Annotated in this window: 94 protein-coding genes (2 of these 94 running past the window's edge); 51 read left to right on the top strand and 43 right to left on the bottom strand. The window is 46.6% G+C overall.

All coding sequences use genetic code 11. From position 1 onward, the window contains the following. The 3 genes from LL912_RS18435 to LL912_RS18425 form a co-directional block, all read left to right on the top strand. Window positions 1–825, top strand: partial view of a Fic family protein gene (locus LL912_RS18435; protein WP_235555074.1) — the 3' portion only. Its footprint begins 453 nt before the window's first position; only the last 825 of its 1,278 coding nucleotides appear in the window; the start codon falls outside the window, past its left edge; the stop codon is at window positions 823–825. After that, complete coding sequence (locus LL912_RS18430) at window positions 803–1,600, top strand: TIGR02757 family protein (RefSeq protein WP_235555073.1); 798 nt, start codon at window positions 803–805, stop codon at window positions 1,598–1,600. Before LL912_RS18435 ends, LL912_RS18430 begins: the two co-directional genes overlap by 23 nt. 127 nt (window positions 1,601–1,727) lie before the next feature. Then, window positions 1,728–2,429, top strand: a complete 702-nt coding sequence (locus LL912_RS18425; protein WP_235555072.1) for an SIMPL domain-containing protein — start codon at window positions 1,728–1,730, stop codon at window positions 2,427–2,429. A gap of 255 nt (window positions 2,430–2,684) precedes the next feature. On the opposite strand, the gene LL912_RS18420 is transcribed toward LL912_RS18425, so the two are convergent. The 3 genes from LL912_RS18420 to LL912_RS18410 all read right to left on the bottom strand — a co-directional run bounded on the left by LL912_RS18420 (window position 2,685) and on the right by LL912_RS18410 (window position 7,425). Next, window positions 2,685–5,447, bottom strand: coding sequence for an outer membrane beta-barrel protein (locus tag LL912_RS18420; RefSeq protein WP_235555071.1), 2,763 nt, complete (start codon window positions 5,445–5,447; stop codon window positions 2,685–2,687). 159 nt (window positions 5,448–5,606) lie between these two features. After that, window positions 5,607–6,584 (bottom strand): glycosyltransferase family protein, encoded by a 978-nt coding sequence (locus LL912_RS18415; protein WP_235555070.1) that lies wholly within the window; start codon window positions 6,582–6,584, stop codon window positions 5,607–5,609. Further along, window positions 6,550–7,425, bottom strand: coding sequence for a UDP-2,3-diacylglucosamine diphosphatase (locus LL912_RS18410; RefSeq protein ID WP_235555069.1), 876 nt, complete (start codon window positions 7,423–7,425; stop codon window positions 6,550–6,552). Before LL912_RS18410 ends, LL912_RS18415 begins: the two co-directional genes overlap by 35 nt. 442 nt (window positions 7,426–7,867) lie before the next feature. Here LL912_RS18410 and LL912_RS18405 point away from each other — a divergent pair, with 442 nt between their 5' ends. Continuing rightward, entirely contained in the window at window positions 7,868–9,190 is a 1,323-nt protein-coding gene (locus tag LL912_RS18405) for an IS110 family RNA-guided transposase (protein WP_235551714.1), read from the top strand. Between the two features lie 244 nt (window positions 9,191–9,434). Then, window positions 9,435–10,130, top strand: coding sequence for a YjjG family noncanonical pyrimidine nucleotidase (locus tag LL912_RS18400; protein WP_235555068.1), 696 nt, complete (start codon window positions 9,435–9,437; stop codon window positions 10,128–10,130). Window positions 10,131–10,141: 11 nt separating this feature from the next. On the opposite strand, the gene LL912_RS18395 is transcribed toward LL912_RS18400, so the two are convergent. The 3 genes from LL912_RS18395 to LL912_RS18385 form a co-directional block, all read right to left on the bottom strand. Continuing rightward, window positions 10,142–10,885 (bottom strand): DUF3575 domain-containing protein, encoded by a 744-nt coding sequence (locus LL912_RS18395; RefSeq protein WP_235555067.1) that lies wholly within the window; start codon window positions 10,883–10,885, stop codon window positions 10,142–10,144. 120 nt (window positions 10,886–11,005) lie between these two features. Next, window positions 11,006–11,671: a DUF3575 domain-containing protein gene (locus LL912_RS18390; RefSeq protein WP_235555066.1), complete on the bottom strand. Its 666-nt coding sequence runs from the start codon at window positions 11,669–11,671 to the stop codon at window positions 11,006–11,008. 151 nt (window positions 11,672–11,822) lie between these two features. Continuing rightward, on the bottom strand, window positions 11,823–12,662 hold the full coding sequence (locus LL912_RS18385) for a metallophosphoesterase (protein WP_235555065.1): 840 nt from the start codon (window positions 12,660–12,662) through the stop codon (window positions 11,823–11,825). A 158-nt stretch (window positions 12,663–12,820) separates the two neighbouring features. Between LL912_RS18385 and LL912_RS18380 the strand changes: the two genes are divergently transcribed. The 5 genes from LL912_RS18380 to LL912_RS18360 all read left to right on the top strand — a co-directional run bounded on the left by LL912_RS18380 (window position 12,821) and on the right by LL912_RS18360 (window position 17,205). Continuing rightward, complete coding sequence (locus LL912_RS18380) at window positions 12,821–13,501, top strand: hypothetical protein (protein ID WP_235555064.1); 681 nt, start codon at window positions 12,821–12,823, stop codon at window positions 13,499–13,501. Between the two features lie 32 nt (window positions 13,502–13,533). Beyond that, window positions 13,534–13,923, top strand: coding sequence for a hypothetical protein (locus tag LL912_RS18375; protein WP_235555063.1), 390 nt, complete (start codon window positions 13,534–13,536; stop codon window positions 13,921–13,923). 103 nt (window positions 13,924–14,026) lie between these two features. Then, a complete protein-coding gene (locus tag LL912_RS18370; RefSeq protein ID WP_235555062.1) occupies window positions 14,027–14,947 on the top strand; it encodes a pseudouridine synthase in 921 nt (306 codons plus the stop codon). A 71-nt stretch (window positions 14,948–15,018) separates the two neighbouring features. Further along, complete coding sequence (locus LL912_RS18365; RefSeq protein WP_235555061.1) at window positions 15,019–15,735, top strand: RluA family pseudouridine synthase; 717 nt, start codon at window positions 15,019–15,021, stop codon at window positions 15,733–15,735. Window positions 15,736–16,389: 654 nt separating this feature from the next. Then, entirely contained in the window at window positions 16,390–17,205 is an 816-nt protein-coding gene (locus tag LL912_RS18360; RefSeq protein WP_235555060.1) for a glycosyltransferase family 2 protein, read from the top strand. 11 nt (window positions 17,206–17,216) lie between these two features. Here the strand turns inward: LL912_RS18360 and meaB are convergent, their stop codons facing one another. Then, window positions 17,217–18,083 (bottom strand): methylmalonyl Co-A mutase-associated GTPase MeaB, encoded by an 867-nt coding sequence (gene meaB, locus LL912_RS18355; protein WP_235555059.1) that lies wholly within the window; start codon window positions 18,081–18,083, stop codon window positions 17,217–17,219. A 251-nt stretch (window positions 18,084–18,334) separates the two neighbouring features. On the opposite strand from meaB, the gene LL912_RS18350 reads away from it, so the two are divergent. From LL912_RS18350 to LL912_RS18325, 6 genes are all read left to right on the top strand, one after another. After that, window positions 18,335–18,973 (top strand): LON peptidase substrate-binding domain-containing protein, encoded by a 639-nt coding sequence (locus LL912_RS18350; protein ID WP_235555058.1) that lies wholly within the window; start codon window positions 18,335–18,337, stop codon window positions 18,971–18,973. Between the two features lie 94 nt (window positions 18,974–19,067). Beyond that, window positions 19,068–19,796, top strand: coding sequence for a type III pantothenate kinase (locus tag LL912_RS18345; RefSeq protein WP_235555057.1), 729 nt, complete (start codon window positions 19,068–19,070; stop codon window positions 19,794–19,796). Then, window positions 19,768–21,174 carry a hypothetical protein gene (locus tag LL912_RS18340; protein ID WP_235555056.1) on the top strand — a complete coding sequence of 469 codons (1,407 nt, stop codon included), beginning with the start codon at window positions 19,768–19,770 and terminating at the stop codon, window positions 21,172–21,174. The genes LL912_RS18345 and LL912_RS18340 overlap by 29 nt, the downstream gene beginning before the upstream one ends. 51 nt (window positions 21,175–21,225) lie before the next feature. Next, window positions 21,226–21,882: an LPS export ABC transporter periplasmic protein LptC gene (lptC, locus tag LL912_RS18335; RefSeq protein ID WP_235555055.1), complete on the top strand. Its 657-nt coding sequence runs from the start codon at window positions 21,226–21,228 to the stop codon at window positions 21,880–21,882. A 65-nt stretch (window positions 21,883–21,947) separates the two neighbouring features. Beyond that, window positions 21,948–22,772: an SDR family oxidoreductase gene (locus LL912_RS18330; RefSeq protein ID WP_235555054.1), complete on the top strand. Its 825-nt coding sequence runs from the start codon at window positions 21,948–21,950 to the stop codon at window positions 22,770–22,772. A gap of 140 nt (window positions 22,773–22,912) precedes the next feature. Next, window positions 22,913–23,197, top strand: coding sequence for a hypothetical protein (locus LL912_RS18325; protein ID WP_235555053.1), 285 nt, complete (start codon window positions 22,913–22,915; stop codon window positions 23,195–23,197). 24 nt (window positions 23,198–23,221) lie between these two features. Here LL912_RS18325 and lptB read toward each other — a convergent pair whose 3' ends face one another. Further along, the gene (gene lptB, locus LL912_RS18320; protein ID WP_235555052.1) at window positions 23,222–24,031 is read right to left on the bottom strand and encodes an LPS export ABC transporter ATP-binding protein; all 810 of its coding nucleotides are present in this window, start codon (window positions 24,029–24,031) and stop codon (window positions 23,222–23,224) included. 183 nt (window positions 24,032–24,214) lie between these two features. On the opposite strand from lptB, the gene metF reads away from it, so the two are divergent. The 6 genes from metF to LL912_RS18290 all read left to right on the top strand — a co-directional run bounded on the left by metF (window position 24,215) and on the right by LL912_RS18290 (window position 29,858). Then, a complete protein-coding gene (gene metF / locus LL912_RS18315) occupies window positions 24,215–25,165 on the top strand; it encodes a methylenetetrahydrofolate reductase [NAD(P)H] (RefSeq protein WP_235555051.1) in 951 nt (316 codons plus the stop codon). A gap of 55 nt (window positions 25,166–25,220) precedes the next feature. Next, the gene (locus tag LL912_RS18310) at window positions 25,221–25,523 is read left to right on the top strand and encodes a DUF1330 domain-containing protein (RefSeq protein WP_235555050.1); all 303 of its coding nucleotides are present in this window, start codon (window positions 25,221–25,223) and stop codon (window positions 25,521–25,523) included. A 1-nt stretch (window position 25,524) separates the two neighbouring features. Beyond that, window positions 25,525–26,958, top strand: a complete 1,434-nt coding sequence (gene rlmD / locus LL912_RS18305; protein ID WP_235555049.1) for a 23S rRNA (uracil(1939)-C(5))-methyltransferase RlmD — start codon at window positions 25,525–25,527, stop codon at window positions 26,956–26,958. A 25-nt stretch (window positions 26,959–26,983) separates the two neighbouring features. Continuing rightward, entirely contained in the window at window positions 26,984–27,667 is a 684-nt protein-coding gene (locus LL912_RS18300; protein ID WP_235555048.1) for a rhomboid family intramembrane serine protease, read from the top strand. An 89-nt stretch (window positions 27,668–27,756) separates the two neighbouring features. After that, window positions 27,757–28,662, top strand: coding sequence for a rhomboid family intramembrane serine protease (locus LL912_RS18295; protein WP_235555047.1), 906 nt, complete (start codon window positions 27,757–27,759; stop codon window positions 28,660–28,662). 71 nt (window positions 28,663–28,733) lie between these two features. Then, window positions 28,734–29,858, top strand: a complete 1,125-nt coding sequence (locus tag LL912_RS18290) for an endonuclease/exonuclease/phosphatase family protein (protein WP_235555046.1) — start codon at window positions 28,734–28,736, stop codon at window positions 29,856–29,858. A gap of 6 nt (window positions 29,859–29,864) precedes the next feature. Here the strand turns inward: LL912_RS18290 and LL912_RS18285 are convergent, their stop codons facing one another. After that, complete coding sequence (locus LL912_RS18285; RefSeq protein ID WP_235555045.1) at window positions 29,865–30,425, bottom strand: hypothetical protein; 561 nt, start codon at window positions 30,423–30,425, stop codon at window positions 29,865–29,867. 178 nt (window positions 30,426–30,603) lie between these two features. On the opposite strand from LL912_RS18285, the gene cysS reads away from it, so the two are divergent. The 7 genes from cysS to LL912_RS18250 all read left to right on the top strand — a co-directional run bounded on the left by cysS (window position 30,604) and on the right by LL912_RS18250 (window position 37,511). Beyond that, a complete protein-coding gene (gene cysS, locus LL912_RS18280) occupies window positions 30,604–32,106 on the top strand; it encodes a cysteine--tRNA ligase (protein WP_235555044.1) in 1,503 nt (500 codons plus the stop codon). Window positions 32,107–32,169: 63 nt separating this feature from the next. After that, entirely contained in the window at window positions 32,170–33,456 is a 1,287-nt protein-coding gene (locus LL912_RS18275; RefSeq protein ID WP_235555043.1) for an ABC transporter permease, read from the top strand. Between the two features lie 170 nt (window positions 33,457–33,626). Continuing rightward, on the top strand, window positions 33,627–34,289 hold the full coding sequence (locus LL912_RS18270; protein ID WP_235555042.1) for a DUF2975 domain-containing protein: 663 nt from the start codon (window positions 33,627–33,629) through the stop codon (window positions 34,287–34,289). A 17-nt stretch (window positions 34,290–34,306) separates the two neighbouring features. Continuing rightward, on the top strand, window positions 34,307–34,828 hold the full coding sequence (locus LL912_RS18265; protein WP_235555041.1) for a hypothetical protein: 522 nt from the start codon (window positions 34,307–34,309) through the stop codon (window positions 34,826–34,828). Between the two features lie 2 nt (window positions 34,829–34,830). Beyond that, window positions 34,831–35,040, top strand: coding sequence for a helix-turn-helix domain-containing protein (locus LL912_RS18260; protein WP_235555040.1), 210 nt, complete (start codon window positions 34,831–34,833; stop codon window positions 35,038–35,040). Window positions 35,041–35,044: 4 nt separating this feature from the next. Continuing rightward, window positions 35,045–36,475 (top strand): S41 family peptidase, encoded by a 1,431-nt coding sequence (locus tag LL912_RS18255; protein ID WP_235555039.1) that lies wholly within the window; start codon window positions 35,045–35,047, stop codon window positions 36,473–36,475. 28 nt (window positions 36,476–36,503) lie between these two features. Next, on the top strand, window positions 36,504–37,511 hold the full coding sequence (locus tag LL912_RS18250) for an SDR family NAD(P)-dependent oxidoreductase (protein WP_319941348.1): 1,008 nt from the start codon (window positions 36,504–36,506) through the stop codon (window positions 37,509–37,511). Here LL912_RS18250 and LL912_RS18245 read toward each other — a convergent pair. Continuing rightward, window positions 37,506–39,488: a TonB-dependent receptor plug domain-containing protein gene (locus LL912_RS18245; protein WP_235555038.1), complete on the bottom strand. Its 1,983-nt coding sequence runs from the start codon at window positions 39,486–39,488 to the stop codon at window positions 37,506–37,508. The two genes, LL912_RS18250 and LL912_RS18245, sit on opposite strands and share 6 nt — an antisense overlap. A gap of 107 nt (window positions 39,489–39,595) precedes the next feature. Here LL912_RS18245 and LL912_RS18240 point away from each other — a divergent pair, with 107 nt between their 5' ends. Beyond that, window positions 39,596–41,083, top strand: a complete 1,488-nt coding sequence (locus LL912_RS18240) for an aminotransferase-like domain-containing protein (protein ID WP_235555037.1) — start codon at window positions 39,596–39,598, stop codon at window positions 41,081–41,083. Window positions 41,084–41,193: 110 nt separating this feature from the next. Here the strand turns inward: LL912_RS18240 and LL912_RS18235 are convergent, their stop codons facing one another. The 6 genes from LL912_RS18235 to LL912_RS18210 form a co-directional block, all read right to left on the bottom strand. Further along, the gene (locus tag LL912_RS18235; protein ID WP_235555036.1) at window positions 41,194–41,499 is read right to left on the bottom strand and encodes a hypothetical protein; all 306 of its coding nucleotides are present in this window, start codon (window positions 41,497–41,499) and stop codon (window positions 41,194–41,196) included. A gap of 106 nt (window positions 41,500–41,605) precedes the next feature. Next, window positions 41,606–43,030, bottom strand: coding sequence for a Gfo/Idh/MocA family oxidoreductase (locus LL912_RS18230; RefSeq protein ID WP_235555035.1), 1,425 nt, complete (start codon window positions 43,028–43,030; stop codon window positions 41,606–41,608). Window positions 43,031–43,250: 220 nt separating this feature from the next. Continuing rightward, complete coding sequence (locus tag LL912_RS18225) at window positions 43,251–43,643, bottom strand: MGMT family protein (RefSeq protein ID WP_235555034.1); 393 nt, start codon at window positions 43,641–43,643, stop codon at window positions 43,251–43,253. Further along, complete coding sequence (locus LL912_RS18220; protein WP_235556532.1) at window positions 43,603–43,758, bottom strand: DUF5522 domain-containing protein; 156 nt, start codon at window positions 43,756–43,758, stop codon at window positions 43,603–43,605. Before LL912_RS18220 ends, LL912_RS18225 begins: the two co-directional genes overlap by 41 nt. 34 nt (window positions 43,759–43,792) lie before the next feature. Further along, window positions 43,793–44,497: a tRNA (guanosine(46)-N7)-methyltransferase TrmB gene (gene trmB, locus LL912_RS18215; protein WP_235555033.1), complete on the bottom strand. Its 705-nt coding sequence runs from the start codon at window positions 44,495–44,497 to the stop codon at window positions 43,793–43,795. After that, entirely contained in the window at window positions 44,497–45,435 is a 939-nt protein-coding gene (locus LL912_RS18210; protein ID WP_235555032.1) for a DUF3078 domain-containing protein, read from the bottom strand. The genes trmB and LL912_RS18210 overlap by 1 nt, the downstream gene beginning before the upstream one ends. A gap of 123 nt (window positions 45,436–45,558) precedes the next feature. Here LL912_RS18210 and LL912_RS18205 point away from each other — a divergent pair, with 123 nt between their 5' ends. From LL912_RS18205 to LL912_RS18195, 3 genes are read left to right on the top strand one after another with little or no spacing between them, the layout of a single operon-like run. After that, window positions 45,559–46,692, top strand: a complete 1,134-nt coding sequence (locus tag LL912_RS18205) for an arginase family protein (protein WP_235555031.1) — start codon at window positions 45,559–45,561, stop codon at window positions 46,690–46,692. Between the two features lie 16 nt (window positions 46,693–46,708). Continuing rightward, on the top strand, window positions 46,709–47,809 hold the full coding sequence (locus LL912_RS18200) for a WG repeat-containing protein (RefSeq protein ID WP_235555030.1): 1,101 nt from the start codon (window positions 46,709–46,711) through the stop codon (window positions 47,807–47,809). Window positions 47,810–47,821: 12 nt separating this feature from the next. Then, a complete protein-coding gene (locus LL912_RS18195; RefSeq protein ID WP_235555029.1) occupies window positions 47,822–48,874 on the top strand; it encodes a Gfo/Idh/MocA family oxidoreductase in 1,053 nt (350 codons plus the stop codon). 9 nt (window positions 48,875–48,883) lie between these two features. On the opposite strand, the gene LL912_RS18190 is transcribed toward LL912_RS18195, so the two are convergent. From LL912_RS18190 to LL912_RS18175, 4 genes are all read right to left on the bottom strand, one after another. After that, window positions 48,884–50,563, bottom strand: a complete 1,680-nt coding sequence (locus LL912_RS18190) for a hypothetical protein (RefSeq protein ID WP_406603615.1) — start codon at window positions 50,561–50,563, stop codon at window positions 48,884–48,886. A gap of 1,482 nt (window positions 50,564–52,045) precedes the next feature. Further along, window positions 52,046–53,131 (bottom strand): hypothetical protein, encoded by a 1,086-nt coding sequence (locus LL912_RS18185; RefSeq protein WP_235555028.1) that lies wholly within the window; start codon window positions 53,129–53,131, stop codon window positions 52,046–52,048. A 278-nt stretch (window positions 53,132–53,409) separates the two neighbouring features. Continuing rightward, window positions 53,410–56,130: a CHAT domain-containing protein gene (locus tag LL912_RS18180; RefSeq protein WP_235555027.1), complete on the bottom strand. Its 2,721-nt coding sequence runs from the start codon at window positions 56,128–56,130 to the stop codon at window positions 53,410–53,412. Next, window positions 56,118–58,106, bottom strand: coding sequence for a PKD domain-containing protein (locus LL912_RS18175; RefSeq protein WP_235555026.1), 1,989 nt, complete (start codon window positions 58,104–58,106; stop codon window positions 56,118–56,120). The genes LL912_RS18180 and LL912_RS18175 overlap by 13 nt, the downstream gene beginning before the upstream one ends. A gap of 151 nt (window positions 58,107–58,257) precedes the next feature. Here LL912_RS18175 and LL912_RS18170 point away from each other — a divergent pair, with 151 nt between their 5' ends. Both LL912_RS18170 and LL912_RS18165 read left to right on the top strand, forming a co-directional pair. Next, entirely contained in the window at window positions 58,258–58,920 is a 663-nt protein-coding gene (locus tag LL912_RS18170; RefSeq protein ID WP_235555025.1) for an RNA polymerase sigma factor, read from the top strand. Next, entirely contained in the window at window positions 58,917–59,633 is a 717-nt protein-coding gene (locus LL912_RS18165; RefSeq protein WP_235555024.1) for a tetratricopeptide repeat protein, read from the top strand. Before LL912_RS18170 ends, LL912_RS18165 begins: the two co-directional genes overlap by 4 nt. A gap of 336 nt (window positions 59,634–59,969) precedes the next feature. On the opposite strand, the gene LL912_RS18160 is transcribed toward LL912_RS18165, so the two are convergent. The 7 genes from LL912_RS18160 to LL912_RS18130 are packed head-to-tail and all read right to left on the bottom strand — an operon-like array spanning window position 59,970 to window position 71,471. Continuing rightward, the gene (locus LL912_RS18160) at window positions 59,970–60,716 is read right to left on the bottom strand and encodes a glycosyl hydrolase family 28 protein (RefSeq protein ID WP_235555023.1); all 747 of its coding nucleotides are present in this window, start codon (window positions 60,714–60,716) and stop codon (window positions 59,970–59,972) included. 23 nt (window positions 60,717–60,739) lie between these two features. After that, window positions 60,740–62,221 (bottom strand): glycoside hydrolase family 28 protein, encoded by a 1,482-nt coding sequence (locus LL912_RS18155; protein WP_235555022.1) that lies wholly within the window; start codon window positions 62,219–62,221, stop codon window positions 60,740–60,742. A gap of 12 nt (window positions 62,222–62,233) precedes the next feature. Next, a complete protein-coding gene (locus tag LL912_RS18150; RefSeq protein ID WP_235555021.1) occupies window positions 62,234–65,080 on the bottom strand; it encodes a glycosyl hydrolase in 2,847 nt (948 codons plus the stop codon). After that, window positions 65,070–65,918: a sugar phosphate isomerase/epimerase gene (locus LL912_RS18145; protein ID WP_235555020.1), complete on the bottom strand. Its 849-nt coding sequence runs from the start codon at window positions 65,916–65,918 to the stop codon at window positions 65,070–65,072. The genes LL912_RS18150 and LL912_RS18145 overlap by 11 nt, the downstream gene beginning before the upstream one ends. Before the next feature lie 6 nt (window positions 65,919–65,924). Then, window positions 65,925–66,740, bottom strand: a complete 816-nt coding sequence (locus LL912_RS18140; RefSeq protein ID WP_235555019.1) for a phytanoyl-CoA dioxygenase family protein — start codon at window positions 66,738–66,740, stop codon at window positions 65,925–65,927. Between the two features lie 30 nt (window positions 66,741–66,770). Beyond that, on the bottom strand, window positions 66,771–68,342 hold the full coding sequence (locus LL912_RS18135; RefSeq protein WP_235555018.1) for a RagB/SusD family nutrient uptake outer membrane protein: 1,572 nt from the start codon (window positions 68,340–68,342) through the stop codon (window positions 66,771–66,773). Between the two features lie 18 nt (window positions 68,343–68,360). Beyond that, window positions 68,361–71,471 carry a SusC/RagA family TonB-linked outer membrane protein gene (locus LL912_RS18130; protein WP_235555017.1) on the bottom strand — a complete coding sequence of 1,037 codons (3,111 nt, stop codon included), beginning with the start codon at window positions 71,469–71,471 and terminating at the stop codon, window positions 68,361–68,363. A 354-nt stretch (window positions 71,472–71,825) separates the two neighbouring features. Here LL912_RS18130 and LL912_RS18125 point away from each other — a divergent pair, with 354 nt between their 5' ends. Beyond that, window positions 71,826–72,713 carry an AraC family transcriptional regulator gene (locus LL912_RS18125; protein WP_235555016.1) on the top strand — a complete coding sequence of 296 codons (888 nt, stop codon included), beginning with the start codon at window positions 71,826–71,828 and terminating at the stop codon, window positions 72,711–72,713. Window positions 72,714–72,913: 200 nt separating this feature from the next. Here the strand turns inward: LL912_RS18125 and LL912_RS18120 are convergent, their stop codons facing one another. The 4 genes from LL912_RS18120 to gcvT form a co-directional block, all read right to left on the bottom strand. Beyond that, window positions 72,914–73,192: a hypothetical protein gene (locus LL912_RS18120; protein WP_235555015.1), complete on the bottom strand. Its 279-nt coding sequence runs from the start codon at window positions 73,190–73,192 to the stop codon at window positions 72,914–72,916. Between the two features lie 52 nt (window positions 73,193–73,244). After that, window positions 73,245–77,015: a DEAD/DEAH box helicase gene (locus tag LL912_RS18115; RefSeq protein WP_235555014.1), complete on the bottom strand. Its 3,771-nt coding sequence runs from the start codon at window positions 77,013–77,015 to the stop codon at window positions 73,245–73,247. Window positions 77,016–77,271: 256 nt separating this feature from the next. Next, entirely contained in the window at window positions 77,272–78,000 is a 729-nt protein-coding gene (locus tag LL912_RS18110; RefSeq protein ID WP_235555013.1) for a 2-phosphosulfolactate phosphatase, read from the bottom strand. Window positions 78,001–78,102: 102 nt separating this feature from the next. After that, window positions 78,103–79,188, bottom strand: coding sequence for a glycine cleavage system aminomethyltransferase GcvT (gene gcvT / locus LL912_RS18105; RefSeq protein ID WP_235555012.1), 1,086 nt, complete (start codon window positions 79,186–79,188; stop codon window positions 78,103–78,105). 135 nt (window positions 79,189–79,323) lie between these two features. On the opposite strand from gcvT, the gene LL912_RS18100 reads away from it, so the two are divergent. The 5 genes from LL912_RS18100 (at window position 79,324) to LL912_RS18080 (ending at window position 88,311) form a co-directional block, all read left to right on the top strand. Beyond that, the gene (locus tag LL912_RS18100) at window positions 79,324–80,568 is read left to right on the top strand and encodes a serine hydrolase (RefSeq protein WP_235555011.1); all 1,245 of its coding nucleotides are present in this window, start codon (window positions 79,324–79,326) and stop codon (window positions 80,566–80,568) included. Window positions 80,569–80,751: 183 nt separating this feature from the next. Further along, window positions 80,752–81,420, top strand: a complete 669-nt coding sequence (locus LL912_RS18095; protein ID WP_235555010.1) for a sterol desaturase family protein — start codon at window positions 80,752–80,754, stop codon at window positions 81,418–81,420. 222 nt (window positions 81,421–81,642) lie between these two features. After that, window positions 81,643–84,921, top strand: a complete 3,279-nt coding sequence (locus LL912_RS18090; protein ID WP_235555009.1) for a SusC/RagA family TonB-linked outer membrane protein — start codon at window positions 81,643–81,645, stop codon at window positions 84,919–84,921. 23 nt (window positions 84,922–84,944) lie between these two features. After that, a complete protein-coding gene (locus LL912_RS18085) occupies window positions 84,945–86,837 on the top strand; it encodes a RagB/SusD family nutrient uptake outer membrane protein (protein ID WP_235555008.1) in 1,893 nt (630 codons plus the stop codon). 280 nt (window positions 86,838–87,117) lie between these two features. Next, window positions 87,118–88,311 (top strand): hypothetical protein, encoded by a 1,194-nt coding sequence (locus tag LL912_RS18080; RefSeq protein WP_235555007.1) that lies wholly within the window; start codon window positions 87,118–87,120, stop codon window positions 88,309–88,311. A 28-nt stretch (window positions 88,312–88,339) separates the two neighbouring features. On the opposite strand, the gene LL912_RS18075 is transcribed toward LL912_RS18080, so the two are convergent. Then, a complete protein-coding gene (locus LL912_RS18075; protein ID WP_235555006.1) occupies window positions 88,340–88,900 on the bottom strand; it encodes a helix-turn-helix domain-containing protein in 561 nt (186 codons plus the stop codon). A gap of 184 nt (window positions 88,901–89,084) precedes the next feature. Next, entirely contained in the window at window positions 89,085–90,950 is a 1,866-nt protein-coding gene (locus LL912_RS18070) for a hypothetical protein (RefSeq protein WP_235555005.1), read from the bottom strand. 72 nt (window positions 90,951–91,022) lie between these two features. Between LL912_RS18070 and LL912_RS18065 the strand changes: the two genes are divergently transcribed. Beyond that, on the top strand, window positions 91,023–92,096 hold the full coding sequence (locus tag LL912_RS18065) for a sensor histidine kinase (protein WP_235555004.1): 1,074 nt from the start codon (window positions 91,023–91,025) through the stop codon (window positions 92,094–92,096). Continuing rightward, window positions 92,093–92,815 carry a LytR/AlgR family response regulator transcription factor gene (locus tag LL912_RS18060; RefSeq protein ID WP_235555003.1) on the top strand — a complete coding sequence of 241 codons (723 nt, stop codon included), beginning with the start codon at window positions 92,093–92,095 and terminating at the stop codon, window positions 92,813–92,815. Before LL912_RS18065 ends, LL912_RS18060 begins: the two co-directional genes overlap by 4 nt. A gap of 459 nt (window positions 92,816–93,274) precedes the next feature. Here the strand turns inward: LL912_RS18060 and LL912_RS18055 are convergent, their stop codons facing one another. The 5 genes from LL912_RS18055 to LL912_RS18035 all read right to left on the bottom strand — a co-directional run bounded on the left by LL912_RS18055 (window position 93,275) and on the right by LL912_RS18035 (window position 98,692). Beyond that, window positions 93,275–93,826, bottom strand: coding sequence for a hypothetical protein (locus LL912_RS18055; RefSeq protein ID WP_235555002.1), 552 nt, complete (start codon window positions 93,824–93,826; stop codon window positions 93,275–93,277). A 35-nt stretch (window positions 93,827–93,861) separates the two neighbouring features. Further along, window positions 93,862–94,008: a hypothetical protein gene (locus tag LL912_RS18050; RefSeq protein ID WP_235555001.1), complete on the bottom strand. Its 147-nt coding sequence runs from the start codon at window positions 94,006–94,008 to the stop codon at window positions 93,862–93,864. Further along, window positions 94,005–94,385: a hypothetical protein gene (locus LL912_RS18045; protein WP_235555000.1), complete on the bottom strand. Its 381-nt coding sequence runs from the start codon at window positions 94,383–94,385 to the stop codon at window positions 94,005–94,007. Before LL912_RS18045 ends, LL912_RS18050 begins: the two co-directional genes overlap by 4 nt. A 127-nt stretch (window positions 94,386–94,512) precedes the next feature. Beyond that, entirely contained in the window at window positions 94,513–95,901 is a 1,389-nt protein-coding gene (locus LL912_RS18040) for a hypothetical protein (RefSeq protein WP_235554999.1), read from the bottom strand. Window positions 95,902–95,917: 16 nt separating this feature from the next. Further along, window positions 95,918–98,692 (bottom strand): TonB-dependent receptor, encoded by a 2,775-nt coding sequence (locus LL912_RS18035; RefSeq protein WP_235554998.1) that lies wholly within the window; start codon window positions 98,690–98,692, stop codon window positions 95,918–95,920. A gap of 276 nt (window positions 98,693–98,968) precedes the next feature. Here LL912_RS18035 and LL912_RS18030 point away from each other — a divergent pair, with 276 nt between their 5' ends. The 3 genes from LL912_RS18030 (at window position 98,969) to galE (ending at window position 102,122) form a co-directional block, all read left to right on the top strand. After that, window positions 98,969–99,616: a DUF47 domain-containing protein gene (locus tag LL912_RS18030; protein WP_090392017.1), complete on the top strand. Its 648-nt coding sequence runs from the start codon at window positions 98,969–98,971 to the stop codon at window positions 99,614–99,616. An 89-nt stretch (window positions 99,617–99,705) separates the two neighbouring features. Beyond that, window positions 99,706–100,938: an inorganic phosphate transporter gene (locus LL912_RS18025; protein WP_235554997.1), complete on the top strand. Its 1,233-nt coding sequence runs from the start codon at window positions 99,706–99,708 to the stop codon at window positions 100,936–100,938. A 158-nt stretch (window positions 100,939–101,096) separates the two neighbouring features. Beyond that, window positions 101,097–102,122 (top strand): UDP-glucose 4-epimerase GalE, encoded by a 1,026-nt coding sequence (gene galE / locus LL912_RS18020; protein WP_235554996.1) that lies wholly within the window; start codon window positions 101,097–101,099, stop codon window positions 102,120–102,122. 75 nt (window positions 102,123–102,197) lie between these two features. On the opposite strand, the gene LL912_RS18015 is transcribed toward galE, so the two are convergent. From LL912_RS18015 to LL912_RS18005, 3 genes are all read right to left on the bottom strand, one after another. Continuing rightward, a complete protein-coding gene (locus tag LL912_RS18015) occupies window positions 102,198–103,295 on the bottom strand; it encodes a mandelate racemase/muconate lactonizing enzyme family protein (protein ID WP_235554995.1) in 1,098 nt (365 codons plus the stop codon). Between the two features lie 3 nt (window positions 103,296–103,298). After that, window positions 103,299–103,769: a hypothetical protein gene (locus tag LL912_RS18010; RefSeq protein ID WP_235554994.1), complete on the bottom strand. Its 471-nt coding sequence runs from the start codon at window positions 103,767–103,769 to the stop codon at window positions 103,299–103,301. A gap of 286 nt (window positions 103,770–104,055) precedes the next feature. Beyond that, on the bottom strand, window positions 104,056–106,218 hold the full coding sequence (locus LL912_RS18005) for a S46 family peptidase (RefSeq protein ID WP_235554993.1): 2,163 nt from the start codon (window positions 106,216–106,218) through the stop codon (window positions 104,056–104,058). 212 nt (window positions 106,219–106,430) lie between these two features. Between LL912_RS18005 and LL912_RS18000 the strand changes: the two genes are divergently transcribed. After that, entirely contained in the window at window positions 106,431–107,495 is a 1,065-nt protein-coding gene (locus LL912_RS18000) for a glycoside hydrolase family 18 protein (protein WP_235554992.1), read from the top strand. 162 nt (window positions 107,496–107,657) lie between these two features. Here the strand turns inward: LL912_RS18000 and LL912_RS17995 are convergent, their stop codons facing one another. Beyond that, a complete protein-coding gene (locus LL912_RS17995) occupies window positions 107,658–108,626 on the bottom strand; it encodes a 2-hydroxyacid dehydrogenase (protein ID WP_235554991.1) in 969 nt (322 codons plus the stop codon). A 290-nt stretch (window positions 108,627–108,916) separates the two neighbouring features. On the opposite strand from LL912_RS17995, the gene LL912_RS17990 reads away from it, so the two are divergent. From LL912_RS17990 to LL912_RS17975, 4 genes are all read left to right on the top strand, one after another. Beyond that, window positions 108,917–109,267, top strand: coding sequence for a PadR family transcriptional regulator (locus tag LL912_RS17990; RefSeq protein WP_235554990.1), 351 nt, complete (start codon window positions 108,917–108,919; stop codon window positions 109,265–109,267). Next, the gene (locus LL912_RS17985) at window positions 109,267–111,432 is read left to right on the top strand and encodes a PspC domain-containing protein (RefSeq protein WP_235554989.1); all 2,166 of its coding nucleotides are present in this window, start codon (window positions 109,267–109,269) and stop codon (window positions 111,430–111,432) included. The genes LL912_RS17990 and LL912_RS17985 overlap by 1 nt, the downstream gene beginning before the upstream one ends. A 138-nt stretch (window positions 111,433–111,570) precedes the next feature. After that, entirely contained in the window at window positions 111,571–113,994 is a 2,424-nt protein-coding gene (locus LL912_RS17980; RefSeq protein WP_235554988.1) for an outer membrane beta-barrel protein, read from the top strand. Window positions 113,995–114,085: 91 nt separating this feature from the next. Next, window positions 114,086–114,496 (top strand): nuclear transport factor 2 family protein, encoded by a 411-nt coding sequence (locus tag LL912_RS17975; RefSeq protein WP_235554987.1) that lies wholly within the window; start codon window positions 114,086–114,088, stop codon window positions 114,494–114,496. Window positions 114,497–114,526: 30 nt separating this feature from the next. Here the strand turns inward: LL912_RS17975 and LL912_RS17970 are convergent, their stop codons facing one another. Continuing rightward, window positions 114,527–115,343 carry the 3' portion of a TlpA family protein disulfide reductase gene (locus tag LL912_RS17970; protein WP_235554986.1) on the bottom strand. It continues 257 nt past the right edge of the window, so the window shows 817 of its 1,074 coding nt (coding positions 258–1,074); its start codon lies off the right edge, out of view; the stop codon is at window positions 114,527–114,529.

The raw sequence follows: 115,343 nt of genomic DNA, 5'->3' as shown, positions 1-115,343 counted from the left end.
TACAGGTGCCTGCAAAAAATTAACGAGTGGGAGCAGGAACCTTTTTCGGAGGAAAGGCTGCTGGAACTGCACCAGCAGCTTACAAAGGATACGATCAAACTTAAGGGTATCGGCCGGTACCGCACCAATAATAAGTACGATATTTCCGGTATTGAAGATGCCGCCGCTACCAAAGTGGTTGATGCAAAGGCGATCGGGGACTGGATGCAGTGGCTGGAGGCGTTTATAAATGAAGACAGGAAACCGTTCTATATCCATCCCGTAATTAAAGCCAGCATCATTGCGTACCTGGTCACGTATATCCGCCCGTTCAAAGACGGGAACGGGCGAATGGCCCGGCTGCTCCTGTACTGGTACCTGCTTCGGAAAGGCTATTGGGCGTTGCAGTATACGGCTGTTTCCAATATCATCGTCAAGTTAAGATCCCAGTATCAAAAATCCTTCCTGCAGGCGCAAGCCAATGCCGATATTGGTTATTTTATTCATTTTACGATACAGGCGCTGCGCATGGCCGACAGGTCGCTAAAGGAAAGCCTCCAACGCACGAACAAAGAAAAAGAAAGCAATCCTTTTATCAGGATCGAAGGGCTGAATATCCGGCAAGCCGCCGCGCTCCAATGGATAAAAGAAGATCCTGAAAAAATTGTTACTATACGTGAACTTCGGTCCGGCTTTGGTGTATCAAAAGAAACGGCACGTACAGATCTTACAGCCTTAACCGAAAATGGCTGGTTAAAATTTTATCATTTAAATAAGAAGACATACGCCTTTGTAAAAGGCGACTCCTTTGAACAACTGATGCATGAAAAACTCGTCCAAGGATAACCTTGCACAATTTCTAAATACCAAGGCCGCCCTGTATGAGCAGCCGGATTTTATTACAGATGATCCCATTTCCATTCCGCATCTGTTTTCGGCCTCGCAAGACATTGAGATCGCCGGGTTCTTTGCTGCAATACTGGCCTGGGGCAACCGGAAAAGTATCATTAATTCCTGCAAACGCTTGTTGCAGCTAATGGACCAGGCACCGTACGATTTTGTAATGAACTTCGAGGAAACCGACCTGAAGCCCTTTGTGCATTTCGTGCACCGAACATTTAATGCAACCGATCTGTTCCACTTTCTCGACTTTTTACAATATCAATATAAAACCCAAAAACAACCATCGCTGCAAACCGCGTTCAGCAAACATTTGCAACCGGGAGATACAACCGTGGAAAATGCACTTGTGGGTTTTCGCCGGTCTTTTTTTGATGCCAAGACTTTCCCGCATTACCCGGCGCGTACACAAAAGCATATTGCCACCCCCGAACGTAAATCCGCCTGCAAAAGGCTGAATATGTATTTGCGCTGGATGGTGCGCAGCAATGAAAAAGGGGTGGATTTTGGATTATGGAAAAAGATCCGCCCCGCACAGTTGGTATGTCCGCTGGACCTCCATGTGGCGCGGGTAGCGCGTCATTTTAACCTGCTGCACCGTCCGAATAACGACTGGCAGGCGGCCCTGGAGTTATCGGGGCAGCTAAGGCTTCTTGATCCGGAAGACCCGGTTAGATATGATTTTGCATTGTTCGGATTAGGCGTTATCGAAAAATTCTGATTGACCAGTATCAACTTAGTTGTAAAAAGAACGTTAAAGAAAAGAGCACTTTGTGTAACGCAAAAACATTTTACATCATTAAGATGATTAACCTTATTCATTGAATGATTCATTAAAATTTAAACACATGAAAAAATTATTCGCATTCGCATTATTGTCGATGGTTGCTTTTGGAACTGCAACTGCACAAAGCACCGACCTGAGAAGAAAGATTACTGTAAGCGGCACCGCAGAAACAGAGATTACACCGGATATTATCTACGTAAGCATTTCCCTAAAGGAGTATTTTGAAAACGGTAACAGTAAAAAAAGAGTAGATATTTCCTCATTGGAAAACCAGCTGTTTGCCGCAGTTCAGAAAGCCGGCTTCTCCAAAGAACATTTAACCATCAGTAACCTGAACAGCTGGGCTAATACCACCGGCAAGAAAAAGAGTCCTGATTTTCTTGCAAGCCGTCAGTATCTTTTAAAAGTCAGCGATCTGAACAAGCTGGACCAGATCCTGGGCAGTGTTGATTCCAAAGGCGTTCAGAGTACGGGCATTCAAAGTTATGACTATTCCAAAATGGAGGACCTGAAAAAAGAGTTGAAAATAAAAGCGCTGAAAGCCGCAAAAGATAAAGCAACTTATATGGTAGAAGCATTGGGCGGCACTTTGGGTAATGTACTGGAAATACAGGATGGGGGCGATGGTCCGATGCAACCCGTAATGTACCGGAACTATGCGATGAAGGCGGAAGCTGCTGATATGGCCGGAGGCGACGCCGACCTGGATTTTAAAAAGATCAAATTAAACTTTACAGTAAATACGGTTTTTGAAATAAAATAGGACGTATAAGTCCGATTTACAAAGGGGTTGCTCCGGAGAGCAGCCCTTTTGTATTTAAAATAATCAATGTAAAATTTTGAATGTAAAAGCAGGGAGTCCGGTGGTGGACACCTCTCTCTTCTCCAAATAAAACCGGAGGCCTCCATAGCCCCAAATACTGGATGCGGAAGAAATGATTTCAGTGAAACTTTATAATTCCCAGGATAAAGCCAATCATCACTTTATATTTTAAATTGAACAGTTCATCTTTTATCCCTACCACAGCGACCAGCCACCTCCTACTTTACTCTTGGCACCAGCCGGGCGCAAATTATAGGTAAACGTCGCCAGGAAATATTGTCCCAGAATATTGCTGTAAGTAGTTCGTACCGTATTTTGATAAGGAATAATATCGGTATTGCGGGTCTGGTTCAGCAGGTCGTTGGCGTATAACCGCAGCACTGCACGTTCATCTTTAAAGAAAGTAAAATTCACGCCAGCATTCCACATAAACATTCTCCGGTATTGCGGATCTGCAAAGGCATTATTATTCAGATACCGCAGCTCGGTGTCAAAGATCACGTGCTTTATATACCGCATCACCAGCTCTGTGCCTATTGTTTGATCAAAACTACGGGCAGGAGTAAACCGGGGATTGGTATTCTTTACACTCATATAGGAAAAAGAATAGGCCGGGTTTATTTCCAGCTTGTCGTTCCAGTTAAACCCGATATTGCTCCATATATTGCTGTTCAGCCGCTGCTGTGTACTGGCTGCCTGGTTATAAAAGAACGGGCTTATGCGATACTCGGTCCAGGTGCCCACGTTCCAGGAGAAGGTAAAACTGTTTTTGTATTTGATGTCCTGGTTAAGTCCAAAATTTGCGGCCACCCGTTTGCTTCCGTTCGCATTTACCGGTTGTATGGTCTGGATACCGCTTTCATCCACAGTAATGCTTTGCACTACATCATTATCGGCAATATATGCTTCGCCCCAACTCCATACATTGAGGTTGTTCTTAGGATTAAACGTATTCAGATTAACCGAAACCAGGTTCATGATCGCCGGTAAAAGCCGGGTGTTACCAAGGTTAACCACATAAGGATTGGTATTATTGCGAACCGGAATCAAATAATTATAATCGGGCAGTTGTACATCTCTGGAAAAGTTAACGGTCAATTTTTTATAGGTAATTTCCAATTGCGGCAACACATTGCTTTGTTTCTGGATCAGTGGATCTGGAATATAGGACACACTGTTTTCAAAGCGCTGATACTGGTAACGGAGACCAGGAGTGATTGCAAGTCCATTGTGTTTAAACTCAAGCCCGGTACTAACCAGGTATTTATTACTGTTGCGTAAAAACTGGCTGCTCAGCTCATTATTCCGCTGATCGTACATGGCGCCATCTTTATCAAAGGTAGCCACATTATTTTTCAGGTTTTCGTACTCATACCGTGTTCCGGCACGCAGGAACCATTTTTTGCCCAGCGGCTCCCGGTAGTTGATCCCGGCGTAGGCAAACCAGGTAGGAATGCGCTCGGTTCTTAGTTGGTTGGTAACACTATCAAACTGCCGCGGATACGCATAGCGGATCAGCGCATCAGTATAACTGTCTGAGGTCTTCCGGTTCCATACGAGTCCCTGCGCAAAAGAAATGCGACGTCCGGCCTTGCTTTGGGATAAGCGGGTCAGCGAAAAGTTCTCTCTCAGGATATGATTACGTGTATCACCATTGATCCCCACATTTCCATTGTTCAGGTTGCCCAGTACATTACTGATGCCACTTTGGCTGTTCCAGCTCCTGTTGTCTTCTCCGCCAATAATGTAATTGGCATTTCCGGTAATGGTGGTCAATGTATCCGGTTTTAAGTTCATCCCCACTCCAAACGTGTGTGTATTGCCCCGAAGAACAGTATTGTAAAGCGATTTGTTGGTAATAACCGTATCACCGTTAAAGATCCGTGTGTTGTTATCCGTTTCCACATCTGTATGCACTTTTCCGAAATAATATTGGGCAAAAAAGGCCTTTTTATTATTGGGTGAGTGATTCAGATTAAACCCGAGGCCATTGCTGGCGGTAACGCCACCCAGACGCGACATGCCACCGAAATTGATGCCGTTAATGGAAATATTAGAACCAAAATTACTGTTGTTGCTGCTGTTATTGCCTCCGCCCGAAACATCGCGGTTGCGCCGCAAACCACCGGTCTGCATCAGATCGTTCCAGCCAAAACCCGGCCGGTTCAGGTTATTACTGTATCCCAGCAAGCTTACCTGCAAGGTATCACGGAAGATATTAGCGATCGCACCCGCTTCAAACCGTCCTCCGTTGATACCGCCGCCGCCGCCGGCATAAGCCTTTCCAAACACCCCTTTTTTCACCCCCTTTTTAAATGTAAGGTTGATTACTTTACCCACATTGTTCAGGTTGTCATCACCGTTTTCCAGCAGCTCGTCTTTATCATCCGTTACCTGTATTTTATCGATTACATTGGAGGGCAGGTTCCTGGAAGCCATTTTGGGATCACTTCCAAAAAAATTCTTTCCATCTACAAGGATCCGGTTAACCCGTTTACCGTTTACCATAATATTGCCTTGCTTATCTACCTGTACACCCGGAAGTTTTTTCAGCAGGTCTTCTACCAGTGCATTGGGCAAGGTTTTAAAGGCATTGGCATTAAATTCAACAGTATCTTTCCGGATCACCATCGGCGGCCGTTCTGAAACAACCAGTACCTCATCCAGGTCTTTTGCATCCGGCAGCAATGCAATCGTTCCAAGGTTTAGATTGGATTCAGCAGACAGCTGGAATTCCTTTCGGTATACGGCATAGCCGGTAAACGAAACAATAACACGGTAGGGTAGGTCTGCCACAAGTCCCGGGATGCGAAAGGCGCCGTCTTCCCCACTCAACCGGTAAGTGACCACTGTGGTATCCGACGCTTTAAACACCGTAACGGTGGCCATATACAAAGGCTTTCCCGTAGCAGAGTCTATCAGTTTTCCCGAGATCGAATGTTGCGCATGAATACTCAATGCGCAAAAACATAATACTACAAATAGGATGGCCCGGCTATAAGATGAGGACCTGAAAAAGGTTTGCATAACTACTACACGCAGTAACCAGAAAAATGTTACAGAAAGCAGCAGGTCATTTTTCAAAAAAGCCGGCAGCAGGCCACTAACATTCGTTCATTAATCAAACAACCGTTCCATGCTTTGCGGAATGGTGCTGCTATAATCCATTTGTACCGGCTTGTATTGCTGTTGCCATTTTTCAAATTGCTGTTCAAAGTCTGCCCCGATCTTTGAGAGGGTCATTACTCCCATTTCCTTTAATGCTGCAGCATTACAACATTGCTCATATTGCCCGCGGATGGGAACCGCCATTATTTTTTTACCCAGGTGCAGGGCTTCTGAAGGTGTTTCAAAACCGCCGCCGGTAATGATCTCCCGGCAAGAAATCAAACTTTTGTTGAACAAAAGCCGGTTCACCGGAATAAACCGCAGATGCCCTTCATTCCGCTCCGAGCCGGATTGCCGGCTGAATATTTCGAACCGGTGGTCTTTAAATTTTGAAAAGATCTGACGCAGCTCCTGGTCGCAATAGGAGGGAAGGTATACGGTGATATGCCCTTTATCAACCGGCGTGCTTTTCAGGATTTCCTTTTTGATAACGGGTGTAAGAATAAAATCGTCATAAGCCTTAAAATGCAATCCCAGGTAGCGTTCTCCGCGGGCATAGTTTTTCAGCATCCATTCACCGGATCGGCTTACCTGCTCCGGCCGGGGTACTTTATTGCTTTGAAAGCTGGCCTGGTGCCCGAAATTTACAGACGGTACCTTTTTTAATCTGCAGGCAGCAGCCGTGATATACTCATAATCGTTGATCACAAAATCATAATCTTCCACCGGAAGCGCATGGACCTCTTTTTTTAAGGCCAGAGGATTTACGTGCCGGGCGATCTTCCAGTAATTGAGTCCGCCGTTACAGGTATAGTAAAGGCTCAGACCCTTACTCCGGTATTTTACAGGCGCATCCAGTTTCAGGTTGCTGTTATTACCGCTCAAAAAAATATCAACTGTTCCATATTGTGTTAAGTAAGGCAACAACTCCATTGCGCGGCTGATATGACCGTTACCGGTAGCCTGAACGGCGTAGAAAATTTTCATTGTTCGTATCGGATAATGCGTGTAAATAAAAAGCGATCTCGTTGGTCAGCACGGTTGCATTGGGTTTCTCCTTTACAGCGCGCTCTGTTTTCATTTCTTTTTCATCATAGGTATACAAGCGCCATTGATTATCGTAGTATTCGAGCGCAGTCATATGCTCCATCCAGTCGCCGGAATTGAGATAATCGACCTTCCCTTTTTCCGTGCGCATTTCTTTTTTCTGTGGCTGGTGAATGTGGCCGCAAATAACCGTATCAAATTTTTTCTCAATCGCCAGGGCTGCTATTTTAGTTTCGAATGCATCAATGTTTACAATGCGCTTATTAAACTGCTCCATGATCTTACGGGAAAGCGACAGCTTTTCTTTTCCAAAAAAATGAGACACCGCATTCATACATTTGTTAAACACCAATAACGTGGCATAACCGTTGCTTCCAAGCTTTCCCCAGAAGCGGGCCTGCCGCGTGGTGGTATGATCAAACACGTCCCCGTGAAAGATCCATACTTTTTTACCATTGATCTCGATCACCACTTTATCAGTAAGCAAAAAATTACCAAGTTCCAGGTCGGAGTAACGGCGCATGCAATCATCGTGATTACCTGTGATATAGATCACCCGGGTTCCCGTCGAAAGTTTGTTAAACACCTCCTTGATCGCAGAAATATGATCGGGAGGAAAATACCGTTTACTAAATTGCCATCCGTCAATAATATCACCGTTTAAGATCAGCACCCGCGGATCAATACTCTTTAGATAAGCAGTAAACTCTCTTGCCCGGCTTGCATAAGTGCCCAGATGCAGATCCGATACAACAGCTATTTCAATGCGGCGTTGGGCCATTCTGATTTATGTTTCTCAAATTTCCATATTCCATGTAACAGAACTATTACCTTAATGTTATAATAATATTATCTATGTAAGGCAGGCTGCACCACGAATGAGGAATGACAAACATGCGCTGAGTTACCCTGAGTTCTCTATTTGTGAGCACAAAATCGATGAGGCAATGACAAAATACCCATTCGTCACCTTGAGTTAACCATTAGCGGATCAAAATTATTGGGGTCTATGACGTGGATTATCTTTGATTAAAGCAGGCTACAGCAGTGTAGCAGTAACATCGGTTAGTGTCTAAGTACCTGTCCCTGAGTTTTGCTTCAAAGAACGGTCCATTATTGTTTGGTGATACTGTTGAGGCAGTATTCCCGTTTGGCAGCTTGCCTTTTTTCAGAACCTCTTTGAGCTGTAGCCTGCTATTTTCTAACTTTTAAAGATAATAGTTATGTCAAAGGTAATTGAGTTTGAGCAACAAAATGCAAATGCAGCCGCCATAGATATTGGCTCAAAAAAGATCTTTGTTTGCTGGGATGGGATTACCGTAAAAAGTTATGAGACTTTTACGGGCAGCTATAAGCAATGTATCGATGAGCTTAGGGCTAACGGTGTACAGCGGGTGTGTATGGAGGCCACAGGCATTTACTGGATAGCCCTGCACCAGATGCTGGAAGAAGCGGGCATGGAAGTATGCCTGGTTAATCCCAAAGAAGTAAAGCAGGTAAAGGGTAGAAAGACAGATGTAAAAGATGCCTGTTGGATACAAAAAATGTTTAGTGCCGGTCTGGTGCGCCAGAGTTATATTCCTGCCGGCAAGTTAAAAGAGTTACGAATGATGATTCGGGAGCGGGAAGATATTATTGGTATGGGAAGTACCTATGTGAATAAGATGCAAAAGGCATTGGAGTTAATGAATATTAAACTCACAGAAGTAATCTGTCAAATTAATGGTGCCAGCGGTATACGGATGATAGAGGCGATCATCAATGGAGAGCGTAATAAAGAAAAATTACTGGCACTTTGCCATGTAAGCATCCGGGAAAAGAAGGCAGATGCGGTTTTAAACGCACTTGAAGGGCATTACAATGAAAGTTGGTTATTCCTGCTGGAACAAAATTTAATTCTTTGGAAGGTGCACCAAAAACAACTCCTGCGTATTGATAAGCGTATTGAAGCATTGCTAGGTGATTTGGAGCAGGGTAGACAGTTTGTAGCAAGTGAGTATAAAGCCAAACCGGTACGGCATCATAAACCCATGATAACCGATTTGCACCAGAAATTACTAAATATTTATGGCGTAGATGCCAATTGCATTCCTGGCATCACTGATTATACACTACTAAAGCTACTGGGAGAAGTGGGGGCAGATATGAGCCGGTTTCCAACGGTAAAGCATTTTGTGAGCTGGTGCGGTCTTTGTCCCGGTCATAACCAGAGCGGTTCTAAAAGCAGGAAGTCGAAAATGAAGAATCACTCCAATGCAGGCCAAACCTTCCGCGAAGTAGCTCAGGCCTTGCTTAATAGTAAGTATATAGCTATTGGAGCCTTTATCAGGAAACTAAAGAGTAGAAAAGAGGCGCGCATAGCAATAAAAGCCGGGGCAAGAAAAATAGCTACTGCATTCTATAATTTATTAACAAAAGGAGCTCAATATATAGAGCAAGGCATTCATAAGTATGAACAACAACTCAAAGAAAGAGAACAGAAATATTTACAAAAAATGGCTTTAAAATATGGAATGAAGTTCGTTGAAATACAATCGCTTAAATAATACGTCATTGGCAGGGAAGCCGAAAGGTCCCTTCGGGCAGTCCGGTATCACAGAGATGCCTCGACTACTCCCGCTGTTGCGGGATGCGCTCGGCATGACGAAACTATAATTGGTTTTCAATAAACAATACAATCTGTCATTGGCAAGATGTAACCCATTACCGGGGTCTGTTCCTGTTTGGAAGTTCATGTGAATGACATAGATGCCGGCCGAACGGCGATGGTCATTTTCGTATCTTGCAGGCATGAAGTACAAACATCTTTTTTTCGACCTGGATCATACTTTGTGGGATTTTGATGCCAATGCGAAACTGACCTTGCAGGACCTGTATGAAACATTAAAGCTTGAAGACAGAGGCGTTGACGATTTCGAACGCTTCTACCGGCAGTACCTGGGGCATAATACAAAGCTGTGGGCCCGGTACCGGAACGGTTTTATCAAACAGGCCGACCTTCGTGTAAAGCGGATGCAGTTGTCGCTGCTCGATTTTAAAATAGGGGATGAAGTACTGGCCAAGGAAATGAGTCAGCGTTTTTTAGAAATGCTGCCTACCCGCAACATGCTCTTTCCCCATGCCGTGGAAATCCTGGAATACCTTACATCCAAAAATTACCGGCTCCACCTGATCACCAACGGGTTTGAAGATGTACAGCATCATAAGATCAACAATTCGAAGATCAATCACTATTTTGATAAAGTGGTCACTTCCGAAGGCTCCAACAGTTTAAAGCCCAATAAAGCCATCTTTGATTTTGCACTGGCGGCAACCGGGGCAGGGAGAAACGAAAGCATCATGCTGGGTGATGACCTGGAGGCCGATATTATGGGCGCTGCCAATGCGGGATTGGACCAGGTATACATCAACCATGTCAATAAATTTCCGGATTTTAAACCCACCTATACTGTTTACGCGTTAAAGGAACTGGAAGCTATTTTCTAATATCGGCCTAACTATAACCGGTACCCGATCCGGATACCCAATGCCGGGCGAAACGTGACGTGGCTGTTTTCTTCGAGATACGAGTTCCGTATTCCGTCAAAAACATTCGGATGCCTTGACCGCAGTAACGAGTCAGACGCGGCATTGTACTCCCGGTTATAATTTTTATTATTCCGGTAGGCCGGTCCCAGGCTTCCATAAAGATCCAAAAGCAGCCGCTCAGACTTACGGGTTTTACCCGGTTTTAATGAAGTAGGGTAGCTGACCAGCAGTTGATACCCTAAAACGAAATTTAATCCCGTGATGGTTTTCCGGGCATAAAACCGGTCTGTATATTCCTCACTGCTGCTTTTCTTATAATAGTATGCTGTAAAATTGCGCCGGTTTTGCGCATACAAAAAATTCAACCCGGTATAAAAACCGGCAAGCGAGGGATATATATTCCCGCTACGGGATCTGCGGGCATACCGTCGCAGCTCAATATTGGCCTTTATTCCTTTTTCTTTTGCAAATCCAGGATCGGCAGCATAGCCCTCAATTGAATAAAACTGGTACCCCAATTCCCCCGAAAGTGATACCCTCCGGCTCATTGCGTACTCCAGCGCCAGTCGGATCGTTGGAAAAGAAATTTCATCAGCAGCTGCGGCCAAATTCAATTTTAGCGCGGTCCGGTACTTTTGTGGTACCTCCTGGGCGCTCACACTCTTTAAGGAACAACAAACGACAACAAATAATAAACAGGCAAGTTTTTTCATAAACAGTTTTTTTGGAAATCATCCCAGCTTTAAACAGCAAATCCGGCATTGTTCTTTATACGTACAGCCGCAGCATGTAAGGAACAAGTATCAAATTTTAAAATATTTTCCTTTGTAAGACTAAAAAAATCTTCCGATCCGCACTCCGAGTGTGGCATTAGGCCCCCATCCGTTTCTCATATAGTCCTGGGCAAGCATGGCCCCGATCACATCTTCCTTTCCTTTATTCGTGATCTGGCCTGCCTGCAGTTCAAACTCTTTTGTGGCCGTCTTTTTAATTCCGATGCCCGCATACAGTTCCACCTGCAGCCATTTTTTAAACAGGAAATCAAACCCGGTAATGATGTTGCATCCAAATGTGCGCTTCTTAAACCAGAAAGCATCTACCTCCGGTTGCCGCCGACTCCTTTGGCGCGGAATGATGCTGTCATAGGTCCAGTCATTGGCCGTATTACCCCGGTAAAATAGCGCAGCCCCCACGTAAAATTTTCTGCCACGGGATTTTTCTTTCAGATATTTACGTATCTCCATATTGGTTCTAAGCCCTTTTTCTTTTATAAACGCGGTATCCCGCGGTAAGAACGAGTAGCACTGGTACCCTGCCTCTGCAAAAAGGCTAAAGTCGTTTGCCAGGTATTGCTCAACACCCAGCTGTAGGGTTGGAAAATCAAAAACTGATGCCGCCGCTGTCAGGTTGAGCTTTATACCAGTTCCTGGGTCGGTTCGCTCCTGGGCCAAGCCGGTTATATAAAAAAGCAGCAGGACCATACAGCAGCCAATTTTCATACGCGTTATTTATGCGTTTAACGTAAAAAGGCCTCGGAATGTAACATTACATTGTTTTAAATCTATACACCTGACCATCAATAAGAACGCTGTGATCAAGGCGCAATTGTTTTGCGTGCTCCGGTCCGGTTACAAGGGCTGTAACTACTGATCAAGCTGGTTCCAGCTGGAAAATGGTGATCTCCGGCCGCACATTAAATCGCACCTGCCAGGTAAAGCCCAGGGCGCGGTTAATATAAAGAGACCGGCCATCCTCAAAATCAATTTTTCCGGAAGCATACCGTTTATTTTTCACAGGCAGCAGCGGCGGCGGCAGAAACGGCGGTTTGCATTGCCCGCCGTGTGTATGCCCGCTGATCACCCAGCCATCGTAGCCATTCCAGACCGGCATATCCAGCACATCGGGGTTATGGCATAAAACCACCGTTGCAGCCTCCCGGTTCCAATGCTGCATTGCCTTTTCCGGATAAAAGTTGGTACCCCACTTGTCATCGATGCCAATAAAATTGAGTCCGGAAAAATGTTGTTGCGCATTTCTCAAAACCGGCAATTGGTGGCTGTTGAGCAAGTCTTCAATCTTATTTGCCAGGGCACTGTCTTTCCAGTTGTCGCCATAGTCATGGTTACCCAAAATAGCCGCAGTTCCCAAACGGCCGCGGGGAGCATGCTGCATCAGCTTATGCAACTGATCCATCTGGCGGGGTTCGCTATAGGTGACAAAATCACCGGTATAAACAACAAAGTCGGGCTGATAGCCGGCGGCTTTTATAAATGCATCCTTCAGGTAGCGATCCCGGGAGCGCTCCCCGATATGGATATCGCTGATCTGCATCAGGGTTTTGCCGGCCAGGGCCGGAGGCAGGTTCTTGACCCGCATGGGCACCCGCGTAAATTCCAGCCAGAACGGCTCTACCTGCCAGGTATACAATCCTGTAAGCAGTCCGGCCCCACCCAGGATACCCCCGTATTTTAAAAATTTCCTCCGGTTCATGCGTGCGCAAATTTAGCTTCCGCTTCCTCAAAATCCACTCCGTAACTATTAAACTTTTGTGTAAAAATGCGGTCCAACACCTGTTTATAAAATTTTAACGCCACCCCAGAAGGTATTTTTCCAAAAACCCATCTAAGAAAAAATAAATGCGTCCGCCATTGAACATAAAACCCGTTTTTTTTGCCGGTTTGCTGTTTGTAACAGTAATTGCAGCCGCACAGGAGATCCCATCCCGGCCCAATAAAGGGATTCAGCGTACTGAAACCAAACGGGAACAGTATGATGTGTATCAAAAACTAAAATTGACCGCGGATCAGAAAAGCCAGCTGATCGCTTTACAAAAAGAGGGGAAGGCGGCAGTTGCTGCCGTACGCAAGGACGAGGCCCTCACCCCGGCAGAAAAAAAGAAAAAGTTACAGGCACTGAAGCAACAGTTGGGTCAGAAACGCAATGCCCTGTTAACACCGGAACAGCAGAAAATCTGGGAAAACGAGGCCTCCGGACGAAAAAACTCAAAACAACAACTGATTACTGTCAACCAGCGTGATACCGCCAATGGCCCTGACAGGGATCATAATCAGCTGTCCCGCACAACCGATAAGCCTGATCCTCAGTTAAAGCTTTCAGCCGATCAGCAGCAAAAAATGAAAGATCTGCAGCACGCATTTAGAGAACAAGCCCGGTCCATCCGGCAGGACCACACCCTGTCCGATCCGGAAAAAAAGAACCGTTTGGACGAACTGAGAAAAGCATTCCGGAAAAAACAAAAAAATGTGCTCACTGCCGACCAGTGGCAGCAATGGAAGAGTTATACCCGTAAGAATGTTTCTAAACAATAAACAAGCATCTGTTAAAACTTAAAAAACAAAAAATGAAAAAAACAATCTTAATTGCAGCAATCGTAAGCCTGTTCAGCGTTTCTGCCACATTTGCGCAGGATGCGCCCAAAAAAGAAAAATCCGAAAAAGGCATGAATGACCGTGGCAGGGGCATGAATTGGGCAGATGATCCGGATCTGAATTTATCAAAAGACCAGAAGGACAAGTTAAAAGCATTGAGCGAAGACGGTATGAAACAGCGCAAAGCGATCCAGGACGATGCCACCCTCAACGATGATCAGAAAAAAGAAAAAATGAAGGCGCTGCGTGCCACACAGAAAGAAGCAAGGGATAAAATCCTTACAAAAGAGCAGATAGAAAAAATGGAAGCAAAAATGAAAGAACGCCGGGAAAAAGGCAGAGACAGGCAGGCTCAGCAATAAGAAGTGATCGTTTTATATTTACCAGGAGGCCATCTTATTTTTTTAAGGTGGCCCTTTTTTTACGATATTTGCAGCTTACTGTTGTAAAATAGCAATTCATACAATGAAAAAAATAGATCCCCGCTTTGCAAAATTTGCAAACAAGAAAAGCAATGCTGCTATAAAAGAAGCCTTTAAGCAGGAAAAAAGACAATATAAAAAAGAGCGGGCTGCTTTCTTTGAGCAAAAGAAGGCCGAGGCCGCAGCCAAAGCAACCCAGAGCGCAGCACCCAAAATTGAACGTAAAACCACGGCAGCGGCACAAATGCCCTTAAATAAATACCTGGCCCATAGTGGTATCTGTTCCAGAAGAGATGCAGCCGAACTGATCAAAGACGGAAAAGTAAAGGTAAACGCCGCTGTAGTTATGGAACCGGGCTATAAGGTGCAGCCGGCCGATGTGATCACTGTAAACAATAAAAAAGTAACCCCGGCCAAAAACCTGGTTTATATCCTGTTGAACAAGCCCAAAGATTATATTACCACAACAGATGATCCGCAAAAACGCAAAACGGTACTGGACCTTATTAAAACGGCAACCACCGAAAGGGTATATCCTGTAGGGCGCCTGGACCGGAACACCTCCGGAGTGCTGCTGATCACCAACGACGGAGAACTGGCCCAGCAACTCACCCACCCTAGCAATGAGATAAAAAAAATCTACGCCGCCACATTGAACAAGCCTCTTGAAAAGAAAGACTTTGACAAAATACTGAAAGGGGTAGTACTGGAAGACGGCCCTGCACCGGTGGATGTGCTTGCCTATTCCGATATGAAGGACAAAACACAGATCGGGATTGAAATACACAATGGCCGGAACCGCATTGTGCGCCGCATTTTTGAATCCGTGGGATACGAGGTAAAACACCTGGACCGGGTGATGTTCGGCGGGCTTACCAAAAAGAATATTGAGCGCGGCAAATTTCGTTTCCTGACAGAAAAGGAAGTACGTAACCTTAAATTTTTTGGAAAAGGAAAAAAATAAACTGCTGCCCTTCGCTGACGGTTTCAGGGGGGAAAATGCCCCCGCTAACCACAAACGTACCTTAAATAAATATGAAGCTTCAGGATTTAATTGTTTTTGAAAATGATGACCTGGTGGCCCTGAATAAACCTTCCGGGCTGCTTTCTATTCCGGACCGGGAAGGCAAGGAGGTTTCGCTTAAAGAACTGCTGCTGCAACGTTATCCGGATGTTTTTACCATTCACCGGCTGGATCGTGAAACCAGCGGATTGATCATTTTTGGAAAACATACTGAAGCGCACAGGTACTTTTGCCAGCAGTTTGAGGCCCGCAAAACAATAAAAATTTATAATGGCCTGGTCATTGGGTCGGTATCAGAGCATTCGGGTAGTATCGATGCTCCAATCGCCGAAAACATGGTAAAGCGGGGCTCCATGATCATTCACCGGCGGGGTAAGCCGGCATTAACTGATTTTAAGGTACTGGATAATTTTACCATTTACAGCTGGATGGAATTCCGGATCCATACAGGCCGAACGCACCAGATACGGATCCATGCAAAAGAGATCGGGCATCCGCTGGCAGTTGATGCGCTCTATGGAGATGGCAGGCCGGTCTATTTATCTTCGTTTAAATCAAAATTCAACCTCTCGAAAGATCATTTGGAGGAGCGACCCTTACTGAACCGCTTAGCCCTGCATGCAGCTCAATTAAAAATTCAGGCGCCAGATGGGAACTGGCTGGAACTGGAAGCGCCTTTGCACAAGGACCTGAAGGCTACCCTGCAACAATTGCAAAAGCGAAAGTAGCATCCTGCACAAATGCCGGAGCTCAATGCCCCAGGGCCGGACTCCTTATAGCCGTGCGCTTAATTATTCGAAAGATATACAGCGAATCAATACCTTTGTGTAATGGTATTTTGCAAGAGACGGCACGTTAGAAGCAGTATTCCGGCATTTGTATTCAAACACAGATAACAGAATGGCAGCGCAACCGGGCAGATCCGGAAACGTTTACCCGCAACCGGTCGATGCTGCACAAAACCGGCCAAAGATGGCCGCCCCGGTCTTTTAGTAACACAAAACGAACTGCCGACCAATAAGTCAAAGCATGACGCAGTTCGGGGAAAAGCACCGGCGCTCTTTAATAATTCCCAGGGAGCCTCGTTGCAGGATTGCCGCATTCAACCACCTGCCCGGATTCAGATAGGATGCTATTGGCATAAAACATCGCAGTGCGGCAACAAGATCTCCCTTATTTTTGTCAACGGTGTTGGTGAAACGGCCCCGTTGGAACAGGATTTTACCGGAACGCCGCCGGTAAATGGTTAAAAACAGGCTGCATGCACCCTACAAGGAGCTCACAACCGGCAGCCGGAAAAGGAAACAGTATTCGAAAAGATTAAAAGTAACGGACCAAAAAAGAAATTGCTGCAGCAATGGCTCGCTCAAGATGAACACGGCATGATTAAAAAAAGTTATCCAACTTCCTCATTAATTATTTCCACCTATAACTGGCCGGAAGCACTGGAGTGTTGCCTGAAAAGTATATTAAGGCAAAGCCGGATGCCCAATGAGGTCATTGTTGCGGATGACGGATCCACACGTGAAACCCATGACCTGATCGAGCGGTTCCGGCCCCTGTTCCCGGTTCCGCTCATCCATGTATGGCAGCCGGACGAAGGCTTTCAGCTGGCCAGGATCCGGAACAAGGCCATCGCCAAAGCAAATTACGCGTATATCATCCAGATAGATAGCGATCTGATCCTTCATAAACGGTTTGTAGAAGACCATCTCCGTTTAAGCCGCCCCGGATGCTTTGCCACCGGCAGCCGGGTGATTCTGAGTGAAGCCTATTCCAAAAGATTACTGGACCGCCGGCAAGGAAAAGCTTCCATTTTCCGCTGGAGTTCGCTAAATAAAAACAACGGCTTGCGGATTCCGATCCTTACCAAACTTTATAAAAGGCACCGGGCAGCCGACATCTTCTATTTAAGAGGTTGTAATATGGCTTTTTGGAGAAAGGACCTGATGGCGGTTAATGGCTATAACGAGGAAATACAGGGCTGGGGAAGGGAAGACAATGAAATTGCTGCCCGGCTCATCAATCTTGGAATATCAAAAATGGTGGTAAAGCACAGCGCGATCGTTTTTCATATTTACCATAAAGAAAAAGAACGAAACAGCGTCCTGACCAATAATGAATTGCTGCAAAAATCGATCTCAGAAAAACTGATTACGGCACCCGTAGGCATTCAAAATCATTTGCAGGGCTCCTGAGCGCAGACCAGTTATTGCGGAGCTCCGTTTTTTACAAACCGGTATAAATTAAACCGGCCCGTTTTCATTTCGGCCTCTATCGCTTCTTTTAACGCCCTTTTATCGATGCCCTGCATCCGTTTTTTTTGAAGGAGCAGGTATGCTTTCTCTGCCAAAAGCCAGCTCTTTCGCTCATTTGGAACAGCCGCTGCAATTTTCTCAAGCAGTTGCTGATACAATACGTCCACCCCCTTCATTTCATGAGCCACTGTAGGTATCACCGGCAGCAATCCGGTTGTTCTGGAAAACGCCGGTGCCAGCATCTGCCGCAGATGCTTTATAAAAAGATCGGCACCCGGGCGGTCGCTCTTGTTCACCACAAAGATGTCTGCAATTTCCATTAAGCCAGCCTTCATCGTTTGAACTTCATCACCAGCCTCCGGCACCAGCACCACAATTGTTACGTCTGCCAGTCCGGCAATCTCAATTTCACTTTGTCCCACGCCCACCGTTTCAACAATAATGAGATCGAAAGGCGCAGCTTTCAGCAAGTCGGTGATTTCAATGACTTTCGGATTGAGCCCGCCCATTGCACCCCGGCTCGCAAGCGAACGGATAAAAACCCGTTCATCCAGGTACCACCGGTTTAAGCGGATGCGGTCGCCCAAAAGCGCTCCCAAATGAAAAGGAGAGGAGGGGTCCACGCAGATCACCGCCACTCTTTTGCCCTCGGCTATCGCTAATCCTATCAGTGCGTCTGTTAAGGTACTTTTTCCCGCCCCCGGAGGACCGGTAATGCCTACCACGGGAACGGCATGCTGCCGGAGACTCTCCAGGAAAGCGGCATATCCTTCCTGCTCATTTTCTACAAGACTGATAGCCCGGGCGATACTTTTCATATCGCCCTGTTGTACCCCGGTTATGAGCGTGCTCCACATATAATTATCGCTAAAATACGGAACAATTATAGTTTGAAAAGAAGACAGCCTGCGATTTTTAGCCGCCTCTGAAAATGGAAGGCTCTTACCGGCTGCTCCTGTCTCCCATCACAGACCAGGTTCCGACCCCAATTTCCGGAGTCTTATTTCTGTTTGGTGGTCTATTAAAAATTAATAAAAACACAGACCTTAAACTTTTTTTACCTTTGGGCATGACCAATTTCATACCGATATTTCCGTTGTCGATCGTTGTATTTCCCGGAGAACAGGTAAACCTGCATATTTTTGAACCCAGGTATAAACAACTGATCCACGAATCGGCTACCAGCCATAAACCGTTTGGGATACCGGTGGTTGTCAACAACCAGCTCCAGGAATGGGGCTCATTGGTGCACGTGGAGGAGATAGTAAAGACCTATGAAAATGGCGAAATGGACATTCATACAAAAGGAGGTGATCTGTTTCGGATTTTAGAAGTAATCCGGGAGATCCCGGAAAAACTCTATTCCGGAGCCATTGTCAATTACCCGCAAAACAACCGGAACGGCAATCCTGAGGTAATGCTGCAGCTGGTAAAGCAAATGCGTGCCCTACACGACTACCTGCAGGTAAAAAAAGAGTTCCGGAAAGAGGATCATCTGTTAACCGCCTATGATATCGCACACCATTCCGGTCTTACCATCGAGGAGGAATATGAATTTTTACAACTGACCCAGGAACGACAACGGCAGGAATACCTGAAGCGGCATTTTGAAAAAACACTGCCGGTTTTTGAACAGATGAACGCACTAAAACAAAAGATACAAATGAATGGTCATTTCCGAAACCTGAGCGGATTTGATCTGAAATAGGCCGGAAAGACCAGATTCTGCCGGTTCCAGACCCTCACTACATGATTATAAGAAAGGGGGGAAAAGTTCCTGATTTTTTATTTACTTGCACTTTATGTCTACCACACTTTGTTTCGACTTTGGAAATACAAGGAAAAAAGTTGCTGTTTTTCATAACAATGAACTTACAAAAACCCTTGTACTGCAGGATGACACCACAGCAACCATCCGATCGCTGGTCGAGGCTTATCAACCGGCAAAGTCCATTCTGTCTTCGGTTATCCATCATAATGAAGAGATAGAGACGGTTTTAAAAGACACTACCCGTTTTCACCTGCTCAATTACCAGTCCCAACTGCCCATTACCACACCGGTAGGCAAACCCGAAACCATTGGCTCAGACCGGCTGGCCATTGCTTCGGGCGGCGTGCATTTTTATCCCGGCAAAAACCTGCTCCTGATCGGGCTGGGCACCTGCGTTACCCTCAATTTTGTAAATAAGTACCGGGAACTGGTGGGCGGTGCTATTTCACCGGGATTGGAAATGCGGCTAAAGTCCATGCAGTATTATACTGCAAAGTTGCCTCTTGTTGCCCCAAAAGCAGATGTTCCATTGATGGGGTATGATACAGAAACCAATATTTTATCCGGTGTTATCCTGGGAATGGCCTATGAACTGGATGGGTTTATAGCAGCTTACGAGGAAAAATTCGACAACTTTAACGTGGTATTAACCGGTGGGGATATGCAACATTTGGCATCACACCTGAAAAGCAGGATATTTGCCGACCCTGAATTAATATTTAAAGGCCTATATGCTATTAGTGAAGTTAACAACGCTTAGAAAATTGGACGCGTCTGTAATAAAACGTATTGCCGCAGCCGTTTGTTTAACCGGCTTCGGTTTTGTTACAAACGCCCAGGATAATTCCCCATATTCAAGATATGGCCTGGGGGATGAGATATCTTCATCCAGCGCCACCAGCAGGGGTATGGGCGGTGTTTCCGCAGCATATAACAGCTATTCTTCCGTAAACTATGCCAACCCGGCCTCTTATGCCTTTTTTCTGTCGATTACCGAACCCGGCACCCGCAAACAATTGCAGGGACGGGCAATACTGGATATCGGAATTGAGGGTACCGGCCGTACATTGATCGACAAATCGCAGCAATCGCGCTTTACATCCAGCAACCTGATCTTTAACCGGATCTCGCTGGGTATTCCGCTCCGCCGCAACTGGGGTATGGCCCTGGGTTTGCGGCCGTTGAACCGGATCAGCTATAAAATCCAGAATACCAGCGGTCCGCTCCGAGATGAAAATACCGGAGAGGCCATCGATTCGGCAATCACCGTTTTTGAAGGATCCGGTGGTACCTACCTGGCATCCCTGGGTACAGGGGTTAAATTTGCCCTTGCAAAGAACCATTATCTCAGCCTGGGAATTAACGGGGGCTATCTTTTTGGCTCGAAGGACTATACCCAGCACCGGAACCTGATTAACGATTCAACTGTTTACCACACTGGGATCTGGGATGCTAAAACCTCCATGGGCGGCATTTATGCCGATGCGGGTCTGCAGTACCAGGGAAAAGTGAGCGATAAGTTGTTTCTGGGAATCGGGGTATATGGCAACTGGCAGCAAAAGATCAATACCAATTTTGCCCATACTTCCAGCGCAGTGGATAATACTACCGGCGCGGTGCAGATTGTCGATTCCAGCGGGTTTAAATCAACCCTCCGGTATCCCTCCAACCTTACAGCAGGATTTATTCTCCAAAAAGCCCAGACCCAAACGGAAGCCGGCTGGTTATTTGGGGCGGACTTTACTACAACAAACTGGCAGCAGTACCGGGAAAATAACCTGCCCGATACAGCAGTGGCCAGCAACTGGAAACTAAAGATCGGTGCAGAATTTAGCCCCGTTACCAAAAAAAATTACCTCAGCCAGATGTATTACCGGATTGGATTTTTCACCGGCCCGGATTACATCAAACTCCGTGGAGAACAGCTGCCGTTGTATGGCGTTACAGCAGGTATCGGGCTGCCCCTGGCCAACTACAACCAGCAGGCAAGAGGACAGGCCACTATGATCAATCTGGGGCTTGAATACATGAAACGGGGCAGCAGCAAGAGCGTTCTGCAGGAGAACATGTACCGGGTAACGGTGGGTTTCTCCCTGACTGATATGTGGTTCGGCAAGCGCCGGAACGGCGACCGCTAAGCCGGCCGGCGGATCCTGGCAGATTTACATTATTTTTGCAATAAACAGGTTTTGAAGTTACGTTCATCATACGTTTTACTTGCTGCAGTGCTGCTGCTTTTGACCGCCTGTGAAAATACAGACGAGGAGATCAACGCGCTTAGCAAAAAGGTTTCCATGACCGACAAAGCACTGAAAGTAGAAAGTTACCTGTCGCAGGGAGGCAAAGTCAAAGCCCGGCTCACCGCTCCCATTATGCTTCGCGTGCAGGCGGATACGGTTTATACAGAATTTCCCAAAACATTGCATGTAGACTTCTATAACGACAGCGCCAAAATCGAAAGCAAGCTCGACAGCAAATACGGCAAATACATGGAATCCATCAGCATGATCTATCTTCGTGACAGTGTGCGGGTGGTATCGGTAAAAGGAGATACCCTATATTGCCAGGATCTCTGGTGGGACCAGAACAAACAGCTTTTTTATACCGATAAACCGGCCCGGTATAATGCCCACGATCAACGGGTGCAGGGCGATCATGGCCTGGAGGCAACCCAGGATCTGAAAGACGTAAAATTCAAAAATGCGCATGGCCAGGCGCAGATGGCCCCGGGGGCCATTCCCGGTTCAACCGGGGTTCCAGGTCCGGTGGATACTTCTTCTGCTAAAGGCGCCCCCGGCCAAACAGGAGCCTCCGGTAAAACCGGAGCGCAACCTCCAAAAAAGTAAGCAACTACAAAGCTTCTCAACAGTCATTTTTTTACTGGAATGGGTTTGTTTTCGTAATTTACCCTATGATTTTTAAGGATAAAACCATTGTTATTTCCGGCGCCACCCGTGGCATTGGAAAGGCCATAGCCCTGAAGCTTGCTGCGGAAGGCGCCAATATCGTTATTGCCGCCAAGTCGGTAACCGAAAACGAAAAGCTTGGAGGCACCATTTATTCGGCTGCCGAAGCAATAAATACAGCTGGGGGCCGGGCATTGCCAGTGCCCTGTGACGTACGGGAGGAGGACCAGGTACAGCATGTAATGAAGGCAGCGGTGGAAACCTTTGGCGGCATCGACATTGTCATCAACAATGCCTCGGCAATTTCCTTAACAGATACGGCAGCCACACCCCGGAAAAGATATGACCTGATGCAGGATATTAATGTACGGGGAAGTTTTTTAATGGTACAGGCCGCCCTGCCCCATCTTAAAAAATCATCCAACGCACATATTCTTACGCTGTCACCTCCCATCAACCTTAATCCCAAATGGCTGGGACCGCATATTGCCTATACCATCTCCAAGTACAATATGAGCCTGTTAACGCTGGGATGGGCTGAAGAATTTAAAAATATTCCCATTGCGGCCAATGCATTATGGCCCAAAACCACCATTGACACGGCAGCCGTGCGCAACCTGCTGGGCGGACAGGCCCTGGCCAATATGAGCCGCACACCCCGGATTGTGGCAGACGCCGCGTTCTATGTCTTACAAAAAGAAGCGCGTCGCTGTACTGGTAATTGCTTCCTGGACGAGGAAGTACTGAAAGCCGAAGGCATCACCGACTTCGACGCTTATGCAATTACGCCCGGAGGGCCGCTTTACACCGACCTGTTCCTGGATAGCTAGCCGCGTTTATTATTAAACAGCAGGACTATATGTAAAAGAAACGCAAAAGCCTTAGCAGAAAAGCAGTCTTGCACGCTATTTGAGCCTGTTTGGTTGATTCCATTATCGGGTTGATCACCCTTCACCCCAAAAAACAGGTTATGGACAAAAGAGAACAATTAACAGCCATGGACAAGATCCTGCGGGAACTGGAGGATCTTAAAAACAGTGAAACTGCTGTTTTGAAAAAGATTGCACAGATCGAAGCGGAAAATATGAATCTTGGTGTTACCGTACTGGAACTAGCCCTTCCGGATATACATGAAAATATCAATACATCTGTTGAGCAGGTAAACGAGGTCATCAGCAGGTTTACGGAACACCGCAATCAATTTTCGAAGGAGCATAAGCTGGAAGCACCCGAAGACCAGCCGGCAACCTCGTAATATAAATATAAAGCTGCCGTGAAGTTAAAGACCGGTTGCTTCGTTTTCGGATGCTGTTTGTTCCTGAGCAGAGTTTTGCTGGGCTTCTTCATGCAGGTAATCTTTCCGTTTCAGCTCGAAATTCCGGCCCAGGTATAGGCGCCGCACCTGTTCATTGGCGGCCAATTCTTCAGCGGTACCTTTCTCAAAGATCTTTCCGTCGATCAGCAAATAGGCTCGATCACATATCGAGAGGGTTTCGTTTACGTTATGATCCGTGATCAGGATGCCGATATTTTTGTATTTTAACCGGGCCACAATACTCTGGATATCTTCCACGGCAATGGGGTCGATCCCTGCAAAGGGCTCATCCAGCAGGATAAACCTTGGGTTTACTGCAAGCGCTCTTGCAATCTCCGTTCTTCTTCGTTCCCCGCCGCTCAGCACATCGCCGTTGCTCTTCCGCACATGCCCCAGCCGGAACTCAGCCAGCAGCGATTCCAATTTCTCCTTTTGTTCCGCCCGCGGAAGTTTGGTCATTTCCAATACGGCCGAAATATTGTCCTCTACGCTCAGCTTCCGGAAAACGGACGCTTCCTGCGGGAGGTAACCAATACCCATCTGTGCCCGTTTATACATTGGCAGCTTGGTAATGTTCAGATCATTTAAAAATACATCCCCTTCGTCGGGCTTGATCAGGCCCACCACCTGGTAAAACGACGTGGTTTTACCCGCACCGTTTGGCCCCAGCAAGCCTACAATTTCGCCCTGGTTCACCTCAAAAGAAACGTGGTTTACCACCGTACGTTCGCCATAACGCTTTACCAGGTCCTTGGTATGTATTTTCATCAACATAAGTGGCAAAAATAAGAAAGCTTCCACATTATTCTGTTGAGGGGCCGTTAAATATTGAAGCCGGTCCGCACCCAGTATGCATAGCTGCGACAGCCCTCCATGTATCAAACGTCTCCAACCTGGAACTTTAAACCTGGAACCTGGAACTGCATTACTGGTATCTTTCCATTAGTTTTGCAGCCTATGAAGGTGATCGATCATATTAAGAATGCAAAGGATACATTGATTTCTTTTGAAATACTGCCCCCGTTGAAGGGAAAGGGCATTGAGGCGCTTTACGACCATTTGGATCCGTTGATGGAGTACAAACCCGCATTTATCAACGTTACCTACCACCGGAGCGAACATATTTTTAAAAAGAACCCCGACGGAAGTTTTAAAAAAGTAGTGGTGCGTAAGCGGCCGGGAACCGAAAGCATTTGTGCGGCGATCATGAACAAATACAATGTGGATACGGTTCCGCATTTGATCTGCGGAGGATTCAGTATTAATGAAACAGAAGATGCCCTGATCAATCTGAATTACCTGGGCATCGACAATGTGCTGGTGCTTCGGGGCGATGCCGCCAAAAATGAAACCGCCTTCATTCCTCAGGCAGACGGCCATTCCTATGCGATTGACCTTTTAAAACAGGTGGTGGATCTCAATAACGGGGTCTACCTGGAGGAAGATCTGAAAAATTCACAGAAGACGAATTTTTGTATCGGCGTAGCCGCTTACCCTGAAAAACACTTTGAAGCGCCCAATATGGAAACAGATATGGCTTATCTGAAGGCAAAAGTAGAGGCGGGGGCCGATTATATTGTAACGCAAATGTTTTTTGACAATACCAAATTCTATGCATTTGTAGACGCCTGCCGCAAAGCGGGCATCACCATTCCGATTATACCCGGATTAAAACCCGTTTACACACTCAAACAACTGAATGTACTTCCCAAAACCTTTCATATTGACCTGCCTACCGATCTTTCGAAGGAGATGATGAAGTGTAAAACCAACGAAGAGGTAGAGCAGGTGGGCACGGAATGGCTGCTGATGCAGTCGAAGGACCTGAAGAAGAACGGGGTGCCGGTATTGCATTATTATACCCTGGGCAGGCCGCAGATCATCAGCAATGTGGTAAGAGAACTGTAATCAGCCGGCGGAACAGGGCTGAAGCTGCAAACACGCGATTATTTGAATCTTCCGGATGATATTTATTACACAACTCATTTATGTTAATGAAGGAAGCGAAGCCGTTTTCCATGATTTTGAGCAACGGACCATACCATTGATAAAAAAATACAACGGCCGGCTTTTGTTCCGGTTACGCCCGGAAAAAGCCGCCTTCATTGAAATCAATACGGACCCGCCCTATGAAGTGCACCTGGTTTCCTTTGAAACCGAGGATGATTTCAAGCGGTTCATGGGCGATGAGGAAAGAAAAGAATTTTTATATTTAAAGGAACAATCCATCCGGTCGGCTGTTCTCATTCAGGGAAAACAACTATAAAATGGCTCGAAAAAAAAAGAAAAATATTGTTCTTGAAAATATCCGGATTGAAGACTATGCCGCCGAAGGGCGGTCAATAGCTCGGGTGGACGGGAAAGTAATCTTTGTAGAACAGGTGGTTCCCGGTGATGTGGTAGACATCCGGTTGGGTAAAAACAAAAAGGACTGGGCAGAAGGCCATCCCATTGCCTTTAAATCGTACTCCGCAGAACGCACGGAACCGTTTTGCACACATTTTGGTGTCTGCGGCGGCTGCCAGTGGCAAATGCTGCCCTACGAAAAACAGCTGCAATACAAGCACCAGCAGGTAAAAGACAACCTGCAGCGCATCGGGAAGGTTCCCCTCCCGGAAATCCAGTCCATACTCGGCGCCGCTAAAACCCGGCGGTACCGCAATAAAATTGAATATACTTTCGGCACCGAACTATTTATGCCCAAAGAGCAGTTCAACACATTGAAAGAACAGGGCATCAACCCGCATGAATATGGCAAACAGGGCGTTGCCGGTTTTCATGCCAAGGGCTTCTGGGATAAGATCGTAGACATACATACCTGTCACTTACAGGAGGAGCCCACCAATGCCATCCGACTGGCGGTAAAGGCATTTGCCAAAGAGCATGATTATAGTTTTTACGACCTCCGGCAGCACACAGGCTTTTTGCGTACCATGCAGGTACGTCTTTGCGAAACCGGAGAACTGATGGTAAACCTGGTGATGGGCGAAGACGATCCAGAAAAACGGGAAAAGATACTGAATCATCTTCAGGCGCAGTTTCCGCAGATCACCACGCTGCTGTACACCATTAATACCAAAAGAAACGACAGTCTTCACGACCTGGAGCCGGTGGCCTGGTACGGACCAGGTTATGTAACCGAACAGCTGGATCAGTACCGGTTTAAGATTGGCCCCAAGTCTTTCTTCCAAACCAATACCGCACAGGCCAACGAACTGTACCGCGTAACCCGGGAATTTGCGGAGCTTACCGGGAATGAAACCCTGTACGACTTATATTGCGGTACCGGAAGCATCGGCATTTTCTGCAGTCAGAAGGCCGGCAAAGTGATCGGTGTGGAAGTGATTGAAGCCGCCATTGAGGACGCTAAAGAAAATGCCGCATTGAATGGCCTGGAAAAGACCCATTTTTATGCAGGCGATGTGATTGATATTTGTTCGGACGCTTTTTTTGAACAACACGGGCGTCCCGATGTTATAGTAACCGATCCGCCGCGGGCGGGCATGCATGAGAAGCTGGTGCAGAAGATCAATGAAATGGCCGCCCCCATCGTGGTTTATGTAAGCTGCAACCCGGCAACACAGGCAAGAGATCTGGCATTATTGAACGAAAAATATGAGGTCACAAAAATCCAGCCGGTAGATATGTTTCCGCACACACTGCATATTGAGAACGTGGTGCAGCTGAAACTCCGGCCATGAGCCTAATTTAAATACAATATTATTCATGAGTTCATACTTTACAAGACCCGCCGAAAAGTTTCCTCCCGCCATCAAATACCTGATCGCCATTAATGTGGTGGTTTGGGTGGCCCAGCTCATCTTCGACAACAAATATGGCCAATCGGTAATCATGATCGGCGGGGCGATGGACAGCGTAGGTTTTCTAACGGGCAAACTGGGCCTCTGGCCCATCGGCGAAGGCTTTAAGCCCTATCAGCTGATTACGCATATGTTTGCTCATGCGGCTTCCGGTTCACAAATGTTTTTCCATATTCTTTTTAATATGTTTACGCTCTGGATGTTTGGGCGTATCCTTGAAAATGTTTGGGGCTCCAAACGGTTCCTGATCTTCTATTTTATTTGCGGACTGGGCTCGGCAGCATTGCACCTGGCTGTTCAGTATTATACCAACACCGGCAGCATGGCCGTAGGCGCTTCCGGCGCTGTAATGGGCGTACTGGTAGCATTTGCCATGACCTTTCCCAACACGGAGCTGTATATCATGTTTATCCCCGTGCCGGTAAAGGCTAAATGGGCCATTACCGGATTGATCGCCATTGACCTGTTTTTTGGATTGTACAGTGCATCCGGTGATACCATTGCGCATTATGCACACCTGGGAGGCGCCATTACCGGCTTTATTCTCCTGAAAATCTGGAATAAAACAAACCGGCGTAATTTTTACTAAATTTATCGTTGAAAAAGAATCAACTTTTAACCCTTTAATTTTGTTGGGTATTTGATATGGGTATTTCTGACAGAAACTATGACAGCCGATTGTCTTTTGGAACACGGGTAAATCCACTGGTTATACTCATTGCAATCAGCATGATCCTGTTTGTGGTACTTGCTTTTTTTAAAGCGCTGACTTACCTGCGTTTTGATGAGGGCTCCGATGTAACGGGGTATTTCAACGACCATATCCTGAGCACCATCGCCTTATCTCCAAAACTGAGCACCGCCTTAGCTAAAACCTGGACCTTTCTTACCTATTCATTTGTACAGGTAAATGTATGGGAACTTATTGCGAATATGTTGTGGCTCTGGTGCTTCGGTTTTATTTTCATAGATATCACCGGAAACAGAAAGCTGATTCCCCTTTTTATTTATTCCACGGTATTGTCAGGCCTGGTTTATGTTTTTGTCTGCAAATCCATGCACCCCGAAACCCACGCCTTTCCTTACTTCAGCGGATCAGGTGCCTGTATCCTGGCCATTGCCGCGGCGGCTACCACCATTTCTCCCAATTATAAGCTGCTGCCGATGCTAAATGGAGGCATTTCCCTGTGGATCATCACGCTTATTTATACAGTCATTGATTTCGCAACCATTCCTCCCGGTGTACCGGCGCTTTATTTTTCGCAGCTCACGGGAGCGCTAACTGGCTTCCTGTTTATTTATCTGTTACGGAAGGGCTATGACGGAAGTGAGTGGATGAACCGGATATACGACTGGTTCATTAACCTGTTCAACCCCGAGAGGTCGGAAAACCGGAAAAAAATAAAGGATACTTATTTTTATAAAACATCCACAGAACCCTTTACGAAAACTGCCCGGCTTACCCAGCAGCGGCTGGATGCCATTTTAGATAAAATGAACCAAGCTGGTGGTTACGAAATGCTTACAGAGGAAGAGAAGGATTTTTTAAACCGCGCCAGCCAGGAAGATCTTAAAGGCAAATAGGTAAAATCGTTCCCCGGTTTTTACCAGTTTGCAGATAACTTAATTATCTTTCGGGTTGAAAGGATCCGTAGATGAGTGTTTTTGCAAAAATCAGCAATAAGGTTTTACTGAGCATCAATATTTTGGTGGTCCTTTTTTTCTTATTGGCCTGCTTGGCCGCCTATATCAGTCCTATGGACTGGCCTGTTCTCTACCTGTTTAGCCTGGGCTTTCCTTTTTTATTACTGTTGGTGCTGGTTTTTTTTGGTTGGTGGCTCTTTATTAAAAAACAATGGGCCCTGATCTCTGCAGCAGCATTAATCCTTGGAGGTGGCGCTATAACCAACTTCTTCGCCTTTAATTTTAAAAAGCCCTTTCACCAGGAAAAGAAAGCTGACCATATCCGCGTCGTTACCTGGAACGTAGCGCGCTTTGTGGAGATGGTCATCAATAATAATAAAGGCAGTCAGACCCGTTATAAAATGCTCCAGCAAATAAAGGCCGCCAATGCAGATATCCTGTGCTTTCAGGAGTTCAGCTCTTCCATTAACCCCGATTGGTACAATAATATTGTGGCCGTAAGCAAGGGGCTGGGCTATCCGTATTTTTATTATTCCCACGATTGGGATGGAGACCGGCTGTTTAACGGCAGTGTGATCTTCAGCCGGCTTCCCATTACCGATACCGGTATCATCCGCTATCCCCGCCCAACGCTACCGGAGGCCCTGCTCTTTGTAGACATCAAAAAAGGAGCCCGGCTATTCCGGGTGTATACTACCCACCTTCAATCGAACCAGTTCCGAAAAGAAGATATTTCCAAAATCGAAGCACTGAAAAAGGCAAAAGGCAACATCATCAGCAACGCCTTTTATATCTTCACCAAGCTGCGAACCGCCATCCAGCACCGGAGCATCCAGGCCGATATGATGCCGGAGATCCTGAAGAACAGTCCAAACCCCACCATTTTCTGCGGAGATCTTAATGATGTGCCCAACTCCTATACCTATCACACCGTTAAAGGCGATATGCAGGATGCGTTTCTTAAAAAAGGGCTGGGTATTGGCAGAACATATAATTCCCTTTCGCCCACGTTGCGGATCGACTATATTTTTACCGATGACCGGTTTAAAATCGACCAGATCAAAAGGGTGACCACCAACTATTCCGACCACTATATGATGATCTGTGATTTGCAGTTAACACCCGGTTCCGATTAACCCGGGTTACCACGCTTCATTTGTGTTAATGGCAAGCAGCGGCTGCAGCAGTCTTTTATTAACGAATAATTCCAACGTTTCTTTTAACAGGCGGTTCTTTAACCGGTTCTTTTTGTCAAACACGAAAGACCGCCACTCCTGGAAGATCATGGGTCCCGGGCTTTTTATGAATAACACGGAAGCAACGGAATCGACCATCGGGTTAAAGCTCCTGATATTTTTGATCACAGGTGCATTCACTTTTATTTTTCCATCTTTAAACTCAAACCCGGCCTGAAAGGTAACATCGTAGCTCCTGCCGGAATAATGCAGCGCCTGCCGGTCAGTGGCCTGGAATACAATTTCCCCATACGGGATAGCAGCGATCCGGTCCTGGAACGAGCCAAAACCGGTTTTCACCCGGCACTCCACCGCCTCAAACAGCTGCTGCTGCGTGGTCCCGGGTACTTCAACCACATAGTATTCGTTCCCGCGGGCTGTGGCAAACCCTTCCGGCTTCAGCAAAAACTGGGCATGGCTTTCCGACAATGATAAAATGAATATGGCCAGTAATAAACGGTATTTCATAAAAAGGGTTTTGATCTATGTGTAAGACGATGCGATTACTCTTTAAACTGCACATTATAACTGATTTAGCGCCGGTTTAACAGATCCGGCAACAACGGCATATTCATTTTTCTTTTTATCCATCCCCGGCTAAATACCAGCCGCCTCCTTTATATTTGTAATCTTACAAAAAGATGGTATGAGTACACTTAAAATACATAATTCCTATTCGCGCCAGAAAGAACTGTTTGAACCGATTACGCCGGGCTATGTGGGAATGTATGTTTGCGGGCCTACCGTTAGCGGAGAAAGCCACCTGGGGCATGCCCGCCCTTATATTACGTTTGATGTGGTGTTCCGTTATCTGCAATACCTGGGTTATAAAGTACGCTATGTACGCAATATTACGGATGCGGGGCATTTTGAAGAAGAAGGGCGCGAAGCTGAGGATAAAATCTCCAGCAAGGCCGTGCTGGAAAAACTGGAGCCGATGGAACTGGTGCAAAAATACACCAACCTGTTTCATTGGGCAATGAACCTTTTCAATACCATTCCGCCTTCCATCGAACCCACTGCCACTGGTCATATTGTAGAACAGATCGAAATGATTAAAAAGATCATGGCGGACGGCTATGCCTACGAAAAGAACGGCTCTGTATATTTTGATGTAAAAAAATATGCCGCGGGGCACGATTACGGAAAACTCAGCGGCCGCAAGATAGACGACCTGCTGGAGGCCACCCGCGAGCTGGAAGGCCAGGAAGAAAAGCGGGACGCTGCCGATTTTGCGTTGTGGAAAGCGGCCCCGCCCAAACATATTATGCGCTGGAACAGCCCCTGGGGTGAAGGATTCCCGGGCTGGCATATTGAGTGCTCTGCTATGGCTACCAAATATTTGGGAGATCATTTTGATATTCATGGCGGGGGTATGGACCTCCAGTTTCCGCACCATGAAAGTGAAATTGCCCAAAGCACCATCTGCAACGGCCATGCACCGGTAAAATACTGGATGCACAACAATATGATCACCATCAACGGCCGGAAGATGGGCAAGAGTTACAATAACGTGATCAAATTAACCGAGTTGTTTAGTGGCAATCATCCCCTGCTCACCCAGGCCTATCACCCGATGGTGGTACGCTTTTTTATTCTCCAAAGTCATTACCGCAGTACGCTCGACTTTAGCAACGAAGCGCTGCAGGCCTCCGAAAAAGGGTTGAAACGCCTTTGGGAAGCTTATGAAAATTTAAAACGGCTGCAGGACCGGAGCGGCGAACTGCAGGAAACGGCGGCAGATCCGGAACTGGATGAGCGCCTCAGGAAGCTGGTGACGGAGTTTGACGAATTCATGAATGATGATTTTAACACCGCAAAAGTGCTGGCCAATATGTTTGAGCTGGCGCCTGTGATCAATAGCTTCAAAGACAAAACCATTCCGCTCAACAACATTTCAAAAGCAGGTTTTGAATTGTTGCAACGGCAAATGCACACCTACCTGGAAACGATTCTTGGGCTTACATCCGTGTCCGCTGCCGATAATGAAAAGCTGAAAGACGTAATGCAGCTGCTCATCGAGATCCGCAAAGAAGCCCGCAGCCGTAAAGATTTTGTCACCTCCGACAGGATCCGCAACCAGCTGGCGGGCATCGGCATTCTTTTAAAAGACGAAAAAGACGGTAATATCAGCTGGAGCTTGGAGTAATTTATTGTTTTTTGCTTATCCTTGATGGTCTGAACCAAAAACAATAAACCTCAAACCGGAAACATGTACAAACTTTGGGCAAGTATAAAAAAAGATGGCCGCATCCTGTTGCGGGATAAAGTGGGACTGGCATTGATGTTTCTCATGCCCATCCTTCTTGCCATCATCATTGCCTCTGTACAAAACAGCACGTTTGAGCTGGTAAACGATAAAAAAGTGCCGCTGCTTGTTTTAAACCGGGATACGGGCGAAGCTTCAAAAGAACTGATTCACTCCCTAGAAAAAGGCGGCATGTTTACGCTTAAAAAATTACCTGCCACCGCTACGGCCGGCGATATCAAAAGCAGGATGGAGAATAAAGATGCCTTGCTTGGCATCATTATTCCGCCGCAATACACGCAGGATGTGCTCTCCAAAGCAGAGCGGGTATCCGGAGAGGCGCTGAAAACGATCGCGGTTACCGACAGCTCGGCCACCGATTCTTCCAGGATAAAAGCCAATCCGTTAACATTATATTACCACCCGGTGCTGCAAAAATCGTTTCGCCAGGGCATCGACGGGGCGCTCAACAGCGTACTGCAGATTGTGCAAAGCAAATATATTGTACGGGCTCTATACAGCAGCATTAACAATGAGCCCAGTATTCCCCAATCGCTGGAGCAACAAATTCTTTCCAACGAAACACCCGTAAACCAGCTGGCGGTTTCCAAAGACAATAGCCAACCGGTGCCCAATGCCACCCAGCACAATATACCGGCCTGGACACTTTTTGCCATGTTCTTTATTGTGATCTCCCTGGGAAGCAGCCTGGTGCGGGAAAAAACCAGCGGCAGTTTTTTGCGGTTGAAAACTATGCCCACCTCCTTATCGGTTTCCATTGCCTCCAAGCAGATCACTTATATCCTCATCACCATGCTGCAGGCTGCCGTCATCTTCAGCATTGGCCGCTGGCTGTTTCCGGTGATCGGGCTCCCGGCATTAAACATTCCCGCCGATAAGGCCGGTTTGCTGCTGGTAACCTTTCTTTGTGGATGGTGTGCTACCAGCTTTGCCATCTGCATCGGTACTTTTGCCAATACGCAGGAACAAAGCAACGGCATCGGCGCTATCAGCATTGTATTGTTTGCTGCCATCGGCGGACTCCTGGTTCCAGCCTTTGCCATGCCAGCCTCCTTCCAGGGCGTAATGCGGATCTCCCCGCTTTACTGGTGCCTGGAAGCCTTCTACGGGCTGTTTCTTGAAGGAGCTCGCCTGGGTGACATTTTCCGGAACCTCGTTCCTGTGCTTATCATTATTGCCGTTTTACAGCTGGCCACCTGGCTGGGTATGAAGCAGAAACGACTGATCTAAGCTGCCATTTCCCAAAATAAAAACCCCGTAAGTACGCAGGTTCTGCTTGTTGTAAGGAGCGCACGACCCTGAACGTAAATAAATAAAACATTAATTTTTTAAAATAAAACGATAAATATTTTTTGTTTTATTTTAATTATCGCGTATGTTCGTGTTCCAAAACACGACATATGAAAATAGCAGATTCAAGAATTATCAAAATACTGGACCGGATATCGGGTGCGGTTTTTCTGTTCACCTTGCTGGTGCTCCTTGTAAAGATCTTTTCTTCCGGTGCTCCTGCGCTCAGTGGCAGCGTGCGGGGTTACCAGATAAATAATATAACGGCTAAACCACAAAAAAGGCCGGATACCACCTATCATGATCCCGGTAAAACCCTGGATCAATGGTTCAAAAAAACCATCATTGTACAACCGCATAATGAGGCATTGGTACACCTGCGGTTTAAAACGTATAAAGACCTGCTAAATCCCGTTACCGTTTTATTTCAACTGGCATACTATAGTTACTATATAATCATTGTGCTGGCAGCTTTCCAGTTAAAAATGTTTTTTGGCAACCTGTCCAGGAACGAAGTCTTTACAAAAAAGAATACCCGGAAGCTATTCATAACGGGTTTGCTTTTTATGTTGATCCCGTTAATCAAAAGCATTCAAAATGTCCTTTTTATTGAAGCCATTAATGGTCTGAACATAAACGACTCCGGTTATTCTTTCAGCTATTCTTTCCGGCTGGTATCTCCGGAAACGATTTTTGGAGCTATGATGATCGTATTTTCGCTGGTTTTTAAAGCCGGCACAGATGTACAACAGGAAAATGAAGCTTTTATCTGAATAAACAATTAATAAATATGCCTCCAAAATTTAAAATTACCGGCAGCAGCCTGATGGCCCTGGGCTTCCTTTGCATTGCTTTTGTTGTAAACCTGGTGATGCTGATCACCAATTCTCTTTCGTCTACGATCGCATCCATTGAAGAATACCGCAAGCGGGTATTGCCATTGAACATACTGGAATTTGTAAAATCCGGAATATTGCTGGTTATGGGATACCTGCTGTTCCGCATTATCCGCAACATAATGAGCCGTATAAAATGGAATATGGGTTATTACAAAAAGATCAAGTGGATCGGCTGGCTCAATGTACTGGTGCTATTGATCGATGCGGCGATATCTACCTGGCAGGAATCGATTTTATCCAAGCAGGATTCGGTCATGAATCACCTGTCTGATCACAATCTTTATCAGAATGCCCTGCTCACTGCGCTTTTTAATACCCCGCTAGCCTGGTTCCTGATCCTTTGTATTTTCCTGATCGCTGACGTACTGCAATACACCAGTGAAGTAAAAATGGAAAACGATTCGATTATTTAATTATGTCTATTATTATCAACCTGGATGTGATGCTGGCGAAGCGTAAAATGTCGCTGACCGAGTTATCAGAAAAAGTAGGCGTTACCATCGTAAACCTTTCCATTTTAAAAACCGGCAAGGCCAAGGGCGTACGATTCGATACATTGGAAGCTATTTGCAAGGCGCTGGATTGCAGGCCGGGAGATATTATCGATATTGATCCAAATTCATAACATCATGAAATACCTGATCATTACACTATTTACGGCTGCCGGTGCTGCCCCGGCTTTTTGCCAGGTTGAAAACGGAGGATTTGAAACCGTAGAAAAGAATCAACCGGTCGGCTGGTTCGTTCAATCTCAGCCAGGCTTTACCAATGCTGTTGATTCAACCGTTTATTACTCCGGAACCCGGTCCTTCAGCATCTCCAGTGAAGCAGAAAAAAAGACGTTCCAATCTTTTTCCCAAACGGTTCCGGTTGCCACTGACAGGTTAAAAAAAATAACGATCAGCGCCCTGCTCAAAACCAACCAGGTAAGTTCGAATGCCTCCATTTGGTGCCAGGTATGGAATGATACCAAACAGATCGACTTTTTCAATCTTGCTATGCAGGGACAGACGGTTAGCGGTACCAATGACTGGAAAGAATATGCCATCAGCTTTGCCGTTCGCCCGGAAGCCAAAAAACTGGTGCTGGGCGGGCTGTTATCGGGTACCGGAACCACATGGTTTGACGATTTTTCCGTTAAAGAAGTTTCTGCCGCCGCAGGAAAGCCTGCTGCTGATCTGATAAAAGAGGTAAGAGGCCTTATCCAACAGAATGCGCTTTATTCCGATTCACTGAACTGGAAACAGATCGATGAAACGGTTGAGGTAATTTCCCGCGGATTGCAAACAACAGAGGATACAAAACCGGTAATCAATTACCTGCTGGCGCAGTTACGAAAAGCGGGTGATCATCACTCCTTTCATATGTCGGTAACGGCATCAAAAAGCTATACACGGCCCGCTGCCAAACTGGAAGATGCTTCCGGCCGGTTGCTGCCAGGTAATATCGGCTATATTTCCGTTCCGGGCTTTGGCTCCACGAACGATTCTGCCATGACCGTATTTGCACAAAACATCCAGAACCTGGTAAAAAAACTGGATACAGAAAATCCGGTTTCCGGATGGATCATTGACCTGCGCAAAAACACAGGCGGCAACATGTATCCGATGATCGCCGGACTGGGTCCGTTTTTAAACAGAGGCACCCTTGGATATTTTGTGCGGGGCCGCAACAAAAAACCCTGGTTTTTTTCAGGTGGGGGGAATAAGGCGTGGAGTGGAGGTGCTGTTGTACCGGAGGCTTATACGATAAAAGAGCGAAAAAATAAGATCGCTTTACTGATAGGCCCTATGACTGCCAGCAGCGGAGAGTTTACTACGATTTCGTTTATCGGGCAAGCGCATACAAAACTGTTTGGACAACCCACTGCGGGCTATACCACGGCGAACAGTATGTTTCCGCTTTCAGACGGATCTTCTCTGGCGCTGGCCACCACCTATGCCGCAGACCGTAAAAAAAATACCCATATCGGTCGTATCATGCCGGATGTGCTGGTGACCCCATCAAAAGATAAGGATGCCGATGTGGAAGCCGCTGCAAATTGGATTCTTGAAAAATAAATAGCTATTTTCGCCAAAACGTCAAGGAATTAAACAAGAAACGGCACATATACTGGTTACCGGAGGTACAGGGTTTTTAGGCGCCTATATCCTGAAAGCACTGGTACTGCAAGGGATTTCCGTAAGAGCAATAAAACGAACCACATCGCAGCTGCCTTCTTTTATCGACCCGGAAATACTCAATAAGGTAGAATGGGTGGAGGGCGATATCCTGGACGTGCTTTCCCTTGAGGAAGCCATGGAAGGTATCAATACTGTTATTCACAGTGCCGCAATTGTGTCCTTTTCCAAGAAAGAACGCCGGCAAATGTATCATGTAAATATTGAAGGCACAGCGAACGTAGTCAATATGGCCCTGCAAACAGGCGTTCGGCGACTGGTTCATATCAGCTCGGTGGCTGCGCTGGGCCGTAAAAAAGAGAGCAGTACCGTAGATGAAACGGCAAAATGGGAAGACAACAAAAACAATACCCACTACGCAATCAGCAAATTCCGGTCGGAGCTTGAAGTATGGCGCGGATTTGCGGAGGGCCTTGAGGGCGTGGTGCTAAACCCCGCCACTATCCTGGGTTATGGCAACTGGAATGAAGGCAGCTGCGCTATCTTTAAAAATGTTTACAAAGAATTTGGTTGGTACACCAATGGCATCAACGGCTTTACAGATGTGGAAGATGTAGCCAAAGCAGCGGTGCTACTCGCAAATGCCTCCATTACAGAAGAGCGTTTTGTAGTATGCAACGACAACTGGCGCTTCCGGAAACTGTTAAACACCATGGCCGATGCCTTTGGTAAAAAACAACCCGCAAGAGAAGCCTCTCCGTTTATTTCAGGACTAGCCTGGCGCCTGGAGCGGCTAAAATCGCTCTTTACGGGTTCAAAACCGCTCATTACAAAGGAGAGCGCCAGAGTAGCCAATAGCGAAACGCTTTTTGACGGCTCAAAACTGGTAAAAACACTTCCAGGCTTTGAATATCGCCCGCTGGATGAAACAATCCTCAATGCCTGCAAAGCCTACGAGGTCTTAAAAACCTCATAGGCTAAAGCTCAGCCCTCCCTGTGTCCAGCGGCCGGGCATGAGCGCCCCCAGCAGATCACTGTATTTCCGGTTAAGTATATTATCTACCTGTACAAAAACGCCCAGCCTGTTCTTTAAGAACGCATAGGTCAACTTGCCATTCATTAAAAAATAATCCTTTGTAATTGCAGCGTTGATGCCGGGTTCCGTTTGGGGATTGCGCGTTTTATAGATCCCTGTCAAACCGATGGACACCGGCCCCTGACGATACGTTACGGTGGCATTGGCCAGGAACCGCGCATGCGATAAGATATAAAAAGAAGGATTGGCCTCGCTGCTTTGGCTATACAGCCATATAAAACCTCCGTTTACCATTACTGATTGCCGGTCATTCCAATGCTGCGCATAGGCGGCATCGGTTTCCCATCCGGTGGTGGTTACCTCCGCCACATTTTTGGCCAGTGCATAATTGCCGCCAGGTACCAGGTTATCCTTTCGCGGCATATCCGCATAAGGTGTATTCACCCAGTCGATCAGCTGACTATGGAACCGCTGGAAAAAGCCGGTAGACAGTTTCAGGTTCGACCGGCAAAACCAGTCTACCCCCGCTTCATAAGTCCAGGACCGTTCGGCTACGAGGTTTGGGTTGCCCACGCTCCCTCTTTTTACCGATGCCTTATTATAGTTATTGTACAGTTCTGTAAAATCTGCATTGCGGATCGTTTTGCCACCACTGGCCCGCAGCTGTATGCTACCTGTTTTATACGACGCCGTCAGCTGGGGCACCCATTCGGCCGGCAGGCTTCCATAAATTTCCATGCGTAAAGACGGGTTGATCATAAAATGCGTACCGAATTTCTGAATGACCGAAACAAAGGGAGCCGCAGTATTTAAATGATGATCGCCCCGGTCGTTGGAGCGTATATCCCGGTTCTGGAAATTAAACCCGGCCGCAAGATGGGTCTGCTCCGAAAAACGTTGTTGCAACATGAGCTGGGTCTGCAGCAGGTGCGATCGATTATTATTGGCAACTGATGAAGGACTAAATAAATACTGGTCCTCCATTGTTTTATATCCGGCATCTACACTTACCTGTGTGGATCCTTTCTGGTATTGCAGCCGCGCCTGGTTCCACCAGGAACTGATCTTTTCTGATGCGGTATCCGACGCATAAGTGGTGTAAAAATTCTGCGCAGCAAAATCCCGGTTATCATAAGCCGTGCGCAGCGCCAGGTTCCAGTAAGGATTGAATTTTACCATCAACCCCGCAGACGCTGCCGTATTGTGGAAATAGCCCCGGATGCCCCGCTGCTGTACGCCGCTTGCGTTGTTGGTGAGAAAGCCGGCCCCAACATTTATTTTTTCATTCTGATAAAACCCGCCGGCATTCGCATTCAGCAAGCCATATTCACCGGCACTGATCATGGCCGCCGCCTGTTTTTGCCGGGCCTGGAGGTTCTTATTAAATGCCTTGGTGATGATGTTGATCACCCCACCTACGGCATCGGAACCATAAACAGCCGATGAGGCGCCTTTTAATACTTCAATCCGGTCGATCTCCGCCGGGCTGATGGGTATATAGCCCGTGAAATGCCCCGTATTCGGATCATTCAGCCGCAATCCGTCCAAAATAACCAATACCTGCTGAAAAGTACCACCCCGCACCGAGATATCGGTTTGCGCCCCCTGCGGTCCACGCATCTGTGCTTCTACCCCGGGGATGTACTTTAACAGCTCATCTACCGAATGCACCGGCAACCGGGCAATGGCTGCACCATTGATAATCGTAATATTTCGCCCCGTTTCCGAACTTCTTTTTTCAATTATGGAGGAGGTTACGGTAACGGGGTCTAACAAGGTGTCCTGTGCTCCTGCCGTTTTTACCAGCGTCAGTAACATAAGGGTTATACCTGCTGTTAAAAACAGTACGTATCCTCTTATTGCGGCGGCCGGCCGCTTTGGATCCTGCATGTCTTTTGTCATTTTCTCAAATTTCATAGTTTTTATTTTGATGCCGTTGCAACCGGATGCCCGGCATTTCTTTCCTGATTTTCGGCCAAAACTATTACCTTGCCGGATTACTCAGATAGTCCGGTTTGTATATAGTGAGTAGTCCGGTTCAATTACCATATAAAACCATTGTGCCCATCGACCGGCAAAGCTCCACGGCTGTTTACCTGCAGATCGTGCACCAGGTCATCAATGCCATTCAACGAGGCTTTCTCTCCGGGGGCCAGCAGTTACCGGGCACCCGTGTCATGAGCCAACTGCTGGGAGTGCACCGTAAAACTGTGGTAGCGGCTTACGAAGAACTGGATGCCCAGGGATGGATCACCAGCATGCCCAACAAGGGAAGCTTTATCAAACCCGTTACCCATAGAAAGGGCGGAAAGAAGCAGCTGGACATGCAAAAGCTGACGGAATATCCTGCAAAACCAGGCTTTCATTTCAACAGAAGTAATATCCTGGATGTAGCTGAGGAGCTGCCCGGCCAGCCGCTGACCCTTACAGATGGACAGCCGGACTACCGGTTATCACCCACAGACCAGCTGGCACGCTATTATACCGCGGCTTTACGACGAAAAGTAAACCGGAAGCATCTTGGATACAATACCATGCCCGGCAACGCATTTTTTAAAACCCAGCTTTCGAACTTCCTCAACAGCACACGGGGCTTGCATATTACACCCCGGAACATCCTGGTAACCCGGGGTGTGGAAATGGGAATGTATGTATCGGCCCGTACGCTCATCAGTCCCGGAGATATCATACTGGTGGGCAACCCGGGTTATTATATCGCGAATATGACCTTTCAGCAATCGGGGGCACGATTGAAAACCATCCCGGTAGACCAGGACGGGATCAGCGTGGAAGCAGTAGAACGCATCTGCAAAAAACAACCCGTGCGCATGCTGTACCTTACGCCGCATCATCATTACCCCACTACGGCTACATTAAGCGCTCAGCGCCGGGTGGCCTTACTAAAACTGTCGGCCACCTTTGGTTTTATCATCCTGGAAGACGATTACGAATACGATTTCCATTATCAAAGCAGCCCCATCCTTCCTCTGGCCAGTGCCGATACCGAGGGCATGGTGGTATACCTGGGTTCTTTTGGAAAAACCCTTGCCCCGGGATTCAGGTCGGGCTTTTTGGTGGCTCCCGGCAGCCTGGTTGATGAAATGCAAAAAGTACAGGCCGTTATCGATCGCCAGGGCGATACCATCATGGAACAGGTATTGGGTGAACTGATCGCCGAAGGCGAGATCCACCGCCATTTAAAGAAAGTACAAAAGATCTATCATGAACGGCGCAATCATTTTTGCAAGATGCTGGACACTGTGCTGGGAAACAGCGTTGCCTTTACCACTCCTCCCGGAGGGCTTGCCGTTTGGACGCAATGGAAACAAGGAATGAATTTGCTGCGGATCAGCAAAGCCTGCGCAGCGCAGGGGTTACAGTTGCCGCGGTTCTTATTGTATCAAACCCGGGAACTAAGTGCCATGCGGCTGGGATTCGGAAACTTTACCGTTGCGGAAGCAACAACTATTTTAAATGCATTAAAAACGGCGGCGGTACAGGTAAAGGAATAATAAACCGGGGCGGTTGCCGGCCCTTTATTTCATTGCCAAAGATTGCACTATGCTGAACTTGCCCGCCCACTCCGGCCGGCCGCATTTTTATAACGAGCCTTTCCAGCGTTTTAACGGATAATGGCGTTCCCTTTACCTTCCATCCGGTCCGTATATTCCACGCTGCCCAGCCGGAAGCGAAAACTTGTTTTGGTTGCCTTCTCCAGTTTCAACTCCTGCCGGCACATAAATCCCAGGTGATTATAATAAACGGAGTGAAGCGCTACGGGCTTTACGGAGAAAATAGCTGCTTTTGGCGGTACCGGAGCACGGTTATATGCACTGTCTTTTTTTATCGGGGTATTGGTTACCTGTCCCGCAGCCGAAAGACCGCAGCACACTATAAAGGCCAGCATCAGAAACGGTTTTCCCGTCATTTTCTGAGTTTGCATCTGTAAAAGTACAGTTTCTTTTGCTGGGGCTGGTACTTAAGGCATGCCCAGTCGTCATAATGCCTCGGAGGACTTGTAGTCCCCCGATTTGCTATATTTTATAATAATCTTCCCATCCTTTGCGCGGAGGAGCCCCCGTTAAAAAGGCATCGGCAAATTTGTTGTTGGTGATCCTTTTTGTAGCCCGGTCAAATTTGATCGGCTGATTCAGACGCTGCGCCATTACCCCCAGGCAAAATACCTGGCTCAGCGGACCGGCGATTTCAAAGGGCGAGCGGGTTTGTTCTTTCCCCTGGCAGGCCAGTAAAAAGTTGGCAAAATGGTTGGACGGGCTTTTGGGCACTTCCGGCAGCCTGGATTCCATATCTTTCGCTTTTTCTGAGGGAATGATGCTAAGCGTACTGGCATGTGAGCCACCTTTAAAGGTGAGCGTTTTACTGTAGATTTCTTTACCAGGATTCAGTTTTACTGCCTGGGCCTTTTGACCATTTACAGTAGGAATACTGGAATCCAGCTCTGAAGTACCAAATCCTTCCGGAAGTTTGGGTTGATTATTAATGCCATCATACCAGGTGATTACCACCGGCGGCATCTTTTTCCGTTTCGGAAATTTGAATTCGATCGTGCTGGACATCGGGTAAAAATAATCATTATGCCCTTCCAGTTTCAGGGGGGTTATTTCTTCCGGTAAACCCAGGTTCAGGAACTGGTGGGCTGTATCCAGGATATGGGCACCCCAATCGCCCAGTGCCCCCATGCCAAAGTCGTACCAGCAACGCCACTGCCCATAGTGAAAATCTTTGTTGAAGTCGTGATACATCTGCGCCGAAAGCCAGGTATCCCAATCAAGCGTTTCGGGGATGGGCTCTGCAGCAGGAAATTTTTTTATGTTGGGATCCCAGCCATGCCAACGCCGCGGGCTGTTCATATGCGCCGTAATGGCGGTAACATCTTTAATAATACCGGCTTCCACCCAGGCTTTAAACTGGAAATAATTGGCTTCAGAATGCCCCTGGTTACCCATTTGCGTAACTACATTCGGATACTTTTTTGCAGCCCGGATCATCAGCTCTACCTCGTTAAACGTACGGGCCATCGGCTTTTCCACATACACATGTTTGCCCAGCGCCATGGAATGTACGGTTATGGGAAAATGCGCAAAATCAGGAACCGCAATGGTTACGGCGTCGATGGATTTTGCCATTTTATCATACATCTTCCGGAAATCCTGGAACCGGGTTGCATTGGGAAATTTAGCAATAGTGGCCTGGGTATGTTTGGCACCCATATCTACATCACAAAGCGCTACTACATTGGCCAGGTTGGTTTTTGCAAAATCACCGATGATCTCTGCACCCCGGTTGCCAATACCGATATGGGCCAGGTTTACCTTGCCGTTTGCGCCCATAATGCGATTGTAACTGGAGGCATTTACTTTTGTAAATAATCCGCTCAGCGCCACGCCGGTTGTTGCCAAGGTGGTCTGCTGTATAAAAGCTCTTCTTGTTGTAGCCATTCCTGAAAATTAATTTGTCAAACAATCCGTTAAAATAAGCAGCCATCATTTTGCAAACAACAGCCACTCCTATTCTGCACGTTTAGGTAGCAGCGAATTTATGTATTTTAACCCGTGTAAGGTAAACAGACCTCGAAATCGTTATCGTTGGGAACGGTCTTAAAAGTAAGACGTTTTTATGAGGTTAAATATCGACATTTATCATTCTTATACCAGACGCTTAAATCAGCTCCGATGCCGGGTCCCAGAACCGGGTCTTAAAATCCACCACCTTGTCATTCTTGATTTTTATACCTTCTTTTTCCAGCAGTTCCTGCATCTGGGTAGGTGTTTTAAATGCATGTTTTCCGGAAAGCAAACCGGTACTGTTCACCACCCGGTGCGCCGGCACCTTGGGCCTTACCCTTCCGGCGGCGCTCATGGCCCAGCCTACCAATCTTGCCGATTTACCGGAGCCAATGGCTTTTGCAATCGCACCGTAGGAGGTTACCCTTCCCCTGGGAACCTGCCGTGCAATGGCATAGATCAGATCAAAAATGTTGTCGTCCGTTTTACCGGAGGGGCGTACGGTTTTAAGTGTTGCCGGGTTGCTGCTGCCTTTTTTTACGCTCATTTAATAACTGCGTTTTTTTTGGTTCGGGAACATTTTCATAGTCATAGGGGCAATGCCGGCAACCATTGCTGCAGCAGTACCCCCGTTGTAAGTGGTACTTTTCTGTAAGCACCATCTTACCGTCTTCATTTAAGTAATAATCTTCTCCCTCAGTCAAGCTCATACCGGATCGCCTCCTTTAGTTCCCGGTCCTTTTCTTCGCCGGCCAGCACCCGTGGCAGCTGAAAGGCCAGGTAATGGATCCGGTTACTCTCCGCAATATCCAGGCTCTCATAATAGGTCTTTATTTTCAGCTCTTCGGTAAGATCCGCTTCTTTATACAGATCATCTGTATCTTTCAGAACGGGGCATTGATACATTTCCAGCACCTCCCTGGTGAACCGGTGCAGGTTCGGACTATCTGTTTTCAGATGAATAATGCCTTCCGGCTTCAGCACCTGCTGATAGATCCTCAGGAACCGAGGATGGGTGAGCCGCTTCTTGGCTTTTGAAAACCGCAGCTGGGGGTCGGGAAATGTGATCCAGATTTCGCTTACCTCGCCCGGGGCAAAGTATTGATGCAACTGTTCGATCTGCACCCGCAAAAAAGCTACGTTATCCAGGTTTTCCCGGATCGCCTTTTTTGCCCCGGCCCATAACCGGTTGCCCTTGATATCCACACCAACAAAATTCCGGTTGGGATGCAGACGCCCCAATCCAAGCGCATACTCTCCTTTTCCACAGGCCAGTTCCAGGGTAAGGGGTTGTTCATTTTTAAAATACGCTTTCCATTTGCCCCTCATATCCTGGGGAAATTGCAACACATTATTAAATGTGTTCAATTCTGCAAAACGTACCAGTTTTTTTTGTGCCATTATCTGTTGCTAAAGCGATAAGAAAGTCCGATTCCCAACATCGATCGTATCTGCGGTCGCGCCGATTTGCCTTCGGGACCAAAAAGCCGGGCGTCATCGTCATAAATCAGGTCCAGTGCATAGTTGATCGCAAAAAGCTTACCCAGTTTCATGCTTAACAGGTTGGTCCAGTATACATCAATATTTTGGGGGTTATGCAGGTAATTTGAATAAAAATCCGCACGGCTTTTGAAGGAAATGGATTTGGAAAACTCTTTGAAAAAGTTCACGGTTGCAAACGCACCAAACTCGGTTCGCACATGTTTACCGGTATCTACTCCATACGCACCCCGTGCCGAAAGCGAATCGTTCATTACAACCGTCCATCGGGCCGTTACCGGTGAAACAAATATGGAAAAATTCTTTGTAGGCTTGTAGGTGACACCCGGGCTTAACAGTACATAAGCGGGAGAGAGGAATTGGGAAGTAAGCGTTTTTGAGGAGTCGGTATAGTCGTAGCCCTTTAGGATCTGCGAACGGAAATTAAACAGGGCGCCCACATCCCATTTTTTACCAATATCGTAGGCGTATTTGGAAACCAGGTCGATCCGGTCATCGTTCTTCCGGGTACCCAGCGATGTCGTATTCATATAACCCAGGTTCAGATCCAGCGTATTGTCCCAGTGATGCTTTCCTTTTTGATAAAAGGCATAAGTACTCAACAATGAATTCAGTGCCAGTGAAAACTTATCACCTCCTGCAGACCAGTTGCTCAATGACCCCTGCGCAATGTTCAAATTAAACACACCGCCTGTTTTCCAGGTCATCTGCGCCGTATCATTGGGATCCTTTGTAATTTTGCGGTCAGAATCGGCCTGTAGTTTTTTTACAGTTTCATCCTGTGCATGCAAACAAAACCCGGCGTTTAAAAGCAGGGCGAACAATAAAAGTTTCCTCATAGTGATTGATTTTGCCCCAAAAATAAGCGTTCCTTTTTTATATGGGACAACTCATGCCTGCATCTTCTTTAAACCGCCTAAAAACTTTATCAGCGGTATCCCTGTTTATGCTATCTTGCAGGCATGTCAGACCACATGAATATTGAAGCATTTTTATTACCAGTAAACCTCCGGGAAATTGCCGGCGACGAAAGTTATAAGCCCAATCAAATGGGCAGCAGCATAGATCTTCATGAGGAGTCGTTTCCAGACCTGGAGCAGGCAGATGTGGTACTGGTGGGTTGCGGCGAACAACGGGGCAATGGTATCCTGGGCGCTCCAAGTGCAGCACCCGATGTAATCCGCAGGCATTTTTATTCCCTGTTCTTTTGGCACGAAGGCATCCGGATCGCAGACATTGGTGATATCCGCCAGGGTGCTTCATATACCGACACAGTAGCCGCCTTGAGAACCGTAATTGCAGCATTGATCGAAGAAGGAAAAACCGTCATAATCCTGGGCGGGTCGCACGATCTTACCATGGCACAGTATGGCGCTTATGCCACGCAGCAAACCCTTATTGAGGCATCCATTGTCGATGCCGTGATTGATCTGGATATGGAATCGCCTTTTGCCAACGATCATTTTTTAATGGAGATGCTTACCGGGGAACCCAACTATATCCGGCATTATAACCATATCGGCTTTCAAAGCTACCTGGTACACCCGGGAATGCTTCAAACCCTCGACAAATTAAAATTCGACTTTTACCGGGTAGGTCATGTAAAAGAAGATATCGAGCAGATTGAACCAGCCATCCGGAGCAGTCAGTTGTTCTCCTTTGATATTAATGCGATTGCGAATGCCTATGCTCCTGCCAACCAGCTTACGCCCAACGGGTTTAACGGAGAAGAGGCCTGTATCCTGATGCAGTATGCAGGAATGAGCACCGCGGTAAACACCATCGGCATTTATGGGTACGATGTAAAGAAAGACCGGAATGAATTAACGGCTAAGCAAATCAGTCATATGATGTGGTATGCATTGGACGGCATCTACCGCCGGCAAAAAGAAGCAGCACTTACCGATAAGGAGGCCTTCAATGAATACCAGATGATCTTTTCTGAAATAGAAACCACTTTTTACCAAAGTAAAAAAACCGGACGCTGGTGGATGCAATTGCCCGGTAATCAGCTGGTACCCTGCAGCTATAAGGACTACCTGCTGGCCTCGCAGGATGAAATCCCCGACCGGTGGTTCCGGGCGCAGCAGCGGTAAACATTCTAATTAAAATATGTTGTCAGTATTCCGCTATACATTATGGCTTTGGGCCCTTTTTCCGTACGGGCTTTTTGCACAACACAGCGGGATGTATGCGCCGCTCTTCAGTGCGCTTGAATTTGAGACCGCCTATCCATTCCAGGAACAAAGAGCGCTGGTAGTGATGGACGGCTATTACCGGTATCTTACCGATAAAGGGCTGCTGCTTCCATTTCGGTTTAAGCGCGCATCGGAACATCCTGGTTTTTTTGAAACCGGAAGGGCCCTGATTTATACGCCTACCGGAAAATACGGATACATCAACCCGGAAGGGCAGCTGGTGATCGATACGATTTACAACGATGCGCAACCTTTTTCGGATTCGCTGGCAGTGGTACAACGGGAGGGTTTTTGGGGATACATAAACACCCATGGAAAGGAAATATTACCATGTACCAATAAATACAATATTCTTACCCCCTTCAAAAACAATGTTGCTGTGGTGTATAATACCGGCAATGCCCTTTCGGATGACATGAAGTTTGGAGTGATTGACAAAAAAGGTGAAGTAATAATACCGCTTGAATTTAACCGCATTGCCGGGTTCAATGAAGGCTATGCCATTGCCGGCCGGGAACGGAACGGAGGTGTTGGCATCATCAATAAAAAGGGGAACTTTGTAGTGCCCGACCGGTATGCGGTGCTTAGCGATGTGCATGAGGGTATATGTGCTTTTCGAACGACAAAAGGCCCCCGATGGGGGTTCATCAACCTGGAAGGTGAAGAATTTGTACCGGCGATTTACGAATATGCAGGCGATTTTCACGAAGGCCTGGCCTATATCGTAAACCAGGAACAAAAAACAGGGTTTGTTAATAAAAAGGGTGAAGTCGTGATCGGATTCCGGTTTAAAGATGCCGGTGATTTTTCTGACGGCGTAGCAGCCGCAGCAATCGACACCATAAAAAACGGAAAAAGCGCAAGGCTGTATGGTTATATTAACAAGGAAGGCCATTGGGTGATTGAACCTTCGTTTGAATCGGCAATGCCCTGTACCAATGGTACAATGCTTGTATCGTATAGGTTCAACAACAAGCTCAAACAAGTGTATATACAAAAACCTGTATCGCAATAAAATCAAAAAACAATGAGTCAACCAATTATCACGGGAATCGCATCGTTTGGCATGAGCGGCAAACTGTTTCATGCCCCGTTTATTAATGCCAATCCTCATTACGAACTGAGGGCCATTGTAGAGCGGCATAAAGAAGACTCCCGCGAGTGCTATCCCGATTCCAGACTGTACCGTTCTTTTGAAGAACTGATCGCCGATCCGGAAATTGAACTGGTGATCGTAAACACCCCTGTTCAAACCCATTTTGAATATGCCGTTAAGGCGCTGGAAGCAGGCAAACATATTGTAGTGGAAAAACCGTTTATGATTAATGCGGCAGAAGCGGCAGCAGTAGACCAGCTGGCCAAAGAAAAGAACCGTTTCCTGAGCGTTTATCAAAATCGCCGATACGATGGTGATTTCCGCGCTATCCGGGATGTGGTTACTGAAAATATGCTGGGTGAACTGAAGGAAGTGGAACTGCGTTATGACCGCTACCGTACAGGGCATAGCGGAAAGGATCATAAGGAAGGCAATAAGCCGGGTGCCGGTAACCTGCACGACCTGGGTGCGCACCTGATCGACCAGGCCATTCAACTGTTCGGATTTCCCGAGGCGGTCTTTGCCGATGTCTTCACCATGCGCAAGAATATGGAAGCAAACGACTACTTTGAAGTGCTGTTGTATTATCCCCGGCCGTTCCGCGTACGGATCAAAGGAACTGTTTTTGCCAAGGAGTCGCCTTATCCGTTTATTTTACAGGGAGAGAATGGCACATTCCTGCAGCAGCGCTCTGATCTCCAGGAAACCAAATTACAAGAAGGCGTAGTGCCCTCTATTGAAAACTGGATTCCAACACCTGAAGGATTTGACGGCGTATTGCATACCACCATCAATGGACAGGATGTAAGAAAACAAACCCGCTCGGAGATGGGTAATTATATGGACTATTACGAAGATGTTTATAACGCGCTCCGCCATGACCGCCCCAACCCGGTACCGGCTACAGACGCCATCCTTACCATGAAGCTGATCGATGCTGCCCTGCAAAGCAGCCGGGAACGGCGGGTAATTCCCCTGGTTTGATGCGGTCGTTTACTGGTCTGCAAGCACCGGAACTACGTTCCGGCTGCGTTTGCTTTCAAGAAATTTTTGTTCGATGACCACGCGCATCGGCTTGCGCTCTACCTTGCTTTCCAGCCAGGAAATAATGTCCAGGTATGCAAAGGATCGGGTTTCGAACCGGTTTTTCTCCAGGTGTTTTACCTTCTCCAGGAACCGCTGAAATTCCGGTATCAACTCCCGGCTGGTAAAGCGGAAGGATCCCCGGAAGAACCGGAATATTTCCTGTTCAATCACCGTGAGGTTTTTCATCTTGGACATATAGCGGAATACCGAGCGGGTAAGCGAATCCATTAATTCCAGATTGCCCATCTCGTAATGCGCCAGTAAATGCACCAGCCGTGCATAGCATTGCAGGTCTGTTCTCAAGCCGGACGAATCATTAATGATCTTTTGAAGATAATCAATACAGGTACTATAATCGCCGGAAAGGAAATACAGCATCGCTATTTTGTAGGTGATCACCATTACCCGGTGCCGGTCCAGGAACAGCGCATATTCGGCCAGTTTTTCTTCAATGAACGGAACCTCTTTCAAGCCCGCAGCAGTTTGCCCGGTAATGGTGAAGTAATTGATCTTGGCACTGGCAATATATACAAAGGACTGTACTCGGAAGTTTTCATTGCTTTGTACCCGCTTTGTATGGCTGAACTCCTCGAATTTCTGCAGATCAATGCTGAATTTTTCGTAATTCCGCAGGTCGAAATGCGCATTCAGCAAATTGTGATAGCCTTTGATAAAATGCCCTGTTTCCGTTCGCTGCATATTGGGCTTTTCATAAAACAGGTCTACCCATTTTTGGACATAGCGATAGTATAAAAGAAAGTCCTGCCGTATAAAGGCAAACCAGGTATAACTTTGATAATAATAAAGCCGTTCATAAAACCCTTCCTGCTGAGCAGAACCGGAAGGCAGGTTTTGTTTGAAAAATTTTTTCACCTTGTCTTCCTCCGCCTCATTACGGGCATGCCCGTTGGCAATATAAAACCCATATACCTGCAGCGAGAGGTTGGACAACCGTGTAATCATATTCAGCTTCGTGTTCACCTCATTGGATTCTTCCGCCAGCTCGTCCATCCGGCTCACAAAACTGTCAGTAACGTTGAGCGCCTCTATGCGCTTTTCCAGCGATAACAGCTGCGGCAGAAAAAAGAATTTCTGGTTGAGTTTGGCCACTTCCTTCGCTTTATCAATCACCCGGAGGCTTTGATAAAACAATCCTTTTTTATAAAGGATATGTGCCGAATCAAATAACTCATTTAATTGAAGATCAAGGCTTTCACTGCTCTTCAACAACCTCAGTCCCGCCAGTATCTCCTTATATAAATGCGATTTCAGGTTAGATAACTGGGGTTTGGTTACATCTTTTAATTTTTTCAATACCAGTTTCTCATCATATTGCTGAAGCTTGTCCAGGGCATCAAACAGTTTGATCACTTTAAGATCCTCATTACCAGAACTTCGTGTAATGTAAAGCTTAAAATGTCGCTTTTCCGACTTTTCTAACGATTTAATCAACTGAAACAGAATATCTCCCGGCTTATTCGGCATACTTACAAAGTTACATGCTATCCCTTCAAAAACATTAAAAACACCTAAAATGCCCTTGGGCATCCCCGCGAAAATACGCTGTAATCCAGTATTGACGGGCATTTTAAAGTTTTTATAACAGCTTAGGCATACCATATTCTCTCAATAGTTGGTTTGGAGTGCCCTGTAAAAACCAGCTATCTTTGTGTAACAAATGAGGGGATAAGAAAAGTGAGACAAAAGCTGCAGGCAGCACGACAAAGAAGTTTTTAAGTTTTTTCATATGGCAAGCAATCGTTAGAGGTCAGTCCGTTTCCACGGAAGGACCTTTTTTGTTTTCAGTATCGTACAAACCACGGCAAGCTGCGGCCAATCTTTTACAATCTATAATGCGGGCTATTCGGTGTATTCATCGGAGAAAAAAAGAAAGCAACCGTCAGAGGCAATCAAACTTAGAGGTCATCTTCATGTAAATAAAACCAACTTTATTTACCCTGTAATCTTCAACTCAATACCGGTTAATAAAAAGTTAATTGACTACAGGCAACTAAAATAACAGTATTTTCTGAATTCAAACTTTTTTTTCCCAACATTTTTTTAAACTTTTTGAATTTATCCATTGTTTGGGCTTTTATTTATACAATTTTCAATGGTTTTTTCGTTCCATTTTCAGGCCTTGGATATCCGGTATATTTTTTCATGAAATCCAGTGTTTATAAGCCTTTCGGCGGATTTCGGATGCATTGAATATGATAGAACCGTCTGTACATTGTGTTTTGGAACGTGTAAAAGCTGCTTAACTTTGTGTAACAAATGAGGGGATAAGAAAAGTGAGATAAAAGCTGTAGGCAGCACGACAATGAAGTTTTTTAAGTTTTTTCATATGGCAAGCAATCGTTAGAGGTCAGTCCGTTTCTACGGAAGGACCTTTTTTGTTTTCGGGAGCTAAGATAGGGGCAACAAAAAAGCGAATTTATAAAATCCGCTTTTGTTCATTTTTGGCAAAGACAATCGTTAGAGGTCATAATAGTTTGTTTCAATGGTTACCGGACACTAAAATAAGGGATTCTCTTAACAATAAATTAACTAACAACTGTTTTTTTCAAAAATTGAAAATTTTTGGTTTTTTTATTGATTTTTTTTTAATGCTGATTGTTAAGCATCAACGATTTCCGAATTAAATCAGCGCGTTCATTAAACGTTTTGGCGTAAATGTCATTCTGCAAAAATGACACTGTATTAAAATGGCATGAATTATGACTATCTTTGTATCAGAAGTTATTCATTAACTTTTTCATATGGCAAGCAATCGTTAGAGGTCGGTCTGTTTCTACAGAAAGACCTTTTTTTTATCTATGCGGGACTTGAAATCTCGCCGTATGACCCGAAACATCATATACAGAAAGAATCATATACCAGACCCTTATCTCCGGCAGCAATGACTACGCCGGCATGCAGTTATTGTTGGTCGCTAACAGGCCCGGCCGGCATTTACAGGTTGCAAAGCGAAACGCGCCGGAAAGTCCTATAAAAAAGGAGGCTGTCAAAACAGCCTCCGAAAAGATACAGTATTTATTGAAAGGTTGCCAGGATTTCAGGCGATTTCTATTTTGTATTCATTTGCTGGATCAGCTGCAGCAATTGTGTTTCGGAAACCTCCTGCAGGTTAAAACTGATGCCCATATAATTTTTCCCGGCATCGGGGGCAATGGTTACATCCCGCATCTCTGCATAAAATTTACCATTGATTGTGCTCATAGCCAGGAAGGTTCCGTTTGCGCCGATGGGTATGCTGTTCTGGTAGCTTAACAATCCTTCTTTACCAGCAATGGGATGAAAGATCGGGTTGTACAGTTTCACGATGGTATTGACACCCGCTACTTTAAAGAATAACTCGGTGGGATCCTGACCGGAGTAATTATTGCCGGTTTTAATGTTGAATTTATCACCGAAGTAACCCAGCACTGTTGTTTTGGGTGCCGCAATGCCGTAGAGCGCATCACAGTTCCGCCAGTCGCCCAGGTTATCCAGCGGGAAGTAGGTTGTGGCGGCATTGGCCATGCCAAAGGAGCCCGGGATCTGTGTCCACTGCATTCCTTTTTTAATGGTATAAGATTCGGTAATGGTGGTCAGCACATTTTCGTGGTTGTACCCGCTGGTTTCATTGTATACCGTGGTGTCGCCATCCCACATTGCAATATCGCGGTTCGCGCCATTTGCATTGGCTACGCCAACGGGAGCTACAACACCCGGAGGTTTTTGCTGGGGGTTCAGTGCCAGCTGTTGTCCGTTCTGTTCCGCTGTAACCATTGCTTCCCCAAAAGTTTCCAGAATCTTCCCATCACTGGTTAAAGTAGGCTTATCACCCAGGATCATTTCACTGGCCTTGATAAACACCCGGGCCGATATGTTTACATTGCCGGTGACAACAGCTCCGCCGGGCTTAATAAACGCATTGGGACCAAAAGTGATCTTGGTACCATTCTGCAGTATAATGGTACTACCCGCAGCAGCATCCACTGTAAATTTTTCAACGGCGGGTTCATGATCCTTAAAAAAACGCACCATCTTTTCTACATCTTTCTGATAGGTGTTTTGCGGATCAACCGGGGTATTGTCTTTTTTGCATGCATAAAAAACGGTGGCTAATGATAATACCATCAGGGTCTGGAGTAACATATTCTTTTTCATAAACATTGTTTTTAAATTTTAAAAAGAGGATTCTACCGGTATATCAACAGCAGGAATCGTTTGTTACCCGGTGAACAGGGAAAAAATAAAAAAAATAAGGCAAAGGGAAAGGGGGGCTGATTCATCCGTTCGCGGCTCTCATTGGAGGATGCTTTTAGGGTTCGTGGGCGACCGGTTTAGCCGGATCTGCACCGGGCCCGATACGATGTGTATCCTTATCGGCAAATATAGCCGGCATTCCTGCAAGCTTCGGCGAAGCGCTTCTATGTGGCTTTCTGTTACAGCAGTTTTTTATGCCGGAGTACCCATGCGGTTGTGAGCAAAGCGCCAATGATCAACAGTAGGGAGCGCAAGATCGCGGTCCTGCGTTTTTCCCGGATCAGCAAGGGAGTATCATTGCCCTGGTAAAAATAGGCCGCCCAAAACAGCGGGTTCTGTTCCGCTACGCTTTGGTGCTTTTCCAAGTAAGCACTCCTTGCTTTTTTTAATGCTGTTGCCGGGTCGGGCTCTGCTGACAATGCCTGGTAAAATTCACGGATCAGTTCGCCGGACGCTGCGTCATCGATCTCCCAACGCGAAGACAGCACACCGTCTACCCCCTTGCTCAAGAGGATCCGGCCCAGGCTTTGCATGCCTTCTCCCTGCTGCAGCACACCAGAACCTGTTTCGCAGGCAGCCAGTACCACCAGCGGCGACCGGGTAGTGATGTATTGAAGCTCGCCCAGGTAGAGCTTGTTTTTTAAAACCAGGTAGGGTTGCTTTGCTGCCGGATCTGCCACGGCGTGTGATGCCAGGTGAATGATATTACCGGTATTGAGTGCCGCCATAAAAGCAGCATCGGACGTGCCGGCGGCATCATACTGCCGTATTACAAAATGCTGGGCCAGGAAAGAACGTTCTTTTGCGGATTGTGGAAGGGCGGGAAACCCCAGGTGCGGTTTTTCAAAGCTAAAAACGGTTACAGGCCGGGCGGTATTGCCGGCGGTACCGGCAAAGGCATTTTGTAAAAAGGTAAAACTATACCCGATTGCTGTATTTGCACCCCAATAGGCCGGAGCGCCGGCTGTGGTGCAAAGTGCTTCAAATGGCAGGTTATGCAGTTCCCGGTCGGGTGAAATCAATACCGCAGACGCCGATCCGTCCGGCCAGGGATTCCAGGTATACAGCAGTTGGGCGGCCTGTTTGTAATATGCCCGGGGATTGCTGTTAAAAGCTGCGGGGCCTGCATAAAAATACCTACGCATAAAATCGCCGATTTCCTGTACATGGGCAATAGTAGCAGTGTCCAGCCGGTGCCGGAATATCCCGTTTTGTACCTGGATGATATAGGTGTAACTATCCCCCAGGTAATAACTGAGCAGCATTTTTTTGCGACCAGCCGTTTGCACCCATTTGCGAAACACTTCATAGGAGGGTAGTTTGAGCAACGCCACACTTTCCCGTTCTTTCAGGTTCAGTTCAAACTCCAGCCGCTGAATATTTTGCCGGATCTGCTGCTTATACGTTCCTTCCGGAGTTTCGGCAAGGAGCACGTATAAGGAGCGCAGTTGATCGATCCATTTTTTATTGCTGGAAAGCAATGCGTCCTGTTTCCAGGAAGCAGTTCTCCGTTGCTCATTGATCAGTACCCTTCCTTTGGACAATTCCGTTAACCAGAGTGCCTTCAGAAGGTATTCCGGATCCTGGTGCTGGTCAAATAACTGGTGATACAGCGCAATGGCGGTTTCCGAGTATTTCTTATTCGCATAGGCAGCCGTACTGGCATTGAGAGAAGCCGGCAATAACTGCTCTGTATAATAATCGTTCAGCACCGCTTTTTCAAACCATTGGGCAGCTGCCACCGGGTTCTTGTATAACCATGCGGTAGCCACACCAAAAAGCGCGGTGGTTACTTTAAAATCAGGAAACAGGCCTTGCCCATCTCTTCTGAAATATCCCAATGCCCGCTGATGCCAGGCAATGGCGCTGTCCGGCTGTTGCATCAGCAGGTAGGCATTACCAGCTTCAATCGCTGTTTCCACCTTTAATTCGATATTATCTGCAGCCACCTGCTTCCGGATCTCCTCCAGGTAATACAGGGATTCCCGGTGTTTCCCCGAGAGGTTCAGTATCCGGGCCCGGGCTAAAAGGGTCGTTTGTAACGCGGTGGAGGCATCCGGGAATTGCCGGCCCAATTGCAGTGCTTTCTGATTCCAGATGCCGGCACTATCGGTACTTCCTGCCTCAAGATAGGCCTCCGCCCGTAAATTATACAGTGGCAGGGCATCGGCGCTTCCGGAACGGGCGCTCTGAAGCCCAAGCGCGATGGTATGCCGCAGTGCAGCAGCATCATGCATACGGAAATACGTGGTTGCCAGGTTTAAATACAAGCCGGGAACGATGGCGCTCCGGTGCGCAGCCAATGCCTCGTCAATGGCCCGGCGCTGGATATACACTGCCCTGGAAAAATCGCCCACCCGTGTGTAATTATTCCCTAGCGGTTTGGCAATATATTCCTCAAAATCCATTTCCTCCTTTAGTACCGCATCCTGTTTGTTGCGTTCATAAAACGCATAAGCCCGCTCGTACCAGGTAATAGATGCCGGTATCTGTCGCTGTGTCAGTAAATGCCAGCCTGTATTGATAAAAAACTGAAAGCAGGCCAGCTTTTCCGCGTTGGTACGGGGTGCTCTCCACAACGCGTTTTTCAGAAATTCTTCCCGGTTAACAGCCAGCCCCGGATCGGCGTCGAGCCGGTCAAAAAGAAAGCCGGCCCAGGCCTCCAGCGCATCTTTCGCTTTCATTTGCCGGTAGCGGCTTTCCAGGGCATCTGCCGGTGGTGTGCCGGAAAAAAAAATAACGGAGGCCGCAGCTGTCAGTAACAGATGTAGGAGTCTAATAGTGCTGCATTTCTTTTTACATCCGGCCACGATTTGGTCATCAGCCACCGCAGCAGCCGGCGCTTCAGGAATGCGGAACCTTGTATGCTCCCCGGATCTTCGTTTACCTAGAGCCTCCATCCTGCATAAAAGAAGGTATACCCATTCTTTTTTTCGTTATAATAATACCGGAGACCCAGCTGGGGACCCAGCTTTACCTTTCCCAGCTGAACATCAATAAAGGGTTGTATGCGTATGCTGGAAAACGACTTTATTTTTTCAGTGCCCGGTTGTTCATAGATCTGTCCGGCTACTCCGTTTGCCGATACACCATGATAGGTCACCACGGTTTCTGTATGGCCGCCCAGGTTAGCAGTAACGCTGACACCGGCACCCGCTGAAAAATAATTTCCGAAATTATGGCGCAGCTGAAGAGGAATCAGTTTTATCTGTGAAATGGTATGCGCCACGGAAGAATCTATTCTATTATAGGGAACCTCTTTCTTTCCGTCAATTGCTATAAACCCGTTCTGCGCCGTTGTATAGTTCCCGGCACCGGTTTTAAGTCCCTGTTTATAATACAGTTCAAACTGGAAAAAAGGCCGGTAGGGCGCCAGCGGAGCCAGCCCCACACCGGTTACAATACCATCGCTGATCATTCCCCTGCCCGCCGCTTTTTCAAAACCCGCCATTACAATGGGTGAGATACCTTTCTTAAACCGCCCTGTAGCGTTGTTGGTGAATATAGGTTCATTTTTATCAAAATAGATAGCGGTACGCGCTTTAAACGGAACCGGATCCAGCTTTTTCTTTGTTACAATGGAAAATTCCATAAATCCTTTAGTGCTGTCTTTATCCTCCACTCCTTTCTGGTTGGTGCCGGGCAGGTAGATCCCGTGTAGCGTAAATAACAGGCCACTCTCTTTCTTTTCCAGTTCCCAACAGCCCCGCTTCTCCGCGCCTGGCTGACAGGGCGCACAAAACGGTGACAGATCCCTGATTTGTACGGTTTGCGGATCGAGGGCTGCAGGTGTTGCAACATCCAGGGCAATTTTACGCGCCGGTCCTTTACCGGTATTCTGAAAACGGATTTTATAGGTAAGCTCTTTATGTTTGTTTAAAAACCGGTAGCTTAACCTCCCTCCTTTCAAATTCATTTTATTCGGATCATGCGAGTTCACTACCGGTATATTAAGACGGTGCAGTACCGGGTTTCCTTTCTTTGGAACATATACCCCTGTAACGGTTACGGTGGCATTGGTGTCTTTGATCATTTCCGGCGTTACTTTTAACTCGGCAAGGGCAAAATGAGCCGCCCCGGGTGCTGTATTTCCCAGTTCGATCATAAAGCTATTTTTATACAGCATCATAGTGCTTGAAAAGGTATTGGTGGCCTCTGCAGCATTCTGCACCTGTACTACCGATGAAGGCGGACTGCCGCTTTCTGTAATTTTCAATTGCCTGCCCGGCTCCAGGCCGGCCATCAGCACCGGGCTCCCGGTAACCAGGCTGTCGCCGCTGTTAAAAAAGCGAAACCCCTTATTGGGTCCGGCATTTTCGAAACAGGTCTGGTCAAAGATCTTTTCATTTAAAAACAGGTACAGTTTTCCCTGGTCTTCTTCCGTACCGGTATTTCTCCAGCCTGCCAGCAATACCATGGTATCATTGGGCTTGGCCATGCAGTTGTACTTTAGCTCAAAAACACCGTTCGCCTTAAAGAAATCTTTTTCTGCGGTTGATACCGATGCCACATTATTATTTCCTTTTACAGAAACCTTTATTTTCCTCCGTTCGGGCTTTTTGCCATCGTCATAGTTATTGACAGCATACAGGTATACATCGTAATCCTTTTCCGCAGCGTAGCGATGCGCAGGCGATGCTTCGGTGCTAAAATGCCCGTCGCCAAAATCCCATAAATGGGTATAAAAGGGCGCAGGAGCCCCCGGGATCTGCGTAAGTGCCGGCAGCGGGGCCGAAAACCGAAGCCCGCTACTGTCCGGAACAGTCTGTATCAGGCTATCTGCCAACGCCGCTTTTTCAAGCTGGGCATGCGCCGTAAGTACGGTAAACAGTAATGCCGTCAAAAGAAATATTGGCCTTCGTTTTAATTGTCTCATATATGCAGATCAGCCGGTTGCAAAAATTGTTACCTGAAAATGCGGGTGTATGCCCACTGCCATACCCGTGCTGTTGGTTTATAAGGCAAAGCAGCATGTTTTGCAGTGGATCTGTTCCTGCAAAAATGTTATACATCCAAAAATGTTCGCTATGGTAAATATATTCAATATTTTTGAGATTCAGGAGCAGCTGACTTATCAAACAGGTTGCTGCATCCGCAACAGATATATTTTCTATTTTAATTTTATACGCTTGCATACAGACCAACGATATATTGAGGCATTACGGAAGAATGACTCAGTGCTGCTTTCAGAGATCTACCGGAAATATGCACCGCCTATTACGGCCTACCTGAAGTCGAAAGGGGCTGATACGGAAGAATGCGGGGATATTTTTCAGGAGTCGCTGATCGACATTTTTAAGCTTTCAGCAGATGGAAAATTTGTGCTGACCTGCCCCTTCGAAGCCTTCCTGTTGCTGGTATGTAAACGAAAATGGATCAACCTGCTAAAGAAAAAATCCCGGTCGGGGGTAACAAAAAGCCTGGATGATGGATATCAATACCTGAAGGACAACACAGACGCGGACGCATCGGCACATGCCCAGCAGCTGGAGCAGGAAGCCCTGGTAATGGAGCTGCTGGAGCAGCTGAGCGAGCGTTGCAGGGAAATCATCCGGGCCTCCTATCTCAGCGATTCGCAGCAGAAGCTGGCGGAACAATTGGGTGTAAGCTATGCCTACCTGCGGAAAAAGAAATCCATCTGTATGTCTGAATTAATCGAATTAGTCAATCACAACCGTCACCCGTCATGAACCTTTACGAACAGATAGAAGCATATATTTCCGATACCCTGTCTCCGGAGGAACGCAGCGATTTTGAGCGCCGGCTGGCACAAGATCCGCAGGCAAAAAAGGCCTATGAAGACTGGCTGTATACAGAAGCGGTTGTTCAAAAACATGAAGTTGCTGCAGCAGACTTATCCCGGTTGAGAGCCACATTGGAGCCGCTTACCCGGGAGCATTTCCGCGAAGAAGCCATCACCACGCCCCGTACAGGCCGCGTGCGTAAACTGGTATTTGCTGCGGTGGCTGTAGCCGCCGTATTATTGTTGTTTATATTTACACCGGCCGGTATCGATCGTTACCCGGTAACACCTATGCCCAATGTGGTGGTGCGGGGTGCTACAGATCATGGGAAGGAAGGCGGACAACTGTTTAACGACCATCAATACCAGGCAGCCCTGCCGCATTTAAAAGCAGCAGCTGATGCCAATCCGGAAGATGTAATGGCGGCCTTTTATTATGGGGTTTGCCTGCTGAAAACGAAACAGCCTGAAACAGCCCTGCCCGTTTTTGAAAAATTGATCCAAGGTAATTCTGCCTACCAGGAAGACAGTTACTTTTTTGCGGCCCTATGCGCCTACAAAACCGGCAACCAGGAACTGGCTAAAAAATATGCGATGGCCGTTCCGTTAAACAACCTGTATCATAAAAATGCGGTGCGCCTTTTAAAGAAACTGGATTAAAGCGCATTCAACATAAGGCCATTAACGATCTCAGTTATTTAACCCGCAAGAAGCATAGGGCGTATCCGCTTTTCCAGGAATTCCGGAGCATCACATATGCGTTAACTCACTGCTCAGCTGCGGCTGGAAATGCCGCTTGTTTCTCCAGGCGCTAAATAATACCGGCGACCCGCACCTGGTCCGCTTTTTTATTTATCGCAGAAATGATCTTTCTTAGTCGCTGCCCCTGTGATGACCTGGTAGAAGTGAAGCTTCAATATTTTATGTTTGCTCCTATATATTAAAAACAACGCCTAAACTGATGTGGTTGGTTTTGCAGATGCCCGTTGAATAAGCTTATTCCGGAACACTGAGCAGCTTTCCCGAAGGATCGATGGCCCGGTCGACGCGGATGGATTGATTGTCCTTAGATCCCTCGATATAGGGTTGCAGCGCCACATCAATAAAGGTATCTTTTATCAGCACATTCTTCGAGGCCGACAACCGGATGCCCCCGGTACCAGGAACCTGTTTACTGCTGATGTTTACCGTTTCCACCACCACATTGCTGCAGGCTTCAAACACCTGGGCTTTTCCGCAACCATTCCAAAGGTTTACCGAATCGATCTTTATATTGGAACAATTGGTAAACCCTATAAGTGCCGGCCGTACAAAATCCTGCGAACGCAGATAGCCGTTCTGCTGCAAGGCCGCAACATTTGACAGTAAGGTGGGCGCATTGCCCTCGATCACCCCTTTTCCGGAAATACCAATATTTTGCTGTCCGTCGGCACTGATGATGGCTTTAATGCGGCCGGAACTGTTATAATCATATACAGATGCAGCGCCCACCAATACGGCGCCTTCCTCCAGCTTTATGCTTACATTGGATTTCAGCTGCACACCTCCCGTCACATAGCGTCCTACATAGAACACCAGCTGACCGCCCCCTTGCTCATGAATGAAATCAATAGCTTTTTGTATCGAACGGGTATTATTGGTAACGCCGTCCGACAGGATGCCGAACAGGGAGGCTTTATAATCTTTTGCGGCTGCAAACACCGGTAATAATGCTGTAAATACGATCAGTTTTAATACGCGCATATATAACACTTTAAAAAATGGAATTATTTGGATTTTGTAGTGTTGTGCAGAAATACCTGTTTTTTGCCCCTGGCAGCCGGCTCTTCTACATTCACTTTACCAAATGAAGCTTTTTGTACATCGTCAAACACGATGGCCGGGCGATAATCGCTTTCCTTTGCCTTTAAGGTAATATTTTCAAAGCGGATACCGGTGGCATGCCGCACATAAAAACCCCAGGCCGGCAGCTCCTTGAACTGAGAAAATTCGGGGTAAGCCGTGGGCATCTCCGGAATACTTTCGAGCTCTGCCTTGCTCAGTCCGCGCCGGGCATAATGCGGGTTTCCGCCGCCGGGATAAACGATTTCAATATTCCGGAGCGTTACATCCTGGATCTTATACTGCGGTAACCCGATGATGCTGGCTGGTGAAATATTCCGGGGCAGGTCTTCGATGGGCCCCTCATAACTATAGCCCGCATCCGGTTTGGTAGCCGGCACTTCCGCATATACATTGGAGATACGAACGTTTTTCATATACGGCTGTTTACCATTGCTCCAGCGGTCACCAATACGGAGGTAAATTACATTGCCGGTATTGATGGACCGTACACCATCCACCTCGATGTTTTCCACCAGTCCGCCGTCAACCGCGGCAAACGTAATCGCCGAACGATAGGTATCGAAGATCTTCAGGTTGGTTACTTTAAAATTCCTGAACCCGCCGCGGGATACCGTCCCAAATTTCAATCCGTTGGCACTGGATCTCCCGGTGCAATTATCCACGATCACATTCTGACAGATCTTTGATGGATCATGCGACTTGAAGCAGATCACGTCATCTGCTGCATCAAAGTATGAGTTCTTGATCACCACACTGTCACAATCCACCACATCAATACCGTCATTGTTCCAGTAACTTTTGCTATCTACATGAATGCTGTCTACATACAGGTTCCGGCACTGGTCATAAGTTTGGTTCCAGCTGGCCGGATCCTTCAGTGTTACACCTGTAATACGCACATTGGTGCATTCGCGGAAATAGATATTCTGCGGGCGATTGGTTTCATTGGGCCGGTCGTATTTCAGCGGATCCGTTACCAGTCCTTTCTGAATATTCGCCACCATGTTTACGGCGGTTAAAAAACCACGTCCGTCGATCATGCCTTCTCCGGTAATACCGATATGGTCCTGCTTTATGGCGAAGATCATCGACGTCCATCCGATGTATTTATTTTTTTCATAGTCAAAGGGGTTCACAGATCCCAGCAGCACGGCTCCTTTTTTAAGGTGGAGCGTCACATTCGATTTTAAAAAGATGGTGCCGGTAAGGTACTTCCCCTCATCAAACACCAGCCGGCCGCCGCCTTGCTCATGAATATAGTCAATGGCTCCCTGAATAATAGCACTGTTAAGGGTTACCCCATCCTTTTTTGCACCAAAATCCAGCACACTGTAGTCCTTTGCGCCTGCCATTAACGAAAGGCAGGAGAAGAGCATTGCTAAAAAGATATTCGTTCTTTGCATTCTTAACTTTTTTTAAAATACCGTAACAGGTCCCAGCATACCCATGGAGCGCATGGGCTGCGGTTTTCTTTTTCCGTTTGTCCAGTACTGTGCTACCGGGTTATCTGTAAGCGATTTCATATAATTGCCCATGGTCGTTGTAACCGCAATTTCAATGGTATTATCACCCGGCCGCATCCATGGCTGCACATGGTACAGGTAGCGGCCAAACCAGCGCACTCCCAGGTCTTTTCCGTTTAATGTCAACTGTGCAATGCCCTGCACCGTTCCAAGATCGATGTAGGAAGGACCGCTCGTGGTTTTTGAAAGGGTATTCCGGTAAATAACGGTGCCTGCAAAATTTTGGTACTCAGGCAACTCTTTCAGATCTTTTAGGCTGGCAAAAGTTGCTGTTTTTACGGAACCGTCTATATGGCGGAATTCGGCGCTCCAGGGAGTGGTAACCTCCGGATATTGTCCTTCTGATTCCGGCACTTCGGTATACAGGGGAAGCTTTTTCCGCTGGTCTTTTTCGAATACGAAGATCCGCATGTCTGCCGGATAAAGGGTTACCGTGATCTCCCGGTCATTTTCCAGGCGGTAACAATCTCCTGTAACCGCATCCCAGTAATGCCCGAACCGCCCTTCGAAAATCGTTGCGTCCGGCCGGAAGGTTACTTTAAAAGGATAGCTGGCGCTGGAATTAAATACCAGCAGCATATCGACCTTATCATTGGTATAGCGCACCTGCTGAATAAAGGGATTGCCGTCCGTAATGGTAACATACGGTTTTATATTATATTTCTGTTGCAGCGCTTTATACCAGGCCGGATAGTTTTCTTCCGGATGTTCGGTAAAAATGAACCGGTCTTTAAAGGTTTTGAGCTCCTCAAGAATATTACGTACCAGCTTTGTTTGCTCATCTGCATTCAGCAGCCCCACCGATTTATCCGGCATATTCTGTACACAAACCACCTTTCCCCCGGATTGTACAAACTGCAGCAGCTTCCTTGCGGTAACCGGTTCCAGGCTTTGCACATGCACCAGGAAAAGGGTATGGTATCTGCGGGGTCCATATTCCAGGAATCCGTCTTTTATGATCGATTTATTGATGATGCCATCCGAAACATAATCGCACCCATGTCCATGCTGCTGCATCGCCTCCCATATAAGGGATAAATTAGCTGGGTAGGTAAGGGAAGGGAAGGGCTCATTGGGCGCGCCGAATTTACCCCAGGCATCAAAGAGGGGCGGCAGTATTGCAATATCAGCAAACATATCTGCATGCTGCAGCAGGGCCGATACGCGGGCTTTGTAATCATTGATCCGTTTAAAGAACGGCCAGTAAGTGTTGCGCTCATTCATAAAATTGCCATAACGGATCCAACCGGGGAACGGCGCATTCTTGGGTGAATAGTTAAACCCGTGGTATACGGAATGGGTGATGCCGGTAATGAGGCTTTGATCTGAAGCCAGTTTTAGCGTTTGAAGGGAGGCATTGAACACCATATCGGTATTGGTGGCTTCCTCACAGGAGATCACCCGCTTCCCGGCCAGGTGTGCTCCCGAAGACACAAATTTATTGACCATGGTATAGCTCCGCCCGATGCGGTAATCCGTTTCCGGCATTTCTTCGCCGATCCCGTACTTGATCCAGGTTTCGCCTTCCGGCAGGTCCATGCCCATGCTGGCCTCCAGGGGATGATAACCCCGCCCGTAAGCCTGCGCCCTTGACAACATGCCATTGTTTTTGCACCATTGCTGAAAGGGTTCCACAAAACGTTCTTTTAAAAGCTCAATTTTTGTACGGTCAAAATCGCAGCGCACGCGTTCAATCACATCCTGAAATTCCGGCGTGAAGCGGGTTCCATAATTGTAGTCGTATATGTTGCCCATAGCTCCGATCTTTGAGAAGATCAGCGGGAGATAGGGCATAATATCATACCCCCTGCGCTTTTTAAATTCTTCGGCCATATCGCCTGTCCAGTTGGCCCCTTCCAGTTCCATACTGTCTACAAATAGGGCACGTACCCGGTTTTTTAAAGGCCCGATCCTTTTTTGGATCGCATCGCTCATATGATTCAGGTACTTTTCTACGGCCGCCTTGTTAAAATGGTTTAATACCTGCCCGTTTGCCCCCGGAGCGCCATTGATCACCTCAAGGAATGCCCGCGTTTTCAACAGGGCATAGATCGCATAATTCCCTCTCGGCACTTTTACTTTGATAAAGCCGGAAGCAATCTGACCGGAAAGATCCACCACTTCATCCAGTGATTGCATGGGGTCCGGAACCATAAATACTTTTTGCATCTCCAGCTTCCGGTGGGCGTAGGGGCTGGTGGTTGCAGGGTCGGCCTCCTTGATAAAATCCAGTATCGGCGCCTCAAAATCCATTAACCCCGTCACCTTCTTTACACCAATCGTCATGATATCCGCACACTCATCCCCCTGCAGGTATTCTGCACCGAAGGGCCAGCCCGAGCCCACGATCAGATCGCAGGTAAGTCCCAGTTTTTTTGCTTCCGCTAAGGTAAAGTCCAGCACGTCCACCCACTCATTGCTAAGCCAGGTCAGCGAGGGAATTCCCATATCATCCGTTCGTTGGGGAAACTTAATAGGGTTGATCTCAACGCCACCAATACCGGCCTCTTTCAGCAGTTTTAACTCCCGCAGCAGTTCTTCCTTCTCTACTTTATCGCCATTCCACCACCAGCGTACAAAGGGACGATAAACGGCTTGCGGCGTTTTAAATAATTCATACAATTGGTCCTTAGCAGCCGCCTGTACCCGGTTATTTTGAAAGGCCCATGCCATGTTTTCATACAGCAGGGTGCCAACGGTCAGCAAGCCGCCGCGTTCGAGAAAGGTTCTACGCTTCATGTTCCATTTTATTATACCGTTCGTTTAAAAGATTTTTCATCCATAAGTTGAGTCCCCATTGTTCCTGCAGCAGATCTACATCCCGGTTGGCACGCGTGAGATAAGGCGGGGGACCAAATTCCGGCGTAATGGTACTTTCGGTAAATCCCTGTTGCTTCCGGTAGGCCACCCACTGGTCCCAGATCTTCAAATGTTCATTTAACGCCAGGGTATATTCCGGCAGCGCCGGGTCAAATACCTGCGGTCCTTCTGTATGTCCTACCCGCGCATGCACGTGGAAGGTTTGCCGGATGGCTGCCTGTACTGCTGCACGCTGATCTTCCAGGTAGCTCTCAGAAACGCAGAACCAATGCGATACATCCAGTGTAAGCCCCAGCTCCGGCTTTTGCTGCAGCAGCGGGTATACCGTATGGGCACCATAGGACCATTTATTGCGATGCGTTTCCTGGTAAATGGCTGTACCCGTGGCGGTGGCTACCTCCTCGCAAACCTGCAGGCATTCCAGGATCTGCGCGTTGGTAAAATATTCCCGGCCACATTGGGCACTGATGAACAGTGGTTTCTTTTTTACCGTGCGCAGTGCTGTCAGTTTCTGCAGGTCATTCCTTAATGCCGTTATATACGTTTCAAAATCGGAATAAGCACTGGTCACCTCCATCACGATGGAAAAGTCGAGCTCCAGCTCCTCCAACAATGCCAGTACTTTTACCGGATCACCCGGCTCTCCGAAGGGAAACCATTCTATTCCTGCATAGCCGGCCTTTTTTACCTCTTTCAGAAAAGAAGCCCAGTCAACCTGTTCCGCGCCCCATCGCGGGCAAAGAAATCGTATGTTCAAAGCCGTTTATTTATGATAGATCAGAGGATTCTGCTCGTCGTTGTTCAAAAGATCACCAACGGCCAGTGTTTTAAGGTAGGCATCTGGCAGGATATTTGCCTGTCCGTTAAATACGTTTCCATCCGGCATATAGGCACAGGTCATCGCTCTCCGGTAACTGCTTGTCATATTGGCTCCCGCGCCATGAATGGTAAGCCCGTTGTGAAAGGAACAACTACCGGCTTTCATTTTTGCAGCAACGGAATTTACTTTTTTGAACTGCGGGTATACGTCAAAAATGCCATCCATATTTTTACCGATGCCTTTGTTCTCAAAGGTCGTTTCCTTAAACGATCCCGGTATAAAATACAGGCATCCGTTTTCCAGCGTGGCGTCGTCCAGGGCCACCCAAATGGAAAGTGCGTTCCGGTCGGAAAACGACCAGAAGGGCGTATCCAGGTGCCAGGAGGTGGGATTGGCCCAGGGTTTTTTAAACAGCGCCTGGTCATGCCAGATCCGGATACCGTCTACACCGGCCAGTTCCGCTGCCATTTTACCGATGCGTTCGTCCATCATGATCTTTTTAACTTTTTCATTGGTTTGCCAGAGGTTCAGCAGCTGGTCGAACACTTTGGAAAAGTATTCTGCATCTTCGTTGATACCATCATCCATGCCTACTTTAATATCCTGGCCGGGGATCTTGATTCCGTTCCGTTCTGCAATCGCTTCGGTCACCGCTTCCCGCCATTCCTGCAATTCTTCGGGCGACAAAAAATCATCGATCACTACAAATCCATTCTGCTGGTAGTAGCCAATCTGTTCCTGTGAAAGTTCATGTTTCATTTGTGCTTATTTAAGTATTCATTTGGTTCACTAATAACCGGGATTTTGTTTTAGTTGCTTATTCAGATCCATTTCACGTTTTGGAATGGGATACAAGAGCCGGTTCTGTGTAACATTGAATGACTGAGGTAGCAGATAAGAAAATTTTTGTTTAGCTGTTATCCCATAGGCATTCATTACCGTTATAGCCTGCCCGGTTCGGATCAGATCCTGCCAACGCTTGTTTTCAAAAGCCAATTCTCTTCTTCTTTCCAAAGCGATTGCCGCACGCAACTGTTCCTGATTGGCGGAGGTAATATTATGGTTTGCATCTCCAAAAGCACGGACTCTTACCTGGTTCAGGTAGGGAATCGCATCCCCTGATTTGCCGGTTTCATTTAAACATTCGGCCAGCATCAGCAGTACTTCACTATAACGGTATAAAGGCCAGTTCTGATCGGTATTCCGGTTGATATTGGGATAAGGCGGAAAATAATATTTCCGGCAAAAATATTTTGTTACCACTCCCGCCGGGGGTGTATAATTTACTGCGCTAACCACCTTTGTGGGCACAAAATCCTGCGTGCTGTTTATAGTGCCTTCTATCACACCGATGGTGGCATCAAACCGCTGGTCGCCCGGCTCAAATACGGCCTTTAAGTTATCCGTAGGTATATTCCATCCACCATAGGTGTTTATATTAAATTTAACACCTTCACCCAATAAAGGAAAGGAGGTAGACATGTTTGGAAGAAACCGGTAAATAAAACTGCTTTGCATACCAGTGGTTCCAGACTGATATTGTACATCAAAAATCAGCTCTTTATTCTTGTCAGCGCTTTTATTAGCAGGATTGAAGATGGAACTAAAATTGGTCATCAGGGTATAGCCCATGCCGGCAACCGATTGTAACAATGGCAACGCACTGGAATAGTCGCCCCGTTGCATATAGACTGCGGCAAGTTCGGTAGCTACCACTCCTTTATTGATCCGCCCCGTAGAGGCGGATGTAAACTGGGGAGAGGGTAAAACATCCAGGGCCTCTTTCAGGTCACTAATCACCTGTGCATACACATCTTCAACTGAAGCCCGTGGCAGGTAACTATCCTCCATTTTCAACACCTCGTGCAGGTGCAGTGGCACACCGCCGTAATTTCTCACCAGATCAAAATAATAATGCCCCCGTAATGCTTTTGTTTCTGCAACAATGGTCTTTTTCAAAGAATCGGTCATCCCGGAAAAACCGGCGATCCGGTCCAGGATGGCATTTGTTCTGCCAATGCCTACATAGGCGGCCTGGTAGCGGTTCTGTATAATGCCATTGGTCGATTCGTCCAGAAAAGTGGAAATGTTCTCTGTGGCCGCATTTCCCCGGTCCTTGGCAAAATAATCGTAGGTAGCATTATCGGACCGCATTTCATCCATCCAGAAAGCATTGTTGGCAATATCCCTTAATGGTGTATAAGCCCCCGTAACGGCCTGTTGAAAATCCTGTGTGGTTTTATAAAAGGAGTTCCCGTTCAGACTGCCCTCGGGGTAAAGGGTGAGGAAATCCTTGGTACAAGATGCCAGCAATAGTATTGCTGTGATATAAATTCCCGGAATATATTTATAATTTTTCATTGTAAATCTCTTTATAACTTAAAAGCTAAAATTGGCTCCGATCATAAATGTGCGCGGTATCGGGTAAGTGCTGAGGTCCTGACCGTAGGCATTGGTATTGTCATCCTTTGTAGCATTCGCTTCTGGGTTCATGCCTGTATATCTTGTAAATACAAACGCCTGCTGCACGCTTGCATAAATCCTGGCAGACCGGATGTATTTTAAAATGTTCTGGCGGAACGTGTATCCCAATGCGATGTTCTTTACGGTAAAAAAGTTTCCGCTTTCTACCCAGGAAGAGTTGGCCAACCGGTACAGTTCGGTTGTACCCGCCCTGGTGCTGGGCACTTTTCCATTGCCGGGATTGTCTTCTGATCTCCAGCGGTTTTTCATATCCGCAGCCACGTTCATGATACCATCCAGGTTGGTCCAGTCAGAGCGATTCACATTTAAGATCTTATTTCCGCCCTGCCCATACCCCACAATGTTCAGGTCAAAATTTTGATAGCGGAAGGTATTGGTGATACCGTAAATATAACGGGGGTTGGGGTTTCCGATAGAAGTACGGTCATCTGCGGTGATCACTTTGTCTCCGTTCACATCCTTCATCCGCACCGAGCCCACGGCAGAAGTCACATGTTTGGGCTGACTGTCAAACTCAGCCTGGTTCATATATACTCCATCAAATACATATCCGTAAAATTCGCCAATGTGTCCGCCAAGTACGGTTCTGTTAAACCCTGCATAAGTAGTATTATTGCCAATAAACTGGGTATTATCCGGCAGTGCTATTAGTTTATTATTATTCAGTGAGAGGTTCAGATCTGTGGTCCACTCAAATTTACCTACCAGGTTCCGGGAACTTACCTGAAACTCATGCCCGCGGATCCGGATCTTGGCAGTATTCAGCTGCACATTGCTATATCCCGATTCAAACGGCAGGTTAACCAGGTACAACAGTTCCGTTGTGATCTTATTATAATAATCATATGAAAAGTTAATCCGGTCATGAAGAAAATTAATATCTGCTCCAATATCTGCCTGTGCAGAGCTTTCCCAGGTTACCCGTGGGTTTCCGAGCGTAACATTGGCTCCAAACCCGGGTGAAAGGTTGCCGCCAAATACGTAGTTGTTAGGGTTAATATAGGTTACAAACTGGTAATTGTTAATATTGAAGTTACCTGTTTTTCCATAACTGGCCCTTAATTTCAAAAAGCTGATTGTTTCGCTCTGTTTAAAGAAATCTTCATCGCTAAGCAGCCAGCCTGCTGAAACAGAAGGGAAATTTGCATACTTCACAGAAGGCCCAAAGCGGGAGGACCCATCCCGGCGAAAAGTAGCTGATAACAAGTACTTTCCTTTATAATCGTAGCTGAGGCGGCCAAAGGCAGAAGCCATACTCCAGGCTTCTTTATTAGTAGTACCGCTTGTTACTGCAGCGCCCGAGATCCATGGAATGGCGTCATTAGCAAAATTAGAACCACCAATCGAGCGATATTCACGGCTCCATTTCTGCGCACTGTACCCCGCCAAAACATCGAAACGATGGCCGTTCAGATCAAGGTTATAAATTAATGTATTTTCATTTAACCAGGAAACATAGTTGTACGAATTATCCGCAGCGCTGGAATTGGACGGAGGCCTTGGCACGGGTGTGGCGCTCAAACCGATCCCATACATAGTACCCTGGTACCAGTTATCCTGATAAGCAGCAATATCGCCGTTCATGGATGTTCTAAAATGCAGGTTCTTTAACACGGCAATATCCGCATAGGCATTTCCCAGTAAGCGAAAGGTCTTATAACTAGCATTAGCCAGTTGCAACTGCTGAACGGGGTTGTTCAAATTAAGCATATTTGCAGAGCGGGCGGAGCTGTTAAAGGTTCCATCTGCATTGTAAATGGGCTGCAAGGGAGAGGCCGCGGTGGCATTTGCCAGGATTTGCCGGTTGCCATCTGTAAAGGCCCTCGTATTGCGCTCCTGCTGGTAGGAGGGTGCCAGGTTTAAACCGATCTTAAACCGGTCTCCGGGACGATATTCATTATTGGTCCGGAACGAATAGCGTTTCAGATTGGTGTTCAACAAAACACCATCCTGACTAAAATAAGTGAGTGTAGAAGAGGAAGATGACTTTTCGGTACCGGAAGACAGGTTTACTGAATAGTTTTGCATGGGCGCCGTTCTAAGTAAAGCGCCATACCAATCAGTTCCTTTTCCATATTGCTCCGGCGTGCTATAATCTTTGGGAACACCATCCTTATATCCTTCATAGCGGGCTTTGTCGTCAAAGTACTCTTTCATATAGGTCGCGAAATCACGCGCATCCATCATGTTCGGACGCCCTTTTTTAGGCACGCTCTGCCAGCCGTAAAAGGTATCAAAGCTAATGCTTGTGCGACCAGCTTTTGCCTGTTTAGTAGTGATTAAGATCACTCCATTCGCCGCCCGGGAGCCATAAAGCGCTGCAGCAGCTGCATCTTTCAATACGGTAAACGTTTCAATTTCATCAGGATTGATCACATTCATATCTCCCGAGCGCGTATTGGCTCCTGAAAGAATCTGCCCATCCACCACGATCAGCGGCTGATATCCATTACCCAATGAAGCTGCACCCCGGATGCGCATATCAATGCCCTGCCCCGGCCGGCCATTGGCCATATTGATCTGAACCCCGGCTACGCGGCCCTGTAAACGCTGACCAAATTCTGCGGCAGGAATATCTTTCGCCTTTGCGGCGTTGAAAGTGGTTACAGCGCTGGTAATATTTTTCGCCAGCTTGGTACCATAACTTACCACTACCACTTCGTTCATATTATTGCTACTTTCCGTAAGCAATGCGGTTACCGGCTCATCCGAAACCACCGGCACCTCCAGCGTACCATAGCCTACCCGGGATATAATCAGGGTGACGGGTAGGCGCGACTTTAAACTAAACGCCCCGTTTTTATCCGTGGCCGTCGCTTCTATTTTTCCTTTAATATTAATAGAAGTACCTGCGAGGTCGTCACCAGAGCGGCTGAGGGTAATTACACCCCGGATCGTGGTTTCATTTCCCTGTGCGGTTGCCGCTTCCTGGAACAAAAGCAGCAACAAAAACAGTGTGCCCTGCCGGAGCAGCAGCGATTTTCTTAGCAGTTTGAGCATCATCATAATTGGCTTGTTTAAAATAATATTAAATGGGCTACCGGCTATTTTCAATGGCCCTTACCGGATGCTAAATTTACATTTTCTGACCTATCCGAAAAACATATTCCTGATGCCTTCCTTTCCGGGTATCTTGTACACCGCGCTCCGGACGCCTCAGCTACCGCGATCCCAGACTATCATTTATTCAAAATCGTCAATCGTTACCTTTTATTAATAAAGCAATCATCGCCGCCGGAGCATGGTCTTATCCGGTTTCTTATCATCGGCTTCTGTTTCAAATTTACATTCTGATAGCCGGGAAACACATACACTATCCCGTATTTAATTTACACTTTTTGATATTTTCTGTATATTTAAATGGTGAAGAATTTTCATAAATACCTCGCAAAAACAACGATTGAAGACAACTGGGGCCTGTACGTTACCACGGTGGGCTATACCAAGATCCGGCAGCATCAGCCCTATCCGCTGAGCCGGGAGCACCCCAGCACGCACCGTTTTACCTGGAACAAGGGGCGGATCCTGAATGATTACTATATTGTATTTATATCGCAGGGCAGCGGGATTTTTGAAACGGCACACCAATCTTCCAGTATTGTTGAGGAAGGCAGCTGCTTCCTGTTGTTTCCCGGTACCTGGCACCGGTATAAACCCGTTTCAAAAATCGGATGGGAAGAATACTGGATCGGTTTTAACGGCTATTATCCGCAACGGCTGATGAAGTCTGGTTTCTTCAGCAAAAAAAATCCGGTGATCCATGTAGGCTTACATGAGGAACTGCTCGCTACTTTCCATACCCTCATCCACACGATTAAAAATGCCACCCCGGGCTATCACCAGCTTATTGCCGGCTTTGTCGTACAACTGCTGTCGCTGGTTTATAACGCATCGGTTTATAAAAAGGAAAATACCGGAGATGCGCTACAATACATCTCCAAAGCAAAGTTTTTATTACAGGAAGCGCTGGAAAGCGATATCAGCATGACGCAGGTGGCGCAGCAGCTCACCGTAAGCTACTCCAAATTCAGAAAAGATTTTAAGGCGGTAACCGGATTATCCCCCAATCAGTATCACCTGGAACTGCGGTTAGGAAAGGCCGGCGAGTTGTTACGGGCTACCAGTTTGCCGATCCGGGAGATTGCCGATCAGACCGGCTTTGATACGCTTTTTTATTTTTCCCGGATCTTTAAAAAGAAGTTTGGCCAGTCGCCCAGGCACTACCGGGAGCGGCATCCCAGGGGGTGAGGGACGTTACAGGTTCAATGTTTAATGTTCCAGGTCAGGTATCGTTTGATGTCTGGTATAATATCTTCATTCGGGACGCCAGATCCCCGATCCCGTACGTGATCTGCTGAAAACTGATTACTGATCACCGATAACAGGTAACGGAATCCTAACTTCCACATTTAATATTCCACATTGGTTATTTCTCATTCCCGAAGGGATTATTGTTTCCAATACCGCCCGAAAACACCCACATAAGTTTCCTTGCGGGTAGGTGCCACCACACGGTTATCTTCCTTCACAGGATTGGCAGCATCGACGTAGGTAGCCGTTACCAGCGCATAGAGAAATTTATCCTGGTAATCCACCACCGGAGGTATATGGGTACGGCTCACCGTTGGCTGCATCCATTTGATAAATCCTTCTTTAGATGGCTTGGTAAAATAGGCCACTAAAATTACACCAGCGATGAACAACAAAATGCCTCTTCTGAATTTCATGTTTTAATTATTTGGAAGAACAGCGAGTAGGAACCGCTGCCCCTGTTTCCTATTAGCTAAACAGGTATTCCACATCTTCTTTTGTCAGCGACTTCACAAATCCGGCTTCGTCTGCAATCAGATCCTTTGCCAGGGCTTTCTTCTTTTCCTGCAGTTTCAGGATCTTGTCTTCGATCGTATCCTTACAGATCATGCGGTAAGCAAAAATGCTCTTGGTTTGCCCGATCCGGTGCGTACGGTCGATGGCCTGCTGCTCCACAGCGGGGTTCCACCAGGGATCTACGATGTACACATAATCTGCTGCAGTAAGGTTCAAACCCACCCCCCCGGCTTTTAAAGAGATAAGGAACACCCGTACTTCTTCATTTTTCTGGAAGCTCTGGATGGCTTTTTCGCGATCGGGAGCAGAGGTGCTTCCATCAAAATATTCATATTTAATGCCCAGGGCTTCAAGCTTCTGCCGGATCAGTCCCAGCATTCCGAGGAACTGCGAAAAGATCAGCGCTTTATGGTCGCTCATATTTTCGGTGATTTCCCGCACCAGTTCTTCAATTTTGATGGAATGGTTCTCAAAGGCTTCTTCTTCATTTAGGATGGCCGGCGAATCGCAGATCTGCCGGAGTTTCATCAATCCCTGCAGGATTGTCATCTGCGAGCGGCCAATACCCTGCGACTCAATGTTGCCCAGGATCTTATCCCGGTAATCATTCCGGTAGGCATCGTAAATTGAACGCTGCTCGCTTTCCATTTCGCACCAGAGGATCATTTCCTGTTTTTCCGGAAGGTCCTTGGCCACCTGCTCTTTCGTGCGGCGCAGGATAAACGGATATAGCAGTTTCCGCAAATGTTCTTTCCGGTCAGCCTCTCCCAGCTTATCGATGGGAATGGCAAATTCCTGCCGGAAAAATTCAATGCTGCCCAGCATGCCGGGGTTCAAAAAGTTCATTTGCGCATAAATATCAAACGTATTGTTCTGCAGCGGCGTACCACTCATACAAAGCCGGTGCTTTGCATTGATCAGGTAGGCCGCCTTGGTAACCTTACTGGAGGGATTCTTAATGGCCTGGCTTTCATCGAGTACCGCATAATCAAAAGGAACGCCTACGAACAATTTAATATCGCTGCGCAGGGTACCGTACGTAGTGATGGTGACATCCTGTTTTAAAATATCCTCGGCATTGCGGGTACGCGATGGTCCGTGGTGAATCCGGTAGGTTAAAGAAGGCGTAAACTTCTTGATCTCATTTTCCCAGTTGTAGATCAGCGTGGTAGGACAAATCACCAGGATCCGCGCTTCGGGGTTCTGGGATTTGTGATGCTCCAGGTATGACAGGGCCTGAACGGTTTTACCCAAACCCATGTCATCTGCTAAAATGCCGCCCCAGTTAACATTCTTCAGGTAGTTGATCCATTGAAAACCTGCTTCCTGGTAGGGGCGCAGAATCGGCTGCAGGTGCGCCGGCGGCTCAATTTCATGGATCTTTTCAAAATCTCTTAACCGGTTGTATTTTTCTTCCAGCTCAAATACCAGCTCTTCTTCATTCTTCAGTTCAAACAATTCATCCACCACGCTTTTGTGGTATTTGGAAAGTTTAAGGTTGTTATTGGCGCCTTCGCCCACCCGGAACAGGAGGGCATATTTTTTCAGCCACTCCTCGGGCAATACTCCCAGGGTGCCATCGCCCAGCTGTACATACATCTGTTTATTTGCCAGTGCACGCTTTACATCGGCAATGGAAACCTGCTGATCACCAAAAACGATATCTACCTTGGCATCAAACCAATCTGTATTACTGGAAATAAAGATCTTTGTTTGCGGTTTGGCGGTATTGAAGCGGAAGTTCCGCAATGCATCGTAACCAAACACGGGCACCTGCATTTCCTTCATGGCATCTACAAACAGGAAGAACCAGTTATCCTTCAGGATCTCCGTACCTTTCAGGGAAAGCGTACCGTTTTCTTCGTTCATCACCAGGTTTGAGTGCAGGTTCTTCAGCCGGTCTACAAACGCATTTTCTTTTTCCTTATTCCGGTGTATCGACAGGATCTTGTCGCCTTCAGGAATCAGGAAGATTTCCTTACCCAGCAGGTCTGTTTCGTATCCCTTATAGGAAAACTGCGGTTTGAAAATAAGATGATCACCTTTTTCGATCAACAGCAGTTTCGCTTCCGGCACAATGTTCTTCATTACGTGCAGCATGGAAGCATCAAAGTCAACTTTATACTCCCGCGCCAGCGGTAATATGAACTCATGCAGGGTTTCGGCCCATTGATCGGGAGCGATGATCATTTTTCCCGCAGGGAGGAATTTTTCGATGAGGCTGATGCTTTCTGCATTGCTGAACAGGAACAACTGATGATTGTACAGGAACAACAACGGGCAGGGACTTTCATTTTGTTCCACGCCATGTACCATGCCCCGCAACCGCACCAGGCAGTCGCAGCTGAAGCGTTCATCATCTTCTTTGTCTACAAAGAACTCGGTAACCGCCGGTTCTGTAAAAATATCGATCTGTTCAAGATGGCCGGTAATAAAAGACTTACCCTGGGGCAAAATAAAGGCCAGGCCTTCTTCGCCCGCATCTGCAAGCAGTTTCCGGAGACGGGGCAACATATACTCGTTTACCAGTTGCCGGGTTTCGGTATTCATTTCTATAGCCGGTTCCGTTTCCTCCTGTTCCCAAAGATTATTAAAAGGCGTATTCCTATTTACATATTTATTGATTTCCGTATCCTGCAATTTCCGGACAGTATTCAGCAGGCTGATATCTTCCTCGCTGAAATCGACCGTATCAATAAAATGACTGATATCAAGAGCGGCGGCCTTACCTGCAAAACCGGTTCCGTTTTCATTTAGCTCACCCGATACCACATGTACCTGAAAATACGGATAGGCCGTTTTGTTAAAATCGAAAACAATGCCCAGCTTTCTTGCCGGCTGTTCTTCTACTGCTATGGATTCTTCTTTTTCAACGGTTTGTGCCTGTTGCTTAATGGCTGACGCCGCCGGCTTTTCGGCTGTACTGAGGGTGTTGATGCGCTTGATCTTCGGATCCAGCACCCGCAAAAACGGCTTACCGTCTTTAAATACAAACTCAAATTTCCCCTTCAGGTCATCATTCAGCGAGTACCCATAGGCTTCCAGTAATTTATTCTTTTCTACATCGCGGTTGCGGATGGTATCAAAATAAAAGGCGCCGTGCTGCTTAATCAGTTGCAGGAAAACGATCACTTTAGGCAAACAAAGCGGGTGATCGGTGTCCTCATAGTCGCAACTGGTGTCAAAGTTGCGCTCTTCGTTCTTTTTAATGGCTACTTTATATTCTTTTCCGTCAAGCGTTACTACGGCCCTTACGGTTTCATCCTGTGCATAAACGATCTTGGCCTTTTTTTTCTGCAAAAACTTTTCTGCCTCATTAAATGTTTCCGGTGCACAAAGATGCCGGATGGACCGTATATCCAGGTTGCGGATCTTTACCACGGTATGGCGCTGATCGTAATACACTTCTTCATCTTCCAGCTGTCCTTTATCCATCAGCTCCTGCAGCTGGAACAATGCTGCCACTTCATGTTTACAAACATCTCCCAGGTTATACGGACAGTTACACTTCAATGCCAGGTTTTTCGGGTCATTGAATTTTTGAATATGTACTTTGTAAAACGTGCTGTAAGAATCATCCTTTACCCGGAAATAAATGCTCCCGGTCAGTTTATCGTATTCGATCAGCTCTACAAACCCTAGTGCAAATGTTTTTTTACCCCGGCGGATCACTTCATCGGTGCCGAAAGTATAAACGTGTTTTAATAAATGTGGTAATGCCAAACCGCTGTTATTATGCTTTGTTAATAATTGCTCATCATCCTCTGCTGCAAACCCTGTTCACCGGGCTTCCGGTATCCGTTCCAGGCCGGTCATTTCCGGTATTTTACGATTGCAGGCACCCATGTATCGCCGGTTGGGCTACAAAAAGGACAATCGGCAAAAATAAAAGAATCTTATCCGCTTTTCCTAGTATTTACCCAAGATTTTGAGAAAATTTATATTCTGTCGTTTATTAAAAAAGTACTAACTTCATAAGTTATTGTTGCCGGATCAACCGCCCCTCCCTGTATAACGGTAATACATCCGCTACATTTTCCTGCAGACAGAACGCAATATCATCAATGTATCCAAACCGGTCTACCAGCCGGTGGTAATGCGTTAGTTGCTTTGCAAAGCCCAGGAGATCCTGCTGATTGTGCTGATACATGTATTCCGCCATAAAAGAGCTGTCGCAGTGTATCGAAAAATGTTTTTTTACCTGACTGATGACGGCCCCTGCAAACAGGGTATCCTCCAGGTTGAATTTATCTTTCCATCCTGCGCAGGCCAGGATAACGTTTTTATGCTGGGCAATTAAATAGTTGCAAACCGATGAAAGATTGGGGAAAGACCCGGTAACAATATCATCCGCCCCCTGTTCCAGCGCCATATGCAATAAGCGCGTTCCGTTGGTAGTGGTGAGTACCAGTACCTGGTCTTCGATAAAATCCCGTTTATATTCCATGGGCGAATTTCCATGACGGAGGCCATCGGCCAGCTTCCCGTCCCGTTCACCCGCAGCAATTCCATTTACCGATTTACTGATCTCGATGGCCTTGGGCACCGAATCGACGGGGATGATATACCGCGCGCCGTTATACAGGGCAGCAGCAATGGTTGAGGTGGCCCTGAACACATCAATAACCACCACAACGGCATTGTTGAGGTCGTAAAGATGAATCAGCGCGGGAGAAAGCGATGTATAAAGGGTCGGTTGATTACTCATTTGATAAAAATAAACAATGGGGCGCTTGTCAGTCTTCGTCAGGCTCAGACTGACAACCACCCCAACAACAATTGGATCATTTTAAAGAACGCCGCTGAACAATCAGGCAAAAGGCAGTTTCACCACCTTTGCTTTTAATAATTTGTCCCGTACTTTAATAAATACCGGCGTTTCAAAAGCAGCAAATCCGGATTGTACATACCCCAGCCCGATAGCTTTTCCCAAAGAAGGAGATTGGGTGCCGGAAGTAACGGTACCGATCCGGTTTCCGTTTTCATCACAGATCTCGTACCCGTTGCGTGGAATGCCCTTGTCCTGCAGCTCAAAACCCACCAGCTTTTGCGTTACGCCGGCTTCTTTCTGTTTTTTTAGCAGGTCGCTTGCTGTAAACTCCTTGGTAAATTTAGTGATCCAGCCCAACCCGGCTTCCAGCGGCGTAGTTGTGTCATTCAGGTCGTTACCATAAAGGCAATAACCCATTTCCAAACGCAGGGTATCCCTTGCCGCCAGGCCAATCGGTTTCAGCCCTTTGGGACCGCCCTCTGCAAAAATGGCCTCCCAGATTTTATCGGCGGCGCCGTCCTTGTCCTCAAAATAAATTTCCACCCCGCCGGAACCGGTATAACCGGTGGCGCTGATGAGCACATTGTCTACTCCGGCAAACCGGCCTTTTTCAAATGTATAGTATTTTAAATTCAGGATATCGGTATCGGTAAGCGGCTGCAATATGGCTGTTGCGTTTGGTCCCTGAATGGCCAGCAGTGCCGTCTTATCGGAAATATTGTGCATTTCAACTCCGTCTGGATTGTGATCGCTCAGCCATTTCCAGTCTTTTTCAATATTGGCAGCGTTCACCACAATCATGTATACATTGTTTTCTTCAATACAATAAACGATCAGATCGTCTACAATGCCTCCCTGCTCATTGGTGAAGCAGCTGTATTGAGCATGATTGTTCCTGAGTTTGGAAGCGTCATTGGTCGTCACCCGTTGGATCAGGTCCAGCGCTTTCGGTCCTTTCAGGATAAACTCACCCATATGGCTTACATCAAACACACCGGCATTCTTTCTTACCGTCTGATGCTCTTCATTGATCCCGGAATAGCTGATCGGCATATGATAACCTGCAAATTCAGCCATCTTGGCTCCAAGCTCCAGGTGTTTTTTAGTAAACGGAGTTTCCTTCATATATACAAAATTTTGGCTGCAAATTTACGGGAGGCCGGGAGAAAAACATAAAATATAAATATTACAGCGGATAGGGAAGCAGCCGCATGCTGCAGATCTGTTCCATCAAAAGTAGAAAAATCCTATCTTACCTGTATGAAACCGATTTTCCTCTTATTTTTATGCACTATGTCCGCTGCCATTTCAAATGCACAGGTAAAAACAGACCCATGGCTGAAGGGACTGCTTGAGCAGGAAGCATCACCCTTGTTAAAGTCGGTGCTGGAGCAACCGGAAGTATATCAATACCAACTGATTTACACGGAAATAAAACGGGATGCGCATCAAAAGCCAAGCTTTATCAATCATTACCTGAACGTAGATCGCAACCGTTATTTTAATCCCGCATCTACGGTAAAAATGCCGGTAGCGTTTGCCGCGCTTGAAAAACTAAACCGCCTGGAAAAAACGGTTAGCCCTCAAACGCCCATGCTTACAGACAGCGCCTTCAGCGCTCAAACTGCGGTTACAAAAGATACTACTTCCAAAAACGGGTTGCCCTCCATTGAACATTATATCAAAAAGATCTTCCTGGTCAGTGATAATGACGCCTACAACCGGCTTTATGAATTTACAGGACAGAAAACGCTGAACGAATCTTTGTGGAAAAAGGGATATCAGGATATCCGCATCACCCGCCGTTTCGTGCCGATGACACCCGAAGAAAACCGGCATACCAACCCCGTCCGGTTTGTAAAGGATGGAAAAACGCTGTACTCACAGCCGGCAGCTTACAGCGACCTGCAATTTCGCTTTCCGGCAACCAAAATACTGGTAGGTAACGGGCACTGGGATAAAAACGACAGCCTGATCAATGAACCGATGGATTTCACCGGACATAACAACCTGCCCCTGGAAGACGGACATATGCTGCTCCGCAGTGTTTTGTTCCCTCAATCGGTGCCTGCTAAACAGCGGTTTTATTTAACGGCTGATAATTACCGGATGCTGTATACATATATGTCGGAGTTACCGTACGAAAGCCGTTTTCCTGCTTACGATACCTCCGAATTTTTTAGCAGTTACACTAAGTTTTTCTTTTTCCGGGCAGCGAAAGAAGCGGTACCGGATCATATCCGGGTGTTTAACAAGGCCGGCTGGAGTTATGGTTTTTTAACAGACTACTGTTATGTGGTTGATTTCAAAAACAACCTGGAGTTTATGCTCAGCGCTACCATTTATGTAAATAAGGACGGCATTTTGAATGACAATAAATATGAATATGAAGAAACCGGCTACCCGTTTTTTAAGGAAGTAGGTCAAACGATTTATAAATATGAATTAACCAAAAAGAAAACGGTCATTCCGGATCTGAGCCGTTGGAAATTTACATACGACTAGCACAAACATTTGTTTGTAAAAATTTGTTCCTCACTGCTGAACCATCCGGTAATTCAATATGTTTTTATATACTCATTGATCTGAAGCAACATTTTAATCAATAAATTCAACAAACCATAGGGGTTATTTGCCAATTGGCTGTATTAAGAGAGGTATCTGTTTTTTTTGATTTAATTTTGCACTATGCAGTTTGATAAAATTCACAACAAGGGTCAGGCACGGCTTTTTAAGAACGATTACCTGGAGATGCTAACGAAGACACACCCGTTGGTTATTTGGGGTATGTATATTCCGGTAATTGTGTATATGCTGTATTACAGTCATGTAAGCTACAATTATTCGTTAGCCTATGTGCTGCTGATCTTTTTTATTGGTATCTTTTTCTGGAGTTTTTTCGAGTACATCGCGCACCGTTTCATTTTTCACTGGGTAAGTGATAACCCCGCAGCGCAAAAAATTGCGTATGTAATGCATGGCAACCATCATCATTATCCAAGAGACCGGCAACGCCTGTTTATGCCCCCGGTTCCCAGCATCATCATTGCTTCTGTTTTACTGGGTATCTTTTACCTGATCCTCGGCAGGCAGGCCCTGATGTTTTTCCCGGGGTTCATGCTCGGCTACCTGATGTATGGTACGATGCATTATGCCATCCACGCCTGGAACCCGCCGTTTAAATGGATGAAAGGATTGTGGAGGAATCACCACCTGCATCATTATAAAGATGAGCATAAAGGTTTTGGTGTCAGCAGTACCATCTGGGACCATGTATTTGGTACCATGTTCGACCTGAAGAAGGAAAAAGAAGATAAGGAGAAAGTCAAAGAACTGATGTTTACTAAAAAGAAATAACCGGTACCGGATGCCGATGCCCTTAGGCTCAGGCAGTAACAATAAAAGATCCTGATCCCTTCCCCGGAAGGGATTTTTATTTTGTTATTTTTACAATTATTTCCCAATTTTTTCGTTTTTTAGAGGTCGAGAAATGTAACCGTTGATCAAAGCAGTAACGATCGTAAGCCCATGTCTTTGCCATCAACCGTTTTTAATGTAAACCTCTAAACCAGAAATGCTATGCACACGCAGCAATTGCGTAGCCATGCCGGCTATGCATACTTATTTGGGCGTATCCCGCTCAAACGCTTGTTCCTGTTCCTGATTGTTTTTTTGTTGCCAGGTCTTTCCGTGTATAAAGGCCATGCGGGCAACATCGGAACAGCCCCTCCGGAAAAGATCATTACCGGAAAAATCACCGATGAAACCGGCGCGCCTATAGACGGAGCCTCCGTTTTATTAAAAGGATCCGCAACGGGCGTTGCCACCGATGCTCAGGGGGTTTTTACCATTAAAGTGCCCAATACCGGAGGCACGCTGGTCATCTCCCATGTGGGTTACCAGCAACAGGAAGTAACCATCGGAGATCAAACAACGATCCATGTAACGCTTAAAAGCAGTGCCACCGAACAATTAACGGATGTGGTGGTAGTAGGCTATGGCACCCAAAAGAAAGTAACGCTTACCGGTGCCGTAGCCGATGTAAAAGGCACCGAACTGGCCAAAACGCCTACCGTTAACCTCACCAATACCCTGGCCGGCCGGCTTCCGGGTATCACAGCCATTAATACCGGGGGCGAACCGGGCTATGACGGCTCTACGATCCGCATCCGGGGTACCAACTCGCTGGGCAACTCCAGCGCGTTGATCGTAATCGACGGGGTTCCCGACCGGGAAGGAGGCATGGAGCGCCTGAACCCGAACGACATTGAGAGTATTTCCGTATTAAAAGATGCATCTGCCGCCATTTACGGGTCACGCGCCGCCAACGGGGTCATCCTGATCACCACCAAAAGAGGAAAAAGCGGGAAACCCCTGTTGTCCTATACCTTTAACCAGGGCTGGGCCCAGCCTACCCGCATCCCCAAAATGTCCGATGCCGTGGAATATGGCACTCTGCGCAACGAGCTGGCCGTTTATGAAAACGTGCCGGTAAACCAATGGAAGGCCGCCTGGGAGGCGCTTACCACAACCGGTACCTATAAGCGTACCGATAATGGTGCCACGGTGAGTTCTCCTGTTGGATTTTTCCCGGACGATATGCAGCAGTACCGCGATGGATCCGACCCCTGGGGACACCCCAATACCGATTGGTTTGGCGCCACTTTTAAGAAATGGTCGCCCCAGGTACGGCACAATGTCCAGCTCACAGGAGGATCGGAAAATATTCGTTACCTGGGTTCCATCGGTTACCAGAACCAGGACGCCTATTATAAAAATTCAGCCACGGGTTATAAACAATATGATCTCCGCCTAAACCTGGATGCCAAACTGAACCAGTATATGAACCTTACGATGGGCATCGCCGCCCGGGAAGAATACCGGTTTTTTCCAACTGAAACTGCCGGAGAAATTTTCCGTATGCTGATGCGCGGCAAGCCCAATGAGCCCGCCATCTGGCCCAACGGATTGCCTGGCCGGGATATTGAGTACGGTCAAAATCCCGTGGTGATTGCCACCAATCAAACCGGTTACGACCGCGACAAACGCGATTATATACAAACCAATGGAAAACTGGAGATCCTGATCCCCGGTGTGGAAGGGTTGAAGATTACCGGTACGGCGGCTATTGATAAATACATCAAAAATCAAAAACGGTTCGAAACGCCCTGGTACCTCTACTCCTGGGACCGCAGTTCTTACGAAGCCGATGGTGTTACGCCCAAACTGACCCGGGAGCTACGTTCTACGTTTACTGACCCCAGGCTAAACCAATGGACTGAAAACACCTTGAACATCAACCTTTCCGGGCTGCTGAACTATGACCGGAAATTCGGGGAGCATACCGTTAATTTCCTGGCGGGTGTACAACGGGAAACAGAAGATTATGAAGGATTTCGGGCCTTCCGGCGGTATTATCTTTCCAATGCCCTGGATGTGCTGGATGTGGGGGGCGACCTCGAAAAGAACAACGGCGGAGGATCTTACCGGCGGGCACGCCTCAGCTATTTTGGTCGTGTTGGATATAACTATGCCGAAAAATACCTGTTTGAGTTTTTATGGCGGTATGATGGCTCCTATATCTTTCCACCCAACAAACGTTTTGGCTTTTTTCCAGGGATAACCGCAGGATGGCGCGTATCTGAAGAGCCCTTCTTCAAAAACAATGTTTCATTTGTAAACAACCTCAAGCTGCGCGGCTCCTGGGGACAAATGGGGGCCGAGCCCTATTTTGGCGGCGTGCTGGCCGAATACCAGTTCATTCCGGCTTATCCCTTTAGTACCTATGTGCTGAATGATGCCGTGGTACAAACCCTCATCGAAAACCGGGTGGCCAATCAAAACTTCACCTGGGAGGTGGGCAATAACATGAACATCGGTTTAGATGCCGCCTTTTTAAATAGTCGCCTCACGCTGGAGCTGGATTATTTCCGCAACCTGAGAGATAAAGCGCTGATCGCAGAAACAGGCCTGGTGCCACAAACCAGCGGCATCTCCGGAAAACTGCCTCCGGTAAATAAAGGAAGAATGCTGAACCGTGGCGGTGAATTTAAAATCGGCTGGCGCGATCATATCGGGCAGGTAAGCTACTCCCTGGGCCTGAATGGCGGGTATGCCAAAAACAAGGTGCTTTACTCAAGCGAACCTGCCGGTGTACCGGAATGGCAACGGACCACCGGTAAACCCTATGGCACCAATGGGTTTACCATTGTGGCCTATCAGTACGACGGGGTATTCAGAGACCAGGCGGAAATTGATGCCAATAAAGTGGATTACAGCGCCCTCACCAGCGCACTGCGGCCCGGCGATATGAAGATAAAGGACTACAATGGTGATAATAAGATCAATGGAGATGATATGGTAGCCCTCGACAAAACCCGTGATCCTTATTTTACGGGAGGTTTTAACGGCAGCCTGGGCTATAAGAACGTTGATCTTAGCTTTATGTTCCAGGGCGCTGTTGGCGGGTTGTTGTTTTTTGGGACCGAATCCGGCGATATCGGAAACTATCTTCAATATTCATTCGACAACCGCTGGACTATCGACAACCCCAGTAGCGTAGACCCCCGCATTGCCAGCCGGGGCAATACCTATTACACGGGCGGCGCCGCCCGCTTTAATACCTATTTCCTGCGGAGCAGCGACTACCTGCGGCTCAAGAATGTAGAGATCGGTTACAACCTGGCCATGCCGGAACGGGTACAGAACATCATCAGCAATATCCGCATTTTCGCCAACGGGCAAAATCTTGTTACCTGGGATAAGATGAAGATCTGGGATCCGGAGTCCACCAGCGGCAACGGACAGTATTATCCCCAATCTCGCATCCTGAACATTGGCGCCACCGTAACTTTTTAACCTTATACTTAATCACAATGAAAATGAAAACATATATATACCGGCCATTTCTGATCCTGATGGTCATTTCATGTGCAGTTATCGGCTGCAGTAAGGATTTTCTGAATATTGATCCTACCGGACAGGTACCCGAGGAAACCACCTGGCAGGACCCCGCACTGGCCCAGGCCTTTATTACCGGCATTTACAGCGGCGGATCGGGCGTATACGGGTTGGGGGTAGGCGGTTTTGATGAACAAATGCTGGCCTCCCTCACAGATGAAGCCACGTTTACACATACCGGACGCAATATCAACACCGTAATGGAGGGTAGCGCCAGTCCCAGCGGTGTGGGCTGGATCCCCGAAAGCTACGGCTGGAAAAACCTTTTTGACAATATCCGCGCCGCCAACCTTTCCCTGGAAAAACTGGCAAACCCCAAAATTGACACCGCTCTGGCCAACCGGCTAAAGGGAGAAGCCCATTTTTTAAGAGCTTATTTCTACCACCAGTTGCTGCGCTATTACGGCGGCGTGCCGATCACTACCCGGGTATACGATTTAAACCAGGATTATAATGTAACACGGAACAGCTTTGAGGAATGTGTCAATTTTATTACTGCAGACTGCGATACCGCCATCTGGCTGATTAATACCAGCACGATGGACAAAGGGCGGGCCAGTGTGCTGGCCGCCCTGGCGCTGAAGTCGCGGGTACTTTTATATGCCGCCAGTGACCTGAGTTACCTGCCGCTGGCCAAAACAAAATTTCCCGAGCTGGCAAGTCACCCTAAACCGGAACTGTTTGGTTATACCGGTGGCGACCGCAAAGTACGCTGGACGGCAGCAAAAGCAGCCGCCAAGGCCGTTATGAGCCTCGGCGCCGGGTATAAGCTAAACCTCGGTGCGCCGGTTTCGGCCGCAGAAGGCAAAACCAATTATATGTCTATTGCCATGAGCGGTTATAGCAAGGCCCTGGGTATGGATGCCAATGCGGGATCAGAGATCATCTTTGGCCGTTATTATAACCTGAATGTAAATACCGGCGCCGGCGTAAGCATTAATCAGTACAACGGGCCCAACGGGTATCACAACTGGGCCGGCAACACACCCATCGGGCTGCTGGTGGATGATTATGAAATGGCAGACGGTACCCCTTTTAGCTGGAGTAACCCGGCTCAAAAGGCAAAACCATATGTTGGCCGCGATCCCCGGTTTTATGCAACCATCCTTTACGACGGCGCCGGCTGGAAACCCCGGGACCTGATCTCCGGCAATGTAGACCCCGCCAACCAGATCCAGACCGGGCAATACGATTTGATGGTGGGCGGCAAAAAGATCACGTTTAACGGACTGGATACCCGAAGCAGCTCCATTGAAGACTGGAACGGAAGCCGCACTGGATATTATGTACGTAAGTTTACCGATCCCGACCCCAAAATTGTAGATGCCAATACCAAGCAACTGGTGCCCTGGCCGTTCTTCCGTTATACAGAGGCCGTGTTTAATTATATAGAAGCCTGCATTGAACTGGGTGAAGAAGCCGAGGCCCGTTTATGGCTGAACCGGATCCGTTTCCGCTCCGGGATGCCCGCTGTTACCGATGCCGGCATTGCCTTAAAAAACCGGTACCGGAATGAAAAAAGGATTGAGATGGCTTTCGAGGAACAACGGTATTTTGATGTACGCCGCTGGATGATCCCGCAGGAAACCGTAGGCCGCAAACTCACGTTTATCAATGTGGTGGGTACCTTTCAGCCGGGCAAACAACTGACCGATACTTACCGGCACGATGAAACCATTTACAATTATACCTATACCCCGGTGGTAAATGAAGCCCATGAAAACCGGAAATGGGTCAATAAAATGTATTATGCGCCCATCAACCGGGATGAAATGAATAAAAATACTGCCCTGGTACAAAACCCTGGCTATTAAACAGAAGCTTTTTTTCAGCGGGGTCCTCTTATGAGCGGCCCCGCTTTCTTATGGCATCACAGGAGTGCTCTGTTCCCGGCGTCCCTTCCAGGAGACACCGGGTGGAAGAGCATTTTTTCTAAGACGGGTCTCCCGAAGAGGACCCCGCGCCTTTACGGCAGCATTAATCTTTGTTCCCGGCGTTCTTTTCTGGAGACACCGGGCGGAAGGGAATCCGAATCTTCCAAAATTTAATATTAAATAATCATTAAATTTTGTAACTTGGATAGATTCCGGAGCGATGAAAAAAGTGTTGCTTATATGGTGCTGTATCCTGGCGATTTCAAAAATATATGCAGGTGGCGACCCTAAAACAGTGCAATTCCTGTTTTACGGCGACAGCATTCAATTTGTGTGCAACGAAACACAACGCGTGGATATTGATGAAAACACACTCTCCGATTCCAGCATTCTTAATTTTTACACCACCATCCGGCAAAAAGATTATTCCGGCGTGCTTGCCGCATTAAAAAAATACGAAATGGAAGAAGGCGCGGACGATTGGCTGTATTACCAGCTCGTGCGCGCGGTGGTACAGCAGATCAGCCCGAAAGAGCAGAACTACATCCGGTACACCCTGTATAAATGGTATTTTATGCTGCAATCCGGTTTTGATCCCATGCTGAGCCTGCACGACCGGCAACTCCTCTTTTATATCCGGAGTGATGAAAATATTTATAATATCCCATACCGGATGAAGGGTGGAAAACAATATGTATGCCTCAACTATCACGATTATGGCAGCAATATTGATTTCGAAAAAACGCCCTTTAAGGAAGTGGCACTTCCCATTGTTCCGCATCAGCGGTCTTTTTCTTACAAGGTAACCAAACTGCCCCGTTTCGAAACCGGGGATTATATTACCCGCGATCTTAAGTTTACGGTTTATAACCAGGATTATGACTACCAGGTAAAGGTAAATCCGAAGATTAAAACCCTGTTTGCCAATTATCCTACTGTAGATTACAGTACCTATTTTTCTATACCGGTGAGCAACGCCACCCATGCATCGCTCATACCTATGTTGAAAAAAGAACTGAAGGGCCGTTCGGTAAAAGACGGGATCGATTACCTGATGCGCTTTACACGGTATGCCTTTCCGTTTGAAGAAGACAGCCGCCAGTTTGGCCGTGAAAAACGGCTGACCCCGGAGCAAACCCTGTTATACGAGGGCAGCGATTGTGAAGACCGGGTGCTGTTCTTTTTCTACCTGGTAAAAGAACTCTATAACCGGCCCATGATTGTGTTGGTTTACCCGCAGCATGTCACCATCGCGGTGAAGCTGGAAAGGCCGGTAGGCACTTCCATCCTTTTCAATGGAGAACAATATTCCGTTTGTGAGCCTACACCGCAAAAAGAAGACCTGCCCATGGGCCGGCTGCTGCCGCAGTTGAAAAATATGCGTTACGAGGTAGCATATGCGTATCATCCGTAGCAGTACCTGCAGCGCCCTCCAAGGTTTTTCAGCGGCCGTCCGTTTCGGGTTTCAGCAATTGTCTTACTGTTTCCTGCGCCTGCCGCATTATTTTTATCCGGCTTTTTAGCAACAACAACTGATACGTCATCCGTTGCTGGCAGGCCACATCGCACCCATCCAGAGCAGCCTCCGCATCAAGCATCATGTTTTGAAGCAGGGGTTTATCCTCCAGCCAGGAACTTCCAGGCGTCATCAGTCTTTTGATAAACGCAAGCTTCAGGTCGAGTTGTTTTTGTCGCTCTTTCATTTTATCCAGCGCCTCACTTAAGCGCAGCAGGTTCCATTCTGCCTGGCGGGCCTGCCGGTTCAGCAGGGTTTCCAGCTTTCGCATATTCTTTTGCTGATGCAGTGCGTGTTTGAGATCCGATATAGCTTTTTGTTGTTGAAATTGATGCAGCTCCAGTTCTAACCGGGCCAATTTTAGTGAAGCCTGCACAGGCAGCTCGCGCAGGTTTTTCTCATACATACTCAAAAGGGACTGCGAAATGCCAAGAAAAACCGCCAGTTCCTGTTGGGTAAGGTGCAGTTGGGCTCTGAAGTATTTCATATGTTATTGTTTAGCCACACTAATTTACGAAGGCTTGTAATAAAAAATTTTGTAATATTTTTTATTATTACAAAATTCTTATTACAGATTTGTGATACCATTTTTGCGATTAAAATTTTTATCACAAATTTTTTTATTACAAATCGCGCTTGAGGCCTGCAGTCCACGTTGTTAGGCCTGCCATTTAGAAAAACAGGTCGAGATCCAGGGAGGAAAAAAAGCGGGGTTTGTTACGCGGAGCGATGATGCTGCCGGTCCTGAACTTGAGTGGCAACAGGTATTGCAGGGGCACCCTGGCCCAAACCGGCATATTGTAATAATTCAGATTAAAAAGCGATGCGAACTGGATGCCGGCGGAAGGTACAAACACAAAAGAGGTACTGCCTCCTGAAAACTGCATCCCTGCTTCCATATAACTGTACAGGCCAATAAATTTCCGGTTACTGACCCAGTAATCAAAATTGCTGCGGATACCGGCTTTCAGCAGTTGTGCCCGTTGATACACGGATGATTCCGGCGCCGGTTTTATATCCAGCAGGTCGTAACTGATGGTATAGCCATGCCAGTAATCCAGCATACCCTTTTTTGTGCCGCTGGTATTGTATTCAAATTTCCGGCTGAAGTTAACCGCATTGAACCGAAAGCCTATCCCTTTCAGTTGATGATCTGCAAAAGCCCCTGTTGTGGTAATGATAAACGAGTTGGCAACCCGGTTCCGGATAAAATTACGGTGCTGCAGCGGTTGTATGGCCCGCTTGTTTTCGGGGGTTAACAGAGAAGCGGCTTGGGGTAATGTAGAAAGATCTGATCCGTAGGGAAGGGGCACCAGCCGGAGCGCGGCCAGGCGCTCCAGGAAAAAGACGGGTTGCATCCTGGGATGGTCGGGAATCTCCTGCAAAAATGGCGTGAATCTTTCACTGCGGTACGCCGTATAAAAAGCGTTGGCCACATCATTTAATGAAAGACGCACGGCCTCAATAATGCGATGGGCTTCAGGAGTATAGCGTTCATAACGGATGGTACCCAATGTGGTTTCATTTTGCCAGTGATGATGGGTGCGGTTAAACTGGCCGTCGCCATGGGCCTGCCACCGTTCTCCCAGGCTGTTTACAACCGTGCAGCCATGCTCCGAATAAAAATCATGCAACGCCTTATTATTTGTAATGGTGGCCAGTATGCTCCGGTTTACCACCAGGTGCCCGGCCGCAAAAGCGTCTTCCAGGAAGTGATCCGCAAATCCATTAAAAAGCAGGGCATACAGCAACAGCTTCCTTGCGCCGTCCCCGTTTCCATTCCGGGCCAGCAGCCCGCCCTGTTCAGCCAGATCTAAGGCCAGGGTATGCAGCGATACATACATCGTGAGCGCATTGGTCTTTCCCAGTTTTTTAAATGCGGCGGGCACTGCTGTGGGGTCCTGGCAATCCCGTATAAATGTTTTATTAAAATGCCGGAGCTGTTGCTGAAAGGTTTTACGGTATTCATAAAAATGAGAGAGATTTACCGCTGCCAGCAGGGCATAACGCAGGTCTACCCGTGTCAGTTTCCCATCGGGTGCCGCGGCATAGCCCATCAAAAGATATCGCTGATGCAGGGCCGCAATTTTTCGAATTACCGAATTGCGGTTGCGCAGTTGCTCTTCCAGCAACAAAGGATCCCGTTCATGATCACCGCTTAGGGCATTCAACATACCATAGGTAACCCGAAGCTCATCGCCGCCGGACAGTTCAGGAAAAAAGAGCCCGTTTTTTTCATCGCCTGTAAGCCCCCAATAATAGCGCAGCAGGGAATCGTTCGGTTGAAAACCGTATTGTTTCAGGAACAGCGCAAATGCCTGATCCCCGATCTCCTTGTGCTCTCCATAGCTGTAGGCCCGGACTTTTACCGTTACCATTAATAAAAGCACCAGGCAAATGCATTTCCGGAACGGTTGTATCATTGGAAAATAAAAGACAGACTCATCATAAAAAGCAAATGTATCGATGGTGAACACGCAGCCGGCGGGTTTTATACCAACCGGGTTATTTTTTATACCAACGCCGCCAGTGGTCATATTTTTAAAAAGGCCCGGCAGCGCCTGGCGAGCATCTTCCGGCAATCCGTTTAAAAATCCTAATTTGCAAGCATGGCAACACCTTATACCGAGCTGGCTCAGGACCGGGGCAGCAACCTTTGGCTGCGTTTTTTTATGAGCCCGCGGTGGCGGGTGTTCCGGCACCTGCTCTGTATTTTCCTGATAGGGCTGCTGGTTGTAAAAGGCAAGAATGAGGAGTACAACCTTACCGGGGAAATCATCATGAAAGTGGTTTTACTGGTTTGGCTTACGGGGCTACCTTATTTGAACATGTACTATTTTGTGCCCCGTTTTTTATTCCGGCGCCGGTACTTTAGCTATTTTTTGCTGGTGTTGCTTACCGCCACCGCCTGTTTTTTTCTCATCTTTGAGGGCGGCCGCCTGCTCATTGCACCCTACCGGGTCCTGCCTCCGAAAAATGAGACGATTACCCTGGATATGGTGTTTTCTTTTCTTTTTGCGCTTTGCGTATTGCTGGCGGCATCTACCAGCATCAAGTTACTCCAGCGCTGGATTGAGGATTCCTACCGGTTCCGGCAAATAGAAGTAGCCCGGCTGCAATCGGAGCTGAACCAGCTTAAAAGCCAGGTAAACCCCCACTTTTTGTTCAATACACTGAATAACACCCATATTCTTATTCAAAAAGACCCGGTGTTGGCCGCAACGGTTGTGTTAAAGCTTTCCGACTTGCTGCGTTACCAGTTGTATGATAGCTCGCGCCCTGCTGTACTGCTGGCTGCAGAGATCCGGTTTCTTCATGATTTCCTGGAACTGGAGCAACTCCGGCGGGATCAGTTTGAATTCAGCATCTCCACCCGGCAACTCCCCGAAAATCGAATGGTTCCGCCTTTTTTATTCATCAGTTTCGTTGAAAATGCCGTCAAACATAGCTCAGATCCCACGGGCAGGTCGCAGGTACACGTTTTCTTTGAAGCTACTGGTGCCCTGCTGCATTTCTCCTGTAAAAATTCCCGCCCTTTAATGCCGGATGCTCACCGTAAAGAAGGCGGGCTGGGTTTAGCGAATGCAATCCGGAGACTGGAGCTGCTTTATCAGGGCCGGCACAACCTCCAGATCAATGAGGCTCCGGATCATTACCAGGTTGTATTAACTTTACCGTTATGAACTGCATCATTATCGATGACGAACCGCTGGCCCGTGAAGGCGTTCGGCTGCTGATTGCCGGCATACCGGAATTAAGGCTAACCGGGAGTTTTAACAACGCAGCAGCAGCGCTCCTGTTCCTGCAACAGCATCCGGCCGACCTGGTATTTCTGGATATTGAAATGCATGGTATGAATGGCCTGGAGCTGGCGGCAGCGCTTTCCGGTAAGACGCTGGTGATCTTTATTACCGCCCATACCACATACGCCGTTGACAGTTACGAGCTATCGGCCATCGACTACCTGGTAAAGCCTATTCACCGGGACCGGTTTCTGAAGGCGGTACAAAAAGCCATCGCGTATCATGGTTTGCTCCACCGGCCCGAAAATGATACCATTACATCGGTTGCCGCTGATTATATGTTTGTAAAGTCGGAGCGCAAGTATTATAAAGTATTCTTCCGGGAAGTGCTGTTTATTGAAGGGCTGAAAGATTATGTAGTGCTCTACCTGGAAAACAGGAAGCTGATTACAGCAATGAATATTAAAACCATTCATGAGCAGTTGCCACCGCAGGTTTTTGTACGCATCAGTAAGTCCTACCTCATCAATGTAGAGCATATTGCTTCTTTCAGCAACAACAGCATACAGATCCGCGAACATGAGCTGCCCATCGGCGATGCTTACCGGACCTTTTTCTTTGATGAATTTGTAAAAACCCGGTTGATTGACCGGGGATAAACGCGGGTATATAATAAAAAAAGCCACCTCTATTTTGAGGTGGCCGTATGATACCAGAAATTATACTTGCCCTGAAATCGTCCAGTCGTTTGTTCTGTTCAAACGTTTCTTCTATACGATTAATTCACTGTTATAGTTTTCTGCCCCAACTGCTAATACAGTTTTTAGAATTTATATACCTTATTTTGAAGGTATACCGATATCCCGGAAAATCAGATGCTGCAAATACTGGCAAATTGTTACTTGATCTGATATCCCAATCATACTCCTGGTCTTGGTTTGTAAACCGATAAAAATTTAAACCCGAGTTTTGAATTTCATTCCATCGCGCCAAAGCGTCAAGAGACGCATCTACATAGAAATAATTTCCAGGCGTCACATATATTTTGATATTAGGTTCCGTAAATGTAGCAGCCTCCTGAATATTTTTATCCGCTATTGCTTGTTCCTTTAAAGTATCTAAAAAACTTTAGAAAAAAGAATATCTTTCTCTGCAATTATATACCCACCGGTATTAATTATTTCTGTTGTATCCAATCCCAGTAGTTTTATTTTCTTCGCATAGTTTACTGGAGCGGCTGGAGCCTCCTCTGTTATTTCAAGTTTTTGAATTTTTATATTCTGATCTCCGGTGTTACCGCTATTGGCTGATGTACCTAAAACATTTACAGATTGATAGTCTACATTCAGCGCAGTAGTGGATATTAAGTATTGGCTCCACACAAATGAAGAACCGCCGTATTCACGGCCCGTCATATCCTGGTATTCCCGTTGTGGTCCGATGCAGTTTAGCGTATAATTTGGCGACAATTTAGTTATATGTAATTTCATCCCAAGCATCGGAAGCGATGCCGGACCTGTGCTGCTTTTTTCTCCTTTAAAAAGGGCACGTATCTTGTACTTATAGTTTTTTTTAAACGGAAAGTCAATCTGGTATTTTGTTCCATAACTATGCGCCAAATCACTGGCATGGCTCTGGAGTACAACGGCTTTTAATCCGGCATCAAACAATACGTTCCCGATTGTAGATTGATGCTGATAGCCGTCTACGACCGTGCTCGAAGATTGCTGTTAAAAACATTGCAGGGATGCGCAAGGTTTTCGTTGGTATAATCAATTAAATACGTGGTTACCTGGCTCTTTGCAGAAGGAATAAACCCGGCAAAAAGCAAGAATATTGCGATCTTTTTCATAGCAGGCAATATTTAATTCTTTCTTTTTTTTGATAATTTATTTCCAGGTTACGAAATGTACTGTCGATATTGCCATAAACCATATAGGATTCTGTAGCCGAACTTTTTGTGTCGCACCAAAAATTAAAATAACGTTTGCCGGTTTCCGGAACATAGGTGCTGGTAGCATCGACGAATTGATAATTATCTGAAATTTTAATGGCCACCCATTCTCCGGGAGGGGTACCGGCTTTTAGCTGAATGCCCAGGTCAATTTCCGGGATCTTTGAGGTGTAGATTTTCTCGATATCGGGTTTCAGTTCCTGGTCCTGTTTTTTTTGGCAGCTGGCAAATATAAGAACGGCAGCCGTTGTCCATAGCAGCAGTTTTCTTTTCATGGTTTATAATTTAGATGTTTTACAATGAATTAAAAATAAGCGCAATGTCTTCACAAACCAAACTATCTATGAGAAAGGGCGCTTCTAAAGAAGCGCCCTTTCTCATTTTAATAGAACTCTTATTCGGTTACTTTTTTGTAATATTATATTTTGCACCCCACACAGTCCATCCCTGTGTCCAGTCATTCGTTCCATCAAATGCACCAATATAGTTAGTCTTCACAAAGAAGGCATCATTCAAGGCCGATTTATCAAACTTGCCGGCAGTTGTTAACGCCAATGTTCCTGATTTGGGTTGCAGATTAGGTGTAGCAGCATTAAATGGATCCGTTAATCCTGCATCTGTTCCAGATGCCAGTAACTTGCTTGCATAAGTTCCCAAAACAAGGGTTTGCAACGAAACATCTGTAAGGATCGTAGCATCTTTGGCAAAGAACGGTTGTGTTACCGAATGCAGCAGACTGTTGTAGAACATGCCATTACCATCAACAAACGCTTGCTGGGTTTCTGCATTTTCAACTACCAGCCCGGCTTTTTGGCCTCCAATCACTATTGAATTTGCCAACACAACCTGGCTTCCTCTTCTGAAACGCATGCCATAGCCATAGTCAGTTGATGTACCTGCAGCATTATTCGGGCCAATAGCAGTAAAGTTTGAGAGAATTGGATGGGTGATCGGCGTTGTTGTATAAGGGATTTTCCCGTTTGTGTTATCAACTTCAAAATTGTTTGAAACATCTCCTGAGGTTCCTTTATCATCAGTAAAACCAGGTGCCTTTACAGAAACAGCAAACTGGATCTTACCGCGATATCCGTCATCCATATCAAAATCGTCGTCTGCACTGTTATAGGCAATCAGGTATTTGCAATTTACCGTTCCGCCAAAAAACTCATATGCATCATCCAACCCGTTTACCACCTGAATGTGATCAATGGTTGTGCCATTTCCCACTGCATATAAAGAAAGGCCATTTACTTCGTCACCAGGATTTACCGCCTTACCCGCATACTCGATCCGTACATACTGCAATGTTCCGCTGTTATCCGCGTCATTAGTTCCGCCAAATGCCTTATGCGTAGCATCAACACCACCTTCAATTTCCTTGTGATTCATATTGCCGGTAGCACTACCTACTAAAACCAACCCTCCTAAATCTCCAGGAGCAGGGCTGGCCTCAGCCGATGTAAATACAATTGGATCATTATTTTTACCAATTGCGCTTATTCTTGCACCTTTATAAACAACCAATACGCCTGCGGAGTCCTTATTCGATATAATTTGTGTTCCGGGCTCAATAGTAAGCGTAGCACCGCTTTCCACATACACATATCCTCTTAAACGGTATTTTTTATCTTTTGTCCAGGTTTGGCTGGAAGAAATGCTGCCCCGAACGTCTACGGTTCCTGATTGCCCGGGAGGCGTTACAGGAGGAGGAAGATCTTCTCCTTTACTGCCGCATGATGAATATACAACTGCTGCAAGAGCAATTACGGACATCATCTTTAAATTTTTCATATTTGCTTTTTTTGTTTTAAAAATTATACTTCAGAGATAAATTAGCGGATGTTCCCAGCTTGTAGCGACGTGTAACGCGGTCGCCTTCACTATCGTATTCAGGACTTGTTCTTGACTTATCAAATCGATAGTACATAACAAACGGCTGCGCCAGGATATCACTTATTGTTGCTTTAAGTTCCAGTTTGTTTTTGGCGAACTTTTTACTAACCTGCGCATCAAGCACACTTCTTGGCTTTTCATAAATATCTATGCCTGCGTCGCCCTGGCCTCTGAATGCCAGCCTGGGCCCGATCCGGTTGAACAACACGTTAACAGAAAAATCATTATTTGCATAGTTTAGCCCCCCGTTGATCAGATAGGGCGATAACCCCTGCATAAGCCCGTTATTAATATTGGAATTTTGCAGTTTTATGGAGCCTTTGATATAGGAGAGATTGGTGTAAAAAGTTAAGGCATCAAAAAAGTTGCCACCAATAAAACTCAGTTTTTTCCGAACTTCCATTTCAGCACCATATACCTTTGCGTGCTCGGCATTTTGATAGGAGAGTATTGAATTACCCTGGTTTACCTGTTCAATAGGGTTTTTAAAATATTTATAAAACCCGGTAACCGATATAATTTCTCCGGCAGCAGGGAAAAGCTCATATCGCAGGTCTCCATTCGTATTTTTACTCCTTACAAGATCTGGATTACCGCGATAAATAAAATCCGTAGTATAATCATATAAACTGTAAGAAGCGATTTCTCTGAATTCCGGCCGGTTTACAGATTGTGAGCCTGCTAACCTGATATTGGATTTCGGCGTTACTTCGTAAGTAAAGTTACCGGAAGGGAGAAAATCCAGGTCCTGCTTTTTTACTTTTAAGCTACCGCTAACCGGTATCAGCTGCTGATCGTAATTTTCCACGCGTACTCCCCAGTCCAATTTTAATTTATTGGAAAAACGGTTATTCAACATCAGATATCCTGCATTCAGGTAGCCCTTACCCTGGTAGTTGGTTGAATTATTACCAATATTGGCTACTGTAAGTTGATACTCATCGATATTCTCCCGAGAGAAAATGCTAAACGGGTTACTTCCGGAACCTGCAGGAATTTCGGCGCCTCCCGCATACAAAGAAGCATATCCCAATGCATTAACTTCTACATCTTTTAGTCTGAAATATCCGGCATAGCCTGCTTTAAACTTTTGTTCGTTGTCAAATAGCTGAAAAGGATACTGATAATTTAAGTTGGTCCCAAAAATGTTCTCCTTTAAATTAGAGTAAACACGTCCGGCATTTTGTATCGAAGGGGAATTTTCATTAGAAACCTTTCGCACGAAGTTTTGGTTATCCATTGAAGTAAAGGTCAGAATCCGCTGATCCGGTTCGTTTCTGTACGTCATAGAATAAGAAGCATTCCAATCTATCACACTGCTGTTTAACTTATGTTTGCCTTCAAAAACCGAATTAAAAATTCCGTCCTGCCGCGCCTCATTTTGCGAACTTTTAAAATAGATGGTATTATTTTGACCGTTGGAAGTATTGACACCCGATCTTGCGGCTGTTGTAACGGAAAAATCATTATTAAACAGGTTTTTCCAGGAAATAGTGTTATTGCTGTTATACGCGTATGTCAAATTCAGTAACGCATTCAGGTTCTTTTTTTGAATATAGGCGTCCGTGTTATAGTTAAACAGTTCCGTTTTAGCAATATCATACTCAAATAACTCGGACGGTTTAAATTGCTGCCCGATTCCATAGCCTATTGAATAAATGTACCCCAGCTTTTTTTCACCCGAAAACAATTTAGAATTACCTCCGGTGTAATTCAGACTCAAATTGGGAAGTGCATTCGGACCATTTTTGTATCCGTAACTATTAGAGAACAGCTTAGTGGCTGCTATTTTATAGTCATTGGGGAGTCCTATAAAACTGTTGCGGTATTTATAGTATGAGTTGGGAAGGTCCCTGGAATAATCGAAAAATCCGAGAAAGTCCAGTTTGCCCTTAGGTTCAGAGGTTTTTGTTTCCTTAAATGTGGTTATCGTATTATATCCTATCGACAGCGAAAGCTCGCTTAATTTTGTTGTAGGATATTGTTTGGTTGTTATTTTTATAGCTCCTCCTGCAAAATCACCCGGAAGATCTGGAGTAGCCGATTTATAAACAACAATATTGTCTACAATAGAAGAGGGCAGAATGTTAAAAGCAAAGGCTTTTTTATCCGGCTCCGTGCTCGGCAAAATCGCGTTATTTAATAATGCAGTGTTATAGCGTTCACTCAGCCCCCTTATAATAACAAATTTGTCATCCTGTATCGAGGCTCCGCTTACCCGTTTCAATACATCCCCGGTATTACGGTCCGGAGATTTTTTAATAATATCCGCCGAAATACCATCGGAAATAGAGGCACTTAACTTTTGTACATTATAAAGAGACGCAACCGATTCTCTTTTGGCACTTGATTTTACAACCACCTCCTGCAACTGCTGGTTCGACTTATCCAACGTAATATTAACAACCGGAACTTCCGTATCGGTAATCTGAATATCACTCACTTCTTTGGTTTGATATCCGATACTTGAAACTGTAAGGCTGTATTTTACATTTTTCTTTACTGAGATATAGAACCCGCCATCAACGTCTGTTGTTACTCCCTTTTGTTCACCTGTTATTGCTACGGATGCGCCCACAATGGGAGAACCAGTCTCTCCATCTGTGATTTTTCCGGAAAGCTTTGCCTGCGAAAAAGCAATATGAGAAACAGAAGCGAAGAGAATAACGAACAGCAGCCTTATTTGCATATAGAATATTTCTGCAAAGATTCAGATCACATTGTTACCTCATTGTTACCCGCATGTTACCAAATCATCATGCCAATATTACCTTAATGTTAAGCTGCAGCCCCGCGCTGCATTTCCTGTTGAAAACGCGCTTGTTTTTGGTTAAAAACCTGCTTTTTGTAAGCTAAAAACCAAATGAAACCGCAATTCCTATATTAAGGAATTATTAATTCCTGTAATTTTATGGTGATACATCAACGAACGGGATAATTTTGCCACCAATTTTAAAAACATACCATGGGACTTAACTCATTTCTCAAAATCTTTACCCCCAGCAATACCGTTTTCTTTGAATTGTTTGAAAAAATAGCAGCCAACGTGACTTCTATGGGGAAACTTTTAAAGCAGATGGTCAATGAAACCGATATCAATAAACGGAACTCTCTTTCCCAGTCTATAATTGATATGGAACATGGTAATGATGAGCTGACCCACAGCGTTTTTACGGAACTGGGCCGGAATTTCATCACCCCTTTCGACCGGGAAGATATTCACTACCTGGCTACTTCACTGGATGATATCGCCGACTATATTTATGCTACTGCTAAAAAGATCACGACCTACCGCGTAAATCCGAATGAAACCGGGATACAGAAAATGGCAGAACTGATCGTACAGGCGGCCGAGCAGGTACAGGCGGCAGTGATGGAGCTCCGGGACATGAAAAAGGTACGCAACATCACGGAAGCCCTGGTAAAAATCAACAGCATTGAAAACCAGGCCGATGACGTTTTTGACCTGAGTATTGAATATTTATTTGATACGGAGGCCGACGCGAAAGAAGTGATCAAGAAAAGAGAAGTATACCAGGCAATGGAAGTCGTTACAGATAAATGTGAAGACGTAGGTAACGTAATTGAGTCCATTATTATTAAATATGCATAAGGTTCATAGGTCATCACTGGTGGCTTCTTATATATTTGTATAAATGCCCTGCCACTGACTTATTATCAAATCAGCACATTCCATTAATTATGTTTACTTACCTCGTTGTTATCATAGCCCTGGCATTGATCTTTGATTATATTAACGGGTTTCATGATGCAGCCAATTCCATCGCTACCGTTGTATCTACAAAAGTACTGACTCCCTTTCAGGCGGTGATCTGGGCGGCCCTGTTCAATTTTGTGGCTTATTTCATATTTAAAGATCATGGTGTAGCCAATACCATCGCAAAAACGGTGAAAGAAAACTTTATCGACCTGAATGTGATCTTTGCCGGGCTGATTGCTGCCATCATCTGGAACCTTTTTACCTGGTGGCGGGGTATTCCATCCTCCTCTTCACATACCCTTATTGGCGGATTTGCAGGCGCCGGCATTTCTCATGCCATCGGAATGGGCGCGGGGAATCCCTTTACTGCTGTTAACTCGAGCGTGATCCTGACCATTGCCGCGTTTATTTTCCTGGCACCTATTATCGGTATGATCGTAGCCTTTTTGTTCTCCATCTGGTTTATCAACTCTTTTAAAAAAGGTTGGCGGGTGAAATTCTTCTCCTTCCTGGTAATTGCTGCTGTATTTGTGTTCCTGAGTTTTGTTTTGGAAACCGATCCAGCCAAACTCAAATCGCATTATGAGTCTTATTTTTTAAAGGTCATTTTTTACTCACACAACTTTAAATACATCCTATTAGGGCTGATATTGATCATTATGGCCATTTTCTCCCTGTTTTTGAGCGGACTCAATGCTCATCGGGCCAACATCTGGTTTAAACGGCTGCAGCTGGTGTCTTCGGCTATTTTCAGCATCGGGCATGGTGGAAACGATGCGCAAAAGGTAATGGGGATTATTATGGCCGCCCTGGTGGCATATGATCCCGGTTCCTACAACCTTAACCATATGGTGGTTTGGGTACCGCTGGCCTGTTATACCGCCATTGCCCTGGGCACCATGAGCGGTGGCTGGAAAATTGTAAAGACGATGGGCACCAAGATTACCAAGGTTACACCTTTTGAAGGGGTGGCTGCCGAAACGGCTGGCGCGCTTACCCTTTTTGCTACTGAGGCTATGAAGATTCCTGTAAGTACCACACATACCATTACCGGGTCTATTATGGGTGTAGGTGCCACCAAGCGCTTGTCTGCCGTACGCTGGGGTGTTACCATCAACCTGATCTGGGCATGGATCCTGACGATTCCTGTTAGCGCAGTGCTGGCCAGCATCGTTTATTTTATTATGAAACTGGTGGTGCCGGGGATCCAGTAGGAATGTTGAATAACAAATATTAAATGAAAAAAAGTATCCGCGATGCGGATACTTTTTTTTCCGATATCAGCTGTCAGCCCTTAGCCTTCAGCGGCACCGTGGCCGGCATCTGAAACCTAACCAAAAAATCCGCACCTTTGTAGCTCAATAATATTTATATGAGTAAGATTTTGGTGACAGGAGGTTGTGGCTATATCGGGTCGCATACCATTGTTGATTTAATTGAGAACGGATATGAAGTTATTTCTGTGGATAATAACAGCCGTTCCCAGCCTTTTGTACTGGAAAATGTAGGAAAAATTACCGGCAAAACAGTAAAGAACTATAAAGTAGATCTTTGCAATTTTGATGACACCCATGCCATTTTTGAGGAAAACCCGGATATCACCGGTATCATTCATTTTGCGGCCTATAAAGCGGTGGGAGAATCGGTAGAAATGCCCCTGGTGTATTATGAAAACAACCTGAACTCTCTGATCAACATCTTAAAATGTGCGCGGGATTTTGACACGCCTTATTTCGTTTTCTCCTCTTCCTGCACCGTTTATGGCAACCCCGATTCCATACCGGTAGTAGAAACCACTCCCACCAAACCGGCAGAGTCGCCCTATGGCGCTACCAAGCAAATGGGCGAACAGATCCTGACCGATTTTGCAAAAGTGTTTGACACCAATGTGATTGCACTGCGGTATTTTAACCCGGTAGGGGCGCACCCCTCTATCCAGATCGGAGAACTGCCCATCGGCCGCCCGCAGAACCTGGTTCCGGCCATTACTCAAACCGCTATTGGCAAACTGCCTAAAATGACGGTTTATGGGGCTGATTACGATACCCGTGACGGTTCCTGCCTGCGCGATTTTATCCATGTAAGCGATATAGCGCATGCGCATACGCTGGCGATAAAATACCTGGAAGCAATAAAAAACAAAAGCAATTACGAAATCTTCAACCTGGGTACCGGCAACGGTGTTACGGTTTTAGAAGCCATCCGGTCTTTTGAAAAGGTAAGCGGCACCAAACTGAATTACGAGATCGGCCCCCGCCGTCCAGGCGATGTGATCGCCATCTATGCCAATAATGACCATGCCGTAAAAAGCCTGGGCTGGAATATAAAATACGGACTGGATGATATGATGCGTACCGCCTGGGAGTGGGAACAGAAGCTGGCCAAAGAGCCGCAGTAACAACAGTGATCAGCATTTAGCTTTTAGAATTCGGAATTGAGACGCTGATGGCTAAATGCTGATCGCTTATATCGATTATGCCGGCTTAAGGAAGTCTTCCTTAACCAACGCCCCTATTCCCGGCACTTCAGGCATCCCGATCACTCCTTTTTCTTTATACACGATACCACCCTCTACAGGATCTTCACTAAACATCAGCGCGGTGTCGAAATCAAAATAAACAATCTGCTTACTGCAAAGCGCCAGGTGTGCAAAAGCCGTCATGGCCAGCCGCGATTCCAGGAAGGCGCCGATCTGTATCTCCATATTTGCCGCTTCTGCCAGCCGGATCATTTGCAGGGCATTATAGATGCCGCCACTTTTCCCCAGTTTGATATTGATACGGTCACAGGCCCCCATTTTGATCAGCCGTTGTACATCGTGCTGATCACAGCAGCTTTCGTCTGCCATCATGGGAATGGGGCTTTGCGCTTTTATATCAGGCAGCTCCATAAATTCCCAGCGGGGAATGGGCTCTTCGCAATGCTGGATCTTAAAGGGCTCCAGCGCTTTGAGCGTTTCAATGGCCTCATCCTTGCTCCAGCCCTGGTTGGCATCCACCCGCAGCGGAATCTCGTTGCCTACAGCCTCCCGTATGGCCCGGACCCGTTCCACATCCTGCGGGCCGCCCTTACCGATCTTTACCTTAATAACTGGGAACCCCTGTTCTTTTATTTTTAAAGCATCGGCCGCCATTTTTTCCGGCGCCCCCACACTTACGGTATAATCGGTGGCGATCTCTTTGTTCCGGTCGCCGCCTAAAAATTGATACAGCGGCAGCCCCGCATGTTTTGCGGCAATATCATACAGCGCCATATCAAAGGCGCTTTTAATGCTTTTGTTTCCGTAAATGATCCGGTCCATGTCCGCGATCCGTTCGCCAATGGCCAGGGGATCCTTGCCCAGCAGCGCCTTTTCAAAGTACCGGCCTACCACCAGCCCGGTATCTGCCGATTCACCATTGATACTCATGAACGGGCTGCATTCTCCCCATCCGGTGATGCCGGCATTGGTTTCTATTTTTACAATCACACTTTCCGCGTTGTAAAGCGGCCCGAGGGAAATAATAAAAGGCTCCTTTAAGGGGATGAACAGTTTGTAAAGGTCGATCTTTGTAATGGTTAATGCTTGCATATGCTAAAAATACAACTGTTCCTGTTTTGAAGCAAAACCGGCAGGCAAAGTTAGATAGGTCCGTTCAAAAATATTCACCCCGCCATCATTCACACATTCCGGGGACCCAATCGTTAGCTGACCTTCGTTATTTAGCTTAATAATATAATTCGTCCCTGAATTATAAGAGGTATGGAGCATCGTCGATTTATTCGTCATTCCACATACCTTCTGTTCATAAATGATAAAGGTAGCTTTTTCTGTCTTTTTATCTTTTCCGTTGTATACGGTCATGGTTCCGTCCGTGTTCAAAAAAATATATTGTTCCGTTTGGGGATAGGGAACCAGCAATTGGCCGAAACCTCCTGTTGTACCCATCAGTTTCCAGGCTCCTAAAAGATCCCGGTACGCTTCTGTAGCATTTTCGGAAGATTTTTTACAGGACGCCCCTAAAATAATCGTCATAAGCAGCATAGAAATAGTAACGCGTTGCATAAAAACACAAATTTATTTTTCAAAATGGCTTTAAATAAAAACGTAATGCCTGAAAAGATCGCAACAGCCTCCTAAAAATAAGAAATATTCGGGTGCATTCCTTTTCCTTTATGGCAGGATCCATAAAAAGAAGCTGTCAAAAGTCTGAAACCGTCATTCCGGGTGAAGCGAAGCGAAAACAGAGAAATCGCATTACCTGGAAATTAATACAGGAGATTTCTCGGCTTCACTACCTTACGCGCGAAATGACAGACTTTTGACAGCCTCTTTTTAAAAGATTTCCGATTTACCGCACCAGCTTCAATTCGCTGATAATATTGGTAGCACCACCCAGTTTATCAATACACCACAATACATAACGGATATCCACGTTAATGGTCCGGTTCAGATCCTTATCAAAAGCCAGTTTATGGCTCAGGGCCTCGTAGTTACCATCAAAAGCCAGGCCGATCAGCTGACCATTGCCATTGATCACCGGCGACCCGGAATTACCGCCTGTGATGTCATTGGTAGTAATAAAGCCTACCACCAGGTCTTTGCGCACAGGGTCGGCATATTGACCAAACTCTTTTTTCTTTAATAATTCGATCTGCTTTGCAGGTAAGTCATATTCATAATCACCGGGTTTATATTTTTCCAGTATCCCCTTTGAAGTGGTTACATAATCATAAAATACGGCGTCGCGGGGTTTGTATGCCTTTACCTGTCCGTAGCTGACCCGCATGGTGAAGGTAGCATCCGGGTACATCATTTTTGCCTTTGCCGGGTTCATGGCCATTACGCCTTTAAGGTATAAACGGCCATAATCGTTATTTTTTGCCGTAAATTCCTGGTACTTAGGGCCAACTCCCTGCTGATAGTTCCGGATGAACGCTCCCGCCTGTGCAAATGCCGGGTCCGCATCCAGTGTTTTCAGATCCGGGTTCTCCGCAAAGGCCTTCCATTTTGCATCATCAAATACAAAGCTGCTGGCAAATACATCGGCTGCATATTTTTTATAGGTAGCCGCATCCGCAAGGTTGCCATATTTTGACTGTAACTCATTGTAAAAAGCCTCCGGCTGCTGGCTTTTATCTACATGTTCGTAGTACATTTGGGTAACCGCTGCCAGGATATTCTGATCAGACGGTTTGTCTTCTTCCTTTAAGAATTCGGCACGCGCTTCTGACAGACCGGCCGCAATTTTGGCGATGCTTTCTTTGGGCGCCTCAGCAGCCAGCGCATTTCTTAATGCCGTAAGGGACGCCGCAAAGGCGATCAGCGGAGAGCCCATAATGCCTTCATTCAGGTATACCCTTGCCTTTGCATAAGGCCGCCAGGCGTCATACGCCTTTGCCCAGTCTGAAAAAATATCCTGGTATTCCGGTTTTCCTTTTGCCCAGGCATTGAACTGATCTTCCGCTGCCTTCTTTTGCCCGTATACATCGTATTTCAGCAGTTGTTTGGTTTCTCCGTCGAAAAATTTCCAGTAATTGGCAATACTGGCATAGCTGGAAGCCAGTTTCAGTTTTATGGCCGGATCCTTTTTCATTTGCTCAAACATATACTTCAGGCGCACATCCCTTAGTTCCACAAGGGTAGGGTTGTTAACATCTGTTGCCAGTTTGATCCCGTAAGAAGATTCATACCGGTTGGTACCTCCGGGATATCCCCAGATCATCGCGAAATCGCCTTCCTTAACACCTTTTAAAGAAACGGGCAGGAACCATTTGGGTTTTAAGGGCACATTGGCCGGATCATAGGCTGCCGGCTTGTTTTGTTTGTTGGTATATACGCGAAACACCGAAAAATCACCGGTATGACGCGGCCATTCCCAGTTATCCGTATCCCCACCGAATTTACCAACGGCCTCAGGAGGTGTTCCTACCAGCCGTATATCGCTGTAGCGTTCATATACAAAAGCCAGGTACTGGTTGCCTTTAAATACCGGGCTGATCCGGGTTTCAATACTGGCCGCCGCATCGCTCATGCGTTTATTGATCGCTGCCAGCACTTCGGTTTGTTTATCGGCCCGTGCTTTTCCGCTTAGCGTACCCAATGCATCCGTAACTTCTTTGGTCACATCTTCGATCCGCAGTAAGAATTGCACGCTTAATTTGGTTTTTATTTCCTCTCCTTTATTACGCGCATAAAAACCATCGCGCAGGTAGTTATGGTCAACGGTACTGGCACTGGCAATGGCATCATACCCGCAGTGGTGATTGGTAAAAATCAATCCCTCCGCACTCACAATTTCACCAGTACAGCCTCCGCCGAAGATGATAATGGCATCCTTCAGCGAGTTTTTATTAATACTGTACAATTGGTCTTTTGTCAGCTTCAGGCCCTTTTTTACCATGTCGTTATACACCTGCTGACCCAGCAACTGTGGCAGCCACATTCCTTCATCCGCATAGGAGCGGAACACTGCGGTAACCAAAACCAGCAGTAACAGAAAACTTTTCTTCATTCGATCATTATTTTTTAATAAGAAAATAGCGGTTGTTATTTTCAAACAAGCGCCCAAACATACAACAAATGTTTGCAAGTTATTCTGCCGCCCGGAAGAGCGCCCCACTCTTTTGCGCTGAGTTTTAGACGCCTGTTAAAGATCCTTTTGATCCGTTGATAAAAATATTGTAAATAGCTGCTATATTTATACAAACTAAACCAAAAGGCTGTATGAAAAATTTTTTGATCAATTGCACCATCATTATCGGTTGCTGCACTTTCTTTTTGGTTTCCTGTAAAAAAGGAACGGTGGATTTACCGGCAAAACCACCGCCAAAAGATGTGGTGTTTTTGCCACCCAATCTTGGATTTTATGTAGTTGGATATTTTCCAAGTTACCGAACCGTAGCCGAATACCCGGACCGGATGTTCAAAATGTGCAATATCATCAATTATGCTTTTTTTAGTGTAAATGCACAGGGAACTGTAGATATTACCAACCCGGAAAAGTTCGATTCTGTTTATGTAAAAGCCAAAGCCAACGGCGCTAAAATATTCATAAGTATTAATAATGCGGCGAACTTTACAAAAATGGCAGCAACCCCCTCCGGCAGGAATTCCTTTACCCGGGACCTGATGATCAAAGTGCGCCAGTTAAACGTTGATGGTGTTGATATCGATTGGGAATACCCCAAAACAACCGATGGAACCGACAGTACGTTTACGTTTCTGATGAAAGAACTTTCGGATTCCCTGCATAGAAACGGGAAGTATTATCTGACTGCAGCCATTACACCCGGTCGTTATGCAGGAGCCATACGCGATGCCATCAGAACTGAAGTATTTGGGTATGTTGATTTTTTCAATGTCATGATCTACGACGACTTTAGTACCAGTATCTCCTACAAGCAGCATACGGATATCAACCTGTATAATTATTGTATGAACTACTGGCTCAATACGAGGAACCTGCCCCGGGAAAAATTGGTAGCCGGCATTCCCGGTTATGGCCGCAATGCGGGTGCTGCGCAGATCACCACTTCTTACAAAACCATATTGGCCACCGGTGTCAGTGCGGGGCCTGCGCCTCTTTATCTTTCAGATTCTGCAATACTTACCAAAACAGACGGGAGCACTTTCACCAGTTATTACAACGGCCAGCTTACCGTTAAGAAAAAAGCCGCGGATGCAAAATTAAGATGTAATGGCATCATGTTCTGGGAAATCGGACACGATGCCGCAGATGACCGGTCTTTAATAAAGGCTGCCTGCGATACCATCGGAAGAGCCTATTGACCTTTTATACAGGCCCGGTACAACACCTGTCCGCTGAGTGCCCGGAAGTAGTCGCCGACGGTATCTGTATGCAGCCATTGGCGATCAAAGCAGGGTATTCCAGGATCTGCGGAACCAATAAATCTGCCAGCCTTATAGCCTGCTACAGATACACAGCAGGTGTTATGCATACACATCCGGGTTTACAATCGTTGGTAACCGCTCGCCCTTTAAACCTGCGATCGCATTTTTTGCCGCCATTACGGCCATCGCGTTGCGGGTTTCAACGGTGGCCGAGCCGATATGCGGCAGCACACATACATTGGGCATTTTGAGCAGGGGGTTCTGAGGATCCATCGGTTCCGGGTTGGTTACATCGAGGCCGGCACCCCAAATCGTTTGGTTGTCCAGCGCCTCCTTCAGGTCGGTTTCATTATGCAAACCACCCCTGGCAGTGTTTATAAAGATAGAACCGGGTTTCATTTGCTCGAAGGCCTCCTTATTAAAAAGGCCTTTTGTTTCCAGCGAAAAATTGGCGTGCACCGAAAGCACATCGCTTTGTGCCAGCAATGCTTCAAAAGTAACGTAGCGGGCACCCAAGTCTCTTTCGGCCATTTCATTGTGGCTGCGGTTATGATAAATAATATCCATATCAAAAGCCGCCCGGCATTTCTTTGCCATTTCATAACCAATCTTTCCAAGCCCAAACACCCCCAGCGTTTTTCCATACAGCTCCATACCCAGATCGGCAACTGGCTCAAATTCCTGCCATTTTCCATCCAAAATCTTATGATAATTGTAAAAGGCTTTGCGGGATACGGCCAGCATCAGCAAAAAGGCCGTATCTGCCGTGGCCCTGCTCAGTACCCCCGGCGTATTGCCAACAGGGATCCCCAAACGGGTGGCGGCGGCAATATCAACATTATCAAACCCTACAGAAAACAGGGACACTACTTTTAAATGACTGCAGGCCTGTAGGAAGGCGGCATCTGCTTTTACAAAACCGGCACTCAGCAAGGCATCGAACGGTTTTAGCCGGTCGATCAGTTCATCCTGCAGCAGTGTTTTTTCGGCAATGGTATATGAGATGCCCGCTTCCCGTAAAAGATCCAGGCCGGCCTGTGGAATCTGTTTCGTTATAAATATGTTCATATGTAAGGTTTAGATTTGAGAACCAGCCTTTCAGCGATCAGCATCAGCCTTTAGATAATAATATAAGAGAGTAGCTCTTCATAAACGGAGCAGGCATATTAACGGATCATCCAATGCATTTTCCCTTACATTATCACTATTGACTGTTACCTCTTCACTATTGACCTCAACGAAGCTACCGTTATTCACCGACATTTTATCTTCTTCAACCGGTAAAAAGCACCAAACAAGGTACTATGCATTGCCAAATACTAAATTTTGCCAATACCTTTGTGCTACAACCAGTAAAAATGAACATCGATAATACACAGAGCCAAATGCGAAAGGGGATACTGGAGTTTTGTATTCTTTCCGTTATAAAAAGAGGTGAGGCATATCCGAGTGATATTATTGAAGAAATGCGGGCTGCAGGCTTACAGATCCTGGAGGGAACATTGTATCCCCTGCTTACCCGGCTGAAGAATGCAGAAATGGTTACCTATCGCTGGAAGGAAAGTAGTAGCGGACCGCCCCGAAAATATTTTTCACTCACCGGCAAAGGCGAAAACTTTTATAAGGAACTGGAACAAACCTGGAACGAACTATCAAACGCAGTAAATACCTTAAGTACAAAAACCCTAATAACTACAAAACAACGATAATGAAACAGATCATCAATATACAGCTGGGTGGCCGCAGCATTGCCATTGAAGATTCGGCAGCACAAAAGGTACAACAGTACCTGGAAAGCCTGCGTCTTCATTTTTCGAAAGAACCTGGCAAGGAAGAGATCCTTTCCGATATCGAAGCCCGGTTTTCCGAGCTGATGTTCGAAAAGCTGCGAAAAGGAGCCCCGCATATTACCGATGATGACGTGGATGAAATGATTGCCACTATGGGGCGGCCGGAGGATTTTGCAGAAGACGCAGGAACGGGGGCTTCACACAGCGGTTATAATCCGTTTTCTGCAGGCAGCCGGAAATTGTACCGCGATGCCAACAACAAGGTGCTGGGTGGTGTATGCAGCGGCATCGCTAACTGGATCAATATTGATCCGTCCATTGTACGGGTACTGTTTGCCATTATCGCTTTTGGGGGGTTTGGCGCCGGCATTCTGATATACATTCTGTTGTGGATTTTTTTACCGTCACGGAACCTGGAAGGTTACAAAGGCAAACGACTGTTCCGCAACCCGGATGATAAAAAGATTGGTGGCGTGGCCAGCGGTATTGCCGCCTATTTTGGCAAAGAGGCCAATACCGTGCGCCTGATTTTTGTGCTGCCGTTTATTCTCAGCATCATCAATGGCATTTTCAGTCACGGCGACTTTGATCCCTTCCGGGGTGTATTCTTCAGCTCGGTGAGCGGAACCTTCCTGACGGTATACATCATTCTCTGGATCGTTTTACCGGAAGCCATCAGCCCTTATGAAAAAATGGAAATGCATGGCCAGCCGGTCGATCTTAATTCGATTAAGAATAATGTACAGAATTCGATGGGAGATGTCTCCAGCCGGTTAAAAAGCTGGGGAAAAGAAGTGCAGGAGTCGGCAGAACGCTTTGGCCATTCCAGTAAAACCTATGGCCGGAATTTTGGCCGTGAATTTGGAAATGCTGCCGGAAGAGGCGCCCGGGGCCTGGGGCATGGGATCGCAGTGGTGATTAAGGCTTTTTTCCTGATCATCTTCGGCACCATTGTCTTCGCACTTTTTATCGGGTTAATGGCCCTGCTGTTCAGCGGTTATGTATTTGCCCCTTTTAATAATTTCTTATGGACCAGCGAAAATCAGCAGTTCCTGGCATGGGCCACCGTATTGCTTTTTATCGGCGCGCCCATCGCTGGTGCGGTAATCTGGCTCTTCCGTATGATCCTTAATGTAACCACTCCGGGTAATTATTTGAACTGGCTGTTTGGCGGGCTTTGGGCCTTTGGATGGGTGTTCCTGGTACTGTTCATCAGCAGCATTTCAAAAGATTTTAAACGGGCACAAACGACCGAAACACCGGTATCTATTACCCAACCCAAAAACAACAAGCTGATCCTTACCGTTTCCCAGCCGGAGCTGGAATTTAACGGAGATTTCACCTGGCTGCGGGATCGCAACGACCGGGTTTCGGGGTTTAGCCTGAACAAAGACACGTTAAAACTCTCCGATATTTCCATCCGGTTTGATAAGAGCGCCGATTCATTGTATCATGTATCCATCGAACGTCAAAGCTTCGGTAAAACCGATGAAGATGCCCTGGCCCGTTTGAACAAGATCCAATATACCGTGCAATCTTCAGATAGCGTACTGGACCTGGCCAGCGGCTTCTCAGTAGATAAATCCAGTAAATACCGTCTTCAGCGGGTGCAGGTAATCGCACAGGTGCCGGTGGGCAAAAAAGTACAAATGGATCCTTCTGTAAATGAAAAGTTAAACACGCTTGATATTGATGTAGAATCCGGAAGATCCGGTATCCGTCGTATACGGGAAAGAAGAAATTACCGTTTCTACAGCCCTAATACCGCTTATACGATGATGGAAGACGGCAGCCTTAAGGGTGAAAATGAACCCCTTGAAAGCAGCACCCCGGAAGGAACAGACACTTCTTACAGATGGCGGGAACCTGCTGTTGGTGCTGATACTGCAACCAAAGCATCATCCGCCGGAACGTACCGCTATCCATCTGCGGCAACGGATACCGCAAAGACCAAGGACTCGGGAACCTACCGGTATAACGGCGGAACGGATAAGCCGGTGAATCTTTCCAAGGAAGCATTAAACCGCCTGCTGCAACAAAAAGAAAAAGAAATTGAGGAACTGCGCAAAAAAGTAAAACCATAAATATGCCTGCCGGAAGGTCTTTATTCCGGCGCCGTTAACATCCCTTTATTCATCATACCGGCGGAGAACTACCGTTCCGCTGCTTTAAAAACGGGCCGCTTCCCGTAAGGGGAGGCTTATTGCCCAGCCATTATAAATATGAAACCTGCCGCCTGTCTTCTTATGGTACTCATCCTGATTACGGCCACCGCTGCGTCTTCCTTTGTGCATGCACAAACGTCGCCAAAACCCATAGCTCTTTCGGGGATTGTCAAAGACAGCCTTTCAAAAGAACCGCTGGCATTTGCCACCATTGCCGTTTTTTCCAATACCGCTTTTCCGGATACCGTGCTTCACTGTAACGAGCGCGGTTTTTTTACCGTTGCGCGGCCATCCGCCAGCCGGCTTATTGTTACCGCAACGGGCTATCATCAAAAAGCGCTACCCGCAGATACTCTTGTTTTGTTTCCGGATTACTCCATTTTGCTAAAGCCACAGTCACAGGAACTGAAAGCGGTTACCGTGTCTGCCACACAGCCGCTGATCCGGAGGGAAGTTGATAAGCTCGTCTATAACACAGAAGCCGACCCGGAAAGCAAATTCCGCAGCACCCTGGAGATTCTGAAAAAAGTACCTTATCTTTCTTTGGATGCACAAGGCAATCTGTTACTGAAAGGGCAGTCTGGTTACCGGATCCTGATCAACGGGAAGCCCTCCGGTATGATGGATCACAATGCCATGGAAATACTAAAAAGCCTGCCGGCATCCACTATCCAAAGCATAGAAGTATATACAACGCCCCCTTCAAAATATGATGCAGAAGGGCTTGCCGGCATCATTAACATCATTACCACCCGAAAAGTGGGAGAAGGGTATAAGGGTACCGTTAACCTGAATGGGAGCGCTCCGGCGGGCGGACCCGGAGCCGGCTTTTCTTTTACGGCCACGCAAAAAAAATTCGGGGTAGAGCTGTATGGCGGTGCCAATGCCTCCTGGAGCCCGCTGGTGCAAACAGGCACCAGCCGCTCCACAACCGGCGACCTTCCTACCGTTCTATCGGTTTCGGGCTCCAGTAAAAGCAATAACCACGGGCGGTATATCGGTTCACAGTTCAGTTATGAGATCGATTCCCTGCAGTTGCTCACCGCCCAGCTCAATGCGAACGGTTTTACTTCCAAAGGATCCGTTTCAAGGCTTTCCATGCTGGAAGGTACCGCTTCGTTACTACAACAATACCGCCAGCGCAATACCGCCGGCGGAAAGAACAATGGTTTTGACGGTTCGCTGAACTACCAACTGGGTTTTAAAAAAGATAAATCAAAATTATTTACCACCTCTTATCGCTTTATGCAGTATCAAACCAGGAATCACTCAGAAAACGTATTCGATGAACGGGTTCAATACGATGATCCGGATTTTAACCAATTGAACAACACATCCACGCAGGAACATACAGGTCAGGCCGATTATATCCAGACCCTGAAAAAAATAAAACTGGAAGCGGGCGTAAAGGCTATTTTCCGGAAAAACGAAAGTAATTTTCGTACCCTCCGGTACATGAACAACGTTTTCCAGGAAGACCCGGAACAGCAAAATGTGTTTGCCAATCATCAAACAGTATTGTCGGCATACAATTCCTATCAGCTGGCTTTAAACCAATGGAGCTTTAAAGCCGGGGCAAGACTGGAGCAAACCATCAACCAGATCAGTTTTCAATCTACCCGCACCAAGGTAAATAAAACCTATTTCAACCTGGTACCGACCCTTGTAATGAACCGGAATAATGCCGATGGCAGTTATTTTAACCTGGGGTACAGCCAACGCCTCAAACGCCCCGGTATTAACCGGCTGAATCCTTTTGTAAACCGCTCCAACCCCGACTTTGAAGAAAGCGGGAACCCCGATCTGAAGGCCACATTGCTACACAATATTGACCTGGGATATGGCTTTAACCGAAAACAATCCGTTAATATCGGGCTCAGTTATGCCTTTGCGCATAATTTTGACCTGCGGTCTTCCCGCTACGATCCGGCCACCCGTATCACCTATATCACCTATTCCAACTCCGGCGATATTGCCGCACTGATGCTGAATATGAACCTGAACCTGGCCATTACAAAAGCCCTTAAAACAGTGGTTAACGGCAACCTGGCGCATTTCTGGATTGAATCTGATGCCGATGCCCGGCTCCAAAAGCTCAAGCGCTTTATTTATTCCGCATCCCTGAATAATACCTATACCTTTTCCAAAGACTGGATCGCCGGTGCCTCTGCCGATTTTTATGGCAGGAACATTGCTCCCGCGCAGGTGCAGGGCACCATTAACGGTTTTATTGCCACCAGCTTCAGCTTAAGTAAAAACATGCTGAATCGTAAGCTTGCTCTGTCTGCTTATGTCAACAACCCGTTTACCCGCTTCCGCACCAGTCGCACCGAAATAACAGGCTCCAACTTTACACAAACTGATTTTACAGAAGCATATTTCCGAAAGGCCGGCATCAGTGTTAATTACAAATTTGGCAAACTAAAGCAGGATATCAAGCGGGGCAAAAGAAGTATTAATAACAATGATGTAGCTAATTAAAATATCATAAAAAATAAAAAAGATCTTTTTAGCACTAACCATTGCCCTTCGTTCGGGCGCAACACATGCGCAGGAAACACAACAATCGTCCTTGTTCTTACAGTTGCAGCAATACGACAGCCTGCTTTTTGAACGGGGATTTAATCATTGCGATCTATCATCTTATGATAGTCTTATTGCTGAAGACCTGGAGTTTTATCATGATATATCCGGCATTACCATAGGAAAGACGGCATTCATAGCCTCCGTAAAAACCAATATTTGTGGCAGTGCCAATAAAGTAAAACGCGTATTGGTACCCGGAAGTATGGCCGTTTATCTCCTTTCCAAAAAGGGCGTTCTGTATGGTGCGCTACAGGAAGGGGTACACACGTTTCATATTTTAGAACACCAACAGTGGCGGAAGGTTGGCGCTGCCCGGTTCTCTCATTTATGGATCCTGGAAGACCATACATGGAAACTAAAGCGGGTGGTGAGTTATGATCATAAAGCAGCGCAGTAAACCGCCCGTTTAAACCCGCTTTGGTTTCATTTACAGGCCGCGTTTTTTTATTTCAGCCTCCACGGTTCCCGGCGTCACCCATATCTGACCATCGTCATCATGGCTGAGAACTTTATAATTCGCATCCAGTAAAAAGCGAAAGGGGATAAACGATACCGCGTATTTTTTTGCCAGCGGGCTCTCCCAGTTTTTTAAATCGGATACATGGACCCATTGGCCGATTTTATCTTCGTTAATAGCCTTCAGCCATTTCTCCCTGTCGCTGTCAAGCGAAACACTGATGATCTCTAAACCCCGGTCTGCATATTTTTTGTACAGCTCTATCAGGCGCGGATGTGTGATCCGGCAGGGGCCGCAATCACTGGCCCAGAAATCAACCAGTATCAGCTTTTTATTTTTAACGTCAGAAAGTTTAAATATTTTTCCGTCAGCTGTCTGCATGGAGAAGTTTTCAAAACCGCTCTCTTTGCCAATTGCCTCATTCCGTTGCAACCCATTCATGAGCCGCTTTATTTCTTCGGTTGCCAGTTGGGCTGGTGAAAGTTTGGCAATCAGCGCCTTTGTTCCATCATACCCGCTATAGTGCTTTGTGCTGCGGATGATATCCGGCAATATCCTGGACCCAGGGTATTTTTTTATAATACTGTCGACATAATAAAATGCCCGTTCCCCTTGTCCCGTCCTGTTAGCAGTTTTCTTTTCGTCATCCGTTTTATACCCGGCAAATCCGCTGCAGGTTGCTTTTTGATAGTCGTTATAGATCATGGCATCCAATGGCCCTGTTAGCGCCGGGATCCGCATTAAAACAGCCTGGATTCCGTTCATCCTTATTTCCTGGCATTCCAGG

The organism is Niabella agricola (assembly GCF_021538615.1).
GTDB lineage: Bacteria > Bacteroidota > Bacteroidia > Chitinophagales > Chitinophagaceae > Niabella > Niabella agricola.
The sequence above is the reverse complement of the archived record's forward strand: the minus strand, read 5'-3'. Positions and strand labels throughout refer to the sequence as shown.

What these genes read in the sequence shown, in the direction of transcription:
- LL912_RS18430 (WP_235555073.1), top strand. Translation starts at nt 803, where the DNA reads ATGAAAAACTCGTCCAAGGATAACCTTGCACAATTTCTAAATACCAAG.
- LL912_RS18425 (WP_235555072.1), top strand. Translation starts at nt 1,728, where the DNA reads ATGAAAAAATTATTCGCATTCGCATTATTGTCGATGGTTGCTTTTGGA.
- LL912_RS18415 (WP_235555070.1), bottom strand. Translation starts at nt 6,584, where the DNA reads ATGAAAATTTTCTACGCCGTTCAGGCTACCGGTAACGGTCATATCAGC.
- LL912_RS18410 (WP_235555069.1), bottom strand. Translation starts at nt 7,425, where the DNA reads ATGGCCCAACGCCGCATTGAAATAGCTGTTGTATCGGATCTGCATCTG.
- LL912_RS18405 (WP_235551714.1), top strand. Translation starts at nt 7,868, where the DNA reads ATGTCAAAGGTAATTGAGTTTGAGCAACAAAATGCAAATGCAGCCGCC.
- LL912_RS18400 (WP_235555068.1), top strand. Translation starts at nt 9,435, where the DNA reads ATGAAGTACAAACATCTTTTTTTCGACCTGGATCATACTTTGTGGGAT.
- LL912_RS18395 (WP_235555067.1), bottom strand. Translation starts at nt 10,885, where the DNA reads ATGAAAAAACTTGCCTGTTTATTATTTGTTGTCGTTTGTTGTTCCTTA.
- LL912_RS18390 (WP_235555066.1), bottom strand. Translation starts at nt 11,671, where the DNA reads ATGAAAATTGGCTGCTGTATGGTCCTGCTGCTTTTTTATATAACCGGC.
- LL912_RS18385 (WP_235555065.1), bottom strand. Translation starts at nt 12,662, where the DNA reads ATGAACCGGAGGAAATTTTTAAAATACGGGGGTATCCTGGGTGGGGCC.
- LL912_RS18375 (WP_235555063.1), top strand. Translation starts at nt 13,534, where the DNA reads ATGAAAAAAACAATCTTAATTGCAGCAATCGTAAGCCTGTTCAGCGTT.
- LL912_RS18370 (WP_235555062.1), top strand. Translation starts at nt 14,027, where the DNA reads ATGAAAAAAATAGATCCCCGCTTTGCAAAATTTGCAAACAAGAAAAGC.
- LL912_RS18365 (WP_235555061.1), top strand. Translation starts at nt 15,019, where the DNA reads ATGAAGCTTCAGGATTTAATTGTTTTTGAAAATGATGACCTGGTGGCC.
- LL912_RS18360 (WP_235555060.1), top strand. Translation starts at nt 16,390, where the DNA reads ATGATTAAAAAAAGTTATCCAACTTCCTCATTAATTATTTCCACCTAT.
- meaB (WP_235555059.1), bottom strand. Translation starts at nt 18,083, where the DNA reads ATGAAAAGTATCGCCCGGGCTATCAGTCTTGTAGAAAATGAGCAGGAA.
- LL912_RS18350 (WP_235555058.1), top strand. Translation starts at nt 18,335, where the DNA reads ATGACCAATTTCATACCGATATTTCCGTTGTCGATCGTTGTATTTCCC.
- LL912_RS18345 (WP_235555057.1), top strand. Translation starts at nt 19,068, where the DNA reads ATGTCTACCACACTTTGTTTCGACTTTGGAAATACAAGGAAAAAAGTT.
- LL912_RS18340 (WP_235555056.1), top strand. Translation starts at nt 19,768, where the DNA reads ATGCTATTAGTGAAGTTAACAACGCTTAGAAAATTGGACGCGTCTGTA.
- LL912_RS18330 (WP_235555054.1), top strand. Translation starts at nt 21,948, where the DNA reads ATGATTTTTAAGGATAAAACCATTGTTATTTCCGGCGCCACCCGTGGC.
- LL912_RS18325 (WP_235555053.1), top strand. Translation starts at nt 22,913, where the DNA reads ATGGACAAAAGAGAACAATTAACAGCCATGGACAAGATCCTGCGGGAA.
- lptB (WP_235555052.1), bottom strand. Translation starts at nt 24,031, where the DNA reads ATGTTGATGAAAATACATACCAAGGACCTGGTAAAGCGTTATGGCGAA.
- metF (WP_235555051.1), top strand. Translation starts at nt 24,215, where the DNA reads ATGAAGGTGATCGATCATATTAAGAATGCAAAGGATACATTGATTTCT.
- LL912_RS18310 (WP_235555050.1), top strand. Translation starts at nt 25,221, where the DNA reads ATGATATTTATTACACAACTCATTTATGTTAATGAAGGAAGCGAAGCC.
- rlmD (WP_235555049.1), top strand. Translation starts at nt 25,525, where the DNA reads ATGGCTCGAAAAAAAAAGAAAAATATTGTTCTTGAAAATATCCGGATT.
- LL912_RS18300 (WP_235555048.1), top strand. Translation starts at nt 26,984, where the DNA reads ATGAGTTCATACTTTACAAGACCCGCCGAAAAGTTTCCTCCCGCCATC.
- LL912_RS18290 (WP_235555046.1), top strand. Translation starts at nt 28,734, where the DNA reads ATGAGTGTTTTTGCAAAAATCAGCAATAAGGTTTTACTGAGCATCAAT.
- LL912_RS18285 (WP_235555045.1), bottom strand. Translation starts at nt 30,425, where the DNA reads ATGAAATACCGTTTATTACTGGCCATATTCATTTTATCATTGTCGGAA.
- cysS (WP_235555044.1), top strand. Translation starts at nt 30,604, where the DNA reads ATGAGTACACTTAAAATACATAATTCCTATTCGCGCCAGAAAGAACTG.
- LL912_RS18275 (WP_235555043.1), top strand. Translation starts at nt 32,170, where the DNA reads ATGTACAAACTTTGGGCAAGTATAAAAAAAGATGGCCGCATCCTGTTG.
- LL912_RS18270 (WP_235555042.1), top strand. Translation starts at nt 33,627, where the DNA reads ATGAAAATAGCAGATTCAAGAATTATCAAAATACTGGACCGGATATCG.
- LL912_RS18265 (WP_235555041.1), top strand. Translation starts at nt 34,307, where the DNA reads ATGCCTCCAAAATTTAAAATTACCGGCAGCAGCCTGATGGCCCTGGGC.
- LL912_RS18260 (WP_235555040.1), top strand. Translation starts at nt 34,831, where the DNA reads ATGTCTATTATTATCAACCTGGATGTGATGCTGGCGAAGCGTAAAATG.
- LL912_RS18255 (WP_235555039.1), top strand. Translation starts at nt 35,045, where the DNA reads ATGAAATACCTGATCATTACACTATTTACGGCTGCCGGTGCTGCCCCG.
- LL912_RS18245 (WP_235555038.1), bottom strand. Translation starts at nt 39,488, where the DNA reads ATGAAATTTGAGAAAATGACAAAAGACATGCAGGATCCAAAGCGGCCG.
- LL912_RS18235 (WP_235555036.1), bottom strand. Translation starts at nt 41,499, where the DNA reads ATGACGGGAAAACCGTTTCTGATGCTGGCCTTTATAGTGTGCTGCGGT.
- LL912_RS18230 (WP_235555035.1), bottom strand. Translation starts at nt 43,030, where the DNA reads ATGGCTACAACAAGAAGAGCTTTTATACAGCAGACCACCTTGGCAACA.
- LL912_RS18225 (WP_235555034.1), bottom strand. Translation starts at nt 43,643, where the DNA reads ATGAGCGTAAAAAAAGGCAGCAGCAACCCGGCAACACTTAAAACCGTA.
- LL912_RS18220 (WP_235556532.1), bottom strand. Translation starts at nt 43,758, where the DNA reads ATGGTGCTTACAGAAAAGTACCACTTACAACGGGGGTACTGCTGCAGC.
- trmB (WP_235555033.1), bottom strand. Translation starts at nt 44,497, where the DNA reads ATGGCACAAAAAAAACTGGTACGTTTTGCAGAATTGAACACATTTAAT.
- LL912_RS18210 (WP_235555032.1), bottom strand. Translation starts at nt 45,435, where the DNA reads ATGAGGAAACTTTTATTGTTCGCCCTGCTTTTAAACGCCGGGTTTTGT.
- LL912_RS18205 (WP_235555031.1), top strand. Translation starts at nt 45,559, where the DNA reads ATGTCAGACCACATGAATATTGAAGCATTTTTATTACCAGTAAACCTC.
- LL912_RS18200 (WP_235555030.1), top strand. Translation starts at nt 46,709, where the DNA reads ATGTTGTCAGTATTCCGCTATACATTATGGCTTTGGGCCCTTTTTCCG.
- LL912_RS18195 (WP_235555029.1), top strand. Translation starts at nt 47,822, where the DNA reads ATGAGTCAACCAATTATCACGGGAATCGCATCGTTTGGCATGAGCGGC.
- LL912_RS18190 (WP_406603615.1), bottom strand. Translation starts at nt 50,563, where the DNA reads ATGCCCGTCAATACTGGATTACAGCGTATTTTCGCGGGGATGCCCAAG.
- LL912_RS18185 (WP_235555028.1), bottom strand. Translation starts at nt 53,131, where the DNA reads ATGAAAAAGAATATGTTACTCCAGACCCTGATGGTATTATCATTAGCC.
- LL912_RS18180 (WP_235555027.1), bottom strand. Translation starts at nt 56,130, where the DNA reads ATGGAGGCTCTAGGTAAACGAAGATCCGGGGAGCATACAAGGTTCCGC.
- LL912_RS18175 (WP_235555026.1), bottom strand. Translation starts at nt 58,106, where the DNA reads ATGAGACAATTAAAACGAAGGCCAATATTTCTTTTGACGGCATTACTG.
- LL912_RS18170 (WP_235555025.1), top strand. Translation starts at nt 58,258, where the DNA reads ATGGTAAATATATTCAATATTTTTGAGATTCAGGAGCAGCTGACTTAT.
- LL912_RS18165 (WP_235555024.1), top strand. Translation starts at nt 58,917, where the DNA reads ATGAACCTTTACGAACAGATAGAAGCATATATTTCCGATACCCTGTCT.
- LL912_RS18160 (WP_235555023.1), bottom strand. Translation starts at nt 60,716, where the DNA reads ATGCGCGTATTAAAACTGATCGTATTTACAGCATTATTACCGGTGTTT.
- LL912_RS18155 (WP_235555022.1), bottom strand. Translation starts at nt 62,221, where the DNA reads ATGCAAAGAACGAATATCTTTTTAGCAATGCTCTTCTCCTGCCTTTCG.
- LL912_RS18150 (WP_235555021.1), bottom strand. Translation starts at nt 65,080, where the DNA reads ATGAAGCGTAGAACCTTTCTCGAACGCGGCGGCTTGCTGACCGTTGGC.
- LL912_RS18140 (WP_235555019.1), bottom strand. Translation starts at nt 66,740, where the DNA reads ATGAAACATGAACTTTCACAGGAACAGATTGGCTACTACCAGCAGAAT.
- LL912_RS18135 (WP_235555018.1), bottom strand. Translation starts at nt 68,342, where the DNA reads ATGAAAAATTATAAATATATTCCGGGAATTTATATCACAGCAATACTA.
- LL912_RS18130 (WP_235555017.1), bottom strand. Translation starts at nt 71,471, where the DNA reads ATGATGATGCTCAAACTGCTAAGAAAATCGCTGCTGCTCCGGCAGGGC.
- LL912_RS18125 (WP_235555016.1), top strand. Translation starts at nt 71,826, where the DNA reads ATGGTGAAGAATTTTCATAAATACCTCGCAAAAACAACGATTGAAGAC.
- LL912_RS18120 (WP_235555015.1), bottom strand. Translation starts at nt 73,192, where the DNA reads ATGAAATTCAGAAGAGGCATTTTGTTGTTCATCGCTGGTGTAATTTTA.
- LL912_RS18110 (WP_235555013.1), bottom strand. Translation starts at nt 78,000, where the DNA reads ATGAGTAATCAACCGACCCTTTATACATCGCTTTCTCCCGCGCTGATT.
- gcvT (WP_235555012.1), bottom strand. Translation starts at nt 79,188, where the DNA reads ATGAAGGAAACTCCGTTTACTAAAAAACACCTGGAGCTTGGAGCCAAG.
- LL912_RS18100 (WP_235555011.1), top strand. Translation starts at nt 79,324, where the DNA reads ATGAAACCGATTTTCCTCTTATTTTTATGCACTATGTCCGCTGCCATT.
- LL912_RS18095 (WP_235555010.1), top strand. Translation starts at nt 80,752, where the DNA reads ATGCAGTTTGATAAAATTCACAACAAGGGTCAGGCACGGCTTTTTAAG.
- LL912_RS18090 (WP_235555009.1), top strand. Translation starts at nt 81,643, where the DNA reads ATGCACACGCAGCAATTGCGTAGCCATGCCGGCTATGCATACTTATTT.
- LL912_RS18085 (WP_235555008.1), top strand. Translation starts at nt 84,945, where the DNA reads ATGAAAACATATATATACCGGCCATTTCTGATCCTGATGGTCATTTCA.
- LL912_RS18080 (WP_235555007.1), top strand. Translation starts at nt 87,118, where the DNA reads ATGAAAAAAGTGTTGCTTATATGGTGCTGTATCCTGGCGATTTCAAAA.
- LL912_RS18075 (WP_235555006.1), bottom strand. Translation starts at nt 88,900, where the DNA reads ATGAAATACTTCAGAGCCCAACTGCACCTTACCCAACAGGAACTGGCG.
- LL912_RS18070 (WP_235555005.1), bottom strand. Translation starts at nt 90,950, where the DNA reads ATGACCACTGGCGGCGTTGGTATAAAAAATAACCCGGTTGGTATAAAA.
- LL912_RS18065 (WP_235555004.1), top strand. Translation starts at nt 91,023, where the DNA reads ATGGCAACACCTTATACCGAGCTGGCTCAGGACCGGGGCAGCAACCTT.
- LL912_RS18060 (WP_235555003.1), top strand. Translation starts at nt 92,093, where the DNA reads ATGAACTGCATCATTATCGATGACGAACCGCTGGCCCGTGAAGGCGTT.
- LL912_RS18050 (WP_235555001.1), bottom strand. Translation starts at nt 94,008, where the DNA reads ATGAAAAAGATCGCAATATTCTTGCTTTTTGCCGGGTTTATTCCTTCT.
- LL912_RS18045 (WP_235555000.1), bottom strand. Translation starts at nt 94,385, where the DNA reads ATGAAAAGAAAACTGCTGCTATGGACAACGGCTGCCGTTCTTATATTT.
- LL912_RS18040 (WP_235554999.1), bottom strand. Translation starts at nt 95,901, where the DNA reads ATGAAAAATTTAAAGATGATGTCCGTAATTGCTCTTGCAGCAGTTGTA.
- LL912_RS18035 (WP_235554998.1), bottom strand. Translation starts at nt 98,692, where the DNA reads ATGCAAATAAGGCTGCTGTTCGTTATTCTCTTCGCTTCTGTTTCTCAT.
- LL912_RS18030 (WP_090392017.1), top strand. Translation starts at nt 98,969, where the DNA reads ATGGGACTTAACTCATTTCTCAAAATCTTTACCCCCAGCAATACCGTT.
- LL912_RS18025 (WP_235554997.1), top strand. Translation starts at nt 99,706, where the DNA reads ATGTTTACTTACCTCGTTGTTATCATAGCCCTGGCATTGATCTTTGAT.
- galE (WP_235554996.1), top strand. Translation starts at nt 101,097, where the DNA reads ATGAGTAAGATTTTGGTGACAGGAGGTTGTGGCTATATCGGGTCGCAT.
- LL912_RS18015 (WP_235554995.1), bottom strand. Translation starts at nt 103,295, where the DNA reads ATGCAAGCATTAACCATTACAAAGATCGACCTTTACAAACTGTTCATC.
- LL912_RS18010 (WP_235554994.1), bottom strand. Translation starts at nt 103,769, where the DNA reads ATGCAACGCGTTACTATTTCTATGCTGCTTATGACGATTATTTTAGGG.
- LL912_RS18005 (WP_235554993.1), bottom strand. Translation starts at nt 106,218, where the DNA reads ATGAAGAAAAGTTTTCTGTTACTGCTGGTTTTGGTTACCGCAGTGTTC.
- LL912_RS18000 (WP_235554992.1), top strand. Translation starts at nt 106,431, where the DNA reads ATGAAAAATTTTTTGATCAATTGCACCATCATTATCGGTTGCTGCACT.
- LL912_RS17995 (WP_235554991.1), bottom strand. Translation starts at nt 108,626, where the DNA reads ATGAACATATTTATAACGAAACAGATTCCACAGGCCGGCCTGGATCTT.
- LL912_RS17990 (WP_235554990.1), top strand. Translation starts at nt 108,917, where the DNA reads ATGAACATCGATAATACACAGAGCCAAATGCGAAAGGGGATACTGGAG.
- LL912_RS17985 (WP_235554989.1), top strand. Translation starts at nt 109,267, where the DNA reads ATGAAACAGATCATCAATATACAGCTGGGTGGCCGCAGCATTGCCATT.
- LL912_RS17980 (WP_235554988.1), top strand. Translation starts at nt 111,571, where the DNA reads ATGAAACCTGCCGCCTGTCTTCTTATGGTACTCATCCTGATTACGGCC.